Source organism: Streptomyces sp. NPDC001070, assembly GCF_053598835.1.
In genome coordinates, this window is the sequence record NZ_JBSFLB010000003.1 from 188,025 (window position 1) to 298,142 (window position 110,118).

The window sequence follows — 110,118 nt, forward strand, 5'->3', positions numbered from 1 at the left end:
TGCGCTTCCCCGCCGCAGGCGGCTGACCGCCCGCCGCGGGCGCCGTCGGTCCGAGCGGTGGGGGCATCTCGGCTCTGCGGCGGAGGGAAGGTGCCCCGGCGGCGCGTGGTCGTGCCGGGTCACGGGTGGGTGGGAGACCGCCCGCCGCGGGCGCGGGCGGACCCGCGGTCGGCGACGGCGGGCCGCCCCGCATCGGGGACCGCCGGAGGCGGGATGCTTCCGTACGCCGGGCATGCACCCCGCAGGGGTCGGTATGGTCGGGGCATGAGCCGCAGCCGCAGGGACGAACTGCCGGTGCCGACGACGCCCGAGGGCAAGGAAGGCCTGGCCGCACTGCTCACAGAGCCCCGAAGGGCGGTGGTGGCCCTGGACTTCGACGGGACGCTGGCGCCGATCGTGCCGGATCCGGACAGCGCGCGGGCGCATCCCGGTGCCGCCGCCGCGCTGGCCCGGGTGGCGCCGAGGATCGGGTCCGTCGTGATCGTGACGGGCCGCCCCGCCGGGGTGGCCGTACGGTACGGGGGCCTGGCGGGCGTACCGGGCCTGGAGCACCTGGTCGTGCTGGGGCACTACGGCGCCGAGCGCTGGGACGCCCGTTCCGGTGAGGTGAAGGCGCCCGGCGCCCACCCCGGGGTGAACGCAGTGCGGGCGGAACTGCCGGGCGTGCTGGACGCGATCGGGGCGTGGAAGGGCACGTGGGTGGAGGACAAGGGCCGCGCGGTGGCCGTCCACACGCGCCGCACGGAGGATCCGCAGGCCGCGTTCGAGGCGCTGAACGGGCCCCTGCGCGATCTGGCCGAGCGGCACGGGCTGATCGTGGAGCCGGGCCGGATGGTGCTGGAGCTGCGCCCGCCGGGGATGGACAAGGGCGTCGCCCTCAACGACTACCTGCGGGAGGTCGGCGCCGGTCCCGTCGTCTACGCCGGTGACGACCTGGGCGACCTGGCCGCCTTCGGGGCCCTGGAGAAGCGCCGTGCCGAGGGCCTGCCCGGTGTGCTGGTGTGCAGCGGCAGCGCGGAGGTGGCCGAACTGGCCGCCCGCAGCGACCTCGTCGTGGACGGCCCGGAGGGCGTCGTGAAGCTGCTCGACGCCCTCGCGGACGCCCTCGAGGAGGGGGAGGCTCAGGACGAGGCCGAGAGCCAGCCGCCGGTCAGCGACTGAACCGCGGATCCGTCGAGGTCCGCGAGCTTCATGCCCACGAAGTCCCGGGCCCACCGGGAGGTCTGGACGCGGAAGGGCGGGCGCTGGGCGGTGAGGACGCCGACGATCGGCGCGGCGGCCTCGTCGATGGTCTGGGCGGCCGTGAACGCCTGCGTGGTGCGGTCGAGGTAGTGCGTGAGCGCGGCCCTGTACGGCCCCGCGGCCGCCACGTACGCGGGGATGTCGATGCCGAGGTTGGCGATGAACTCGCTGCCCACCGCGCCGGGTTCGACGACGCTCACCGCGACCCCGACCGCGGCCGCCACGGGCGCGAGTGCCTCCATGTAGCCCTCGACCGCGAACTTGGCCGCGCAGTAGGCCTCGTTGAAGGGCTGCCCGACGACGCCGCCCACGCTGGTGACGGTGATCAGCCGGCCGCCGGAGGCGCGCAGGTGCGGCAGCGCGGCCTTGGTGACCTCGACGACGCCGAAGAAGTTGACCTCCATCGCGGCGCGGACGTCCGCCACCGTCTCCAGTTCGATCGTGCCGACGTGCCCGGCGCCGGCGTTGTTGACCACCGCGTCCAGGCTCCCGGACTCGACGACGACGTCCTCGACGCACGCGGCGACGAGCCTTGCGTCCGTCACGTCCAGGCGCTTGACGTGGACGTGCTCCGCGACGCCGGCCTCGGCGGCGGCCTTGCGGAGGGCGTCGGCCCTGCCGGTGTCGCGCATGGTGGCGACGACGTTCCAGCCGGCGCGGGCGGCGGCCACGGCCGCGGCCAGGCCGATGCCGGAGGAGGTGCCGGTGATCAGGACGGTCTTGCGGCTGCCGGTGGTCATGGGGTGCCCGCTTTCGGAATATCTGTGCGTGTACACACACCATAAGGGTGCGTGCGTGTACACGCAACCTGCCACCCCGCCCGGTAAAGTTCCCCCATGGCACGCACCGACATCACCCTGGGGGAGCTCTCCGAGCGCGATCACGCCTTCTACGGGCTGGTCTGGGCCGGCACCACCCTCACCACCCACGTCGACCAGGCCCTGCTGCGTGCCCACGACCTGCCGATGTCCTGGTTCGAGGTGATGCTGTGGCTGCGCGGCCAGAGCGAGCCCGTCGCCGCCTCCGACCTCGGTGCCAAGACGCTGCTCAGCCGCAGCCAGGTCTCCCGCGTCCTCGACGCGCTCCAGGCACGCGGACTGACCGTCCGTGTGCCCTCGCCCACCGACGCCCGCTCGATACGGGTCGAACTGACGGACGCGGGCCGACGGCTCTTCGCGGAGGCGGACGCCACCCGCCGCCGGGCCCTGGCGGAACTCTTCGACGACCGCCTCGACGAGGCCGACATCGAGGCCCTCAACGCCGTCTGGGCCAAGCTCAAGGGGAAGGGGCCGAAGGGGCCGTCAGCCCCGGCCTGAGGCGCCGCCCGCGTCGTGCACGAGCAGCGCGATCTGCACCCGGTTGTTCAGCCCCAGCTTGCCGAGGATGCGCGAGACGTGCGTCTTCACCGTCGGCACGCTCATGTGGAGACCGGCCGCGATCTCCGCGTTGGACCGGCCCTCCCCGATGGCGAGGGCCACCTCCCGCTCCCGCCCGCCGAGCGACGCGAGCCTGCGCCGGGCCGCCGCCCCCGTGCCCCGCTCCGCCTCGCCGGACCGGCGACCCGGGCGATCAGCTGCCGGGTCACCGCCGGTGACAGCACCGGGTCCCCGGCCGCCACCTTCCGCCCCGCCTCGACGATCTCGCGCGGCGGTGTGTCCTTCAGGACGAAGCCCGCGGCACCGGCGCGCAGCGCCCGCAGCACGCGCTCGTCGGTGTTGAAGGTGGTCAGCACGATCACCTCCGGCGCCCCCGGCCGGGCCCGCAGCGCCTCGGTGGCCGCGAGGCCGTCCACCGACGGCATGCGGATGTCCATCAGCACCACGTCGGGGGAGTGTTTCTCGACCAGCGCGGCCACCTCGCCGCCCTCCCCCGCCTCGGCGACCACCTCGACGTCCGGCGCCCCGCCCAGCATCAGCCGCAGCCCGGCCCGCACCAGCGGGTCGTCGTCCACCAGCAGCAACCGCACCATGCTCACGACGCCCACGGTAGCCAGGCGCGCAGCCGGAAGTCTCCGCCGGACCGGCCGTGTTCCAGCCCGCCCCCCGCCAGCGCGGCCCGCTCCGTCAGCCCGATCAGCCCCTGACCGGAGCCTGGGATGGCCGGCACCACGCCTGCCGCGACCGGCACCGGATTGCTGACCTCGACCGTCAGCCCGTGCGCCGGGCCGCCGCCGAGGCGTACGGTCACCTGCGTGCCGGGGGCGTGCTTGCGGGCGTTGGTCAGCCCCTCCTGCACGATCCGGTACGCCGTGCGCCCTGAAGCGGCCGGTGCCGCGTGTGTGCGGGACACGGCCCGCCCCGGCCTCTCGTCATGAGCGCTGGAGGCCGGGGCGTGGCATACGTAGGGGGTCGGATCTACCAGTTGTTGTTGTCCCGGACGATGGCGGCGCACTCCACGACGGCGCGGACGGAGCCGGTCCCCGTCCCAGGCGGCCCCGACGTGGCGGGGTCGGGATTGGTGACGGTAACTGTCCAGCCGTTGCCGGACCGCTGACTCGCGAGCACCCTGATTCCGGTGACGTTGGCCGAAGCATCGGACCTGTCGGTGATGACGAATCCGCCACCGGTGACCTCTGTGCGGGAGGGGCACCGGGCCGAGACGCTCAGCGATGCCGTCCCCGCCGGTACCCTCCGGTCGACGCCCATGAACTCGGCGGTCCTCAGACGCCAGGAGTCGTTGCGGTTGTTCCCGCCCTTGACGGGGTTTCCGGCGGCGCCGTCGGAGACGGCCGAGGTGTGCGCGGTGGCTGTGGCGTTCATGGGACCCACGAACGCGGTGGTCGTGACGATCACGCCGGCGACCGTCAGGGCTCCGGCGACGCCCCAAAGCACCTTACGACGGGGTCGACCGGACAGGGTCTTCTTCGCTCGTATGTTCATCTCTCTGCCTTCGAAGATGACGGAAGGAGCTCGCTCCGGATCGAAGCGATTGCGCTCATCGTCACCTTGTGCGAGGAGTTCCGCACTTTGAGTGACCGGAGAGGATGAATGGCCGTCACGCGCCCGGATCAGAACGCGCCGTCAACGACCGCCCGCGGCTTCACTCGTGGCCGCTGCCGCACGATGCCCGCGCGGGCCAGGGCGGCGCCCCGGGGGCCGCCGGACGGAGCAACGGCGGGGCCGGGGGCGGCGCCGGCGCAGGGGGTGCACGAGCCGGTGGGCCGGCCCGTGGGCAGGGGGTCGCCGCAGCCGGGGCATTCGGGCAGGGGGGCCGCCGGGGCGGCGGGGTCGGCGGCGGGACGCGGGGCGGGGAGCTTGTCGCGGAGGCGGCGGGCGATGAACCCGGCGGGGCAGTGGACGGCGGGCGGCAGGCCCGAGGAGAGGGCGGTGCGCAGTTCCAGCTCGCTCGCGCCGTGCGCCAGCCAGCGCGCGGCGAGCGGGGCCAGCCGGGCCGCCTCGGCGACACCGAGGGCGAGTCTGGCCTCCCGCCGCCCGAGCCGGTGCAGCGCGGCCGCCGCGCGGACGAGCAACGGCTCGTCGGCGGGGGATTCGGGGTGGGAGGTGTTCTGTCCCTCCCTGTTCTCCCCCTTGGGGGATGCGCCGACGGCCCGTACGGCCGGTGCACCGGCGGTCGGGATGCTGCCGCTCGGCGCCGAGGAGGCCGCGTCGATCTCCGCGGGGTCGCGCAACGGCACGTTGGAGACCAGCACTTGGGTGGTCCAGCGGCCGGTGTCGGGGCTCTGCGTGCGCCGGGTGTGCACAAAGCCCTCCGCTTCGAGCTGCTGCCGGGCCCTGCGCAGGGCGATGCGCCCCTCGGGCATCTTCTCGCCGATGGACTGCAGGGTCTCCCGGGACCCCTCCGGCAGGGAGAGCGCCCACTGCAGCAGCCGTACGGCGGCGCCGTTCAGCCGCGGATGGCGGATGAGGTCGTTCGGCGTCTGGGAGAAGAAGCGGGTCGGCGGGATAGCATGACGGATCATTTGCGGGGCTCCGGATCAGGCCTCGTAGGTGTAGGCCCCCGGCCGGTGTTGGCGCACCACTGGGGGCCGCTTCATGCGCTGGGCACGAAGCGTGATCGGCCGATTACTCTACCGGTACGGCGGCGGCGTACGCGACGAACGCCGTCCACTCCTCGGCGGTGAAGGTCAGCGCGGGCCCGGCGGGGTCCTTGGAGTCCCGCACGTGCACGGCCCCGGGGCCGTGGGCGACCTCCACGCAGTCGCCCCCTTCGCTGCCGCTGTAACTGCTTGTGAACCAGGCGAGTCGGGACGTCATAGCTCCCCCGCAATCTGCTCGATCACCTTGGCGGAGTCCCCCACGCTGAGGGCCTGCGAGCGGATCATCGCATAGCGCTGGTGGAGTTTGCTGACCTCGTTCCGCCCGTCCACCAGCACGCTGCGGCCCTGGACTTCGAGATAGGCCAGCAGCCGCAGATCCGGCGTCTCCAGCAGCGTCATGGGCCCGTCGAAACCGGCGTGCGCCTCGTGGGAGAGCGGCATCACCTGCACCGTGACATGGCGCAGCGCGCCGGCCTCCAGCAGCCGCCCCAACTGCCGCCGGTGCGCGCCGCGTCCGCCGACCGGGCGGCGCAGCACCCACTCCTCCACGACGAAGGCGAGCTGCGGCGCCGGGGTGCGGGTCAGCAGCGCCTGCCGGGCCAGCCTGGCCCGCACCCGCCGCTCGACCTCCTCGGTCTCCAGCGTCGGGCAGTAGGCGCCGAGCACCACGCGGGCGTACTCCTCTGTCTGCAGCAGGCCGTTGATGACATGGGTGTCGTACTTGTAGAGGCTCACCGCCGAGCGCTCCAGCTCCGCGTACTCCTCGAACCAGGAGGGGAACTCGGCGCGTTCCAGGTGGCGGGCCGCGGAGCGCAGCACTCCGCCGCCGTCACCCAGCAGGGTCCCCGCCCTCTCCACGAACGCCGGCGGCGGCATCCGCTCCCCGCGCTCGATCTTGACGACCAGCGACTTCGAATAGCCCACGTGCGCGGCCAGTTCGTCGGCCGACACCCCGCGGGCCTCCCGCAGGGACCGCGCCACGGAGCCGAACATCCGCATGCTGGCCGAGCCCTCACCCTTCGCGGACACGGCACCACCTCCCCGGTACACACCCCGTACACAGCGGCGGTCCCGCCCCGACACAGCTGACCCGGGGTCAGATCCGCCCTGGTCAGGCTAGCCGCGGCACGGAAGCGTTGGACCCATGACGCAGGAATCTCCACCCGGCGCGGCGATGCGCATCGTCGCCGAGCCCGCCCGCATCGCCGAGGTGCGCCGGGCCGTACGCGAACAGCTCCGTGCCTGGGGGCGCGAGGACCTGGCGCCCGCCGCCGCGCTGTGCGTCACGGAGATACTCGCCAACGTCCACCGGCACGCGGGCTCGCCGGAGTGCGAGCTGACCCTGGACGACCTGGCGGGGGAGGGCGTGCGGGCCACCGTCAGCGACCGCTCCCGCACCCTGCCGGTCCCGGCGGCCGGGCTGCCGGACCAGGCCGCGGAACGCGGGCGCGGGATGCTCCTGATCGCGGCGGCGGCCTACCGGTGGGGCGCGCGGCCGACGCCGGACGGCAAGCAGGTGTGGGTGGTGCTCCGGTGAGGCCCGCGACGTGGGCGTGGCTGGACGACACGGCGTTCGGGCCGGGGGCGTTCCTGCTGCTGGCCCACCCGGAAGGGCGCGGCACGGCGGAACTCGCCGCCCTCCTCGGGCTCGCCGAGCCCGGGCGGCGGCTGCCGGAGCTCGGCGAGCGGGTGACCGTACCCCGCCCCGGGCGGGCCGCGGTGTGCGGCGCGGGCGGCGGGCGGCTGCTGGAGGCCGTGACCGGGGAGCGGTGGTCCGCCTTCGTCGCGGGCGGCGGGCCGGTCGCGCTCGTCGTCGGGCTGGAGCCGCTCGCCCGCTGCGCGCCGCTGCCGGAGGTGGAGGCCTACCTGGCCCTGGGCGCGACAGCCGGGCACATCCGGCTGGGGATCAGCCGGGGGACGCCCGCACACGTCCTGTGAGACTGCGGGGCCGGGGAGTGGGGCTGGGTGGGGCGGGGCGCCGACCAGCCCGGCGCCCCGCCTTCCCCTCCGCAGCCCGCAGCTCTGCGCCCGGAGGGGGCGAGACGGCGGGACAGCCGAACCACCGGCACTACCGTGCCACCCGGCCCTGGAGCCGCCGCCCCGCTGCCCGCCGTCCTCACCGCCCGCGAGACCCACAAGGCGCCGGCCGGGCGGCTCGGCCTCCGCGAGGCCCGGCCGGTGCCGGACCGGATGCCGGTCGGGGCTGACCGGCATCGGGGCCTGACCCACGAGTGCCGCCCACCGCGAGCGCGGAGGGCGGCACAGGTTGTCGTCCGCCGCCGGTCAGCCCAGGGCCCGCAACTGGTCAAGGAACCACTGCTGCGGGGGGAGCGCGGTCGCGGCCACCGTCAGGCGCTTGGTGGTCTCGGCCCGCTCCCCGTGGGAGATGGAGAGCGCCTGGTGCAGGGCGTTGGCCGTGGCGCGGATGTCGTACGGGTTGACCACGAAGGCGTCGTCGGCGAGTTCCTCGTATGCTCCGGCCTCGCGGGACAGGACGAGCGCGACCCCGTCGTCGGAGACCACGGGGATCTCCTTGGCGACGAGGTTCATGCCGTCGCGGATCGGGTTGACGAGTGCCACGTCGGCCCGGCGGTAGGCGGCCAGCGAGCGCGCGAAATCGTCCCTGACGTGCAGGATCAGCGGCTGCCAGCCCGGGGTGCCGAACTCCTCGTTGATCTCCTCCGCCACGTCGCGGACCTCGTCGGTGTACTCGCGGTACACGGCGAGGTCGTGGCGCGAGGGGTAGGCCGAGGCGATGTGGACGACGCGGCCGAGCCATTCCGGGTGGTCGCGCAGGAGCTGGGCGTACGCCAGGAACCCGCGCACGATGTTCTTCGACAGCTCGGTGCGGTCCACGCGCACGATGACCTTGCGGTCCGGGCCGCCGACCGCCTCCTGCAGCGCGGCCAGGTGCTCGTCCACGTCCGGGCGGTGCGCCCGCTCCCGCAGGAAGTCGGCGTCCGCGCCGAGGCCGTGCACCCCGATCCGCGTGGTGCGGCCCTTGTGCGTGATCGTGAGGCTGCCCTCGTCACGGATGACGGAGGCGCCCAGCACGTCGGCGCAGCACGCGGCGAAGGCGTCGGCCCAGCGCCTGGTCAGGAAGCCTGCCCGGTCCGAGCCGAGGATTCCGCTGAGGACCTCGGCGGCGACGTCGTCCGGCAGCAGGCGGAAGTAGTCCGGCGGCGCCCACGGGGTGTGCGAGAAGTGGCCGATCCGCAGGTCCGGGCGGCGCGACCGCAGCAGCTGCGGAACCAGGGTCAGGTGGTAGTCCTGCACCAGGACGGCGGCACCCTTGCCGGCCTCCTCGGCGAGCGCGTCGGCGAAGGCGGCGTTGTAGGCCACGTACGCCGCCCACTGATCGCGGAAGTCCTCGTCGAAGACGGGCTCCAGCGGGGTCTGGAACAGCATGTGGTGGATGAACCACAGGACCGAGTTGGCGATGCCGTTGTAGGCCGACGCGAAGGTGTCCGCCGGGATGTCCAGCATCCGCACCTGCTGGCCGCCGGTGTCGGCGGTGGGCAGGCGCCCCGCGCCTTCGGCGCTGCGCAGCACGGCGGCCCGGTCCCCCTCGCCGAGGGCCGCGCAGACCCAGACGGCGTCCGCGTCCGGCCCGATCGCGCTCAGACCCGACACGAGACCGCCGCCGCCGCGGCGGGCGACGAGCGTGCCGTCCTCGCGGAGGCTGTACGACACGGGGCCGCGGTTGGACGCGACCAGTACGCGCGCGGCATGCGATGCGACCATGCGGCCAGCCTAGCCACGCATGCCCGGCGGCAAACGTATGAGCTAGCCCAGCCGGGGGTTTCCGGCCGTGACCGTCGCGGGTTGCCGCAGGTACCGCCCGGGGGCTGCGGGCAGTCGTCCCGCCGGGCATGGGGGCACCCCCGGCCTCCGGCGAGCGGCCGACCCGCAACCGGGTACAGCGTCACGCCACCGCGCGGCGGGCGTACTCGGGGATCGTGCGCATCGGGGGGCGTTCCTCCGTCGCGACCTCGTGAACGCGCGGCTCGAAACCGCCGTCGGGGGCGCGGTCGAACTGCGTGAGGACGGGCCGCACCAGATGGCCCCGCGCCAAGCGGATCTGCGCGGTCCGGTAGATCGCCGCCGCCATACGGCCCAGCGCCTGGCCGTCCTGGTGCCGGTGGTGCCGGACCCCCACGTCGACCTGGGCCAGCGCGTCGAGCCCCACCGTGTTGAGCGCGTCCACGAGCAGCCCGAGCTCCACCCCGTACCCGACCGGGAACGGCAGCCGCTCCAGCAGCGAGCGCCGCGCCGCGTACTCGCCGCCGAGGGGCTGGACGAACCCCGCGAGCTGCGGCCAGTGCAGATTGAGCAGCGGCCGCGCGACCAGCTCCGTCACCCGCCCGCCGCCGGCCGGCACCACCGTGCCGCCGGCCTCCAGCGGGCGGTCGTACATCGCCTTGACCAGCTGCACGTCCGGATCCGTGAGCAGCGGCCCGACGATCCCCGACACGAACCGCGCGTCGAAGTCCCGCAGATCGGAGTCGATGAAGCAGACGATCTCACCGCGCGTCACGAGCAGCGAGCGCCACAGCACCTCGCCCTTGCCGGGCACCGCGGGCAGCCGCGGGAGCACCTCGTCCCGGTGGACGACGACGGCGCCGGCCGCCGCCGCGACCGCGGCCGTGCGGTCGGTCGATCCGGAGTCCAGCACGACGAGTTCGTCGACCAGCGGCACGGCCGCGCTCATCAGCTCACGGCGGATGGTCTCGACGATCGCCCCGACCGTGGCCTCCTCGTCGAGGGCGGGCAGCACCACGCTGACCGTGCCGCGCGCGCCCGCGGCGCGCTTGGCGGCGAGCAGTTGGGGCAGGGGCCGGCGGTCGGCGGTCCAGGATCGCCGCCGCAGCCAGCGGGCCACCTCGTCGAGCACTGGGTTGCTCCGTTTCTGCCCGTCTCGAAGGACGGACGGCCTATGACCAGGTTCGAGGTCGTCGGTTACAGTCTTGAACACGAGGCATGACCATCGTATGTCGACGGTGATCGCGCCCCGTCGGACAAATGCCCGGGCACTGCGCCCGGCGCCATACCGCTCATCCAGAGGGGCAGAGGGAACGGCCCGTTGAAGCCCCGGCAACCCTCCCGCCGACCGCGAGGTCCAGGTGGGGAAGGTGCCAATTCCGTCTCGCGGCGAGGTGCGCCGCGAGGAAGATGAGGAGAAAGGGCCTCGCCTGACATGGCTGCGCAGACCGTTGCACCCGCGTCCACCGATTCCGCCTTCGGGCCCGCGTCCGCGCTCTCGTGCCGCGAGTGCGGTGAGCGATTTCCGCTGAACCCCGTCTTCGCCTGCGAGGTCTGTTTCGGGCCGCTCGAAGTGGCGTACGACCTCCCGAGCGGCGACCCCGAGACCCTGCGCAAGCGGATCGAGTCCGGGCCGAACAACATCTGGCGCTACGCGCCGCTGCTGCCCGTCCCCGCGGACGTGGCCTCCAAGCCCAACCTCAACCCGGGCTTCACCAAGCTGGTCAAGGCCGACAACCTCGCCCGCGAGCTGGGCGTCACCGGCGGCCTGCACATCAAGGACGACTCCGGCAACCCGACCCACTCCTTCAAGGACCGGGTCGTCGCCGTCGCCCTGGAGGCCGCCCGCACCTTCGGCCTCACCACCTTGTCCTGCTCCTCCACCGGCAACCTGGCCGGCGCCGTGGGCGCCGCGGCCGCCCGCGCCGGCTTCCGCTCCTGCGTGTTCATCCCGCACGACCTGGAGGAGGGCAAGGTCGTCATGGCCGCGGTCTACGGCGGCGACCTGGTCGGCATCGAGGGCACCTACGACGACGTCAACCGCTTCTGCAGCGAGCTGATCGGCGATCCGATCGGCGAGGGCTGGGGTTTTGTCAACGTCAACCTCCGCCCCTACTACGGCGAGGGCTCCAAGACGCTGGCGTACGAGATCTGCGAGCAGCTGGGCTGGCGCCTGCCGGACAACATCGTCATCCCGATCGCCTCGGGCTCGCAGCTGACGAAGATCGACAAGGGGCTGCAGGAGCTGATCAGGCTCGGTCTGGTCGAGGAGAAGCCGTACCGGATCTACGGTGCCCAGGCCGAGGGCTGCTCCCCGGTCTCCACCGCCTTCAAGGCCGGCCACGACGTGGTCCGCCCGCAGAAGCCGAAGACCATCGCCAAGTCGCTCGCCATCGGCAACCCGGCCGACGGTCCGTACGTCCTGGACATCGCCCGGCGCACGGGCGGTGCCGTCGAGGACGTCACCGACGGGCAGGTGGTCGACGCCATCAAGCTGCTCGCCCGGACCGAGGGCATCTTCGCCGAGACGGCGGGCGGCGTGACCGTCGGTGTGCTGAGGAAGCTCATCGAGACCGGGCAACTCGACCCGGCCGGTGAGACGGTCGTCCTCAACACCGGCGACGGCCTCAAGACGCTGGACGCCGTCGCCCCGACCTCCCGCCCCACGGCCACCATCCGCCCGAGCCTCGACGCGTTCCGTGCCGCCGGCCTGGCCGGCTGACCCAGACTGAAGGTGAACCCCGCATCATGAGCGCTACCGTCCGCATCCCGACCATCCTCCGCACCTACACCGGCGGCCAGGCCGAGGTCCCGGCCGATGGCGGCACCCTGGCCGAGGTCATCGACTCGCTGGAGAAGAACCACCCCGGCATCTCCGCGCGCGTCCTGGACGACACGGGCAAGCTGCGCCGTTTCGTGAACGTCTACGTCAACGACGACGACGTCCGCTTCTCCGAGGGCCTGCAGACCACGGTGGGCGAGGGCGCGTCCGTGTCGATCATCCCGGCGGTCGCCGGAGGCTGCTGAGCCGCACGACCCGCGGGTGACAGGGGTGCCGGGAGTTCCCGGCACCCCTTCGTGCTTGAGCGGTAGTTGAAGGGCTGTACAGTTGCCCTGAACGGCCCGCAACTCCCTGCAACGCTCCGCGCAACCCCTTTTGCCGGGGCGGCCTTGTCGACGATTTATCGCCAAATTCACGCGGCGATTGTCGCGTTGGCCGCTTATGTCCAGTCCGAGTTGCCCCGGATTATTGGCCAATCAGGCCCTTCTTCCCTTTCTCTGCGCCCGGAATTCTCGTCCGATTGACCTGTTGCAGACAGCGTCCGGGCAGATACATTCAGCCGCGGTCGACGCGTTCCGGCGCACGCCCCCTTGGCTGTAGGGGGTGAGGTCTGACCCGGATCCGCGAGGTGCGGGTCTGCGAAGGGCCAGCAATAGGGGAGTTAGGAATGGCTCAGGGCACCGTCAAGTGGTTCAACGCGGAGAAGGGCTACGGCTTCATCGCGGTCGACGGTGGTGCGGACGTCTTCGTGCACTACAGCGCGATCCAGATGGACGGCTACCGCACCCTCGAGGAAGGTCAGCGGGTCGAGTTCGAGATCTCGCAGGGCCAGAAGGGGCCGCAGGCGGACATGGTCCGTCTCGCAGCCGGCTGACGCGCCGCGCATCGGCCACGGAGCACTTCGCGTACGGCCGCTCAAACGTACGCGTCAAGGCCCGCCCCCGCAGAGGGGCGGGCCTTCGTGCTGCCCGGGGGCGACCTGCGAGTTGTCCACGACCCCGGCCAAGCGGCTTGCACTCTCCTAGGGCGAGTGCTAATCATTGGCGTTAGCACTCTGACGTTGAGAGTGACAAAGGACCGAGTGGGTGAGGCCCGCGCGACCGCCGGAAAGGAACCGGCGGAAGGGCAGGCCGTCCGTCGCGGGCGCCGGCGCGGTCCTGGAGTAATCCTTCCCCGCAGCCCTGCGCCGCGGGGGGACCCCAAGTCCGGGAGGACCACTTCACATGGCCAAGATCATCGCGTTCGACGAGGAGGCACGGCGCGGTCTCGAGCGCGGGATGAACCAGCTCGCCGACGCCGTCAAGGTCACCCTTGGCCCCAAGGGCCGCAACGTCGTCCTCGAGAAGAAGTGGGGCGCCCCCACGATCACCAACGATGGTGTGTCCATCGCCAAGGAGATCGAGCTCGAGGACCCGTACGAGAAGATCGGCGCGGAGCTGGTCAAGGAGGTCGCGAAGAAGACGGACGACGTCGCCGGTGACGGCACGACGACCGCGACCGTCCTCGCCCAGGCGCTGGTCCGCGAGGGCCTGCGCAACGTCGCCGCCGGCGCCAACCCGATGGCCCTGAAGCGCGGCATCGAGAAGGCCGTCGAGGCCGTCTCCGCCGCCCTGCTGGAGCAGGCGAAGGACGTGGAGACCAAGGAGCAGATCGCCTCCACCGCCTCCATCTCCGCCGCCGACCCGCAGATCGGCGAGCTCATCGCCGAGGCGATGGACAAGGTCGGCAAGGAAGGCGTCATCACCGTCGAGGAGTCCCAGACCTTCGGTCTGGAGCTGGAGCTCACCGAGGGTATGCGCTTCGACAAGGGCTACATCTCGGCGTACTTCGCCACCGACCTGGAGCGTATGGAGACGTCCTTCGACGACCCGTACATCCTGATCGTCAACTCCAAGATCTCCGCGGTGAAGGACCTGCTCCCGCTGCTGGAGAAGGTCATGCAGTCCGGCAAGCCGCTGCTGATCATCGCCGAGGACGTCGACGGCGAGGCCCTGTCGACCCTGGTCGTCAACAAGATCCGCGGCACCTTCAAGTCCGTCGCGGTCAAGGCCCCCGGCTTCGGCGACCGCCGCAAGGCCATGCTCGGTGACATCGCCATCCTCACCGGTGGCACCGTCATCTCCGAGGAGGTCGGCCTCAAGCTGGAGAACGCCGGTCTCGACCTGCTCGGCCGCGCCCGCAAGGTCGTCGTCACCAAGGACGAGACCACGATCGTGGACGGCGCCGGCGACCAGGACCAGATCCAGGGCCGCGTGAACCAGATCCGTGCCGAGATCGAGAACAGCGACTCGGACTACGACCGCGAGAAGCTCCAGGAGCGTCTGGCGAAGCTGGCCGGCGGCGTGGCCGTCATCAAGGCCGGTGCCGCCACCGAGGTCGAGCTCAAGGAGCGCAAGCACCGCATCGAGGACGCGGTGCGCAACGCCAAGGCCGCCGTCGAGGAGGGCATCGTCGCCGGTGGTGGCGTGGCCCTGCTCCAGGCGTCCAACGTCTTCGAGAAGCTCGAGCTCGAGGGTGACGAGGCCACCGGCGCGTCGATCGTGAAGCTGGCCCTGGAGGCCCCGCTGAAGCAGATCGCCGTCAACGCCGGCCTCGAGGGCGGTGTCGTTGTGGAGAAGGTGCGCAACCTGACCCCGGGCCACGGCCTCAACGCCGCGACGGGCGAGTACGTCGACCTGATCGGCGAGGGCATCATCGACCCGGCCAAGGTCACGCGCTCCGCGCTGCAGAACGCGGCCTCCATCGCCGCGCTCTTCCTCACCACCGAGGCCGTCATCGCCGACAAGCCGGAGAAGGCCGCTGCCCCGGCCGGCGGCGGCATGCCGGGCGGTGACATGGACTTCTGATCCTCCGGATCGGAAGTTCCGCACCGCGCAAGCGAACCGAGGGCGGTACCCCACGCGGGGTACCGCCCTCGGGCGTTCTCCGACCGCTGCCCCTGGCCCTGCCGCTGCCGGGCGGCCGCGGCCCGGTTACGGGACCGCGACCGGCGCGTCGAGCAGATCGCGCCAGGTGCGCACGGCCTCCGCGTCGACCGGCCCGGCCCAGCCGCCGGGGCGGACCGCGCCGCCGACGTGGAAGGCGTCGATGCCGCCCGCGAGAAGCCGCGGCAGATGCTCCGCGCGGAGCCCGCCGCCCACCATCAGCCGGGGCTCTCCGGGTCGCCCGGCCTCCGCCAGCAGATGTCCGAGCCCGGCGTCCACCCCGCGCGCGGAGCCCGCGGTGAGGTAGGTGTCGAGCCCGGGCAGCCCGCGCATCGCCGAGCGCACGGCGTCGCGGTCGGCGGAGTGGTCGATGGCGCGGTGGAAGGTCCACCGGGCCCCGGTCCCGATCGCGTCCACCAGCAGGCGCACGGCCGTCAGGTCCGGCGCGCCGGACGCGTCGAGGAAGCCGAGCACGAACTCGTCGGCGCCCTCGCCGCGCAGCGCCGCCGCGGCCACGCAGAGCGCGTCCGCCTCGCGGGTGCCGCCCACGGCGAAATCGGCGCGGGCCCGCAGCATCACGCGCACCGGGATGCCCACCGCCGCCCGGACGGCCGCGAAGGTCTCCCGGGACGGAGTCAGGCCGTCCGCCGCCATGTCGGTGACCAGTTCGAGGCGGTCCGCGCCGCCCGTCTGGGCCGCGAGGGCGTCGTCGACGTCGAGCGCGATCACTTCGAAAATTGGTCTAGACATATCTCTAGGGTGTCACATGCCCGCGCGTGCCCGCGACCCCTCGTACACCACAATGACCTTCATGGCTGACACCGCCCCCGAACCCGGCTCCGCCCTTCTCGCCCGCTGGTGCGACCTGCTGCGCCGCTGCCAGACGGAGTCCGTCGACCCGGTGCCCTACGGCAAGGACCTGCTCGCCCGCTGGGCCGAGCCGCACCGCCGCTACCACACCACCGACCACCTGACCGCCGTCCTCGGTCATGTCGAGGCCCTCGCCGGACACGCCGAGGACGCGGACGCCGTGCTGCTCGCCGCCTGGTTCCACGACGCGGTCTACCGGCCCGACCGCTCCGAGAACGAGGAGCGCAGCGCCCGGCTCGCCGAACGCGCCCTGCCCGAGGCCGGTGTCCCGGACTCGATCACCGCCGAGGTCGCCCGCCTCGTCCGGCTCACCGTCACCCACCACCCCGCCGAGGGGGACCGCGACGGCGAGGTCCTCTGCGACGCCGACCTTGCCGTTCTCGCCGGGGACCCCACCGCCTACGCCGAGTACGCGGCCGCCGTCCGCGAGGAGTACGGCTTCGTCCCCGACGACGCCTTCCGCCTCGGCCGCGCCGACGTCCTGCGCCAGCTCCTGCGCCTGCCGCGGCTGTTCCGCACCCCGGAGGCGTACGACCGCTGGGAGGCCACCGCCCGCCGCAACCTCACCACCGAGCTGGAACTCCTCGCCCCGGGGGACGTGGACTGAGCGACGGGCGCCGGTCCGCCGATGACTTCGGGACGCGCGGGCGGTCTGCACCGGAGGACCGAAGAGACCCGTGGCGGAAGGGGCACGACCGACATGACCGACGACACCGAGGTACAGGCCGCCGTCGCGGCCGAGTTCAGGTCACTGGCCGACCTGCTGGACGGGGCCTCCGACGCGCAGTGGGACACCCCCTCCCTCTGCGAGGGCTGGCGGGTGCGCGAGGTCGTGGCGCACATGACGATGGCGGCGCGCTACTCCGAAGAGGCCTTCATGGCCCTTCTCGCCGAGTACGGCTTCGACTTCACCCGCCTGTCCGACCAGGTGGCCGGGCGGGACGCCGCGCTGCCCACCACCGAGCTGGTCGCCTGCCTGCGCTCCGAGGTGATGCAGCGGTGGCGGCCGCCGGGGGGCGGCGCCCACGGCGCCCTCAACCACGTGGTCATCCACGGGCTCGACGTCACCGTGCCGCTCGGCGCGCGGCGCCGCGTCCCGGAGAAGACCATCGGCATCCTCCTCGACGACCTCACCGCGGGCGGCGGGCACGCGCGCTTCGGCGTCGCCATCGACGGGCGCCGGTTGCGGGCCACCGACCTGGACTGGTCGTACGGTTCGGGCCCGGAGCTGCGCGGCACGGGTGAGGACCTGGCCCTGGCGATGTGCGGGCGCAGGCTCCCCGCCGGGCGGCTGGAGGGGGATCCGCTCTGAGCCGCCGGGCCGGCGGAGCGAACCCGCCCGCCGGCTACGGCCCGGCGACAAAGAAGCCGGACCGCAGGTCCCTGACGATGGCGTCGAGCGGATGCCCGCTCACGACGAACGGCCCGTTCCAGGGCGCGCTGAGGGCGAAGAGCAGCGCCAGGCTCAGTCCGACCACACTCGCCACGCCCACGACCAGCAGTGACGTTCGCAGGCTGCTGCGGAAGACCAGGGCGCCGGCGTTCACGATCAGGGCCAGTCCGCTGGCCACGAGCGTGACGATGTAGAGGGCGGGAACGTCGCGCGAGGCGGCCGCGATGCGGGCGCGACGGCTGCTGGTGACGCTGTCCAGGGCCGTCAGCAGCTCCGTGCCGGCCGGGGTTCCCAGCCCGGGCCGGGCCGACTCGGAGCGCACGTCCCGCTCGAGCCGTGCGAGCGCCTGAGCGGTGGCCGGGTCGTCCCCGGACGCCGCCGCCGCGCCCTCCCACTCCCTGCCGCGCGTGGTTCGCAGATAGTCCAGCAGCGCCGCGTGGATCGGCTCCGCCTGGACGCCCGGAGTCGTCGCCGCCCACGCCAGGCGGGAGGCCGCCGCCGCCTCGTCGCTCACCAAAGCCTCTGCCGCGCGCAGATAGCCGGCCTCGCTGGCCAGGGAGAGGGCTGCGAAGATCGCGAAGGCGGCACCGAGCGTCGGCATCAGGGGCATGGCGATCTGCGGCACCCGCTCCTGTTCCGCCGCCGGCACGAGCGCCCGGACGCCGACCCGTGCCGCGGCCGCGACCAGCAGGGCGAGAGCGAGCCAGCCCACGACCAGCACCACCGCCGGCAGGGAGGTCAACCAGTCCACCACGTCACCTCCAGCGCGTTCTCGCGAGGGTCGCACAGCGGCGGCACCACGGCCCCCGCGACACTCCTCATCCGCCCGAGGTCGCCGGACGCGGAGCTAGCTCGGGCGCCCCTTGGGGCGGCGCAGGCCCGCCGCGGTGAGGCGGCGCAGCAGCTCCTTGCTGCCGACCTCTATGGCGCCGGCGGCGACGGCCGAGGCGTAGCGCTCGCTGGGGACGTCGTAGTGGTCGCTGTCGAAGGCGCGGCGGGGGGCGCCGATGGCGGCGGCGAAGGTGTGGAGCTCCTCGTAGGAGGTGTCGCTGACCATGTGGGACCACATACGGCCATGGCCCGGCCAGGTCGGCGGGTCGATGTAGACGGCCACCTCAGCGGGCTCCGCCGAGGGCGGTGCCCAGGGCGCCGACGGGGGCGACGGCCTCGCCCAGGGACTCGCACACCCAGTGCGGGTCGGGGCCGAGCTCGGGTTCGACGTCGAGGGCGTGGGGGTCGGCGCAGCGCGGGCAGAGCGGCCAGCGGCCCATGCGTTCGAGGAGGGCGTCCTTGACGTCCTGCGCGACCAGGCCCGCGACGAAGGCGGCGCCGTCGGGCCACTGCTCGACCCACCAGCGGCGCTGGGCGACGGCGTCCTCGACGAGCGAGACGACCTCCGCGTCGGCGACGTCGGTCGCGGTCAGGTCGGCGAGGACCAGCGCGCGGGCGCTGTGCAGGGCCGCTTCCAGGCCGGCGGAGGAACCGGGTGCGTCAGGATCCATGGGCCCCATTGTGGACCACCGGCCGGTCGGGTGTTCTTGACGTCGCCCGGCCCTGAAAATAGCTTTCGTCCGTGGCCGAGAATATGAAGGAAACCTTCAGTGCCGGGGGGCTGGCCGCCAAGGTCCGGACCCTGGCCCCGTCCATGACCCGGTCGATGCAGCGCGTCGCCGAGGCCGTGGCAACGGACCCCGCGGGCTGCTCCCGGCTGACCGTCACCGCGCTCGCGGCCCGCACCGGGACGAGCGAGGCCACCGTGGTGCGCACCGCGCGGATGCTCGGCTACCCCGGCTACCGGGACCTGAGGCTCGCGCTGGCCGCGGTGGCCGCCCGCGTGGAGGCGGGGGCGCCGCCCGCCGTCACCCCGGACATCGCGGTGGACGACCCGCTCTCCGACGTGGTCACCAAGCTGGCGCTGGACGAGCAGCGGTGCCTGGCCGACACCGCCGCCCAGCTGGACCTGGCCCAACTGGAGGCCGCCGTCGGCGCGCTGGCCGCCGCCCGCCGCATCGACGTGTACGGGATAGGCGCCTCCAGCCTGGTCGCCCAGGACCTGGTGCAGAAGCTGCTGCGGATCGGCCTGGTCGCGCACGCCCTGGGCGACCCGCACCTCACGCTCACCAACGCCGTCCAGCTGCGCCAGGGCGACGTCGCCGTGGCCATCACCCACTCCGGCCACACCCACGACGTGGTCGAGCCGCTGCGCGCCGCCTTCGACCGGGGCGCCACCACGATCGCCCTGACCGGGCGCGCCGACGGCACCGTCACCCAGTACGCCGACCACGTGCTGATCACCTCCAGCGGCCGCGAGAGCGAGCTGCGCCCGGCCGCCATGTCCAGCCGCACCAGTCAGCTGCTGGTGGTGGACTGCCTGTTCATCGGGGTCGCCCAGCGCACGTACGACACCGCGGCCCCGGCCCTGGCGGCCTCGTACGAAGCCCTCGCCCACCGCCACAGCCCGCGAAGGAACCATCCGCAATGACGCACGCCGAACTCCGCCGCGAGCTGGACCACCTCACCACCGAGGCCTTCCGCCCCGAGCTCGCCGAGGTCGACCGGCTCGCGACGCTCGACATCGCCCGGATGATGAACGCCGAGGACGCCACCGTCCCGGCCGCCGTCGCCGCGCAGCTGCCGGCCATCGCCGCCGCCGTCGACGGCATCGCCGCCCGCATGGCCCGCGGCGGGCGCCTGGTGTACGCGGGCGCCGGCACCGCGGGGCGGCTCGGCGTGCTCGACGCCAGTGAGTGCCCGCCGACCTTCAACACCGCGCCCGGCCAGGTCACCGGGCTCATCGCGGGCGGACGCGAGGCGATGCTGGACGCCGTCGAGGGCGCCGAGGACAGCGCGGAGCTGGCGGCCGCCGACCTGGACGCCCTGGGGATCGGCCCGGACGACACCGTCGTCGGCGTCTCCGCCTCCGGCCGCACCCCGTACGCCCTCGGCGCCGTCGGGCACGCCCGCGCCCTGGGTGCCCTGACCGTCGGGCTGTCCTGCAACGCGGGCTCCGCGCTGGCCGCCGCCGCCGACCACGGCATCGAGGTCGTCACCGGCCCCGAGTTCCTCACCGGCTCCACCCGGCTGAAGGCGGGCACGGCCCAGAAGCTCGTGCTCAACATGATGTCGACGATCACGATGATCAAGCTGGGCAAGACCTACGGGAACCTCATGGTCGACGTCCGCGCCTCCAACGAGAAGCTGCGCGCCCGGTCGCGGCGGATCGTGGCCCTCGCCACCGGCGCGCCCGACGAGGAGATCGAGGCCGCCCTCACCGCCACCGACGGCGAGGTCAAGCCCGCCGTCCTCGTCCTCCTCGGCGGCGTCGACGCCCCGACGGCCGCCCGGCTCCTCACGGAGGCGGACGGCCATCTGCGCGCGGCACTGCTCGCGGCCGGGCCGACCGGCACGGGGAGCCACGGGTGAGGCCGGTGCGTCATCCCGCGCGCAGCGCCTCCGGCAGAGGCGCCGCGTGCAGGACCGCGAGGCCGGAGACCGCACGGGTCAGGGACACGTAGAGACGGCGCAGACCGGTGCGTTCGTCCGGCTCCCCGTCGACGACGGCGGCGGGCTCGTCCAGGACGACGTAGTCGTACTCCAGACCCTTGGCCAGGGAGGCCGGGACGAGGGTGAGGCGGATGTCGGGAGTGGTCTGTCCCCCCGGCTCCGCCGGGGGGACCCCCACCCCGAGGGTTCGGTACGGCAGGCCCGCCGCCGTCAGCGCCTCGGCCAGCGCGGGGACGCGGGCGTCGGCGGCGATCAGGCCGATGGACCCCTCGCGGTCCATGGCCTGGCGGCAGGCGGCGAGCACGGCCCCGGTCAGCTCGCCCGCGGGGACCTCCCTCACCGAGAAGGCGCCGGGGTTCTCGCGGACGGAGGTCGCCTCCGTCAGGCCCGGGGCGATGGCGGGCAGCAGCCGGGACGCGTAGGCGATGACCTCCAGCGGCACGCGGAAGCCCTGGGTGAGCTCCTCGATCCGCGAACCCGGCTTGCCGAGGTGCGCCAGCGCCTCCTCCCAGGTCGCGGTCGCCCAGGGAGTGGTGCCCTGCGCGATGTCGCCGAGCACGGTCGCGGAGCCGGTGGAGCAGCGTCGGCCGACCGCCCGGTACTGCATGGGGGAGAGGTCCTGGGCCTCGTCCAGGACGACATGGCCGAGCGACGTGGTGCGGTGCACGAGGTCGTGGGCCTCGTCGACCAGCACGGCGTCGGCCGCCGACCACTTCGCGGAGGCGACCCCGCGGGCGGGCCTGTCCCAGAGGATCTCCTTCTGCTCCTCCTCGGTGAGCACGCCCTGCGCGCACTGCGCCAGGAACTCCGGCTCGGACAGCAGCCGCAGCACCGTCTTCGCCGGGTCCACCGGCGGCCAGAGCTCCTTGACGGCCGCCTTGACCGCCGTGTTGCGGGCGACGGCGTCCTGCACCCGGTCGTCCGGGGCCTCGCCGGCCGCCTCCATCCGGACCAGCACGGCGTGCGCGATGCGCTGCGGCAGGGCCTCGCGGGCGGCGCCGTAGCGGATGTCGCGCTCCATCAGCTCGCGGACCAGCTCCTCCAGCTCGTACGCCGGGACGCGCCAGCGGCGCGAGCCGCGCACCACGACCACCGGCTCGGTGGGCATGCGGATGCCGGAGCGGACCGCCCGCCGCAGTACCCGGGCCATGCGCGCGTCGCCCTTGACGCGGGCGGCGGCGGCCGTGTCGGTGCCCTTGACCGGGACGTGGGCGACCAGGTCGTCGACCGTGGCCTGCTTGACGCTCAGCTCGCCCAGGGCGGGCAGCACCTGCTCGATGTAGTGCAGGAAGGACCGGTTGGGGCCGATGACGAGGGTGCCGGTGCGGGCCAGCCGTTCGCGGTGCGCGTAGAGCAGGTAGGCCACCCGGTGGAGGCCGACGGCGGTCTTCCCGGTGCCGGGCGCCCCCTGCACGCAGACCGTGCCGCCGACCCCGGCGCGGACGATCTCGTCCTGCTCGGGCTGGATGGTGGCCACGATGTCGCGCATCGGGCCGACGCGGGGCCGCTCGATCTCCTGCTGGAGCAGCTTGCTGGAGGTCTGCGCCTCGTCCGGGTCGCCCAGGTGCTCGTCCTCGTACGCGGTCAGCTCCCCGCCGGTGTAGCCGAAGCGGCGGCGCAGCGCGACGTCCTGCGGGTCGGTGCGGGAGGCGCGGTAGAAGGGCTGCGAGACCGGCGCGCGCCAGTCGACGACCATGGGGTCGCCGTCGGCGTCGTGGACGTGGCGGCGGCCGATGTAGAAGCGGTGGCCCGTCTCCTCCCCGCCGAAGGCCTCGCCGGTCTGATAGTCGAGGCGGCCGAAGAAGAGCGGGGTGTGCGCGAGGTCGGCGAGTGCTTTGATGCGGGCGTTGACATCGGCCTGCAGCACTTCCGCGTTCACCCAGTTGGCGGTGACGTCGCGGATGTCGAGGGCCTCGACCTCGGCCCGCATCGCCCGCAGGGCGGAACGGGAGGCGGCGAGATGGGTGCGCTCGCGGTCGAGCGGATTGTCGGCTGTGAGGGATTGTTCCCCGGGCACGGGTTGCCTCCGGCGGCACGTAGGGCATGGCTCAGCGGGCCCCGGACCGGCGCGCACGGGGGGCGCGGGGGTGGGGCGCTGTCCTGATACGGATCACGACTCGGGCCGGCCGGTTTCCGTCCGGCCGGTGGCACCGTCCCCCTCGGGGGCGGGCGGCAAGACGCAGGATCTTACGCCGTGCCGGCGGGCGGCGCTAACGCGTTTTCCGTCACCTGCCGGAGACCTCTCCCCAAAGCATCACGAATGCGTACATTGGGGGCATGGCACGAGCAGTGGTCTCCCGCGTACGCGGCAGCACCGCCCTCACCGAGGACGCCGGGCACCGGCACCCGGTCCACCACCTCGGCGACGCGCTCCGCGCGGTCCGGGTCTTCGTCGTCACGGCCTTCCGCGTCGTGGTCATGGGGCAGGACGGCGCCGCCCGCGACTGACCCGGCCGTACGGGCGCACGGCCGTACGGCTGCGTGCGCCAGGGCGTCCGCGCCGGTCCGGTCACCGGCGTCCGGAGCGGCTAGAGCAGCTCGTCCGCGTCGACGATGCGGTACGCGTACCCCTGCTCGGCCAGGAAGCGCTGCCGGTGCGCGGCGAAGTCCTGGTCGATGGTGTCGCGCGCGACCACGGAGTAGAAGCGGGCCTCGTGGCCGTCCGCCTTGGGCCGCAGCACCCGGCCGAGCCGCTGCGCCTCCTCCTGCCGGGAGCCGAAGGTGCCCGAGACCTGGATGGCGACGGTCGCCTCCGGGAGGTCGATGGAGAAGTTGGCGACCTTGGAGACCACGAGCACCGAGATCTCGCCCCGGCGGAAGGCGTCGAAGAGCTTCTCGCGCTGCGCGTTGGACGTCTCGCCCTTGATCACCGGCGCGTCCAGGTGCTCGCCCAGCTCGTCGAGCTGGTCGATGTACTGGCCGATCACCAGCGTCTGCTGCCCCCGGTGCTTGGCGACCAGCGCCTCGGTGACCTTGCGCTTGGTCTCGGTCGTCGCGCAGTAGCGGTACTTCTCCTCCGGCTCGGCGGTCGCGTACGCCAGCCGCTCGGAGTCGGTGAGGTTGACCCGCACCTCCACGCAGTCGGCGGGAGCGATGTAGCCCTGCGCCTCGATCTCCTTCCACGGCGCGTCGAAGCGCTTGGGCCCGATCAGCGAGAAGACGTCCGACTCGCGGCCGTCCTCGCGCACCAGCGTCGCCGTCAGCCCGAGGCGGCGGCGCGCCTGCAGGTCGGCGGTGAACTTGAAGACCGGCGCGGGCAGCAGGTGCACCTCGTCGTAGACGATCAGGCCCCAGTCGCGGGAGTCGAAGAGCTCCAGGTGCGGGTAGACGCCCTTCCGCTTGGTCGTCAGCACCTGGTACGTGGCGATGGTGACCGGGCGGATCTCCTTGCGGGTGCCGCTGTACTCGCCGATCTCGTCCTCGGTCAGCGAGGTCCGCTTCACCAGCTCGTGCTTCCACTGCCGGGCCGAGACCGTGTTCGTCACCAGGATCAGCGTCGTCGCCTTCGCCTGGGCCATCGCGCCCGCGCCCACCAGCGTCTTGCCGGCGCCGCAGGGCAGCACGACCACGCCCGAGCCGCCGTGCCAGAAGCCCTCCACGGCCTGCTCCTGGTACGGGCGCAGCTTCCAGCCGTTCTGCGCCAGCTCGATCGGGTGCGCCTCGCCGTCGACGTAACCGGCCAGGTCCTCGGCCGGCCAGCCCAGCTTCAGCAGCACCTGCTTGATCTGGCCGCGCTCGGAGGGGTGCACGACCACCGTGTCGGGGTCGAGCCGGGCGCCCACCAGCGGCGTGACCTTCTTGGAGCGCAGGATCTCCTCCAGCACCGGACGGTCCGTGGTGGTCAGCACCAGGCCGTGCGCCGGGTGCTTGCTCAGCGTCAGCCGGCCGTACCGGGCCATCGTCTCGGCGACGTCGACCAGGAGCGCGTGCGGCACCGGATAGCGGGAGAACTGCACGAGCGCGTCCACGACCTGCTCCGCGTCGTGCCCGGCGGCGCGGGCGTTCCACAGGCCCAGCGGGGTGATCCGGTAGGTGTGGATGTGCTCGGGCGCCCGTTCCAGCTCGGCGAAGGGGGCGATGGCACGCCGGCACTCGTCGGCCAGCTCGTGGTCGACCTCCAGGAGCAGGGTCTTGTCGCTCTGGACGATCAGGCAGGACACGCAAACCTCCGCGAATGGGCGGGCCGGGGCCGGGAAGGGAGCCGGGCTGAACTATCCATGGTCCCTCATCGCCGAGGGGAAACGCCCCGCTCCTCCGGATCGATACCGCGGCCGCCCCACCCCCGTCTCACGCCATGTCGTCCGCGAGCTCGGCGACACCGGTTATCCGGTGCAGCGCGAAGGTGCGGACCTCGTCGGCGGTGTGGTCGTAGGCGGTGACGAAACCGCCCTCCACCCGCATCGGGCCGATCACCCGCTGGCTCGCGGCGCCGTCCGCGTTGACGTAGCCGATCCACACCGACTCGCCGGTCAGCACCGCCGCCTGCATCGTCGCCAGCGTCTCGGCGGCGGCCGTGCGCGGCAGGCGGCCGTTGGCGCCCCCGTTGCCGGCCGGCCCGTCCGCAGGGACCTTGCGGACCGCCGTCGAGGCACGGTCGCCGGCCCGGATCGCCTTCACGGCGGCGCCGAGCAGCGTCTCGTCCGGCGTCGGAGGCCCGTCCACCACGGGCACGGGCGCGCTGCGCGGCGGGGTGCGCCGGGCGTCCGCGCGGGTGATCAGCACGTCCCCCTCGGCGGACTCGGCCGCGGGCGCGTGGCCCATCGCGCGCAGCCGTTCCAGCAGCGTGGCCGGATCGGTCTGCGCGGCCAGCACCGTCGGCGCGAGGCGGCGCAGCCCGAGGCCGGTCGCCCGGCGGTCGGCGAGCAGCTCGCTGAGCAGCGTGTCGTCGTCGCAGCGCACGTACGCCGACGCCGCGCCCACCCGCAGCCGGCCGTGCCGGCGGGCGACGTCGTCCACGAGGTAGCTGAGCGGCTGCGGCACGGGCGTGCGCGAGTGCGCGGCGAGGAAGGCGTGCAGGTCTGCGGCGGTCCGCCCGGCGTCCAGCGCCCGGCGCACTGACTCCTGGGTGAAGCGGAAGACGGTCGCGCCGCCCTTGGACTCCACGTCCGCCAGGACGTGCAGGGTCTCGGCGAGATGCGGCTGCAGTGGGCCCGGGGCGACGGCGGTCAGGTCCGCCTGGAGCAGCACATGGTCCAGCGGTTCCGGCAGCAGCGGCCCGAGCAGCGCGGCGGCCGCGTCCGCGGAATGGTCCAGCAGTGCCCGGCCGTGCGCGGAGAGCGCGCCCCGGCCGGTGACGCCCAGCAGCTCCGCCTCCGTCACCGTCCAGCGCACCAGATCGGCGCGGAGCGGATCCATCGAGGCGCCGCCGCGCAGCGGGCGCTCCCAGCGCAGCCGGGCGAGCAGCGCGTCCGGAGCGGCCGAGGCGCCCTCGGGGAGCGCGGCCAGGAGCTCCAGCGTCCGGCGGCGCACCTCCGGGGCGAGCGAGCGGTCCAGGTCCGGGCCGAGCGCGGCCAGCGCGCGGCCCTTCGCGTCACGCGTGCCGACGACGCCCGGCACGCGGGTGGCGGCCAGCCACGCCGTGACCAGGGCGGCCCACCGCTTCTCGGCGCGCAGCGCCAGCCACTCGTCGGCGGCGGGGGTCGGCGCGTACGCCTCGTCCACCTCTCCGTCCGAGGCGACCAGGCCCGCGGCGTACGCCAGTTCCAGCCAGAACGAGGCCACCGGCTCCGGCACGTCCAGCGCCGTGGCCACCCGCTTCAGGTCGCGCACGCTCACCCCGCCCGCGCGCAGCACAGGCGGGCCGCCGGTCTCCCACTGCTTCAGCAGCTCCTCGACCGTGCGGACCGCCGTGAAGGCCTGGCCCGCGGCGGTTCTGTCCACAGCCTGTGGATCGTGCTCGCGCGGTTCCACGGGCGGCGCGACCGGTTCCAGGGCGCGGTGCGCCCTGCCGTCGCGCAGATGGAGGGCCACCTCGCGGGGGAGCACGACGTTCCTGGCCCCGGCGGGCAGCAGCAGCCCGCGCTCCAGCAGCCACGCCACGGGCGGCGGCGGCACGTTCACATCCGCCACCTCCCCGTACGGCGGGCCCCACGCCAGCCTGCGCAGCACCGCGCCGGCCTCGGACGGCGCCCCGTCGAGCAGCGCGGTCATCCGGGGGCGGTCCGCGAACAGCGCCGTCAGCGCCCCCACCGCGCTGACCGGGTCGTGCGTCGGCGGCAGCCCGGTCCGCGCGAGGATCTGCTGCAGCCGGGTCGGTGACATTCCGGAGGTCGCCTCGGCCACCGTCGGCCCGAGGCCGGTCGGGGACGGGCTCCCCGCGGCCGGGGCCAGGATGTCGCGTGCGGTGCGTACCAGGTGCAGCCGGTCGTCCCCGCCCCACAGCAGGGCCTGCGCCCGCAGCGCCGCTACGGCGCCGGGCAGCGCCTCCGCCGGTTCCGGGCCCATCAGCCCGCTCAGCGTCGCGTACGGGGCGCCGTCCGGCGCGACCGCGAGCGCCTCGGCGGTCTGCAGCGTGAAGCGGTCCAGGCGTTCGAGGGCGCGGACCACGGAGGCACGGGTGCCGGCGCGGGTGGCCAGCTGGGAGAGGTCGTTCGGGACCGGGTTCAGCAGGTCCGGGCGCGCCCGGAGCAGCGCGGACAGCGCGTCGTCGCCGCGGGCGCGCAGATCCTCCGCGAGCGTGCGCGGCGCCGCCGCGGGGCCGTCAGTGCTCATCTCCCCCACACTAGCCCTGCCCACCCCCAACCCACCGCGGGCGTCGCCCCGGTTTTCCCCGAGCCTGCGGCCCCACGCACGGAGCGAGCCGGCCGGCCGGGCGGGGCGAGCCGGGGCACCGTGCGGACGTGGGTGCACTCGCCCCGGCCTCCGGCGAGTGGCCGACCCGCAACCATGCCCGGGGCCGGCCCGGAGGGCGATAGCGTCGGCGCATGGGTGCGGAGAGCGACCGGTTGATCCTGGATTACCTCAGCAAGGTGGGGGACCTGGCACAGACCGCCTTGCCGGCGGACCGGCGGCGGGAGCTCGTGGCGCGGCTGCGCGAGGACATCGACCGGGAGCGGCGCGGGAGCGACAGCCCGGCCGCGGTGCGGCGGATCCTCGGGAGGCTGGGGGCCCCGGACGAGGTGGTGAAGGAGGCCGCGGCGGTGCCCGCGCCCCGCCGCCCGGAGCCGCAGGCGGGAACCGCACCCGACCCGGCACCCGCACCCGCACCCGCATCCGCACCGGCGGAGCCGGAGTGGTGGCGGCTGCCCGGCCAGCGGACGCACCCCCCGTCGCGGAAGGTCCTGCCGGGCGACGAACTGGCCGGGCTGCCCGGCATGACCGGCGGCGTGACCATCCCCCTCACGCCCGAACCGGAGCCGGAACCCGGGCCGGAGGACGAACCGGGGCCGGAATCGGAAACGGAGCCGGGAGCGGAAGCCGGCGCGGCACCGGTCAGGCGCCGCAGGCGCTGGTGGCCGGGTCTGCTGGAGGCCGTCGCCGTGCTCCTGCTGCTCGCCGGCGCCGTCCTCGGCTCCTGGATCCCGCTCCTCGCCGGGTGGGCGGTCGCCTACGGCTCGCGGCGCCTGTCCCGCCGCGCGGCCCGGTTCGCGGCGCTGGGGCTGCCGGGGGTGACCGCCGCGATCGCGCTGATCTGGCTCTGGGGCCGATTCGCCGGGCGGTGGGGCGAGCCGATCCCCGAGGGCGGTCTGGACTCCGCGATCGCCGGCGCGCTGCCCACGGTCGTACGGATCGCCGCCGTGGCCTCCGCCGCCTTCCTGCTCTGGCGGGGGAGTCGGGCGGGCCGGCCGCCTGGTTAGAGTGGCTGCCATGCCCGCTTCCCTGCCGACACCACTGATAACGGTCGGTTTCGACCTCGACATGACCCTCATCGACTCGCGGCCCGGCATCAAGGCCACGTACGAGCGCCTCGCCGAGGAGACCGGCGTCTTCATCGACTCCGCGCTCGCCGTCACGCGGCTCGGGCCGCCGCTCGACTGGGAGCTGGCGCACTGGTTCGAGGCCGAGGACGTCCCCGCGGTCGCCGACCGCTACCGGGCGCTCTACCCCCAGTACGCCATCGGCCCGACCCCGGCCATGGCCGGGGCGCGCGAGGCCGTGGCCGCCGTGCACGCGGCGGGCGGCCGTGCCGTCGTGGTCACCGCCAAGCACGAGCCGAACGCCAAGCTGCACCTCACGCACCTCGGCCTCGACGTCGACGACGTGCGCGGCTGGCTGTGGGCCGAGGCGAAGGCGGAGGCGCTGACGGAGTACGGGGCGGCGGTCTACGTCGGCGATCACGTGGGCGACGTCGTCGGGGCCCGTACGGCCGGCGCGCTGTCCGTCGCGGTGGCGACGGGCCCGGTCGGCGCGGACGAGCTGCGCGCCGCGGGTGCGGACGTCGTGCTGGCGGACCTGACGGAGTTCCCCGCCTGGTTCGCCTCCTACTCCCCGGACCCGGACGCCGTCGCCTGACGGCTCTGCGCCCGGGCCGAGCGCAGCAGCCCGGCCAGGCCCAGCGCGAAGCCGACGCCCATGAGCATCGACACCAGGTAGGCGGCGGTCGGCAGCGGGTCGGAACCGAGGAAGAGCGGGGCAACGGTGGCCAGGGTGGCGAGCGCGCCGACGATGAAGACGGCGGCGCCGGCGCGCACGAGGAGATCGCCCGGTTTCCGGGTTTCGTTGGTCACCCGACCAGGGTAGATCGCCGGGGGAAGTCGCAGCGCACCGGCCGGATGACGACCGGAGGAGAGACGCCACGGCGTCTTGTCACATGCCCCTGGGCCATTAGCCTTATGGGCAGCGGGTCTGTGAACGGACCCGCTGTCTTGCTATCCAAGAGCTTTTTTCTGTCTACAGCGAGGACGAGGTCGGACGTGCCTACCGGCAAGGTCAAGTGGTTCAACAGCGAGAAGGGCTTCGGCTTCCTCTCCCGCGACGACGGCGGTGACGTCTTCGTCCACTCCTCCGTCCTGCCGGACGGTGTGGCCACGCTCAAGCCGGGGCAGCGCGTGGAGTTCGGGGTGGTCGCCGGACAGCGCGGCGACCAGGCCCTCTCGGTGACCCTGCTGGACCCGGCGCCGTCCGTGGCGGCCGCGCAGCGCCGCAAGCCCGACGAGCTGCTGCCCATCGTCCAGGACCTGACCACGCTGCTGGAGGACGTCGCCCGCTCGCTGCAGCGCGGCCGTTACCCGGACAAGGCCCACGGCCACAAGATCGCCTCCGTCCTGCGCGTCGTCGCGGACCAGCTGGACGTCTGACCCCGCCCGGACGCGGGCTCAGAACTCGAGCGCGTGCGGACCGAGGGGCGGTACCAGTCCCTCGGCCGCGGCCCGGGTGAGCAGCCCGCGGACCGCCGCGTAGCCCTCCTCGCCGAGCGCGGAGGTGAACTCGTTCACGTAGAGACCGATGTGCTGGTCCGCCACCTTCGGGTCCATCTCCTGCGCGTGCTCCATGACGTAGCCGCGGGAGGCCTCGGGCTCGTCCCAGGCCATGTGGACGGAGGTGCGGGCGGCGGCCGCCAGCTCACGCAGCCGCGCCTCGCCGAGGGAGCGCTTGGCGATGATCGCGCCCAGCGGGATGGGGAGCGTGGTGGTCTGCTCCCAGTGCTCGCCCATGTCCGCGAGCTTGTGCAGCCCGTAGTCCTGGTAGGTGAAGCGTGCCTCGTGGATGACGAGACCCGCGTCCACTCGGCCGTCCCGCACCGCGGGCATGATCTCGTGGAAGGGCAGGACGACGATCTCGCCGACCCCGCCCGGCACTTCCGCGGCCGCCCACAGCCGGAAGAGCAGGTACGCCGTCGAGCGCTCGCTCGGCACCGCCACCGTGCGCCCGCTGAGGTCGGAGCCCTTGCCCGAACCGGCGTCCCTGGTCAGGACGAGCGGGCCGCAGCCGCGGCCCAGCGCGCCGCCGCAGGGCAGCAGCGCGTACTCGTCCAGCACGTAGGGCAGCACCGCGTACGAGACCTTGAGGATGTCGAACTCCCCGCGCTCGGCCATGCCGTTGGTGATGTCGATGTCCGCGAAGGTCACGTCGATCGGCGGCGCGTCGGGGACCAGACCGTGCGCCCAGGCGTGGAACACGAAGGTGTCATTGGGGCAGGGGGAGTAGGCGATCCGCAGTGCCCGGTCTTCGCTGTCTTCGCTCATGTCCGATCTCCAACGTCGAGTACGGCGGGCTGCTTCCCGAGCCGGGCGAAGGCCTCGTCGAGCGCGTCGAGCGCCTCACCGATCCGCCAGGCCGCACGGTCGCGCGGTCCCACGGGATTGGACACCGTACGGATCTCCAGGACGGGCAGCCCGTGCGCCGCGGCCGCCTCCGCGACGCCGAAGCCCTCCATGGCCTCCGCCAGCGCACGCGGGTGACGGCGCACCAGCTCCGTGGCGCGGCCGGCCGTCCCGGTCACCGTCGACACGGTCAGGACCGGTCCGTACGCCGCGCCGAGCGTCTCGGCGACCCGCCGGGACAGCGGGCCGGGCGGGCGGTGCTCCGAAGTGCCGAAGCCCAGTTCCGCCACCGGGAGGAAACCGTCCGGGCCCTCGGCGCCCAGGTCGGCGGCGACGATCGCGTCGGCGACCACGACCGAGCCGACCGGCGCGGCGGGCTGGAAGCCGCCGCCGATCCCGGCGGAGACGACGAGCCGGTACTCCGGGCCGGTGAGCGCGGCCGCCGTCCCCGCTGCCGCGGCGGCGGGACCGACGCCGGCCGCCAGCACGTCGGCGACGGCGGTGCGGAGTACGGCCCGGCCACCGGGCACGGGCAGCTCGGCGGCCGGGCCGCCGAGACCGCGGACGACCGCGTCGCGCTCCGCCGTGACGGCGGTGACGACGAGGAGGCGGGGCGTCATGGCGTCAGCGGGCGGGTCAGCCCGCCGACTTCAGCTTGAACTGCCACACGCCGAGGTAGTCCTGCGCGCCGCTGGTCTCGATGATGTTGAGGGTCACCTCGCTGGCCGCGGTGCCCGTCTGCGAGTCGGAGAGCAGGGTCTCGGCGTCGAAGGAGCGGTAGGTGGTGTCCTTCAGCAGGCCCGACTTGCCGGAGGTGCCGGTGGCCACGACCCAGCCCTTCTCGGCGATCTCGGGGTCGACGCCGATCCGCACCTTGTCACCGGCCCGGACCGTGACGGTCTTCTTGGGCTTGGTCTGCAGGCACGCGAGGAAGACCTGCTCCGTCAGCTTCTTGCCCTTGACGTAGCACTTGCTGGTGGCCTCGGTGGTCACGGTCTTGTCGCCGACGGTGACGGTCGCCAGGGGGGTCGGCTTCTCGCAGGCGGAGAGGGCGATCAGCCCGAGGGACACGGCACCGAGGGCGGCGGCACGGCGGCGAATGCTCATGAAGGTGAGGCTACCGGGCGGTCGCGGTCCCGCTACGCGGGGGGCCCGCTCGTGTCCCCCGGGCACGCTGCGCTCACACCGTGCGCGGACGGGTCGCGCGGCCCCGGGCGCCGGTCATCAGGCCGCGCACCGAGAAGGTGACGCCGAGGGCCACCAGGGCCGCCCCCACCGCCATCCCGAGGGTGCCGTTGAGCGGCAGGACGATGCCGATGGCGCCGCCGATCACCCACGCCAGCTGGAGCGCGGTCTCCGAGCGGGCGAAGGCCGAGGTGCGCACCTCCTCCGGCACGTCGCGCTGGATCAGCGCGTCCAGCGAGAGCTTGCCGAGCGCCTGCGCGATGCCGGCCGCGGCGGCGACGAGAGCGATGGTCAGCACGCCGTACCAGGCCGCCGCCACGCACGTCGCCGCCAGGGCGGCGGCCAGCGCGCTGATGATGATCCGCTCCGGGCCGCGGGCGCGCAGCCAGGAACCCAGGGCGGTGCCGAAGGCGTTGCCGGTGCCGGCGGCCACGGCGACCAGCCCCAGCGACACCGGTCCCGACAGGCCGCCCAGCGGATGCTCGCGCAGCAGGAAGGCCAGGAAGAGGGTCAGGAAGCCGGACAGGGCCCGCAGCGAGGCGTTGGCCTGCAAGGCGTGCAGCACCGGGCCGCCGACGCTCCGCAGCCCCGGCCGCTTCTCCCGCCACTGCCTGCCCAGGTGGCGGTGGCTCTCGCCGTCCTCACCGGAGGTCAGCTCGGCGCGTGCCTCGCCCTTGGCGGAGTCCACCTTGTGCGGGAGGGAGAAGGACAGCAGCGTGCCGCAGACGAACACCACGAACGCCCCGTACAGCGGCACGCCCGGGCCGATCAGGTGCAGCAGCCCGCCGATCGGCGCGGCCACGGCCGTGGCCAGCAGGCCGGTCAGGCTCACCCGGGAGTTCGCCTTCACCAGCGTCGTCCGCGCCGGTAGCAGCCGCGGCATCACCGCGCTGCGCACCACGCCGTACGCCTTCGACGCGACGAGCACGCCCAGGGCGGCGGGATACAGCTCGAGCCCGGCGGTCGCCACCACGCCGGCCATCGTCCACGCCAGGATCGCCCGGGCCAGCATCGACATCGCCATAGCGGCGCGCCGGCCGTGCGGGATGCGGTCCAGCAGCGGCCCGATCACCGGGGCCAGCAGCGCGAACGGCGCCATCGTGACCAGCAGGTAGAGCGCCACCCGGCCGCGCGCCTCGCCGGTCGGCACCGAGAAGAAGATCGTGCTGGCGAGCGCGACCGTGATCAGCATGTCGCCCGCCGAGTTCACCGCGTGCAGCTCGATCAGCTTCGCCAGACCCGACTCACCCGCCCCGCCGGAGTGCGTGTGACGCCGGACGCGGCGCACCACGGCGGTCGACGTACGCTGCGTGGCACGCGCGACGGCGTTCCCCGCCCTGCGAACCGGTCCCGGGCCGGACGTCACTGTGCGTGCCACGCCCGCCAGTCTGCCCTACCGAGCGGCTTTCCGAACGGGGCGCGCACCGATAGCGTGCGATCGCGCAGAATGGAGTCAACAGGTGCGCCCGTGGACGTACGGGCAGGCAGCGTTTGAAGCGGTCCTCCGGTCCGCTCCGCCACCGCCCCGCCCGACCCTCGGCGGCGCACGCGTAAGACGGCGTAGGAGAGAATCGATTCTTGTGAGTGCTGCGATGCGAAGCCGTACCCCTGACCGCCTGTGCGCCGAGGCGGTCGACGTCGCCTTCGAGGCCGCCGTGGACGCCTTCGGCGAGAAAGCGGTCGGCGAGCACCTCGGGGCGGTGGCCGAGGGTGACCGTGTCGTCACGCACCTGTTCGACTGCCGTGAGGCCGCCTACCGCGGCTGGCGCTGGGCGGTCACGCTGACCCGCGCCTCCCGCGCCAAGGCGATCACGCTGGACGAGACGGTCCTCGTGCCCGGGCCCGAGGCGGTCCTCGCGCCCGAATGGGTGCCGTGGAGCGAGCGGCTCCGTCCGGGCGACCTCGGCCCCGGCGACCTGCTGCCCACGGACGCCGACGACCTGCGCCTGGAGCCCGGCTTCTCCGGGGAGGACGCGCCGCCGCCGAACTCGCCGGTCTCGGAGGAGATGGCCGAGCTGGTCGAGGCCGAGGACGCGGACGTCTCCGGCGGCCCCCCGGCCGCCCTGCCGATGGCGCCCACGATGGGCACGATCGCGGCCGTCGCGGAGGAGATCGGCATGGGCCGGCCCCGGGTGCTGTCCCGGTACGGCCTGCACGTCGCCGCGGACCGCTGGGAGGACGAGTACGGCCCCAAGGCCCCCATGGCCCAGTCCGCGCCCGCGCAGTGCGTCTCCTGCGGCTTCCTGGTGCCGATCGCGGGCTCCCTGCGGCAGGCGTTCGGGGTCTGCGCCAACGAGTTCTCCCCGGCCGACGGGCGGGTCGTCTCCCTGGCCTACGGGTGCGGCGCGCACTCCGAGGCCGCGGTCATGCCGAAGCCGCCGCGGCCCGCGCCGCCCGTCCTCGACGAGACCGCGGTCGAGCCGCTCCCCCTCCACCCCGACCGCCACGGCTCCGTCGAGGACACCACCCCGGCCGAGGAACTCGGCCACAGCTGACGGCTCCGCCACCGCGCCTGCCCGGTACGCGCGCTCCCTCCCGGGGCGGGGGCTGGGGCTTGCCCGCCGGCGAGTGGGCTGACGGCGTAGAAGCGGGCCCGCCTGTCGGGTCTTCCGCTCGGGGGTGCCGTCCTGGTCGGTGGGTTGCGGCCGACCCGTACCCCTGGGGGTAAGCGCGCGCATGTCTGCGGTCCTCCGGGCGGGGGCGCCCCGCGCTTCGGCTTTCCGGTCCGGTGTGCGCCGTGCCCGGCGGCGGGTGGCGGCAGGCGGCTCTGCCGGAGGCGGGCCCGCCCTGTCGGGTCTTCCGGTCGGGTGGTGTCCCGCCTGGCGGCTTGCGATTCACCCGCGTCGTGGTCCCGCGTGCCCCACCGGGCGTCGGGGCGCCGCCCATGGGTGGGGGGTTGTGGTTCATCCGCGGCTCCGTGCCGGAAGTGCGCCCACCTTTCCCATGGCGCTTCGCCTCGGCTTTCCGGTCGGGGTGTGCCGCCGTGCCCGGGCCTCGCGGGACGACTGGCCGACACCTCAAGCGGTAGCGTCACTCTCGCAGGGCATGCGACAGCGGGTGAGGGAGAAGACGACGTGAGCGGGACCGCGATGGACCGGGGCGCAGATCCGTTCGGGACCGTACGGCTGCGCCGGGCCGTGCTCGACGCGTGGGCCGCGTCGCCCGCCAGGTTCCGTGAGGACGCGAACGCCGAGGAGGACCTCGCCCTCGGCGGCTACCGCGACCGCCTCGTCATCGAGCTGGCGCAGAACGCCGCCGATGCCGCGACCCGCGCCGGCGTGACCGGCCGCCTGCGGCTCACCCTCCGCGAGGGCGTGCTCGCCGCCGCCAACACCGGCGCCCATCTCGACACGGCGGGCGTGGAGTCGCTGTCGACGCTGCGCGCCAGCGCCAAGCGCGAGGACGCCGACGCCGCCGTCGGCCGCTTCGGCGTCGGGTTCTCCGCCGTGCTCGCGGTGAGCGACGAGCCCGCGATCCTCAGCCGCAGCGGTGGCGTCCGCTGGTCGCTGGCCGAGGCACGGGACCTCGCCCACGAGACCGGGGAGCACTCCCCGGGGCTTACCGACGAGCTGCGCCGGCGGGACGGCCATGTGCCGCTGCTGCGGCTGCCGCTGCCCGCCGAGGGCACCGCGCCGGACGGCTACGACACCGTTGTGGTGCTGCCGCTGCGCGACGGCGCCGCGCAGGACCTCGCGGCGCGGCTGCTCGCCGCGATCGACGACGCCCTGCTGCTGACGCTGCCCGGCCTGGCCGAGGTGGTCGTGGAGACGCCGGAAGGCGTACGGACCCTGACCCGGCGCCAGGAGGACGGCCTGACCGTCGTCACGGACAGCGCGAACGGCACCACCCGCTGGCGCACCGTGAGCGACGGCGGCTCGCTGGAGTCGGAGCTGCTGGCCGACCGCCCGGTCGAGGAGCGGCTGCGGCCGGTGTGGTCGGTCACCTGGGCCGTCCCGGTGGGGCCGGAGGGCGCGCCCGAGCGGCCGCGCACGGCGCCCTTCGTGCACGCCCCGACCCCGACCGACGAGGCGCTGGGGCTGCCCGCGCTGCTGATCGCCTCGCTGCCCCTGGACCCGACCCGGCGGCACGCGGCGCCCGGCGCGCTCACCGCCTTCCTGATCGCGCGGGCGGCCGACCTGTACGTGCGGCTGCTGGCCGACTGGCAGCCGGTGAACGCCGGGATCGTGGACCTCGTCCCGGGCCCGCTCGGCAAGGGCGAGCTGGACGCGGAGCTACGCCGCCATGTGCTGGAGCGGCTGCCGCGCACCGCCTTCCTGCCGCGCGCGGCCGACGTCACCGGCCCGGCCGAGGAGGACGAACTTCCGCCCGCGCTGCGCCCGGTGGAGGCCGAGGTCGTCGAGGGCACCGGCGCGGAGACCGTCCGCGTCCTGGCGGAGGTCTTCCCGACGCTGCTGCCCCCCGGTCTGGAGCGCCGCCCCGAGCTGCGCGTCCTGGGTGTGGCGCGGCTGCCGCTGGGCGACGCGATCGACCGGCTCGCCGGGGTGGAGCGCCCCGCCGCCTGGTGGTACCGCCTGTACGACTCGCTGGCCGGCACCGACCCGGACCGGCTGAGCGGGCTGCCCGTGCCGCTCGCCGACGGCCGTACGGTCGTCGGGCCGCGCCAGGTGCTGCTGCCGCTGCCCGAGATGGACAGCGTCTACGCCGAGGAGGCCGCCCCGGTCAGCACCGGCCTGCCGGCCGCCTCGGAACTCGCCCGGCTGGGGCTGAAGGTGGCCGACCCGGAGGCCGCGCACCCGCTCCTGGAGAAGCTCGGCGCCACCCCGGCGACCCCGCGTGCCGTCCTCACGACCCCCCAGGTGCGCGCGGCGGTGGCCGCGTCCCTGGACGCGGACGACGTGTGGGACGAGGAGGCGCCCGCGCTGGACGCCGAGGAGCTCGCCGAGGTCGTCCTCGGCCTGGTCCGCGCCGCGAACCTGGCCCCCGGCGACGAGCCGTGGCTGGCCGCGCTCGCCCTCACCGACGACGAGGGCGAGCTCACCCCCGCCGGTGACCTGGTGCTGCCGGGCAGCGCCTTCGAGCAGGTCATCCGGGAGGGCGAACTCGGCTCCGTCGACGAGGACCTGGCCGCGCGCTGGGGCGAGCAGCCGCTCACCGCGGTCGGCGTGCTCGCCACCTTCGCCCTGGTCCGGGCCGCCGACGTGGTGCTCGACCCGGACGAGCTGGAGCCGCGCGAGAGCGACTGGGCCGAGCCGGACGACGCCGGCCTGCTCGACGCGGTCGACGTGTGGTGCGAGGACGTCCTGGACCAGCTGCCGGACACCGACGTGCCGCCGGTCGCCACCGAGATCGTCGCCGTGCGCGACCTGGACCTCGTCGACGACGACGCCTGGCCGCAGGCGCTGGCCATGCTGTCCGTCCCGCCGCTGCGGGACGCGGTCACCCAGCCGGTGCGGGTCCTGCTGCCGGACGGCACCACCGAGTCCGTGCGCCCCTACACCGCCTGGTGGCTGCGCGACCACCCGGTCCTCGACGGCCGCCGCCCCGTGGGCCTGCGCGCGGCGGGCGGCGATCCGCTGCTCGCCGGGCTGTACGAGGACGCCGAGGCCGGGGCCGTGGACGACCAGGTGCTGCGCGCCCTGGGCGTGCGCACGTCCGCCGCCGCCCTGCTGGACGAGCCCGGCGGCGGCGCCGAACTGCTCGGCCGCCTCGCCGACCCCGACACCACGGTCACACCGGCCCAGCTGCACCGGCTCTACTCCGAGCTGGCCACCCTCGACCCCGAGCAGGTCACCCTCCCCGACGAGCTGCGGGCCGTCGCCGACGGCCGCGAGCCGCGGGTCGTCGACGCGGCGGACGCCCTCGTCGCGGACGCCCCGGACCTGCTTCCGCTCGCCGCGGGCCGGCCCCTGCTCCCGGTGCCGCCGGTCCGCGCCGCCGCGCTGGCCGAGCTGTTCCAGGTGCGCCGGCTCAGCGAGGCCTTCGAGGCCCCGGTCGTCTCCGAGGGCGAGCCCCACGACGTCGCGGACGCGGTGCGCGAGCTGCTGCCCGGCGCCCCCCTGTCGTACATCGAGCACGAGGAGCTGCTGGTCAGGGCCCCCGACGGCAGCACCGTCGAGCTCGACTGGCGGTGGACGGACGGCACCTTGCACGCGGCCACGCTGGAGGGCGTCGCCGCGGGCCTGTCCTGGGCGGCCGGAGCCTGGCAGCGCCGCTTCGAAGTGGCCGCGCTGCTGGAGGACCCGACCCGCACGGAGGAGCTGGCCCGCGACCGCTGGTTCGACTGAGCCGGCGGTGCGCGGGCGTGAACGTCCTCGCCCGGGCTGCACGTTCGCCGAAAAGGTCTCCGTGGAACGGCCGTTCGCGCGTACGATCCCTCTCACCATTCGAGACGTCTCGTCGGGGGGAGTACGGCGGGCGTCCCTTCCACGTGGGGATGATTCTCAAGCATGCGTATTCGCGCGACTGTGGCCGCCGTTTCCGGCGCCCTCGCACTGGCCTCTCTCACCGTTCCCGCCGCGCAGGCGGACGACAAGGCGGACCTCTTCGACCGCACGCCGCACTCCAAGAGGATGGCGGCCGCGGCGGACGTCACCGCCCCCACGATCTCCCAGGTCGTGATCAGCGGTGGCTCCGACATCGTTATCGGAACCAGCGGCCAGAAGAACGTCACCATCACGGTCAAGGCGAGCAGCCCGGCCGGTATCCAGGACGGCTGGGCCGCCCTGTGGCACGGGCCCGATGTGGAGAACACCGACCAGGTCTTCGCCCCTGAGGCGGAGCGGGGCACCTGCACCACTTCCGCCACCGACCCCACGGTCTCGACCTGCAAGGTCACCATTCCCATCGACGTGAAGCTCTACCTCTGGAACGCCCTGGCGGGCGGCTGGAAGGTGTACGCCGACGCCACCGGCAACGACGACGGCTTCACCTACAACGACGCCTTCACCACGGCGCGGTTCAAGCGCGCCGCGAAGGTCACGGTCAACGCCTCGCCGGAGCCGGTGAAGAAGGGCAAGACCATCACTGTCACGGGCAAGCTGAGCCGGGCGAACTGGGACGACAACCTGTACCACGGCTACACCAACCAGTCCGTGCTGCTGCAGTTCCGCAAGAAGGGCACCACCACCTACAAGACGGTCAAGACCGTCAAGTCCAGCAGCACCGGGGCCCTGAAGACCACCGTCAAGGCGTCCGTCGACGGTTACTGGCGCTTCGCCTTCTCGGGCACGTCCACCACCGGCACGGCTGTCGCCGCGGGCGACTACGTCGACGTGAGGTAACCACGCGCCACCCATGGGCGCCGGGTTCCCGCAGCGGGGGCCCGGCGCTTTGTGCTTTCCCCGGAGCCACCGGTCCGAGGCCGTCGCCGGCGCCGGCCGCCGGCCGCCGGCCGCCGGCGACCGATGGTTGACTGATCCTTGAACCGCCATTGCTACACCATCAGCGGCACCGACAGCAGCGGCCTCGCCTACGGCGGCGCCTTCCCGTGGCGCGGCACCCTCGACGCGCCGACCGGCGCGGCGGGCTTCGGCGAGACGGAGACCTGCACCGCCACCGCGTGCACCTTCGGCGCCACGGTCAGCCCCAAGCTCGACGAGCTCCCCAGCTCCCAGGCCGGTACCTGGAACGTCCTCGCCGAGCTGGACGGCAAGGACGCGGACAGCGTGCGGGAACTCGACAAGGCGACCACCATCAAGGTGCTGCGCGCCTCGCACCTGACCGTGAACGCCTCGCCCGAGCCCGTGAAGAAGGGCAAGACGATCACCGTCACCGGCACCCTGACCCGGGCCAACTGGGACACGCTCAAGTACGGCGGCTACGGCAGCCAGTACGTGAAGCTGCAGTTCCGCAAGAAGGGCTCGACCACCTACACCACGGTCAAGACCATCAAGTCCAGCAGCACCGGCGCCCTGAAGACCACGGTCACCGCCTCGACGGACGGCTACTGGCGCTTCGCCTTCGGGACCAACGCGACCACCGGCGGCGCCGCGGCCTCGGCCGACTACGTCGACGTGCAGTAAGCACCGGGCGCATCGCACGACGGCGGCCGGGTCCCGGGGACGGGACCGGGCCGCCGTCCGTGCGGGCGGCTGCGAGCCGCCACCATCCAAAGATCACTCCGGGGGGGCACGTCCACCACCGGCACGGCGGTCGCCACGGGCGACTACGTCGACGTCGGCTGAACGCGTCCACACGCCGCCACGGGCGGGCTCCGGGAACGGGCCCGACCGCTGTACATGCGATGTTCAACCAGATGTTCTGAGTCTGTAACAGGGGATCAAGCCCCTAGGCGGCATACCTGGCCGTCCATAAGATCATCGCATTGTCAAAGCTCCCGTCCGGGGGGGAATCCGGCGGGCTTTCACTGTGGGGACACCATCATGCGCATTCGCTCCTTCGTGGGCGCCGTTTGCGGCGCCCTGGCACTTTCCGCCTTCGCCGTCCCGGCCCACGCGGCGGAAAACCCCATCACCTACTCCGGCGTGGTGGTGAACGGCGGTAAGCCGATCGCCGTCGGCACCTCCGCCAAGAAGACGTTCACCGTGACCTACACGGTGACCCACACCTACCCGCTGTACCGCTCCGCGGCGCAGCTGTACAAGGGCATTTGGGACGCGCCGTCGGCGCAGAGCCGCCCGGGGGACGCCACCTGCACGGACGTCGACGCGACGACGGCGCGCTGCACCGCGACCCTCGCCATCGACCCGAAGACGCTCATCGACAACCACGCGGCCGGCACCTGGCACGCCGAGCTCTGGGCGTCGGACGGCGACATGAACGCCGTCGCCAAGGGGGGGCTCGCCCCGACCCAGGTGCGGCGCAACTCCGTCCTGACCGTCAACGCCGGCCCGGAGCCGGTCGCCAAGGGCGGCACGCTCACCGTCACCGGCAAGCTGACCCGGGCCAACTGGGAGACCGACAAGTACGCGGGCTACTCGGGCCAGTCGGTGGCACTGCAGTTCCGTTCCGCGAGCAGCTCGACCTACACCACGGTCAAGACGGTCACGTCCAGCAGCACCGGCGCGCTGAAGACCACGGTGAGGGCCTCGGCCGACGGCTCCTGGCGCTTCGTCTACGCGGGCAACTCCGTCACCGGCAAGTCGACGTCCGCGGGAGACTACGTGGACGTGCGGTAGCCGACGGCATCCCCAGGCGCCGGACCCCGTCAGCGGGGGTCCGGCGCTTTGCCGTGCCGCTCCGGGGCCCCGTCGTCCGTGGCCGACATCCGGCGCCACACCAGCTCCAGCACGGCCGAGGCCGCCACCGCCACGGCGACGGCCGTCCAGGGGCCCTGAGTGCCGACCAGGCGCAGGGCGAAGAACTCCTGCAGCCACGGGGTGACGAGGACGACGAGGAAGCCCGCGCCCATGGCGAGGACCAGGGTGATCCGCCACCAGGTGTAGGGGCGCGCGACGAGCGCCAGCACCCATATCGCGACCAGGAAGAGGGTCAGCGTGGCGGCGCTGGTCTCCGCCTCAAGCGCCCCGGCTCCCTGGTAGTGGTGGCGGGCGAGCATGTACGTCACGAAGGTGGCGGCCCCCGCGATCACCCCCGCGGGCAGCGAGTAGCGCATGACCCGGCGGACGAAGTGCGGCCTGGCACGCTCCTTGTTGGGCGCCAGCGCGAGGAAGAAGGCGGGGACGCCGATGGTCAGGGTGGACAGCAGCGTCAGGTGCCGGGGCAGGAACGGGTACGGCGCGTGCCAGATGATCACCAGCAGGGCGAGCAGCACCGAGTAGACGGTCTTGGTGAGGAAGAGCGTCGCGACGCGCGTGATGTTGCCGATCACCCGGCGGCCCTCGGCCACGACCGACGGCAGCGTCGAGAAGCTGTTGTTGAGCAGGACGATCTGCGCGACCGCCCGGGTGGCCTCGGAGCCGGAGCCCATGGAGACGCCGATGTCGGCGTCCTTGAGGGCGAGCACGTCGTTGACGCCGTCCCCGGTCATCGCCACGTTGTGGCCGCGTGACTGGAGCGCGCCCACCATCTCCCGCTTCTGCCGCGGTGTGACCCGGCCGAAGACCGCGCCCCGGTCGAGGGCCGCCGCCATCTGCGCGCGCTCGGCCGGCAGCCGGCGGGCGTCCACCGTGCGCTCGGCACCCGGCAGCCCCAGCTTGCCGGCGACGGCGCCGACGGAGACCGCGTTGTCGCCGGAGATGACCTTGGCGCGGACGTCCTGCTCGGCGAAGTAGCGCAGGGTGTCGGCGGCGTCGGGACGCAGCCGCTGCTCCAGGACGACCAGCGCGGCCGGGGTGGCCGAGGCGCCGACCGCCGGGTCGCCCAGGTTCTTGCCCGCCCGGGCGAGCAGCAGCACGCGCAGGCCCTGGGCGTTGAGCCCGTCGATCTCGCCGAGCGTCCGGTCGCCGGAGGGGAGGAGCACGTCGGGGGCGCCCAGCAGCCAGGTGGAGCTCTCGCCGCCCGGCTCGTCCAGGGCCGCGCCGCTGTACTTGCGGGCGGAGGAGAAGGGCAGCGCCTGCGTACAGTGCCAGCCGCCGTCCGGGGCGGGGAAGGCCGCGGTGACGGCGGCGAGGGTGGGGTTGGGCCGCGGGTCGGCGGCGCTGACCGCGCCGAGCACCTGCCGGATGTACGGCTCCGCCACGCCGTCCAGCATCCGCAGCTCGGCGACGTCCATCCCGCCCTCGGTGAGGGTGCCGGTCTTGTCCAGGCACACCACGTCGACCCGGGCCAGCCCCTCGATCGCGGGCAGCTCCTGGACCAGGCACTGCTTGCGGCCCAGCCGGATCACGCCGATCGCGAAGGCCACCGAGGTGAGCAGGACCAGCCCCTCGGGCACCATCGGCACGATGCCGCCCACCATGCGGCGGACCGCCTCGCGCCAGTCGTTGCTCTCCAGGACGAGCTGGCTGACGATCAGGCCGATCGCGGCCGGGACCATCATCCATGTGACGTACTTGAGAATCCGGCTGATGCCGCTGCGCAGTTCGGAGTGGACGAGGGTGAAGCGGCTGGCCTCCTCGGCGAGTTGCGCGGCGTAGGCCTCCCGGCCGACCTTGGTGGCGGTGAAGGCCCCGCCGCCCGCGACGACGAAGCTGCCCGACATGACGGCGTCGCCGGGGTGCTTGACGACCGGATCCGCCTCGCCGGTGAGCAGGGACTCGTCGACCTCCAGGCTGTCGGCCTCGGCCACCTCGCCGTCGACCACCACCTTGTCGCCCGGCCCGAGTTCGATGAGGTCGCCGAGGACGATCCCGGAGGTGGAGACGCGCGTGGCGACCCCGTCGCGGCGGACGGTGGGTCTGGCCTCCCCGATGACGGCGAGGCCGTCCAGGGTCCTCTTGGCGCGCCACTCCTGGAAGATGCCGATGCCGGTGTTGGCGATGATGACGAAGCCGAAGAGACCGTCCTGGATCGGGCCGACGACCAGGATGATCAGGAAGAGCACCCCGATGATCGCGTTGAAGCGGGTGAAGACGTTCGCGCGAACGATTTCGGCCAGCGAGCGCGAGGAGCGCACCGGTACGTCGTTGACCTCACCCCGCGCGACCCGCTCCGCGACCTCGGCCGCGGTCAGCCCGCCGAGCGTCGCCGGCACCGCCCCGGCCGCACCCCGATGCGTCCGTTCCGTCATGGATTCGACGTTACGTGGGCCGCGGCGCGCACCGCGCGGCGAGGGTCCCGCTCTCGGGGACATCTCCGGGGCGCCGTACGACCGGGGGCGTAGGCGGCCGCGGCCCGGGGCGTTCCGCGCCGGGGCCCCGCCGCCGGAGCCCGTCCGGCGTCGGGCTCAGTCCTGCCCGGCGCCCTCCGCGGCGCGGGCCCGCTCGATCGCGGCCCGCCGGGCGCGCACGTACCACAGGCCGATGAGGCCGAGGCCGGCGCCGGCCAGGCAGGTCCAGATCCACCAGGCGTGGCCGTGGTCGGCGTACCAGCCGTAGAAGGGGAGCTGGACGAGGAAGAGCACGAACCAGATGACCGTCCCGACGGTGACGGTCGCGACGTCGTTCGCCTCCAGAGGCGCCGGCGCCTCGCGCAACTCCGTCGTCCCCTTGCTGTGGCTGTGGCTGCTCATACCGCACAGCGTACCCAGGTGCCCAAGGGGGTCTACGCGCGGAGATAGCGTTTCGGCCGCTCATATGTTCATACTGAAACAGTCCGAGACTGACCGGTTTCAGTCGTAGGAAACTCCAAAAGACCCCCACGCAAGGACCCGCATGTCCCCGTCGACCACCGCCAAGGTCGTGTCCAGCTCCCCGACCCCGCCGTTGCCGGCCGCCCACGGCGCGCTCGACCGGTTCTTCCGGATCACCGAGCGGGGGTCCTCGGTTCCCCGGGAGATCCGCGGTGGTCTGGCCACCTTCTTCGCGATGGCGTACATCATCGTCCTCAACCCGATCATCCTCAGCTCGGGCGTGGACAAGTACGGCCACCACCTCGACGGCGGCCAGCTGGTCACCGCCACCGTCGTGACCGCCGCGTTCACCACGCTGCTCATGGGCGTCATCGGCAACGTGCCGATCGCGCTGGCCGCGGGCCTCGGGGTGAACAGCATCGTCGCGCTCCAGCTCGCGCCCAAGATGAGCTGGCCGGACGCGATGGGCATGGTGGTCCTCGCCGGTCTCGCGATCATGGTGCTGGTCGCCACGGGTCTGCGGGAGCGGGTGATGAGCGCGGTGCCGCTCGGCCTGCGCAAGGCGATCGCCATCGGCATCGGCCTGTTCATCGTGCTGATCGGCCTGGTCGACTCGGGCTTCGTGACCCGCATCCCCGACGCCGCGCACACCACCGTCCCGCTGCAGCTGGGTGTCAACGGTCATCTGACCGGCTGGCCGGTGCTGATCTTCATCCTCGGTGTGCTGCTCACTCTTGCGCTGATCATCCGCAAGGTGCCCGGCGCCATCCTGATCAGCATCGTCGCGATGACGCTGCTCGCGCTGGTCGTCGACGCGGTGGCGAACGTCAAGGACACCGCCTGGGGCCTGACCGTCCCGCAGTGGCCGGGCAACCCGGTCGCGAGCCCCGACTTCGGGCTGATCGGCAAGGTGAGCCTGTTCGGCGGCTTCCAGGAGGTCGGTGTGCTCACCGGCGTCCTCTTCGTCTTCACCGTGCTGCTGAGCTGCTTCTTCGACGCGATGGGCACCATCCTCGGCGTCGCCGACGAGGCGCACCTGCTGGACGAGAAGGGCGACCTGCCCGGGATGAGCCGGGTCCTGATGGTCGACGGCATCGCGACCGCGGCGGGCGGTTTCACCTCCTGCTCGGCCAACACCTGCTACGCGGAGTCCACCGCCGGCGCCGGCGAGGGCGCGCGCACCGGTCTCGCCTCGATCGCCACCGGCCTGCTCTTCGTCGTCGCGCTGTTCTTCGCGCCGCTGGCCACGATGGTTCCGGCCCAGGCGGCGACCCCCGCACTGGTCACGGTGGGCTTCCTGATCATGGCGGGCAGCATCCGGGAGGTCGACTGGAGCGACTACACGATCGCCATCCCGGCGTTCCTGACGATGCTGCTCATGCCGTTCACCTACTCGATCACCAACGGCATCGGCATCGGCTTCATCACCTTCTGCGTGCTGCGCCTGGTGGCGGGGCGCGGCCGTGAGGTGCCGCCCGCGCTGTACGTGGTGTCGGCGGTCTTCGCCTTCTACTACCTGATGCCGGCGCTGGGCCTGACGTAGCCGCCGGTGTAGAACTGCTCGGTCTCGTCGACGGAGGCCTTGAGTCTCTCGTCGAAGTCATCGCGAATGAGCGTCCGGACGATGTAGTCCTGGACGCTCATTCCGCGTTTGGCGGCGTGAGCCTGGAGACGGTCCAGCAGGTCCCCGTCTATGCGCATGCTGAGCACTCTCGAAGCCATGGCCCAAGGGTCCGGCGGGCCTGTCGGGGCATGCGTCGTTTTCGGGGCGGAACTCACCCGGATGGGTGACTTCCTTGACGAATGCGTTTGGATGCGGCGCCGCCGCGGGCACGTTTTGCTTAGCATAAGTAATGAGCTAACCTAATAAACGTGACCGAACTGTCCGAGGACGACCGCGCCGCGGTGAACACGCTGCGCGGTGCCGTGATGCGGCTCTCCCGCCGACTGCGCCACCACCGGGTCGACGAGTCCCTGAGCCCGACGGAGATGTCCGTGCTGGGCACTCTCGCGCGCTGCGGATCCGCCACCCCGGGGGAGCTGGCCCGCAAGGAGCACGTCCAGCCGCCGTCGATGACGCGGATCGTCGCCATGCTCGAGTCCAAGGGGCTCGTGCACCGCGATCCGCACCCGGACGACCGCCGCCAGGTCGTCGTCCGGCAGACCGAGCAGGCGGAGGCGATGCTCGAGGAGAGCCGGGCCCGGCGCAACGCGTTCCTGGCCGAGCTCATGGCCGGCCTCGCGGAGGAGGAACGCGCGGTGCTCCGGGAGGCCGCGCCCGTTCTGGAGAAGCTCGCTCACGCCGACGCAAGGACCCGATGATGAGGAGGCGAGACCCGATTGAGTTCGGCAGCCGCATCAGACGCCGCACCCGAACCGAACACCCCTGACCAGGCCGGACCGGCCGGCACCGCGGACCCGGCCGATCTGCCCACCCCGGCGGGCGCCGACGCCGCCGCGGGTGCCGCCGGACCGGTCGAGGCGTCCCGCCCGGACCCTGCCGGGCGCCCGGTCGCGGCCGCCGGCCGCGCGGGGATGTTCAGCTCGCTGCACAACCGCAACTACCGGCTGTTCGCCGGCGGGGCGATCATCTCCAACACCGGCACCTGGATGTCCCGCATCGCGCAGGACTGGCTGGTGCTGAGCCTCACCGGATCCTCCTTCGCCGTCGGCATCACCACCGCGCTGCAGTTCCTCCCCATGCTGCTCTTCGGGCTCTACGGCGGCGTCATCGCCGACCGCTACCCCAAGCGCCGCATCCTCCTGGCCACCCAGATCGCCATGGGCCTGCTGGGCCTCGCGCTCGCCGTGCTGACCCTCAGCGGAGCAGTCCAGGTCTGGCACGTGTACGCCATCGCCTTCGGCCTCGGCATGGTCACCGTCGTCGACAACCCCGCCCGGCAGGCGTTCGTCGTCGAGATGGTCGGCCCCGCCGACGTCCGCAACGCGGTCTCGCTGAACTCCGCCAACTTCCAGAGCGCCCGCCTCATAGGCCCCGCCGTCGCGGGCGCGCTGATCACCGCGGTCGGCAGCGGCTGGGCCTTCCTCTTCAACGGCCTGTCCTTCCTGGCGCCGCTCGCCGGGCTGCTGTTCATGCGCCGCTCCGAGCTGTACGCGGTGCCCACCGCGCCGCGCGGCAAGGGCCAGCTGCGCGAGGGCCTGCGCTACGTCGCCGGGCGGCCCGAGCTGATCTGGCCCATCGTCCTGGTCGGCTTCATCGGCACCTTCGCGTACAACTTCCCGATCTGGCTCACCGCCTTCACCGACCACGTCTTCCACGGCGACGCCGGCATGTACGGGCTGTTCAACTCGGTGCTCGCGGTCGGCTCCGTCGTCGGCGCGCTGCTGGCGGCCCGGCGCGGCAGCACCCGGCTGCGGCTGCTGGTCGGCGCCGCGCTCGGGTTCGGCCTGCTGGAGGCCGTGGCGGCGCTGGCGCCCACGTACTGGGTCTTCCTGGTGCTGATGCTGCCCATCGGCGTCTTCGGTCTGACGTTCAACACCACGGCCAACGCCAGCGTCCAGCTCGCGACCGACCCCGCCATGCGGGGCCGCGTCATGAGCCTGTTCATGATGGTCTTCGTGGGCGGCACACCGCTGGGCGGCCCGCTCGTCGGCTGGATCACCGACGTCTTCGGGGCCCGCACCGGCTTCCTCGCCGGCGGCCTGGTCGCCGCCGCGTCGGCCGTCTGCGTGGGGCTCGTCCTGGCACGACTGGGCGGGTTGCGGCTCAAGATCGACCTGCACCGCGGCAAGGACCACAAGCTGATCGAGTTCGTGCCGCGGGAGTCGGAGTCGGTGGCCGCGTGAGCGCGGCCCACGGCCCGGACGGGTGATCAGGCGGTCGCGGTGGTCCGGCGCTGGTTGCGGAACTGCCGCATCAGCTCGGCCCACACCAGCAGCCCGGTCACCGGGGCGGTGGCGGCGAAGAGCATGTGCACGTAGTCCTCGCCCAGGCTCGACGAGGCCCACAGGCTCCACGCCAGTGCGGCCGCCACGCCCACGGCGGTGCACGAGGGCAGCTCGCGGCGGTCGTCGACGATCGCCGCGGCCGTGCCCAGCCCGCCGCCGATCACCAGCCCCATGACCAGGACCGCCCGGGTCCAGTCCGGTGCCCCGATGACGTCCTGCAGTACGGGCTTGGCGTGCAGCTGGCGGTAGGTGATCAGCAGGCTGGCGACGTGGACGGTCACCAGCGTTCCCAGGCTGAGCGCTCTCACCAGCTGACCGAGCGCACCCCGCTGTCCACCGGGCATGATGTCCCCCCACCGCCGGAACTGGGCCGAAATGGCCGGTAATGGCTCTACAGAATGCCGGAAACCGGATGAACGGCACAGGCGATCGCGGAAACCGGGCCGGGCCCGGCGGCCTCAGGACGCGGCCTCCGTCTCCGCGTCGCAGCGCTCGCGGGCCTCGAAGACCTCCTCGATGTGCTCCTGCGCCCAGTCCTTCACGGCGGAGAGCAGCTGGGCCAGGCTCTCGCCCGGCGGGGTCAGCGCGCAGTCGACCCGCACGGCCCCGTCAGAGTCCGTCGGCCAGCAGCTCCGCCAGATGCCGGGCGCGGACGCCCGCGAGCTGGGCGAGCTGCGTGCGGCAGGAGAAGCCGTCGGCGAGGACCTCCGCGCCCGGCCGGGCGGCGCGGACGGCGGGCAGCAGGCGGTCCTCGGCGCAGGCGACGGAGACCTCGTAATGGCCGCGCTCGAAGCCGAAGTTGCCGGCCAGGCCGCAGCAGCCGGAGGCGAGGGTGCCGGTGAGGCCCGCGCGGGCACGCAGCCGGCGCTCGGCGGCGTCGCCGAGGACGGCGTGCTGGTGGCAGTGGGTCTGGCCGGTGACGGACCGGTCGAGGCGGGGCGGGGCCCACTCCGGGGCGTGCTCCTCCAGCACCTGGGCGAACGTGCGGACGGAGCCTGCCAGGGCCGCCGCCTCGTCGGTGCCGAGGAGTTCGGGCAGGTCGGTGCGGAGCGCCGCCGCGCAACCGGGCTCCAGGACGACGACCGGGATCCCGGCGGCCAGCACCGGCGCCATACGCCGCACCGTACGGCGCATCACCCGGCGGGCCCGGTCGAGCCGGCCGGTGGAGACCCAGGTCAGGCCGCAGCACACCCGGCCCGGTGGCAGCACGGCCCGCAGTCCTGCCGCCTCCAGTACACGCACGGCGGCGCGGCCGACCTCGGGGGAGAGGCGGTCGGTGAAGGTGTCCGGCCACAGGACCACGGCCGGGCCCGTCCCCGGCGCGTGCTCCTGCCGCCCCCACCAGCGTGTGAAGGACTCCTCGGCCAGATACGGCAGTTCCCGTTCGGGCGCGATGCCCGCCAGCCGCTTGCCCAGGGCCGCCAGCGGCCGCACCCGCGCCAGCGCGTTCACCGTCCCGGCCACCGGCGCCGCCGCGCGCAGCCACACCGGCAGCCCGCCCATGACGTAGTGGGAGGCGGGCCGCGGCCGCCGCCGGTAGTGGTGGTGGAGGAACTCCGCCTTGTACGTCGCCATGTCGACGCCGACCGGGCAGTCCGAGCGGCAGCCCTTGCACGACAGGCACAGGTCGAGGGCGTCCAGGACCTCCGGTGAGCGCCAGCCGCCGGTGACGATCTCGCCCGCGAGCATCTCGTGCAGCAGCCGGGCCCGACCGCGGGTGGAGTGCCGCTCCTCACGCGTCGCCCGGTACGAGGGGCACATGACGCCCGGACCCCCGCCCGTGTCACGGCACTTGGCGACGCCGACGCAGCGGCGCACCGCCGCCGAGAAGTCCCCGCCGTCCTGGGGGTAGCCGAAGGCGACGTCGACGGGGCGGCGCGGCAGGACGGCGAAGCGCAGATTGGCGTCGAGGGGGTCGGGCCGGACGAGCATGCCGGGATTGAGGCCGCCCGCCGGGTCCAGGGCGTCCTTGAAGCGGGCGAAGAGGGCGACCAGCTCCGTCCCGTACATCCTGGGCAGCAGTTCGGCACGGGCCTGGCCGTCGCCGTGCTCCCCGGACAGGGAACCGCCGTGGGCGACGACGAGCTCCGCGACGTCCTCGGAGAAGCGCCGGAAGCGGGCCACGCCCGCCGCCCCCAGCAGGTCGAAGTCGATGCGCACATGGATGCAGCCGTCGCCGAAGTGCCCGTACGGCACGCCGCGCAGTCCGTGCTCGCGCAGCAGCGCGCGGAACTCGCGCAGATAGCCGCCGAGCCGGGCCGGGGGCACCGCGCAGTCCTCCCAGCCCGGCCAGGCCTCCGCGCCCCCGGGCATCCGGGTGGCGGTGCCGGCCGCGTCCTCGCGGATCCGCCACAGCGCGCGCTGCGCGACGGGGTCGGTCACGACGGCCGAGGCGTGCGCGTCGGCGAGCCGCCGCAGCGCCTCCGCCTCGCCGGTGCCCGGCATCTCGACGAAGAGCCAGGCCCCGCCCGGGGGCAGCAACGCGGCGGCGTCACCTCCCACCAGGTCGGCGGCCATCCCCTCCACCGTCAGCGGCCTGTACGGGAGCAGGCCGGCCGCGGCGTCGGCGGCGGCGCCCTCGTCCGCGTACCCGAGGACCACCAGGACGCGGACCGGGGGCGCGGGCACCAGCCGGACCTCGGCCTCCGTGATCACCGCGAGCGTGCCCTCGCTGCCGGTCAGGGCGCGGGCCAGGTCCCGGCCGCGTTCGGGGAGCAGGGCGTCGAGGGCGTAGCCGGAGATGCGGCGGGGGAGCTGCTGCGGATAGCCCGTGCGCAGCAGCGCGAGGTGGCCGTCGACCAGTTCGCGCAGGTCGGCGCGGAGCGGTTCGGCGGTGCGCAGCGCCTGGCCGCCGTAGGTGAGGGCCTCCAGGGCACGGACGTTGTCGGCGGTGGTGCCCCAGGCCACGGAGTGGGCGCCGCACGCGTTGTTGCCGATCATGCCGCCGAGGGTGCAGCGGCTGTGCGTCGACGGATCGGGGCCGAAGGTCAGCCCGTGCGCGGCGGCGGCCCGCCGCAGGTCGTCCAGGACGACGCCGGGCTGGACGCGGGCGGTCAACGCCTCGGGGCTGAGTGACACGATCCGGTGCATGTGCCGGGTGAAGTCGAGCACGACCCCCGTCCCGGTCGCCTGCCCGGCGATCGACGTGCCCCCGCCGCGCGGCACCACCGGCACTCCGTGCGCGCGGCACACGGCGAGCGCCGCGGCCACGTCCTCCGCGTCGTGCGGCGCGACCACGGCCAGGGGGACGCGCCGGTAGTTGGACGCGTCCATCGTGGTCAGCGCCCTGCTCTGCGGGTCGAAGGAGGCCTCGCCCCGTACGGCCCGCTCCAGGTCGCGGCGGAGTTCCCGCCGCCGATCGTCCGCCATGCCCCTCAGCCTGCCCCGCCGCGCCGCATGTCTCACCGGATGGACCGGAGCCCGTAACCGGGTCGTCACGCACTACGCTGCGAGACGTGGCCGAGATCCAGATTCCCGCTGACATCAAGCCCGCCGACGGACGATTCGGTTCGGGCCCCTCCAAGGTGCGGCCCGAGGCGCTCAGCGCCCTGGCCGCGACCGGCACCTCGCTGATGGGCACCTCTCACCGGCAGGCACCGGTGAAGGACCTGGTCGGCCGGGTCCGTGACGGCATCCGCGAGCTGTTCTCGCTGCCCGAGGGCTACGAGGTGGTGCTCGGCAACGGCGGCTCCACCGCCTTCTGGGACATCGCCACCCACGGCCTGATCGAGCGCAAGTCGCAGCACCTCAGCTTCGGCGAGTTCTCCTCCAAGTTCGCCAAGGCGGCCAAGCTGGCGCCGTGGCTGGACGAGCCGACCGTGATCTCCACCGACCCGGGCTCCCACCCCGAGGCGGCCGCCGAGGCGGGTGTGGACGTATACGCCTTCACCCACAACGAGACCTCCACCGGTGTCGCGATGCCGTTGCGGCGCGTCGCCGGCGCCGACGAGGGCGCCCTGGTCCTGGTCGACGCCACCTCCGGCGCCGGCGGCCTGCCGGTGGACGTCGCCGAGACCGACGTCTACTACTTCGCCCCGCAGAAGTCCTTCGCCGCCGACGGCGGCCTGTGGATCGCCGCGTTCTCCCCTGCCGCGCTGGAGCGCGCCGAGCGGATCGCCGCGTCCGGCCGCCACATCCCGGCCTTCTTCGACCTGCCGACCGCGATCGACAACTCGAAGAAGAACCAGACCTACAACACCCCGGCACTCGCGACCCTCTTCCTGCTGAACGACCAGCTGGAGTGGATCAACGGGCAGGGCGGCCTCGACTGGGCGGTCTCGCGCACCGCCGACTCCTCCTCGCGCCTGTACACGTGGGCCGAGAAGTCCGAGCACGCCACGCCGTTCGTCACCGACCCGGCCAAGCGCTCGCAGGTCGTCGGCACCGTCGACTTCGCCGAGGGGATCGACGCCGCGGCGATCGCCAAGGTGCTGCGCGCCAACGGCATCGTCGACACCGATCCGTACCGCAAGCTGGGCCGCAACCAGCTGCGCGTCGCGATGTTCCCGGCCGTCGAGCCGGCGGACGTCGAGGCGCTGACCGCGTGCGTCGACTACGTCGTCGAGCGGCTCTGACCCCGAGCGCGACCACAAGCCGGTGGGCGGGGCGACGGCCCCGCTCACCGGCTTTCCGCTTCCCGGCCCGCGTCAGGCCGAGCGGCCGCCCCGGCGCAGCAGCCGGCGGACTCCCACCAGTACGGCGGCGACGGCGGCAACGGTGAGAGCGCCCAGGGCGAACTGGCGGGTCGAGCCCGGGCCCTGCGCGCCGGAACCGGCGTCCGCCGACGCGCCGCCCGCGGAGCCGGGGGAGCCGGGGGCGGAGGTACCGGCGCGACGGGCGGCGTCGGGGAGGTCCTCGCCGGTCAGCGGGACGCGCCAGACCTCGCTGTCCTCGCCTTCGCTGCCGTACATCAGGGTCCGGCCGTCCGGGGTGAAGGCCACGGACTCGCCCTGCCGCTGCAGGGGCACGTGCATCTGGTCGATCCGGTGCGGCGTGCCGTCGGCCCAGCGGTACATCAGGGCCCCGAAGTAGCCGCGCAGCACCAGCCGCGTCCCGTCCGGCGAGAAGGCGCCGTCGGTGATCCACAGCGGGATGTCGGCGACCCGGCGGAAGACGTTGGTGCCGCTCGCGGAGAGCCTCGCCGGGCCCTGGTACAGGCCGCCGCCGTCCTCGTTCTTGCTCGCGATGTACACCCGGCCGGTCTTCGGGTCGACCATCATCGCCTCGGCGTTGCGCGGGCCGCCGTCGTACACGACGGTGAACTGCGTCGCGGTGACCGTCTGGTCCGCCAGCCGCTTCGGCTCCGGGAGGCGGTAGATCCACACGTGCGGCCAGGAGCCGCCGAGGTTGTCGCCGATGTCGCCGACGTAGAGGGCGCCGTCCGGGCCCATCGAGATCGCCTCGACGTCGCGCGGGCTGCCCACGCCGCGCAGGGTGACGGTGGCGACCGTCTTCCCGGTCGTGGAGTCGACGGCGTAGATGTACGGGCCGTCGTCGCTGTCGTTGTGCGTCCAGTAGACGCCCTTGTGGAGGCGGCTGGCGACCAGGCCGCTCGACTCGGTGATCCGCGGGTCCGTCATGGTGAAGGCCACGGAATCCCCGTCGTCGGCGGTCGCGGTGCCGACGAGGGGACCCATCACGAGAACGGATGCCGCGGCCGCGGCGAGCAGTGGGCGCATGCGCCAAGCCTGCCAGGTGGGCGGCTCAGCCGAAGTCGAGGGCGCCCGTACGGCTGCGCTTGAGCTCGAAGAAGGTGGGGTGGCCGGCGAGCGCCCGGACGCCGTCGAACAGGCGCGCCGCCTCCTCGCCGCGCGGGATCGAGGTGAGGACGGGGCCGAAGAACGCCGCCCCGTCGATGTGCAGGGTGGGCGTGCCGACCTCCTCCCCGACCGGGTCCATGCCCTGGTGGTGGCTCTTGCGCAGCTCCTCGTCGTACGCGTCGCTCCGCGCGGCCTCCGCCAGCTCCGGCGGCAGTCCCGCCTCCGCCAGCGCCTCGCGCAGCACCTCGTCGCAGGCCGGGCGGTCCTGCACATGGAGCCTGGTGCCGAGCGCCGTGTAGAGGTCGCGCAGCACGTGGTCCCCGTGGTGCCGGGCGGCGGCCACGCACACCCGCACCGGGCCCCAGCCCGTGCTCAGCAGCCGCTCGTAGCGTTCGGGCAGGCCCTCGCGGCCCTCGTTGAGGACGGACAGGCTCATCACCCGGAAACGCAGGGCCAGCCGGCGTTCCCGCTCGACCTCGAGGATCCAGCGGGAGGTGATCCAGGCGAAGGGGCAGATGGGGTCGAAATAGAAGTCCACCGAGTGCGTCATGGCGGTCACCCTAGGAACGGAACGGCCCGCTCGGCAGGGCCATTCAACGGCCCCTCCCATGGGCCATTCAGTCCGCCCGGCCGGTCGCGCCGCTCCCGCGGCAGTGACGGCAGGCTCTGACACCGCCGGACCCCGGGCCGGGCCCCTGCCGGCGGGTCCGCGGGCCCTATGATCCCGTCCATGTCCAGCGCACTCCCCGGCCCCGGCGACGGGCCCCGCCGCACGCCCGGACGCCGTACGGCGTGGATGTTCGTCGGCGACTCGATGACCATCGGCAGCGCGGGCGAGCACACCTGGCGCTACCGCATGTGGCAGCACCTGCGCTCGCTGGGGACCGAGGGCGAGGACTTCGCGATCGTCGGCCCGCGGACCGCGCTGCACGACCCCGAGGCGGACGCGGCGGTCTCGCAGCGCTACGCGGACCCCGCGTTCCCCGGCTCCGCCCGCCGGCACCTGGCCGGATGGGGCGAGGGGTGGCTGCACATGGCGCCGCTGATCGAGGACGCGGTACGGGAACACCGCCCGGACATCCTGCTGGTGTCGCTCGGGCTGATCGACCTCGGCTTCTACACCAACCCCGAGCAGACCGAGGCCAACGTACGGCTGTTCGTGGAGCGGGCGCGGGCGGCCAACCCCCGTGTCGCCGCCGTGCTGCTGCCCGTCATACCCAACTCGCGCTGCGACGAGGACCCCGGATTCGGGGCGCAGTGCGAGGAGTTCAACGTCCGCCTGGCCAAGACGGTCGCCGACCTCGGCACCCCGGCCTCGCCCCTGCTGCTGGCCTCCCGCCCGGCTGGCTACGACATCGCCCGGGACACCTACGACGGCACCCACCCCAACTCCTCCGGCGAGCACCTGCTGGCCGCCGCGTTCGCCGACGCGGCGCACCAGGCGTGGGGCCTGGGGGCCCCGTACCGGCACCCCTCGAACTCCGCTTGATTCGAGCGCACTCGAAGAGCTTGGCTTGTCCCTCATGGAGTACACACAGCTCGGACGCACCGGACTCAAGGTCAGCCGGCTCGTGCTGGGAACGATGAACTTCGGCCCGCAGACCGACGAGGCCGACAGCCACGCCATCATGGACGCCGCGCTCGACGCGGGCGTCAACTTCTTCGACACCGCCAACGTCTACGGCTGGGGCGAGAACAAGGGCCGCACCGAGGAGATCATCGGCAGCTGGTTCGCCAAGGGCGGCGGCCGCCGTGAGAAGACGGTCCTGGCGACCAAGGTGTACGGCAACATGGGCGCCGACGGCGCCCCTTGGCCGAACGAGGACAAGCTCTCCGCGCTCAACATCCGCCGTGCCGCCGACGCGAGCCTCAAGCGCCTCGGCACGGACCACATCGACCTCTACCAGTTCCACCACATCGACCGCTCGACGCCGTGGGAGGAGATCTGGCAGGCGATCGACGTCCTGGTGCAGCAGGGCAAGGTGCTCTACGCCGGGTCGTCCAACTTCCCCGGCTGGGGCATCGCGCAGGCCAACGAGGCCGCCGCCCGTCGCCGCTCGCTCGGCCTGGTCAGCGAGCAGTGCCTGTACAACCTGGCCGAGCGGCGGGCCGAGATGGAGGTCATCCCGGCCGCGCAGGAGTACGGCCTGGGCGTCATCCCGTGGTCGCCGCTTCACGGCGGCCTGCTGGGCGGCGCGCTGCGCAAGGAGCGCGAGGGCGGCGGTTCCCGCTCCACCTCCGGCCGCAGCGCCGACTCGCTGAGGGACAGCGCCCTGCGCGAGCAGGTCCAGCGGTACGAGGACGCGGTCGACAAGGCCGGCCTGCAGCCCGGTGACGTCGCCCTGGCCTGGCTGCTGGGCCGCCCCGGGATCACCGGCCCGATCGTCGGCCCGCGCACCCGCGAGCAGCTGGACTCCGCGCTGCGCGCGGTCGAACTGGAGCTGCCCGCGGACCTCCTCGCCGAGCTGGACGAGATCTTCCCCGGTCCGGGTCCGGCACCGGAGGCCTTCGCCTGGTAGGCGTCACCTGACGCGGTCACCTCGTCGTGCGTCCGGTCGCAGATTCACCCGGTCGGGCGCACGATGAGGGTATGACCACAGCCAAAGAGATCATGCACCCCGGCGCCCGTGCGATACCGGCGACCGAGACTCTCGACCGGGCCGCGCAGCTCATGCGCGAACTCAACGTCGGTGCGCTGCCGGTGCACGACGTGCACGACCGGATGTGCGGCATCATCACCGACCGGGACATCGTCACCAAGTGCATCGCCGCGGGCCGTGACCCCTCCAAGGTGACCTGCGGCGACCTGTGCGAGGGCACCCCTCGCTGGATCGACGCGAACGCCGACGTGTCCGACGTCCTGACCGAGATGGAGTCGCACCGCATCAAGCGGCTCCCGGTCATCGAGGACAAGAAGCTGATCGGCATCATCACCGAGGCCGATCTGGCCCGCCACCTCACCGACGAACAGGTTGCGGAGTTCGTCGAGAGGGTCTACGCCGGCGCCTAGGGTGACGCGCCCCCTCAGGTCTAGCCGCGTACAAGCGCGGCGACGATCACCACGACCACCAGCAGGGCGAGGGCGGCGGTCATTACTCGGGTACGGGTCTTCGGGTCCACACATCGAGGTTAACGGGGCGGGCTCAGTGCCCCAGCGGGCAGGTCCGCATCGTCTCGTAGCGGGGCTGAGCGCCCGGCACCCCCGGTACCGGCGGATGGCTCCGGACCAGGGAGAAGGCCGCCGCCGTCCACGGTGTCCCGGCGAAGCGCGCGAGCGCGTCCGTGAAGGGCCGCAGGGCCACCCTGCCCCGCCCGGCGCGCTGCCGGGCGAGCGTGAGGTGGGCGTGGAAGCGGCCGTGCTCGTCGTCGTAGTGGATGCCCGCCCGCCGGGCCGCGGACTGGGCGGCCGCGGCTGTACGTCCCAGGTCGTCCCCGTTGATCCCGGCCCACAGCGTGCGGTCGCCGAAGCGGCCCCCGCCGGTCAGGGCGATCCGGGACGGCGGGTGGCGCCGTGCGGCCCGTTCCAGGCGCTCGATCAGCCCGGGCACCAGGCTCTCGTCCACCTCGCCCAGGAACGCCAGCGTCACGTGCCATCCGGCGCGTTCCGTCCAGCGCAGCCCGTCCGCGCCTGGCAGGGCGTGCAGGACGTCCACGGCGCCCCCCAGCTCGGCGAGGGCCTCCCTCGGGGGCACGACGGCCACGAACAGCCTCATGCCCCCAGGGTGCACCGGCGGCGCGGCCGGCGCCCGTCCTCCGGATCCCCGCTGTGCCGCGCCGCCCGGTGGGGACGACGCTTCTCCGTCCCCGGGGATCCCGATGACAGGCTCCGGCGGCTCGCGCGCGGCGCTCGGCGGCTCAGTGCGCGATGTCCGCGTAGCCCTCGATGTCGCGCGGGTCGCGGGAACCCGGGCCGATGTAGCGGGCCGACGGGCGCACCAGACGGCCGGTGCGCTTCTGCTCCAGGATGTGCGCGGACCAGCCGGCCGTCCTGGCGCAGGTGAACATCGAGGTGAACATGTGGGCCGGGACCTCGGCGAAGTCCAGGATGATCGCGGCCCAGAACTCCACGTTCGTCGCCAGGACGCGGTCCGGGCGGCGCGCGTGCAGTTCCTCCAGGGCCGCCTTCTCCAGGGCCTCCGCGATCTCGAAGCGAGGGGCGCCCAGTTCCTTGGCCGTACGGCGCAGCACCCGCGCCCGCGGGTCCTCGGCACGGTAGACGCGGTGGCCGAAGCCCATCAGGCGCTCGCCCTTGTCGAGGGCCTGCTTGACGTACGCCTCCGCGTCGCCGGTCCGCTCGATCTCCTCGATCATGCCCAGCACGCGCGAGGGCGCGCCGCCGTGCAGCGGGCCCGACATGGCGCCCACCGCGCCGGACAGCGCGGCGGCGACGTCGGCGCCGGTGGAGGCGATGACCCGGGCGGTGAAGGTGGAGGCGTTCATGCCGTGCTCGGCGGCGGAGGTCCAGTAGGCGTCGACGGCCGCGACGTGCTTGGGGTCAGGCTCGCCGCGCCAGCGGATCATGAACCGCTCGACCACCGACTGCGCCTTGTCGATCTCCCGCTGCGGCACCATGGGCAGCCCCTGGCCGCGCGCCGACTGCGCCACGTACGACAGCGCCATCACGGCCGCGCGCGCGAGGTCCTCCCGGGCCTGCTCGGCGTCGATGTCCAGCAGCGGTTGCAGGCCCCACACCGGGGCGAGCATCGCCAGCGCCGACTGGACGTCGACGCGGATGTCGCCGGAGTGCACGGGGATGGGGAAGGGCTCCGCGGGCGGCAGGCCGGGATTGAAGGCACCGTCGACCAGCAGGCCCCATACGTTCCCGAAGGAGACGTGGCCCACCAGGTCCTCGATGTCCACGCCGCGGTAGCGGAGGGCGCCGCCTTCCTTGTCGGGTTCGGCGATCTCCGTTTCGAAGGCGACGACTCCCTCGAGTCCGGGTACGAAGTCGGACATCAGGCGGCTCCTCTTGATGCGGTCGACGATCGGGTGGCGCTTGTGGCACGCGGTGTGGGGCATGGGGGTGTGGCACTGGGTGCCCGCACGATATCCCCCGATGTCGAGAGGGCACAGATTCCCGGCCTGTAAGTCTGTCCCCTTCCGCAGGTGACGTGAAGCGTGAGGTCCGGCACATGGTTCAGCGCCCGGTCGGGCACATGGTGCCGCCGCCGTGCTGCAAGATGTGCGGGTGCAGCACCACCATCACGACCCCGCCGTCATGCGCAAGCAGTACCGCGCCCACGGGCTGACCGAGGCCGAGCTGGCCGGCGACCCGTACACGCAGTTCGCGCACTGGTTCGCCGACGCCGTCAACGCCCGCGTCGACGAGCCCAACGCCATGGTCGTCTCCACCGCGGGCGCCGACGGACTGCCCAGCTCGCGCACGGTCCTGCTGAAGAGCTACGACCACCGCGGCTTCGTCTTCTTCACCAACTACCGCTCCAGGAAGGGCCGCGAGCTCACCGAGCGGCCGTACGCCTCCCTCCTCTTCCCCTGGCACCCCGTCGCGCGCCAGGTGATCGTGGCGGGCGCCGTCGAGCGCGTCTCGCGCGAGGAGACCGAGGCGTACTTCCGCACCCGGCCGCACGGCTCGCGGATCGGGGCCTGGGCCAGCGAGCAGTCCTCGGTGGTGGGTTCACGGCAGGAGCTGGAGCACCGCTACGAGGAACTGGCAGCCCGCTACCCCGAGGACACGGAGGTGCCGGTGCCGCCGCACTGGGGCGGCTTCCGGGTGGTCGCGCGCAGCGTGGAGTTCTGGCAGGGGCGGGAGAACCGGTTGCACGACCGGCTGGTGTACACCGCTGAGGACGGCGGCTGGACGGTGCGGCGCCTGGCGCCGTAGGGGGCGCCGGCGGGTGCGGGAGTGCCGGTGCGGGAGTGCCGTGCCGCCGGGTCCGGAAACGCAGGCGACCCGCGGGCTGCTCCCCGGACGGCGTACCGTCCGGGCATCGGCCGGACGAATCCGACGAGCCCGCGGGTCGGGTGACTGCGATGGATTTGGCCCGCTACGCACATCGCGCGCAGGCGAGGAGCGCGGCGTCAGCCGGCAGCCACCTCACGCGTCCGATGGGAACTCATTCTTCGGACCACCTCCCTTCATGTGTGCTCGCCACCTTAGGCACGGGTTCGGCGGGTGACAACCCATTTATTCGCCCCGCGACCCAGGGGCGCCCCCTGGACACCGAATTTCCGCGAACACCCTGTGTCCTGGGTCACACGGGGGTTGAATATTTCGACGTGCAGTCATTCGATGCGACGCCGCAGCTGCTCGCCGCGCTCCTCGACGGCATGGAGGCCGGACTCTGCGCCTTCGACCGCGACGGAGTGATCACGCACTGGAACTCCGAGGCCACCCGCATCCTGGGCTGGACGGCCGAGGAGGCCGTCGGCCGGCGCGGCTTCGCCGGCTGGGCCGCGCGCACCGCCGACGCCGAGGAGGTGCGCCAACGGCTCCTCGGCGCCATGGACGCCAACGGCCGTCAGGTCCACGAGTTCGCGCTGCTGACCAAGGACGGACGGCGGGTGCTGGTGCGGACCCAGGCCGCCGCGGTGCACGGCGCCGACGGGCGTCCCGCAGGGGTCTACTGCGCGTTCTCCGAGGTGCACGCCCAGATCGACCTGGAGCGCTCGATAGCCCTCAGCGAGGCGCTCTTCGACGACGCCTCGTGCGGTGTCGTCCTGGTCGACGCCGATCTGCGGCCCGTCGTCGTCAACGCGTACGCCGCCCGTGTGCTGCACACCAGCCGCGACGCGCTGCTCGGACGGCCGCTCGGGGACGTCCTCGACCAGGGCGTGGAGGAGCTGGAGAGCGCCCTGCAGCACGTGCTCGCCGAGGGGGCGCCGCCCGCGCCCAGCGAGCTGTGGGTGAGCCTGCGCGAGGACGACGGCAAGCGGTGCTGCTGGCGCAGCGGCTTCGTGCGGCTCGGCTCGCCGCTGGGGGAGGAGCCGGTGCCGCTCGGCGTCGGCTGGCTCTTCCACGACATCACCGACGCCAAGCTCGCCGAGCAGGAGGCGGCACGCCTGCGTTTCCGCAGCAACCAGCTGCACCGCGCCGCGCTGGCCGTCGCCGAGTGCGAGGACCCGATGGAGGCGGCCACCTGCTACGTGGACTTCGCGCTCGCCGGGTTCGCCGAGCACGCGCTGCTGGACGTGCTGGCGCCGGACGGGGTCCGGCTGGTCCGGGCCGCCGCCACGCCCGCCGGGGGCGCGGGGCCCTGCCTCCCGGTGGCCGGCGGCATTCCGGTGCGGTACGGGGAGGGGCATCCGGCGCTGCAGGCGGTCGCCCGCAACGGCGCCATCCGCGCCGGCTTCGGCGCCGCGGCCGCCGAGCCCGCCTCGCGTGCCCAGATCGACAGCTGGGCCGCCGCCCGGCGGTGGCCCGACGGCACCGTCCACGGTCTGTGCACCGTGCTCCGCAGCCGCGGCCGCACTCTCGGCGTCCTCAGCTTCCTGCGCGGCGCGGGCCGCCGCCCCTTCGACCGTGCGGACGCCGCCTTCGCCGAGGACGTCGCCCTGCGGGTGGCGGCCGCCCTGGACCTGCCGCCGCGGGCGTGACGGCGCGCGGCGGCGGGTGAGGGGCACGGTGGCCCGCGGGCGGGGCCGGCGGGCGGTCAGTGGCGGTAGAAGATCCGGTCCCCGTACTCGTCGAAGACCTTCGCGTTCCAGTCGTGGCCCCCGTCCACGTTGCCCGAGCGGAGCATGGGCGGGGTGACGCCGCGCTCGGCCAGGGCCGCGGCGGCGGTGGCCACGACGGCCTGCATCAGCGCGCTGGTCACCACGGTGGAGGCCGGCCCGAACGGCGCCGGTATCCCCGGCACGGCGAGCTCCGCGTCCCCCAGCGCGATCTTGCTGTCGATCACGACGTCGCAGTGGTCCTTCAGGAAGGTGCCGCTCGCGTGCCGCGACCGTGTCTCCTTGGCGTACGCCACGGACGTGACCCCGACGACCTTCAGCCCGAGCGCCCGGGCCTCCTGCGCCATCTCCACGGGGAGCGGGTTGCGGCCGGAGAGGGAGACGATCACCAGGAGGTCGCCGGCCCGCGCGGGCGAGCTGCGCAGCACGACCCCGGCCAGGCCGCCGACCTGTTCGAGCGCGCTGCCGAGCGTGGCGGGGACGACGTCCACGCCGACCGCGCCGGGCACGGCCAGCAGGTTGACCAGGGCGAGGCCGCCCGCGCGGTAGACGACGTCCTGGGCGGCGAGGGAGGAGTGCCCGGCGCCGAAGACGAACACCCGCCCCCCGGCCGCCACGGTGTCCGCGAGCGCGGCCGCGGCCGCCTCGATCCCAGCGGACTCCTCGTCCCTCACGCGCCTCAGCAGTGCGATGGCGGCATCGAAATATGTGGCGGCCAGATCGGTCATGCCGAGAACCGTGGTGCCGTGGCGTCCACCTGTCAACCACACGGCCCCGCTTGTCGGTCCTATGCGTCAGAATTGAGCCCAGGGCCACGCACGAGCCATCGAGGGGCACGCATGTCCGGACTGATCGACACGACGGAGATGTATCTCCGCACCATCCTTGAGCTGGAGGAGGAGGGTGTGGTCCCCATGCGCGCCCGAATCGCCGAACGGCTCGACCAGAGCGGCCCGACGGTCAGTCAGACCGTCGCGCGCATGGAGCGGGACGGGCTGGTGCACGTCGCGGGCGACCGGCATCTGGAGCTGACCTCCGAGGGCCGGCGGATCGCGACGCGCGTGATGCGCAAGCACCGGCTGGCCGAGTGCCTGCTGGTCGACGTCATCGGCCTGGAGTGGGAGCACGTGCACGCCGAGGCGTGCCGCTGGGAGCACGTGATGAGCGAGGCGGTCGAGCGCCGCGTGCTCGAGCTGCTGCGGCACCCGACGGAGTCGCCGTACGGGAACCCCATCCCGGGTCTGGAGGAGCTGGGCGAGAAGGACGGCGCGGACCCGTTCCTGGACGAGGGCATGGTCAGCCTGACCGAACTGGAGACCGGCCTGGCCGGCGCGAGCGTGGTCGTGCGGCGGATCGGTGAGCCGATCCAGACCGACGCCCAGCTGATGTACACGCTGCGGCGGGCCGGTGTACAGCCGGGCGCGGTGGTGTCGGTGACCCCGTCGGCGGGCGGGGTGATGGTCGGCAGCGGCGGCGAGGCCGCGGAGCTGAGCACGGAGACCGCCTCGCACGTGTTCGTCGCCAAGCGGTAGGCGCCGGCGGTGCCGGGGCCGTCGTCCGAGGGACTCCGGCGCCTCCCCATGCGCCGGAGTCCCTTCCTCCCCGTCCCCTCCCCTGGGCCCCCGTGGAGCCCACCCGGATCCCCGAGCTGTCCGGGTGGCTCCCCGCTGCCCGTCTTCCCCGCCGGGCCGCGTCCCGCTGGAGTCCTCCCCTCGGCGCGCGCCGGCAATCCTTGAGCGTTGTCACTCGAAAGAGCGGTGTTGCGCGTGTGAAGACCCGCATCGAACAGGATTTCGATAGCGTGGGGGTCTAGAACGTCACGTACCAGGGGGTGCGGCACATGGCCAGGCGCGTCGAAGTCACCGGAGCGGGCGGCCTCCCGCTCACGGCGTGGGAGTACGCCGACGAGTCCGCCCCCGAGCCCGGGCCCGAAGCCGCCCTGCGGCCCGCCGTCCTGCTGTTGCACGGCCTGATGGGGCGGGCCTCCCAGTGGGCCGGGACGGCCCGTCGGCTGTCCGCCCGCCATCGCGTCGTCGCCCTGGACCAGCGCGGTCACGGACGCAGCACCAAGCCCGAGGGCCCTTATACGCGTGAGGCCTATGTGGCCGACGCCGCGGCCGCGATCGAACAGCTGGGCCTCGCCCCGGCCACCGTCGTGGGCCACTCGATGGGTGCCCTGACCGCCTGGCAACTGGCTGTACGGCGGCCGGCGCTGGTGGGTGCCGTGGTCCTGTGCGACATGCGTGCGGTGGCACTGGGGGAGGCGGGCCAGCGCCGCTGGGAGGACTGGCTGCGGGCCTGGCCGCTGCCGTTCGCGAGCCTCGACGCCGTGCGCCGCTGGTTCGGTGAGGACGATCCCTGGCTGGAGGGCTCCCGCCCGGCCCGGGGGGAGTTCTTCGCCGAGGTGATGGAGGAGCGCGCCGACGGCTGGCGCCCGGTGTTCGAGCCGCGCCACATGCTGCGCTCCCGGGAGCCGTGGATCCACGACGCCCACTGGGACGAGCTGGCGCGGGTGCAGTGCCCCGCCCTCGTCGTGCGCGGCTGGGACGGGGAGCTGGGCCGCGCCGAGGCGCAGGAGATGGTGCGCGTGCTGCCCCGGGGCTCGTACGCGGAGATCCCGGACGCCGGGCATCTCGTCCCCTGGGACCAGCCCGAGGCCTGGTACGCGGCGCTCGAGGCCTTCCTGGCGGACGTCGCCGACGTGCCGGTCTGCTAGGAGCGGATCAGCCTGTCGGGCCCGGTCCGGCCCGGCGGATGTCAGGCGTCAGGCGAAGACGACCGTGCGGCGGCCGTTGAGCAGGACGCGGTGCTCGCTGTGCCACTTCACGGCCCGCGCCAGGGCCTGGCACTCCACGTCCCGGCCGATGGCGACCAGCTGCTCCGGGGTGACCTCGTGGCCCACCCGCTCGACCTCCTGCTCGATGATCGGGCCCTCGTCGAGGTCGGCGGTGACGTAGTGCGCCGTCGCGCCGATCAGCTTCACCCCGCGGGCATGGGCCTGGTGGTAGGGCCGGGCGCCCTTGAAGCTGGGGAGGAAGGAGTGGTGGATGTTGATGATCTTCCCGGCCAGCTCCTTGCAGAGGTGGTCCGACAGGACCTGCATGTAGCGGGCGAGGACGACCAGCTGGACGTTCTCCCGCTCCACCAGGGCGAGGAGTTCCGCCTCGGCCTCGGCCTTGTTCTCCTTCGTCACCGGGATGTGGCGGAAGGGGATGTTGTAGGAGCCGACCAGCTCCGCGAAGTCGGTGTGGTTGGAGACGACGGCGGCGATCTCCACCGGCAGCGCACCGATGCTGGTGCGGAAGAGCAGGTCGTTCAGGCAGTGCCCGAACTTGCTGACCATGAGGATGATGCGCATCCTCTCGGCGGAGGGCGTGATCTGCCAGTCCATGCCGTAGGCGTCGGCGACTGCCGCGAAGCTGGCCCGCAGCTTGTCGGCGGTGACCGGGTGGTCGGCGGCGAAGTGCACCCGCATGAAGAACAGGCCCGTGTCGTGGTCGCCGAACTGCTGGCTGTCCTCGATGTTGCAGCCGGTCATGAACAGATAGCTCGACACGGCGTGCACGATGCCCGCCTTGTCCGGGCAGGACAGGGTGAGGATGTACTGCCCGGGCTGCGGCTGAGGCTGCGACTCGTCGACGGCGTTCACGGGCCTAGCCTGGCACAAAGACCGCCCGCCGTTCCAAGCCGTCCACCAGCCGGGCGCCCCGGGTGTCGCCCTGCTCCGCGTACCGCTCCGGGCGTCTCAGGCCGTGCGTGTGTAGATCTTGAGGATTTCCAGTGACCGCGGCGGCGTGTCCGGGTCCTCGCCGTCCCCGGCCGCCATCCGCACGTGGGCCTCACGGGCGGCCCGCACGGCCTCGGGCCACGCGTGGTACTCCAGATAGGCGGAAACGGGGGCGTCCGCGCCCACCTGGTGAAGTATCTTCAGCACCCGCAGCACGGCCACGTCGACCAGGGCTGCCTCCTGGGAGTCCCGGAAGACCGTGCCCACGTACTTCTCCGCGGACCAGTTGTCGAGCCAGGTGTCCTCGACCAGGCGGTAGACGGCGTCGGTCACGTCGCCGTAGCCCGGCTGTCCGGTGAGCCAGACCTCGCGCTGGAACACCGGGTCGCTGATCATGTGCAGCGCGGAGCGCACGTTCGCGCGCCAGCGCCACCAGGGCATGTCGTTGAGCGGCATGCCCCCCATCGTGGAGGAGCGGGTGCCGCGGCGGGAAGACTTCTCCGTACTCTGCACAGTGCACGATCGTACGTGCTCTCGGGTCCACACACTCTGTTCACTCGATGGTGACCCTCCGTTCCCTTGCGTTCACCCTGCTGTTGCGGCAAGCGCGGAATCTTCCCATTCCATGAGTGATTGGCGTACGCGCAGGGCCGCTCCATTCGTCTCCGCGATGGCCGGCGTCGCCCTGCTGGCAGGATGCGGCACGCTCCCCGGGGGAACGGGCGGGACGACCGGACCCGTTGTCGTGATGACGTGGGCACCGGAGAACACGAACGCGACCAACATGCCGGGCATGCCGGCCATGGCCAAGACCTTCGCCAAGTACGTCAACGCCCGCGGCGGCATCGGCGGGCGCGAACTGAAGGTCGTCACCTGCAACGAGCACAACAGCGCGCTCGGCGCCCAGGACTGCGCCCAGCGTGCCGCCGACGAGGGCGCGGTCGCCGTCGTCGGCTCCTACAGCCAGTACGGCGCCGCCTTCACCTCCACGCTGGAGGCCGAGGGCATACCGTACCTGGGCGGATACGGCGTCACCCAGGACGAGTTCCAGAGCCCGCTCTCCTACCCCGTCAACGGCGGCCTGCCCGCTCTGATGGCCGGCGCCGGCCGCCAACTGGCGGGCAAGTGCGACAAGGTCAGCCTCGTCCGGCCCGACACCGCGGCCGGTGACCTCTTCGCCCGCTTCCTCGACGCGGGACTGCGCGACGCGGGCCGCACCAGCGCCACCGATCTGCGCACCGCCGAGGACTCCACCGACTACAACGCGATCTCCCGGCAGGCGATCGGCGCCAACAAGGCCGGCGACTGCGTGGGCGCGGCGCTCGGAGACAAGACCGCCACCTTCTTCGACGCCTTCCGCCGGACCACGACCCCCGACCCGGTCACCGGCGCGGAGGACGGTCCCAAGGCGCGGATCGCGTCCATCCTCGGCAGCGTCCAGCAGTCCACGCTCAACAGCACCGGCGGCAGCAGCAGCCCGCTGGAGGGCGCCTACATCACCGGCTGGTACCCGCCGTCCTCCGACACGCGCTGGGCGCTGATGCGGAACACGATCAAGCGGTACGCCTTCGGCGACAACAGCATCGACGCGGACGACCCCGGCGTGCAGACCACCTGGATCGCCTACACCGCGCTCGCCGCGGTCATCGAGAAGATGGGCAAGGAGCAGGCGGTCACGGCCTCCTCGCTGAAGATCGCGCTCGACGAGGCGCACAACATCTCCACCGACGGCCTCACGCCCCCGCTCGGCTGGCGGGAGGACGACACGGCCGCCATCATCGACCAGCCGCGCCTGGTCAACGGCCGGGTCACGTTCCAGAAGGTCGAGCAGGGCCGACTCGTCCCCGCACGCAAGGGCTTCGTGGACGTGACGGAGTCCCTGGAGAACGCGCCGCGCTGACCGGCACGCCCGCGGGGGAAGCGCCGACGGCCCCGGCCGCCGGCGCTTCGGTGCTCCGGGACCGGCCTCAGAGCCGGCTGGCCTGACGCTCGGGCAGGCCGTACTTCTTCGCGATGGGGTTCCACAGCCCTGCCGCGGCCTGCTTGGCCTGCGAGGCGGTACCGCTCTCGCGGTTGCCCGCCGCGGTCTGGCCCGTGTCGCGGGCCTGCCCGTGGCGGCACATCTTCTTGCCGCCCTTCACCTGGTCCGCCCAGGCCGCGTAGTGGTTGTCGGCGGCCGCGGAGGCCGTCCACGCCTTGTTCAGGGCGTCGGTGAGGGCCTGGTGGTCGGCGAGCTGGTCCAGCGGCAGCGCCTTCAGCCGCGCCATCAGCTCGTTGCGCTGCTGGGCCGCGGCGCGCAGATCGGCGGCGGCGCCGTCGAGGTTCTGGCAGCCCTTGATGTTCGCGACCGCGTTGATCACGGAGGTCCGGCTGTTGCCGCTGGTCTTGAGCAGGGCGTCGAGCCCCTTCGCCTGCTTCTCCGCCGCGCTCCCGCCGCCACCGGAGGAGGACGGGGCCGAGGCGCTCGACGACGCCGCCGAGGACGGGGCCGCGGCCGGGTCGCCCTCGTCCCCGCCGCTCATCAGGGCCCCCGCGAGCAGTCCGGCGACCGCGCAGCCGCCGACGACGATGCCGATCAGGGCGGCCGGGGAGAGCTTGCGGCGGGCCGGGGCGGGCTCGTCGTAGTCGTGGGACGGCGGGGCGTACCCGGGCTGTGCGTAGCCGGGCGACGTCGCGTAGCCGGGTGCGGCCGCGTAGCCGGGGGCCGGGGCGTAGGCGGGCTCCTGCCGGGGCGGGCCGTCCTGGCGGTACAGGTGCCCGAAGTCGTCGTGCGGCTGCTGTGCCGGGAGTGTCTCGTGTGCCTGCTGCGCCTGGGGCCCGGGCGGGTAGCCGTAGCCCGGGGCCCGGGGCTCCTCGAAGCGCGGCAGGTGCTGGGTCGCGTCCGCGTCCGCCGGGGTGCCCGGGCGTACGCCGTACGGGTCGGCGTCGGGCATCGGGTACGGAGGCAGGACCTGTGTGGCGTCCGCCACGGGGCCGGGCCGGAACTGGGGCGCCGGGGGCTGCTGCGGCCGCACCGCGTGGTGCTGCGGCTCGTGGCCCGGCATCGGCTGGCCCTGGGGGTAGGGCGGGAAGAACTGCGTCGCGTCGGTGTCCGGGAGCGACTGCTGCGGAGGGCTGTACGGCTGTGGCTGCTCGCCCCACGGCTGCCCGCTCGCGGGGCCCGAGCCCCAGGCCGAGGTCGCTCCCGGGCCGGGTATGCCCCCGTCCGCGGGCAGCACCACGCCCTCGTGCACCTCCGGATACGCCTCGTCACCGCGTCCGCCGTGCATCACCGGTACCTCTGCCTTCTCCGTCGCTACGGAATCGTCGGCTCACGCTACCCGGTCTGCTTCGGACGCCACCATGCCGCGGGGGGTCAGGCGGGGGCCCGCCGTGCGCCCAGGCGCAGAACAGCGTGCCCCTACCGGTGGGTTGATGTCGTTCGCGTAACGATTCGGTGGACGGGGGCGCGCGAAGCCCCCGTCCACCGAATCGTTAAGCCGCGAGTTCCTCCTCCTCCAGCCGCGCGTCGAACTCCCGGACGGCGGACTCCGCCGCGTACGGCTGCAGGCGCAGGCGCAGGTCGTCGAGGTACTCCGCGCCGCGGGTGGTGCGGAGCGTGGCGAGCAGTTCGACAGCCTGGGCGCCGGTGTGGCAGGCCTGCTCGATCTCCCGCTGCTGCACCTGGGCCTGGGCGAGCAGCAGCAGGCCGATCGCCCGGCGGCGGGCCTTCTCCGGGCCGTGCCCCGCCAGCGCCTCCTCGGCCCGGCGGGCCGCCTGCGGGGCCTGGTTGAGGTCGCGATGGCAGTGGGCGAGCTCGTCGGCGAGGTAGGCCTGGCCGAAGTGCCTGATCCAGTCGGGGTCGTCGGCGGGATCGGAGCGCTCCAGCGCCTCGACGGCCTGCCCGGCAACGGCGCCGCAGGCGCGCGCGTCTCCCATCAGCGCGTGGCCGCGCGCCTCCGCCGCGTAGAACATGGCCTGCGCGGTGGCGGTGACCTGACCGCGGGCGCCCTCCTGTGCGGCACGGGCGAGTTGGGCGATCTCACGCGGGTTGCCGAGCTGCGCGGCGAGATGGCTCATCCCGGCCGCCAGGACGTAGCCGCCGTACGCGCGGTCGCCGGCCGCCTGAGCAAGGCGCAGCGCCTGGATGTAGTAGCGCTGGGCCAGGCCGGGTTGCCCGGTGTCGACGGCCATGTAGCCGGCGAGTTCGGTCAGCCGCGCGACGGCGGAGAAGAGCTGGCGGCCCGTCGCCTCCCGGTAGGAGCCGGCCAGGAGTCCGGAGACCACACTGTTGAGGTAGTGCACCACCACCGGGCGCACATGACCGCTGCCGAAGCGGTGGTCGAGTTCGTTCAGCGCCCGCGTGGTGGCCCGTACCGCCTCGACGTCCGACATGCCGACGCGCGGCCCGCCGGTGCGCGCGACCTGTGCGTCGGCCCGGGTGATCAGCCAGTCGCGGCTGGGCTCGACCAGGGCCGAGGCGGCCACGCTGGATCCGGTGAGGAAGTCGCGGCGGCCGACGTCGCTCCGCCACAGCTCGCAGACCTGTTCGATGGCGCCGAGGACGGTGGGCGAGAAGTGCAGTCCGACGCCGGTGGCCAGGTTCTTGCCGTTGGCCATGCCGATCTCGTCGATGGTGACGGTACGGCCCAGCTTGCGGCCGATGGCCTCGGCGATGATCGCCGGGGCCCGGCCCCTCGGCTGCTGGCCGCGTAGCCAGCGGGCCACGGATGTCTTGTCGTAACGCAGGTCGAGGCCGTGCTCCGCGCCGCACATGTTGACCCGGCGGGCCAATCCGGCGTTGGAGCAGCCTGCTTCCTGGATCAGTGCCTGCAGCCGTTCGTTCGGCTGGCGTGCGACGAGCGGTCGTGCGGCCATGGGCTCCCCCTCACAGCTGCCGCTTTCGGGACCTCAAGATCCCTTCCTGAAGATCCCTTCCCGGTACGCGCCACTCAAATGCCCCGCAAACGACATAATTTGCGGCGGGATGCATGTCTACACACTCAAGGGTGACTACCCGGATCGGGGACCACCCTCTACCGCGCGCCCCCGCCGGTGCTCCCGTGCGCCCGCCATGAGCCGCGAGGCCGGGACGTCACTGCCCGTAACCCATGCTCAGCGGCGTAGTTGTGAAGGTCGTGGAAGACACCGTGGAACACACCATCCCGGCCCCTCGGCGGATCGCCGGCCAACTCCTCGACAGCGCGGTCCGGTACGCGGAGGAGCGGCACTGGGATGTGCTGCCCGGTGCCTGGCTCGACGAGAACGGCGCCCCGGCCGGCCGCGGCGGCCCGCGCACCCCGCGCTGTTCATGCGGCGACATGGCGTGCCCGGCGCCCGGGGCGCACCCGGCCGGGCCCGACTGGATCGGGGAGGCGAGCGGGAACGGCGCCGCGGTGCGCCGGATGTGGCTGCGGCAGCCCAACTCCTCGATCCTGCTGCCCACCGGGCGCACCTTCGACGCGATCGATGTCCCCGAGGACGCGGGCTGCCTGGCGCTGGCACGCATGGAGCGCATGGAGCTCCCGCTCGGCCCGGTGCTCGGCACCCCCACCCGCCGGATGCTCTTCTTCGTGCTGCCCGGGGCCGCGGCCAAGGTTCCCGGTCTGCTGCGCCGGCTCGGCTGGACGCCGTCCTCGCTCGACCTGGTGGTGCGCGGCGACGGCGACTACGTCCCGGCTCCGCCCACCCGGCTGGGCACCGGTGGCGTCGTCCAGTGGGTGCGCAAGCCCACAGCCCTCAACCGGTGGCTGCCGGACACCGAGGAGCTGATCTCCCCCCTCGCCTACGCCTGCGGCCGGGCCCGGTAGCCCGGGCGCCGGCCCGCCCGGGCATAAGCTGGGCCGATGCCGAACGCATCCGCCGCGCCCGCCGTGCGCGTCCATGGACTGTGGAAACGCTTCGGGCAGCAGATCGCCGTCGCCGGGATCGATCTGACGCTGCCCGCGGGGCACTTCGTGGGCCTGGTGGGGCCCAACGGCGCGGGCAAGACGACGACCCTGTCGATGGTGACGGGGCTGCTGCGGCCCGACCACGGAGTCATCGAGGTCGGCGGGGCCGACGTCTGGCGCGACCCGGTCGCAGTGAAGTCCCGCATCGGCGTACTGCCCGAGGGGCTGCGGCTGTTCGAGCGGCTCACCGGCCGCGAGCTCCTGGCGTACACCGGGCGGCTGCGCGGCATCCCGGGCGCGGAGACCGACCGCAGGGCCGCCCAGTTGCTCGACGTGCTCGACCTGGCCGGCGCCGCGGGCAAGCTCGTCGTGGACTACTCGACGGGCATGCGCAAGAAGATCGGGCTGGCCGCGGCGCTGCTGCACAATCCCGAAGTGCTTTTCCTGGACGAGCCCTTCGAGGGGGTCGACCCCGTCTCGGCCCAGGTGATCCGCGGGGTGCTGGAGCGCTACACCGGCTCCGGGGCGACCGTCGTCTTCTCCTCGCACGTCATGGAACTGGTGGAGAGCCTGTGCGACTGGGTCGCGGTGATGGCCGCCGGCCGGATCGTGGCGCAGGGGCCGCTCGCCGAGGTGCGCGGGCAGGCGCCGACGCTTCAGGACGCCTTCCTGACCCTGGTGGGCGCCCGGGACCGCGGCCCCGGCCAGGACCTGGACTGGCTCGGCGGAGCGGGCGCCCCGAAGCCGCCGGACGCGCCGGACGCGCCGGACGCGCCGGACGCCCGGGGCGGGGCGGACGGCACGGACGGAGCCGACGGAGCATCCGGGCCGGCCGGGACGGGCCGGCCGTGACGGGCACCTTCGTACGCCTGAAGCTGTCCGTCATCCGCAACGGGCTGCGCCAGTCGACCGGCCGCAGGGCCGGCTGGATCATCGGCACGCTGGTGGCCCTGCTGTACGCGCTGGGTCTCGGCGTGGGACTGGTCGCGCTGCGGGGGAACGACTACGCGCCCTCGGCGGCCGTCGGCGTCGGGGTGGTGCTCGCGGTCGGCTGGGCCGTCATGCCGCTGTTCGTCTTCGGCGGCGACGACACCCTCGACCCGACCCGGCTCGCCATGCTGCCGTTGCGGCCCCGTCCGCTGATCCGGGCGCTCCTGGTGTCCTCGTTGGTCGGCGTCGGGCCGCTGCTCACGCTCCTGGTGGCGGCCGGCGCGGCGGTGTCCGTCGCGGGAGGCGCCGCCTCGGTGGCGGTCGCGGTGATCGGGGTGCCCCTCACCGTGCTGCTGTGCGTGGCCCTGTCGCGGGCCGTCGCGGCCGCCAACACCCGGCTGCTGACCAGCCGCAGGGGGCGCGACCTGGCGGTGCTCAGCGGCGTACTGGTGGCGGTGGGCGCCCAGTTGGTGAACCTGGGCGCCAACGCGCTCGCCTCCGGGCGGGGCCTGGAGCGGATCGGCGCCCTCACCTCCGTGCTGCGCTGGCTGCCGCCCGCGTCGGCGCTGGACGCCGTGCGGTCCGCGGGGGACGGCGCGTACGCGGTCGCGGTGGCGGAACTCGCCTGGACGGCGGCCGTGCTGGCGCTGGTGCTCGTGTGGTGGCACCGCAGTCTGGACCGGCTGATGACGCACCCGGACGCCTCCACGCTGCAGGCGGGCCCGTCGGGCGTCCGGGAGACGCGCTTCCGGCTGTTCCCGGAGGGGCGTACGGGCACGGTCATGGAGCGACAGTTCCGCTATGCCTGGCGCGATCCGCGGACCAAGGCGGCCTGGGCGACCGCGCTCGCCGTGGGGCTGCTGCTGCCGGTCGTCTCCGCGATCCAGCACGGCAGCGTCTACACGGCCTGCTGGGCGGCCGGGCTGCTCGGGCTGCAGATGTACAACCAGTTCGGCATGGACGGCTCCGCCTTCTGGACGGTCGCCGCGACCATCTCCTCCCGCGCGGACGCCTACGCCGAACTGCGCGGGCGCGCCCTGGCGATCGCGGTGGTGGGCGTCCCCTACGTGGCCGCCGTCACCGTCGGCGCGGCCCTGCTGCTGGGTCGGGCCGACGCCGCGGCGGAGACGCTCGGGCTCTCCTTCGCCCTGCTGGGGGCGCTCATCGCCACGGGTGCCTGGGCGAGCGTCCGCTTCCCCTACTCCATGCCCCAGGAGAACCGCTTCGGCAGCTCCGCCGCGCCGGGCCAGGGGAGCCTGGCCTGGATCAGCCTGGTCGTCGGCGCGGCGACCGGTGCGGCGCTCACGCTCCCCGCGCTGGGGGTGCTGGTCTGGCTGCATGTGTCGGGCCGCCACGGCGCGCTGTGGCTCGTCCTGCCGCTGGGCGGCCTGTACGGGGCCGCGGTCGGGGCGCTGGGTGTCCGGACGGCGGCGCCCCGCCTGCTGGGACGCCTGCCGGAGGTGCTGACGGCGGTGAGCAAGGGGTAGCGCTGCCCCGGGGCGCACTCCCGGCCGGGATGTCCCCGGTCGGTGGTATGTCCCCTGCCGGTACGTCCGCGGCATCCGCGCGTCCGGATTCCCCGCCGTCGAAGCCGTGGTGGTCACAGCCGTGACAAGGATGCGGTGGCGTGCAGGACGTCCCGCACCGCTGCCGGGTCCCCGCCGCACCCGGCGGCGATCCGGCCGGGTGAGATGTGCCCCGCGGCCAGCTGGCAGAAGTCGATCTGGTCGACGGCGATCTCGGCGACCACGGTGTCGGGGGTGCCGATCGCGCCGGGCGAGTCGAGGGAGATGTACCAGTGACCGCCGCCGGCGCCCTCGACGTGGAGGTCGAGGGCGCGGCCGGGGGCACCGGCCCGTACCAGCCGGGCGGCGGACTCGGCGAGTCCCGCCTGCCGGAGCGCGGCCAGGGCGGTGGGGAGCATCCGGGCCGCGAGGTCGATCATGCGGTTGAGGTGCGGCGCCGCCGGCGGCCCGTACTCGGGGTAGTCCAGGGCCTGCGCGATGTCCTCGGCGTGGATCCAGCACTCGAAGGCGCGGTCGATCAGGGCGTCCCGCATCGGCACGACGACGTCCGTGAAGTCCACCGGAAGCCCGCCGGTGGCGGAGCCGGCGAAGGAGAGCGTCCGCACGATGTCCCGTGTCTGGGCGCGCCACTTGTTGCGGACGAAGGTGTGCGTGTGGCGGCTGCAGCGCTCCGCCGCCAGTTCGGTGCGCTGGAGCCGGGTGCGGGGCGCGCCGGGGCCGAGCGGGTCGTCGAGGCCGAGGGCGGTGGCCACGACCCCGTCCACGGAGCCGAGGTGGGCGAGGACGCCGCACAGGGTCAGTTCGCGTTCGCCGCCGGCCCAGACGAGCTTGACGGGCATGTCCCACTCGGGCTCTCCGAGGTCGGCGAGGAGCGCGTCCAGGCGGGCGGTCTCGGCGTCGTAGGGCGCGGCCCACTCGGGGACGGGGATGCGGGCGGGGCGGCGGCCCAGGCAGCCCTCCAGGACCCGCGCGCGCAGCAGCGGGTCGAGGTCGAGGGACTCCTCCTGGTGCAGCAGGGCGACCGCGCGGCGCAGCCGTACCGCCTCCTCCGCACAGGGCGCGCAGTCGGTGAGATGGACCTCGACGGCGGCGGCCTCGTCACAGGAGCAGGCGGACAGCGCCCAGGCGCCGAGCAGGGAACGCAGCACGCGGTGGTCGTACTGCGGGAGTTCGGGCTGCGCCGGCTTGTGGGCGGGTGTGCGCTCCGGTTCGCGCGCCGCGACCGGCAGGTTGTACGCGGGCGCGTCGGGCGAGGGCGGAGGCAGGGGAACGACCTCCGGCAGCACACCGTCCTCGGCGGCGCCGCGCGGCATCGGCACCCGGGGCAGGTTCGTCCCGGGCGGGGGCGTGTCGCCGTTCTCGGCCGGTCCGTTCACAAGGACCTTCCCTGGGGCGAGGAGTCCTGCACCGCGGTGGACAGCAGCTGGAGGCCGAGGCGGAGGCGGCGGCGCGCCTCGTCCTCGGTGACCCCGAGGTCGACGGCGGCCGCGCGGTAGTCCATGCGGCGGCGGTAGGCCAGATCGAGGGCCTGGCGCAGGGGTTCGGGCATGGAGGTCACGATGTAGTCGGCGCGGGCGGCCGTCGAGGCCTCGCGGACCCGGGCCTCGACCTGCTCCGGGGTGCCGGCGCCGCGGTTCTCGGACTGGCGCAGCCGGTGGACGGCCTGGCGCTGGGTGAGGCCCGCGATCCAGGAGCGCAGCGAACCCTGCTTGGGTTCGTAGGCGTCCGGGTTCTCCCAGATGTAGCCGAAGACCTCGCGGGTGATCTGCGCGGCGGCCTCCTCGTCGTCCATGACGCGGTGGGCGAGGCTGTGCACGAGGGAGGCGTAGCGGTCGTACAGCTCTCCGAGCGCGGCCTCCTCGCCGCGCGCGAGCCGCTGTTGCATCTTGCGGTCCCAGCGGGGTGGTGCGGATGCCGCCATCGCGTCGTCCCCCTTTGTCACCATCGCCCGGCTCCGGTCGCACTGCCTCGGATCGAATGTATCCGCCGATTGCTGCCACGTACGACGCCTTGAGGCAAGCTTCTGCCATAACTGATCGATTCTGGTAATGCGTTATCCGGGTGTGACCGGAAGATTGCGGGGAAGCGGCTCGGACGGGGCATAGGGTCTTTACGACCGCTGCCGGGAGAAGGGCCAGACAGTGGCATTGCGGGTGACGCAGGACGAGCGGGACGGATGGACGGTCCTGACCGTTTCCGGAGAGATGGACCTCGTGACCGCGCCTGCCGTACGCCAGTACGTGCACGACGCGGTGGCCGACGGCCGGCACAGCGTGGTGCTCGATCTGGCCGGGGTGCACTTCTGCGACTCCAGCGGCGTGGGCGTGCTGATCGCCGCCCGGCGCCTGATGCGGTCCTGTGCCGGGCGACTGCGGCTGATCCTCCCGCCGAACACCCCCTCCGACGGTGTCTCGCACGTCAACCGGGTGCTGGCCGCGCTCGGCGTGCGCCGGCTCTTCGAGGTCTTCCCCGATCTCGCCGCCGCCACCGACGACGAGGCCCGGCCGCTGTCGGCGTAGGAGCCGATCGCCGGCCCGCTCCTCCACCAGCCGTGGCCCTGCCCGTCAGGGGCGCGGGCGGCTTCGGGACCGGGCGCGGGGGTCCGCGCGCGGCCCGGCAGGGCGCGTGTGAGGAGGTTCACATCCCGCGTCCGCTCCGTTCAGCAGGGGCCTGTGGAGGCCTTGTTGGCGTCTGTGGGGCGAAAGCCGCGAAGAGTGCATCTGTCACACATCGCTCACGCGAGTTACGTTCGTGCGAAGAAAGCGTGTTCGCGGTTGGCTTGGTCCGGCGGGTGGGGGTGTTCGCAGGGAGGTCTCCACTCGTCATGCACGATCTCGCGGGTGCCTGGGACCACATTTCGTGGTCTATGCGCCATCTGCACTGGTATGGAGTGACCGTCGGTTCGCTCCTCGCCGTCAAGCTGCTGCTCTCCATCCGGCGGCGCCGCCGTCCGGAGCTCACGTTCCACAGGCCGGTGAACCGTTTTCGTGTTCACGGCGTGGTCACGGTCTACAACGAGTCACCGGCGATGTTGCGCCGATGCCTGGAGTCGATCCTCGCGCAGACCCTGATGCCGCAGTCCCTGACCGTCGTCGACGACTGCTCCGCCGACCACTCCGCCGGCGCCCTCATCGAGGAGATGCGCCCACGGTTCCAGCACGCCGGGGTGCGGCTCGACTTCATCCGCTTCCCCGACAACCGCGGCAAGCGCCACGGCCTCGCCGCGGGCTTCCGGCGGGAGCCGCTCGCGGACGTGTACCTCTGCATCGACTCCGACACCGTGCTCGACCGGCACGCCGTCGCCGAGCTCGCCGAGCCCTTCACGAAGCGCCGCGTGCAGTGCGTCACCGGACTGGTGCTCGCGCACAACCGCAGCATCAACCTCCTCACGCGCCTCATCGACATGCGGTACGTCAACGCCTTCCTGGGCGAGCGGGTCGCCTACTCCCGCCTGGGTTCGGTTCTGTGCGCCTGCGGGTCCCTGGCGATGTACCGCGGATGGGTCGTCCGCAAGCACCTCGACGACTTCCTCGACCAGCGGTTCCTCGGACGCCCCGCGACCTTCGGCGACGACCGCCGCCTGACCTACTACTGCCTCACCGAGGGGCTGTCGTTGATCCAGCCCTCCGCCGTCGGCTACACCGATGTCCCCGAGCGCCTCGGCCACTACGTCCGCCAGCAGATCCGCTGGGGCAAGTCCTTCATCCGCGAGGGGTTCCTGCTCTTCGCCAAGTTCCGGCTGCGCCGCATGTACTGGTGGCTCAACCTCGTCGAACTCGTCACCTGGGTCGCCTTCACCGCGGGGCTGCTCGCCTCGCTCGTCGCGATCTCCCTGCACCCGCAGGGCTGGACGCTGCTCGTCGGCTACGTCGCTTACATGTGCCTCATGGCGTGGGTCCGCTCCGTCCACTACCTGCGCGGCGCCGCGCAGGTGAGGCTCGTCGACCGGGTGCTGACGTTCCTCGCGGCCCCGCTGTACGCGCTGCTCAACATCGGCTTGCTGCTGCCGCTGCGGCTGTGGTCGCTGGCGACCCTGCGGAGTACCAACTGGGGCACCCGCGCCCGGATCGAGGTCGGTGGTGCGAACGCGGACGTCCACATCCCGGTGCAGACCGGCCCCGCCCCCGCCCCCGCCCCCGCCCTTGCCTCGCAGAGCGGCGTCCCGCACCAGCGGTGGCAGAGCGCCGGGGAACACCGGAACGCGCCCGCGTACGACGGCTACGCCCGGAGCGCGCCGCGGACTTCCGGTCTCCCCGCCCCGCGGCGGCACGCCGCCGCCCGGGACGAACACGGCGCCGGGCCGGGCACCGTGCGCCTGTCCTGAGCGGATTCCCGCGCCCGCACGGCATGCCCTCGGCATCGCCCCTCCACAGCATCGGGAGCTTCTGTGGGCTCTGCCCGCCCTTCCCCCCGTCCCTCCTCCCGGCCCGCTCACCCCGGCCGCCGGCCGAGTCCGCGACGCCGCGCCTGGTCGGCGGTCAAGCTGATGTTCCTGGTGATCGCCGTGGCCGCGGGCGGTACCGCGCTCTATCCCCATTGGCGTGACGCGCATCAGCCGCCCCCGGAGCTCACCGTCCGGTACAAGGCGGGGGCAGCGGCGACCGCCGCCACCGCACGGCCCTGGCTGGAGGTCGTGAACACCTCCGGCAAGCGGGTGCGTCTGGACGACGTGGCGATCCGGTACTACTTCACGCAGGACGGCGGCTCTCCGTACACCTTCAACTGCGTCCAGGCGTCCGTCGGGTGCTCGAACATCGCCGGGAGGACCGTGGCGATGCGCGAGTCCACCGCCACCGCCGACCACTACCTCGAGGTCACCTTCACCACCGCCGCGGGCACGCTGGCACCGGGGGCCAAGAGCGGAGCCATCGGGCTGCAGCTGTACCGCCCCGGCGGCGGGCAGCTGGACCAGCGCGACGACCGGTCGTTCAGCGCCGCGCACGACACGTTCAAGGCCTCGAAGCTGGTGACCGGTTACCTGGGCGGCAGGCACGTCTGGGGCGACGAGCCGAGGGGCGCCGCCGGGGCGTCGGCCCGGAGCGCCTCCGGCCCCGCCCCCGCCTCCGGCGGGCGGACCGCCCCTCCCGCCGGGATCGTGTTCGACGACTTCCACTACAGCGGTCCCCACGACCCGGCGCTGCACGCGCACGGCTGGCTGGTCCGCACCAGTACGGGAGGTCCCGGCATCCGGGACACCTGGTCGGCGGACGGCGTCAGCTTCCCCTCGGACAAGGACGCCCTGGGCGGCCAGGTCCTGCGGCTGAGGGCCGCCACCGACGGGACGAAGCAGGGCACCGGCCAGGCCGAGGTGCACACCTTCGGCACCACGTTCCTGACCGGCACCTACGCCGCCCGGATCCATTTCACGGACGAGCCCACGAGCGGCGGCAACGGCGATCACATCAACGAGAGCTTCTACATGATCTCGCCCCACCACCGGGTCCGGTACAGCGAACTCGACAACGAGTACCAGCCGAACGGCGGCTGGGGCGCCCCGGGGCCGCGGCTCGACACGACGACCTGGCACAGCGCCGAGGACGGGGACCGGGTCACCCGGGCCACGACGTCCAGCCTCAAGGGGTGGCACACCCTGGTGACCACGGCCGCGAACGGAGTCGTGACCTACAGCCTCGACGGGCATGAGCTCTTCCGCACCATGGGCACGTACTACCCGACCGCGAACATGTCCGTGAACTTCAACGCGTGGTTCGTGGACCTGCCGTTCACCGGGAAGCGCACCTGGGACATGAAGGTCGACTGGTTCTACCACGACGCCGAAAAGGCCCAGTCCCTGCCGGAGGTGCAGAAGGCCGTGAACGAGCTCGCCGGCAACGGCACGAGCTATGTGAACACCGTCCGCACCTCCTGATCACGCCCGGCGGGCCCCGGCCCGGTGACCGGGCGCGGGGCCGGACGTGACCGCGAGGACCGTCAGGAGTCGGCGGGCGCGGGGCCCAGCGTCGTGGTGCCGATCGCCGCGCGGTGGCCCAGACCCGTCCGGTAGGCGTCCAGCGCCGCCTCCACCCGGCCGGAGCGGCGCAGCAGGTCGCCCAGCAGCCGGCAGATGTCCGCCAGGTCGCCGGCGGCGCCCGCGCGCTCCAGCAGCGCGAGGGCGGACACGTAGTGCTCTTCCGCGGCCTCCGGGTCGCCGCGCTCCTCCGCCAGCAGACCCAGCAGCCGGTGCGCGCCGCCCGCGTGGACGGCGCCACGCCACGGGCCCAGTTCGTCCAGCAGCCGGGTCAGCAGCTCCTCGGCCTCTGCGGGCTTGCCGCGCCGTCGCAGCACGTCCGCCAGTTCCACCTCCACCTGCACGGTGAAGAGCACGGACCGGCCGGCGGACAGCATGTCGCGGGCGGTGCGCAACTCGCGCTCGGCCTGCTCCAGGTCGCCGCCGTCCTGGGAGTGGACGTAGCCGCGCATCCAGTGGCAGTGGGCCAGGTCCGTGTGCAATTCCAGGCGCTGGAAGAGTTCCTGCGCCTTGGCCAGGGACGCCTCGGCCTCGTCGGTGCGTCCCGCGACGATCAGGGTGCGGGCGATGCTGCGGTGCATCTGGGCGACCAGGGCCGGGTCGCCCGCCTCGGGAGCCAGGTTGAGGGCCTGCTCCGCCGCGTGGGCGGCCCGGGTGTAGGCACCCAGGTCGGTGTAGGGGCCGATGGCGGCGATGTGCAGCATCAGCAGGGCGTCGGGGTCCGGCCGGCCGTCCCCCGCGGCGGTCTGCTGCTCGAGCCGGGCGATGCCCTCCTCCAGCAGGTGGGAGGCGTACCGCACCTCGCCCGCCAGCAGATGGGATACGGCCCGGCCGCGCAGCGCCGCCGCGCGCCGGGCGGCAGGGGCCTCGGGATCCGCGGCCAGCAGTCGCTCGGCGGTCTCGAAGTGGGCGCGGGCGTCCATGAGTTCGCCCGCGTCGAGGGCCGCGTCGCCGAGGCGGAGCAGCTCCGGGGGATCTGGCAGGCCGTCCTGCGGGCCGCTGTCCGGACCCTTGCCGGGACCTTCGTCCAGGCCGTCGCGCGCCCGGTCCTGGCCGTCCTGTGTGCCCACCGTGACCCTTCCCCTCTGGAACTCTTGCGGAGGAGGGTACGCGGCTTTGCGCCGGACGTGCCTCACGCTTTCGTAAAGCGCTCCCTGAGCTGGTACTTGAGGACCTTGCGCAGGGTCTCGTTGCGGGGCAGCGCGTCGACGACCTCGAGCTGTTCGGGGAGTTTGTGGACGGCCAGACCCGCCCCGCGCAGGAAGGCGGTTACCTCGGCGAGGGTGAGCGCTTCGGCCTCCGGCGGCTGCTCGACGACGGCGCAGACGCGTTCCCCGCGCTCGGGATCGGGCAGGCCGATCACGGCGGCGTCGGCGACGCCGGGGTGGGTGTAGAGCAGTTCCTCGATCTCCTTGGCCGAGACGTTCTCACCCTTACGGATGATGATGTCCTTGAGCCGTCCGGTGAGGACCAGGTAGCCGTCCGGGGTCAGCCTGCCGACGTCACCGGTACGCAGGAAGCCGTCCTCGTCGAAGGCCTGCTTGGTGAGCTCGGGGTCGGTGTAGCCCTGGCACACGGCCTCGCCGCGCAGCCGGACCTCACCGTCCTCGGCGATCCGTATCTCCATGGCGGCGGGCGGGCGGCCCTCGGTGGTGGCGAGCCGGTCGACCGGGTCGCGCGGTGAGCCCATCGTGATCATGGGGGCCTCGGTCATGCCGTAGCCGTGTGCGAGGGCGCAGCCGAGGTCGCGGACGACCTCGTGGTACAGCTCGGGCGGCTTGGGGGCGCCGCCGCCGGAGAGCAGCCGCAGGGTCGGGATGATCCTGTCGCCGGGGGGCTGCTTGCGCTGCTCGGCGAGGAAGAGGGAGTAGAAGGCGGTGCTGCCGCCCGCCATGGTGACCCCGTGCCTGCGGTACGCCTCCAGGGACTCCGGGAGCGAGAAGTGCTCCAGCAGGAGGGCAGGGAAACCGCACAGGAGCAGCATGACCAGGTAGTCGGGGCCGCCGATGTGCGCGTACGGGAAGGCGATCGAGCCGACGTCGTCCGGGCCGAGTTCCAGGGCTCGGGCGAGGCAGGAGCCGCCGGCGATGAGGCTCCGGTCGGTGTGCAGGACGCCCTTCGGCTGGGAGGTGGTGCCCGAGGTCCAGTAGATCCAGCGGACCCGCGTGCCGTCGGAGGGCGGGGCGGGGAGGGCGTCCGGGTCGCCGTCCGGGAGGGAGTCGTACGCGGTCAGGACCTGTTCCGCGCCGAGGCGCCGCGCCATCGCCGTGTGGTCGAAGCCGCGCCATTCGCCGGGTACGGCGAAGAGGGCGGGGCCGGTCTGGCGCAGGATGTGGCCGACCTCGTGGTCGCGGTAGAAGGGCATGATCGGGGTCTGCACGGTGCCCAGCCGGGCGAGGGCGGCCGACAGGATCACCGTCTCGATCCGGGTCGGCAGCTGCCAGGCCACCGAGGTGCCGGGCCGGATGCCCCGGGCGTGCAGTCCGGCGGCCACCCGCTCGGCGCGGTCGCGCAGCTGCCCGAAGGTGATCCGGCGGTCGTCGGTGTCGAGCAGGGCCGGAGCGCCGGGGGTCAGGGCGGCCCGCCCCGCGATGAGCGCCCAGAGGGTCGGCGAATCGCCCAGGCTTCGCATCTCTTCTCCTCCCAGCCATTGAACTGACGACGTGTCAGGTCCGCTCGCCCGGAGCGTAGGCGTCCGGCCGGGCGCGGTCCAGGCTTCGCGCGTCGTCGATGGACGGTTCGGGGTGGCGGGCGTACTGTGAATCTGACGGTCCATCAGATTCAGGAAAGGGCGGAGAGCGATGCAACTGCCCCGGATCATCAGCGTCGACGACCACGTGATCGAACCCGCACATCTCTTCGAGACCTGGCTGCCGGCGAAGTACCGGGACCGCGGGCCCCAGCCGCTGACCGCCGGGATCGGCGAGCTCGCCTACATCGGCGGCAAGTACCAGATCACGATGGACCCGGACGGGCCGCCGACCGACTGGTGGATCTACGAGGACCTGAAGTTCCCGTACAAGCGGAACATCGCCGCCGTCGGCTTCGACCGGGACGAGATGACCCTGGAGGGCATCACCCGCGATCAGATGCGGCGTGGCTGCTGGGACCCCAAGGCCCGGCTCGCCGACATGGACCTCAACCACGTCGAGGGCTCGCTCTGCTTCCCCACCTTCCCGCGGTTCTGCGGCCAGACCTTCGCCGAGGCCAAGGACAAGGAGGTCGCCCTCGCGTGCGTCCGCGCCTACAACGACTGGATGGTCGAGGAGTGGTGCGGGGACAGCGGCGGCCGGCTGATCCCGCTCTGCCTGATCCCGCTGTGGGACATCGACCTGGCCGTCGCCGAGATCCGGCGCAACGCGGCACGCGGGGTGCGGGCCGTCACCTTCAGCGAGATCCCGACCCACCTGGGGCTGCCCAGCATCCACTCGGGCCACTGGGACCCCTTCTTCGCGGTGTGCGAGGAGACCGGGACGGTGGTGAACATGCACATCGGCTCGTCCTCGCAGATGCCGGCCGCATCCCCGGACGCGCCGCCCGCCGTCCAGGCCTCGCTCTCCTTCAACAACGCGATGGCCTCGATGATGGACTTCCTGTTCAGTGGCGTCTTGGTGCGCCACCCCCGGCTCAAGCTCGCCTACAGCGAGGGGCAGATGGGCTGGATCCCGTACGCCCTGGAGCGGGCCGACGACGTCTGGGAGGAGCACCGGGCGTGGGGCGGCGTGCGCGACCTGATCCCCGAGCCGCCGTCCACCTACTACTACCGGCAGATCTTCTGCTGCTTCTTCCGCGACAAGCACGGTGTCGCCTCGATCGACGTCGTCGGCCGTGACAACGCGACCTTCGAGACCGACTACCCGCACGTCGACTCGACCTTCCCGCACACCAGGGAGGTCGCCCTCGACCATGTGAAGGGCCTCGACGACGAGACGGTGTACAAGCTCATGCGCGGCAACGCCATTCGCATGCTGGGGCTGGAGCCGGACCGGTGGACCTGACGTACACCGAGGCGGAGGAGGCGTTCCGGGGTGAGTTGCGGGCGTGGCTCGCCGGGGTGCTGCCCACGCTGCCGCCCGCGCCGGATCCCGCCGACTGGCCCGCCCGGCGGGCGTACGACACCGGCTGGCAGCGGATCCTGCACGAGGCGGGATACGCCGATGTCCACTGGAACGCCGACCCGACCCGGCGGCTGATCTTCCTGGAGGAGACCGAGCAGGCCGGAGCCCCCTACGTCGGCGCGAACTTCGTCGGCCTGCTGCACGCCGGTCCCACCATCGCCGCCGAGGGGACGGCCGAGCAGCGCGAGCGGTGGCTGCCCCCGGTGCTGCGCGGGGACGAGGTGTGGTGCCAGGGGTTCAGTGAGCCCGGGGCGGGCTCGGACCTGGCCGCGCTGCGGACGCGCGCGGTGCGCGACGGCGACGCCTATGTGGTGACCGGGTCGAAGATCTGGACCTCGCACGCCGAGGTCGCCGACTGGTGCGAACTGCTGGTGCGCACCGATCCCGGCGTGCCCCGGCATCGGGGCATCAGCTGGCTCGCGATGCCGATGGACGCACCGGGCGTCACGGTGCGGCCGCTGCGGACCCTCGCCGGGACGGCGGAGTTCGCCGAGGTCTTCCTGGACGAGGTGCGTGTGCCGGTCGCCAACCGGGTCGGGGCGGAGAACGACGGGTGGCGGGTCACGATGGTCACCCTCTCCTTCGAGCGCGGCACCGCTTTCGCCGGAGAGGTCGTCGCCTGCCGGCGGACCCTGCGCGAACTGGCGCGGACCGCCCGCGGAACGGGGGCCTGGGACGATCCGGTGCTGCGGCGCCGGCTGGGCCGGCTGGCGGCGGAGTTCGGGGTCCTGTGGCGGCTGATCCAGTGGAACGTGAGCGCCGGTTCCCCGGACGTCGGCGGCTCGGTCCTCAAACTGCGCTACTCGCACGCGCGCCAGGAGCTGTACGACACCGCCGCCGAGGTCCTCGGTCCTGCCGGGGCCCTGGACGCGGAGAGTCCGTGGACGGCGGACCGGCTGTCCTCGCTCTCGTACACCATCGCGGCCGGTACGTCGCAGATCCAGCGGAACATCGTCGCCGAGCGGATCCTCGGCCTGCCGAAGGGGGAGTGAGCTGCCGTGGACTTCCGCCTCACCGAGGAGCAGCGGGCGCTCGCCATCGGCACCCGTGGGCTGCTGGCGCGGGTCTATCCGTCCGGCCGTCTGCGGGAGGACGCCGCCGGGGCGGCCGCCGGGACCCCGGTGGCTCTGGACCGGGCTGTGTGGCGGGCGCTGGGGGAGGCCGGGTTCTTCGCACTGCGTCTGCCGGAGGGGCGGGGCGGGCTCGGGCTGGGGCTGCCGGAGGCGGTGCTCGTCTTCGAGGAGGCCGGGCGGGCACTGCTGCCGGGGCCGCTGGTGACGACGCACCTGGCGGCCGGTCGCGTGCCGGGGGCCGCCGACGGCACGACGGTCGTCACCGCGGTGGACGGCGAGCTGGCCGAGTGGCTGGCGGAGTCCGACCACGTGCTGGGTTCGTACGACAAGGCCGAGCCGGTCCGCTCGGTGGATCCGTTCACCCCGCTGCACCGGGTGGCCGGAGGTGAGCCCGTCGCCGGCGGAGCAGAGGGTGAGCTGCTGACCTCGGCACAGCAGACCGGCAGCGCGGCGCGCACCCTGGAGCTCTCCGTGCGGTACGCCGGGACCAGGGAGCAGTTCGGGCGGCCCATCGGGTCCTTCCAGGCGGTCAAGCACCTGTGCGCGGACATGCTGGTCAGGACCGAGATGGCGCGCACGGCGCTCTATGCCGCGGCGGTGACCGGCGACCGCGCCGAGACGGCGGCCGCGCGGGTGCTGGCGGACGAGGCGGCCGTTCGCAACGCCCGGGACTGCCTGCAGATATTCGGCGGGATGGGTTTCACCTGGGAGGCGGAGGTGCATCTCCACATCAAGCGGTCATGGGTCCTGCGGAGCCGGGGCCGTTCCGTGGCGGAGTGTGAGGAGGCGCTGGCGGAGCGTCTGATGAATGACTCTCTTTGGGATGTTTAGAGAGTTATGTCGCATTCGTCACGGATAAGTAGTCCCCGAGTGTCGATATCGGGTTGTGTCCGAGGTGTGACTCGTCACGCCGTGGAGTCGGCGGCTGCCTCGGGTACGCTCCATCGGGTGCGTGCGATGGCGAAACGCAACGGATGTGGCAGTGGCGGGGCCTCTGGGCTCGGCGATCTGCCTGTACCCGGCTGTTCGATTTCGCCCCGTAATGAGCCCCGCACAGTATGCAGCACTCGTACCCCCTTGCGCTGGAATATGCCCGAAGCGCTTGTTGCGGTGACCGCGGGGCAATCATGCTGTGTCGTGAAGAGGTCACGTACGGTGACCCTGCCGAGGCGCGAGGCGATGTGTCCGCCGGTTCGGATGGTGTGAGCGGTGCAGGTGCTCCAGGTTCAGCTTGAGGTCGGCCCCGACCCCGCGGAGGTGGGCCGGGCCCGTCGGTGGGCCCGCTCGCGTCTCGCGGGCTCCGGTATAGGAGCCGACGAGCCGGTCGCCGAGACGCTCATCCTGCTCATCTCCGAACTGGTCACCAACGCCGTCGTGCACACCGGCTGTCCCGCCGTGCTGCGGATGCTCTTCCGTTCCTCCGGCGCCGCGCAGAACGGTGAGCAGGAGACCGTCCGCGTCGAGGTGGCCGACACCAGCGAGGCGCCGCCGCGCCCGCGGCACGCCGACAACGACGAGACCGGCGGCCGGGGGCTGGAACTCGTGGACGGCCTCGCGGACCGCTGGGGCTGGCAGCGCGAGGGCGCGGGCAAGCAGATCTGGTGCGAGATCGACCGCTGCGAGCGCCCCGCGATCGTCCCGGCGCAGTCCATGGGCGGGCTGATCGGCCGCCCCGCCTTCTGAGCCTGTGAGCCTCTGAGCGCAGGGACGGTCCTCACAGCACCGCGACCGGCGCCACCGGGCTGCCGACCCCGCCCACGAAGGGCTGCGGTGTGGCGTCCAGCAGGAACTCGTACCGCCCCTCCTCGGCGCAGGCCTCGGACAGTGCCTCCAGATTCCAGTTCTGGCCCTGCGGCATGCCCATCTCCACCAGGTCGAGGGCGTGGACGGGGAGCCACAGATCGTCGATCTCCGGCGGGAAGATCTCGAAGGTCAGGGTGTCGTTGGCGACCGCGGCCACATCACGGGCGTGGAACCACTCGGGAGTGCGCACCGACAGCCCCGGTGACGGGAAGGCGTAGGCGTGCTTGTCGCCCGCCAGATACACCCGCATCTGGCCGGTGCGGACCAGCACGATGTCGCCTGCGCGGACGGTGGTGCGGGCCAGTTGCTCGGCCACGTCCAGGTCGTCGGGGGTGACGGCGTGGTCGCCGGGCAGGCGGTCGGCGCCACGGGCGCGGGCGACGTCGAGCAGGACACCGCGGGAGAGCAGTGTCGTGATCTTCTCGATGCCGCTGAAGGTGGCGCCGCCGTGGGCCGTGATGGACCCGGCGGGGCGGCCGTTGTAGATGCGTCCCGAGTGCGAGACATGGGTCAGGGCGTCCCAGTGGGTCGCCGCCTGCAGGCCCATGGTGACGATGTCGTCGCTGGTGGCGACCGTGCCGGGACCGAACATCTCGTGGTTGAGCATCACCATGGTGCGCAGTGGGTTGACCCGGCCCGGGATCATGCCCGTCTGCACCCCGTCCTGCTGCAGGGGCAGTGCGAGCGGCACGCGGCGCCCGCTGCGCACGGCGCCGGCTGCCGCGCGGACCACCTCGTCGGTGATCAGGTTGAGTGTGCCGGTCTCGTCGTCCTCACCCCAGCGGCCCCAGTTGTTGACGCGCTTGGCGATGTCGTGGAACTCGGCGGGGAACGCCATCGCTGCCTCCCGGTCTCAGGGCTTGTGCTGGGGTGCGTACGTGCTCCTAAAATCTAACGGTCCGTCAGAAACTCTGAGAAGGGGCGGGACCGGACGTGGGCAACTTCCTGAGCGGAAAGGTCGTCGCGGTCACCGGAGCCGGGCGCGGCATCGGGCGGGCCGTCGCCCTCGCGTGCGCTGCCGAGGGCGCCAGGGTCGTCGTCAACGACTTCGGTGTCGCGGTCGACGGCAGCGAGCCGACCAGCGAGGTCGCGGCAGCCGTGGTGAAGGAGATCGGGGCGGCCGGCGGCGAGGCCGTCGCGGTGGCCGACGACGTCTCGGCCATGGCGGGCGGCGAACGGATCGTCACCACCGCCGTGGAGACCTACGGCCGGGTCGACGGTGTCGCCTGCGTCGCCGGGATCCTGCGCGAACGCATGCTCTTCAACATGACCGAGGACGAGTGGGACCCCGTGCTCGCCACCCACCTGAAGGGCACCTTCACCGTCTTCCGCGCCGCCTCCGCCGTGATGCGCCGGCAGGGCTCCGGCACCCTCATCGGCTTCACCAGCGGCAACCACCAGGGCAGCGTCTCCCAGGCCAACTACTCCGCGGCGAAGGGCGGCATCATCTCGCTGGTGCGCAGCGCCGCACTCGGACTGCACCGCTACGGCGTGACCGCCAACTGCGTCGCCCCCGTGGCACGCACCCGCATGTCCGCCGGCGTGCCCATGGAACTGACCGAGATCGGGGAGCCCGAGGACGTCGCGGCCATGGTCGTCTTCCTCCTCAGCGACCAGGCCCGCGACATCACCGGGCAGGTCTACACCGTCGCCGGACCCAAGATCGCGGTCTGGGCCCAGCCCCGTGAACTGCGCGCCGCCTACGCCGACGGCGAGGGCTGGACACCGCAGCGCATCGCTGCCGCCCTGCCCGGCACGGTCGGCACCGACCCCATGCCGATGCTCGCCCAGCTCGAGGCCATGCGCGCCGCCGCGGCCGCCTCCCGAGGGCAGTGACGGCCCGGCACCGAGGAGAGAGCGGACCATGGACTTCACCTTCGGCCCGGAGACGGAGGCCTTCCGCGCGGAGGCCCGGGCGTGGCTGACCGCACACCCGGACCGCGCTCCCGGCAGGGAGTGGGAACGGGAGCTCGGCGCAGCCGGATGGATCGGCCTCGGATGGCGGGGCGACTACGGCAACCGGCGCGCCGCCTTGCCCCAGCAGGTCGCCTGGGGAGAGGAGTACGCCAGGGCCGAGGCGCCCACCCGCTCCGGGCACATCGGGGAGAACCTGCTGGCGCCCACTCTGGAGGCGCACGGCACCTCCGCCCAGCGGGACCGCTTCCTGCCCGCGATCGCCCGTGGCGAGGAACTGTGGTGCCAGGGCTACAGCGAGCCCGGAGCGGGCTCCGACCTCGCCGGTGTCCGCACCGCCGCCACCGCGGACCGCGACGCCGAAGGCCCCTGTTACCGCGTGAGCGGCCAGAAGATCTGGACCTCCCTCGCGCAGGACGCCGACTGGTGCTTCGTCCTGGCCCGCACCGACCCGGCGTCCCGCCGTCACCACGGATTGAGTTTCCTGCTCGTCCCCATGGACCAGGCCGGGCGGGTCGAAGTGCGCCCCATCCGCCAGCTCACCGGGACCGCCGAGTTCAACGAGGTCTTCTTCGACGGGGCCCGCGCCGACGCCGCTCACGTCGTCGGAGGTGAGGGCAACGGCTGGCAGGTCGCGATGTCCCTCCTGGGTTTCGAGCGCGGGGTGTCCACCCTCGTGCAGCAGATCGGCTTCGAACGCGAACTGCACCAGGTCGTCGACCGGGCCGTCGCCTCCGGGGCGGCCGCCGACCCCGTGCTCCGGGACCAGCTGGTGCGTCAGTGGGCCGAGTTGCGCACCATGCGCTGGAACGCCCTGCGCACTCTGGGCACCGCCGACCCGGCCGCCCCCAGCGTCGCCAAGCTGCTGTGGGGCGGCTGGCACCAGCGGCTCGGCGAACTGGCCGTCGCCGTCCGCGGCGCGCCCGCCGCCACGGGTCCCGCGCCGTGGGAGCCGGAGCGGCCCTATGAACTCGACGAGACCCAGCGGATGTTCCTCTTCAGCCGTGCCGACACCATCTACGGCGGCTCGGACGAGATCCAGCGCACGATCATCGCCGAGCGGGTGCTCGGCCTCCCGAAGGAGCCTCGCGGATGAACAGCGACGGGACGTACGGCCATTGGATCGGCGGCCGGTGGCACGAACCGGCCGGAGCACACTATCCAGTTGTCAATCCGGCCACGGAGGAGACCGTCGGACACGCCCCCGAAGCGGGCCCGGCGGACGTGGACGCCGCGGTGCGCGCCGCCCGGGAGGCGTACGAGGGCTGGTCCCGTACGAGCCCGGCGGGGCGCGCCGCGATCCTGGAGCGGATCGCGGACGTCCTCGCCTCGCGGTCGGTGGATCTCGTACCGCTGCTCCAGCAGGAGACGGGAGCGACGATCCGTGTCGCGTCGAGCATGCAGATTCCTACAGCGGTGGACCGCTTCCGGCGCTACGCGCGGGGCGCGCTGGAACCGGACACGATCCCCTTCGCACCACAGCCCGTGAAGGCCTCGCCGCTCGCCCCCGGCGGGCTGGTCAACGCGGCGGCGGTACGGCGTCCGGTGGGCGTCGTCGCCTGCATCACCTCCTACAACTTCCCCCTGGTGAATCTGGCCGGCAAGGTCGCCCCCGCCCTGGCCATGGGCAACACTGTCGTCGCCAAGCCCGCGCCCCAGGACCCGCTGACCTGTCTGCTGCTCGGCGGGATCATGCGGGAGGCCGGACTGCCCGACGGGGTGTTCAACGTCCTCACCGGCTCGGGCGCCGCGGCCGGCGAGGCACTCGTCGCGCACCCCGGCGTCGCCATGATCAGCTTCACCGGCTCGACGGCGGTCGGGCAGGCGATCGCCCGCGTCGCGGGCGCGTCGATGAAGCGGACCCTGATGGAACTGGGCGGCAAGGGTGCGGCGATCATCCTCGAGGACGCCGGCCCCGGCGTCCTCAGATCAGCGGTATCTGCTGTCGGTTCAACATGGGCATTCCATTCAGGTCAGATCTGCACGGCGCCGACCCGTGTGCTCGTCCCCCGCGGTCAGTACGAGCAGGTGATCACCGCCCTTGAACAGTACGCCCGTTCCCTGAAGGTCGGGGACCCTGTGGATAACTCCACGGTCGTCGGGCCGCTCATCACCGCAGCCCAGCGCGACCGCGTCGAGGCGTACGTCGCGGGCGCCCGCGAGCAGGGCGCCCGCGTGATCACCGGCGGCACGCGCCCGGACCTCAAGCCCGGTTACTACGTGGCCCCCACGCTCCTCGCGGACGTCACACCGGACATGACGGTGGCCCAGGAGGAGATCTTCGGTCCCGTCGTCGCCGCCCTCCCGTACGACACCGAGGACGAGGCCGTCGAGATCGCCAACGGCACCCCCTACGGCCTGTACGACTACGTCTTCGCCGCCGACACCGCCCGCGCCTGGGCCCTGGCCGCCCGCCTGCGCAGCGGCAACGTCGGCATCAATACCGTGCAGCGCCATCCCGAGACACCCTTCGGGGGCTTCAAGCACAGCGGGGTCGGGCGGGACGGCGGCTCCTTCGGACTGCACGCCTACAGCGAACTCCAGGCGGTGGTGTGGTGATGAGAGGCGTCATCTTCGACGGGACGCAGCCCGCGGTCGTCGACGACCTGGAGGTCCGGGCACCGGGCCCCGGCGAGGTGCTGGTCCGCATCCGCGCGGCCGGGCTCTGCCACAGCGACCTGTCCGTCATCGACGGGGTCATCCCCTTCCCCGTGCCCGTCGTCCTCGGTCACGAGGGAGCGGGCGTCGTCGAGGCCACCGGCGCCGGGGTCACGCACGTCGCGCCCGGCGACCACGTGGCCCTGTCCACCCTCGCCAACTGCGGCACCTGCCCGGACTGCGACCGCGGCCGCCCGACGATGTGCCGCAAGGCCATCGGCCGTCCCGGCAGGCCCTTCAGCCGTCAGGGCGAGCCGCTGTTCAACTTCGCATCCAACTCGGCCTTCGCCGAACTGACCGTCGTCAAGGCCGTCCAGGCGGTCCCGATCCCCGCCGGCATCCCCCTCACCTCCGCCGCGCTGATCGGCTGCGGGGTCCTGACCGGGGTCGGTGCCGCCCTCAACCGTGCCCGGGTCGACCTCGGCGACACGGTCGTCGTCATCGGCACCGGCGGCATCGGCCTGAACGTGCTGCAGGGCTCCCGCATCGCCGGCGCCTCCCGGATCGTGGCCGTCGACACCAATCCGGCGAAGGAGGAGCCTGCGAGGTTGTTCGGCGCCACCGACTTCGTCGACTCGGCCGAGGCGGTACGGGCGCTGCTGCCCACCGGCGCCGACCACGTCTTCGAGTGCGTCGGCCACACCGGGCTCATCCGCCAGGCCGTCGACCTCCTGGACCGCCACGGTCAGGCCGTCCTGCTCGGCGTGCCGCCGGCCGACGCCGAGGCGTCGTTCCTGGTCTCCTCCATGTACCTCGACAAGTCCATCCTGGGCTGCCGCTACGGCTCCTCCCGGCCGCAGCGCGACATCGCCCTCTACGCGGACCTGTACCGGCAGGGCCGGCTCCTGCTGGACGAACTCGTCACCCGCACCTACCCGGTGGAGGACTTCGCCAAGGCGGCCGAGGACGCCCGCGGCGGCCGCGTGGCGCGGGGTGTGCTGACCTTCTGAGCGGGATCAGACCGCCGTCGTGGCCCGGAAAGTACGCCGGTAGGCGGTGGGCGAGACGCCGAGCGCGGTCTGCAGATGCTGCCGCATGGAGGCCGCCGTGCCGAACCCGGCCTCCCGGGCGACCTGGTCGACCGAGAGGTCGCTGGACTCCAGGAGGTTCCGGGCGCGTTCGACGCGCTGCTGCGTCAGCCACTGACCGGGGCTGGTGCCGACCTCCTCGCGGAAACGGCGGGTGAAGGTGCGCACGCTCATCGCCTCCCGCTCGGCCAGTTCGCGCAGCGTCAGCGGCTGGTCGAGCCGGTCCAGCGCCCAGGAGCGCGCCGCGGCCGTGGTGGCCTGCAGCGGCTGGGGGACGGGCCGCTGGATGTACTGGGCCTGGCCGCCCTCCCGGTACGGCGGCACGACCGTACGGCGGGCGCTGGCGTTGGCGACGGCGGTGCCGTGGTCGCGGCGTACGAGGTGCAGGCACAGGTCGATGCCGGAGGCGACGCCCGCGGAGGTGAGGATGTTGCCGTTGTCGACGTACAGGACGTCGGGCTCGACCTTCACCTGGGGGAAGAGCCTCTGGAAGTGGTCGGTGCTCGACCAGTGGGTGGTGGCGCGCAGCCCGTCCAGGTAGCCCGCCGCGGCGAGGAAGTACGAGCCGGTGCAGATGGAGACCAGCCTGGTCTCGGGACGGATGCGCGCGAACGCGGCCGTCAGCTCGTCCGGCAGCCGGCCCTCGGCGTGCGCGCTGCTGCGCTCGTGGGCGGCGGGGACGATGACGGTGTCGGCCGTCTCCAGCGCCTCGGGGCCGTGGGCGACGTTGATCTCGAAGTCGGCATCGGCGCGTACCGGCCCCGGACCGTGGGGGGAGCACGTCACCACCTCGTACAGATCGACCCCTTCGGAGTCCCTCGCGCCGCCGAAGATGCGGTGCGGGATGCCCACTTCGAAGGGGATCACACCGTGCTGCACCAGGACGGCGACCCGGTGGCGAACGGGCTTGCCGGGATGGGCGGTCCGTGAAGGCGTCTCCATGGATTCGGCCATGGCCCGATCCTTGCACAACATGACCATCCGGCCACTCGTTTCCGCGCATACCGATGCCGGATGCTGACCTGGTGACGCAGACTCCCGAGCTTCCCGTGCAGCCCCTCGAGGACAGGGGCCCCGCCCTTTCCTGGCCGTCCCGCAGGCCCCGGATCCACCGCGCGTGGTCCGTGGCCGCCGCCGCCTTCGTCACGCTCATCGGCGCCGCCGGCTTCGCGTCCCTGCCCGGACTGCTGATCGAGCCGCTGAACAGCGAGTTCGGCTGGTCACGGGGCATGATCGGCCTGGCCGTCTCGGTCAATCTCGCGCTCTACGGGCTGACCGCGCCGTTCGCCGCCGCGCTCATGGACCGCTTCGGCATCCGCCGGGTCGTGGCGGCCGCGCTCCTCACCATCGCGACCGGAGCCGGCCTGACCGTCTTCATGACCGCGAGCTGGCAGCTCGTGCTCCTGTGGGGCGTGCTCGTCGGGTTGGGCAGCGGCTCCATGGCCCTGGCATTCGCGACCACCGTCACCAACCGCTGGTTCGAGCACCGGCGCGGCCTGGTCACGGGCATCCTGACGGCGGCCGGCGCGGCGGGACAGCTGATCTTCCTGCCCCTGCTCTCCGTCGTCATCGAGCACGCGGGCTGGCGCGCCGCGGCGCTCACCGTCGCGGGCGCCGCGCTCGTCGTCGCGCCCCTGGTCTACCTGCTGCTGCGGGACCACCCGGCCGACGTGGGCCTGGCCCCGTACGGCGCCGAGGAGTTCGTGCCCAAGCCCCCGCCGGTGACGGGGGCGGCGGCGAGAGCGCTCAAGGCCCTGCTCAACGCCGCCCGCGGCGGCCGCTTCTGGCTGCTGGCGGGGACGTTCGCGATCTGCGGCGCGTCGACGAACGGCCTGGTCAAGACACACTTCGTGCCCGCGGCTCACGACCACGGGATGCCGGTGACGGCCGCCGCGTCCCTGCTCGCCGTGATCGGTGTGTTCGACATCGCGGGCACTGTCGCCTCCGGCTGGTTCACCGACCGCTTCAGCCCGCGGCGGCTGCTGGCCGTCTACTACGGACTGCGCGGACTGTCACTGGTGTTCCTGCCGGTGCTCCTGGGCGACGCCGTCCACCCGCCCATGGTGCTGTTCATCGTCTTCTACGGCCTGGACTGGGTCGCCACGGTGCCGCCGACCATCGCCCTGTGCCGTGAGTTCTACGGCGCCGACAGCGCCATCGTCTTCGGCTGGGTGCTCGCCTCCCACCAGGTGGGCGCGGCCCTGGTGGCCTTCCTCGGCGGTGCGGCCCGCGACGCCTTCGGCTCGTACAACCTGGTCTGGTACGCCTCCGGGGCGCTGTGCGCGGTGGCGGCGCTCATGGCGCTGGCGATCCGGCGGCAGGCGACTCCGACAGCCGGGACGCTCCCCCTCGCGGCGTAGCCGGCCGGCCGGGAACGGCGTCCGGCGTCAGGGCGCCAGATGCCCGAACCGGCCTCGGTGGAAGAGCAGCGGATCGCCGCCCTCCTCCGCGCAGCCCAGGTCCTGGACCCGCCCGACGACCACCAGGTGGTCGCCGCCGGTGTGCACCGCGTGGATCGCGCAGTCGATCCACGCGGGCACACCGCGCAGCCTGGGTGATCCCGTGACCGGCGCCGGATCCCACTCCACGCGCGCGAACTTGTCCCCTCCGCTCACGGCGAAGGAGCGGCACAGCTCCTGCTGGCCCGTGCCGAGGACGTTCACGCAGAACACCCCGGCCCGCGCGATGCGCGGCCAGCTGGTGGACGTGCGGGCCACCATGAACACGACCAGCGGCGGATCGAGCGACAGCGACGCGAACGACTGGCAGGCGAACCCGGCGGGCCCGCCCTCCGCGCCGTCCCCGGGCGCCGCGATCACCGTCACGCCGCTGGCGAAGTTTCCCAGCACCTTGCGGAATTCGGCCTGATCGACCGGAGCGCGCTCGTCCGGCCGCACGGCCCGAAGTTCGGGCGGCGGCAGTGGGTCCACCCGCCCGGCCGTCGTCACCGCCCCGGCCGACCGGAGGTAGCGGACGACGGCGACCGCCATGCCTGCTTGTCCCATCACACCGCCCATTGAAGCTGACGACCCGTCAGAAGTGAAGGGCCGTGGAGAGGGCGGACGGGGTCGCCGGGATCCGGAGGGCAGGACCGGGTGGGCGCGTCAGCGGCACGTCGCGTTCCAGATCTCCGTCGTGACGATCGCGGTGGTCGGGGTCGTCTTCGTGGGCGGTCTGCCGGCGTACGGCACCGGACTGCTGGAGGAGTACCGGCCGCCGCCCGGGGCCGGGGCATCCGCCGAGTGAGACCTCGTGGTGTCACCGCCCCCGGAAGTCCGGTGGGCGGCGTTCGAGGAAGGCGCGCAGTCCCTCCTGGGCGTCGGCGGTGGTCATGTTCTGCTCCTGCGCTGCCGCTTCCGCGGCGAAGGCCGTCGCGCGGTCGCAGTCCAGTGCCGCGTTGACGAGCTGCTTGGTCAGGGCGAGGGCGCGGGTGGGCCCGGCGGCGAGGCGTTCGGCCAGGGCGCGGGCGGCCTTGCCGAGGTCGTCGGCCGGGACGACGCGGTTGACCAGGCCGAGGCGTTCGGCGGCGGGTGCGGGCAGGTCGTCGCCGAGGAAGAGGAGTTCCTTGGCGCGGTGCGGCCCGATCAGGCGGGGGAGGAGGTAGGCCCCCCCGCCGTCGGGGACGAGCCCGCGGCGGACGAAGACCTCGGTGAACTTCGCGGTGTCGGCGGCCACGACGAGGTCGCAGGCGAGGGCGAGGTGGGCCCCGAGCCCGGCGGCGGTGCCGTTGACCGCGGCGATCACGGGCTTCTCGCAGTCGAGGACGGCGGCGATCAGGCGCTGGGCGCCGGTCCGGATCATGCGTGCGACATCGCCGGGGATCCGGTCCGCGGCGACCGGGCCGCCGCGCAGATCGGCCCCCGCGCAGAAGGCCCGCCGGCCGGCACCGGTCAGGACGACGGCCCGGACGGCCGGGTCGGCGGAGGCCTCCAGAAATTTTTGGATGAGGCGTTCCCGCAGGTCATGGGTGATGGCGTTCATCGCTTGGGGGCGGTTGAGGGTGAGCCACGAGAGCCCGTTGTCGGTGACGTGGAGTACAACGGAATCCACGGAATCGTCACGTTCCGTAACCACTCCACGGGGGGAGTCAGTCATGCGTGCACTCCTAACGGCACACCGCCAGCGCGTCGAGGGCGCAGGCGCCCTGCCCGCGCGGCAGCACCATCAGCGGGTTGATGTCGAGTTCGGTGAGCCCGTCGCCGAGTTCCAGGGCCATGCGCTGTACGCGGAGGATGACGTCGACGAGCGCGTCCGTGTCGGCGGGCGGCGCGCCGCGCACACCGTCGAGCAGGCGGGAGCCGCGCAGTTGCCGCAGCATGTCCCGCGCGGTCTCGGCGCCGAACGGCGGTACGCGGACGGCCGAGTCCTGCAGGACCTCGACGAGGACGCCGCCGATCCCGGCGGTGACGGTGGGGCCGAAGAGCGGGTCGTGGCTCATGCCGACCACCATCTCCACACCGTGCTCAACCATCTGGCAGACCAGGACGCCGTCGAGTTCCAGGCCCTCGTAACGGGCGATGTCGGCGAGTTCGCGATAGGCGTCGCGGACCTGGCTGGCGGAGGTCAGGCCGATCTTGACCAGGCCCAGCTCGGTCTTGTGCGCGAGACGGTCGGCGGAGGCCTTCATGACGACGGGGTAGCCGACCAGCGCGGCTGCCCGGACGGCGCCGGCGGCGCTGGTGACCAGTTGCTCGCGCGGCACGCGGATGCCGTACGCCCGCAGCAGCTGCTTCGCCGCGTGCTCGCTCAACTGGCGGCCCGGGTGCAGCAGTGCGCGCGCCTTGCGCGCGGAGGAGGAGGGCGTGCGCGGGGCGTCGTCGAAGGGGGAGCGGTAGCCGGCGGTGAAGCGGTGGTGGTCGAGCCAGGCTCGGACGGCGGTGACGCAGTTGCCGAAGGTGCGGAAGGTGGCGACCCGCGAGGAGCCGAGCAGCGTGGTCCGGTAGGCGTCCTCGGTGCCGACGGGGGAGCCCCAGATCACGCACACCAGCTTGTCGGTGGCCTCGGCCGCCTCGGCGAGGTCCCGGGCGAGCCGGTCGCTCATCGGCGGGAAGGGGCCGGTGATCGGGCAGATGAGAACGCCGACCGCGGGGTCGGCGAGGATCGCGTCGATGATCTTCCGGCCGCGCCAGTCGCCGACGGGGTGACCCCCGTTGTCCACGGGGTTGGAGACGTTCAGGTACTCCGGTATCCACTGGTGGAGTTCGGCCTGCCTGGCCTCGGGGAGGGTGGGCAGCGGCAGTCCGGCGGCGGTCGCCAGGTCCGCGAAGTGGGCCCCGGTGCCGCCGGAGATGGAGTAGACGACGACGCCCTCGGCGGCCGGCGGCCTCGCTCTTGCCAGCAGCGCCGCGGTGTCCTGGAGCTCGTCCAGCGCGTCGACGCGGATCACGCCGAACTGGCGGAAGGCGGCGTCGGCGACGGCGTCGGACCCGGTGAGCTTGCCGGTGTGGGTGGCGGCGGCGCGGGTGCCGGTCTCGGTCCGGCCCACCTTGACCATGACGACCGGCACCTTGTTGCGGGCCGCTCGGTCGGCGGCGAGCGCGAACGAGCGGCCGTCCTTGAGCCCTTCTGCATAGACCGCGATCGCGCCGACCTCCGGCCGCTCGGCGAAGTACGAGAGGAAGTCGGCGGTCTCCAGGTCGGCCTCGTTGCCGGTCGGCGCCCAGTGGCTGAGCCGGATGCCCAGTTCCTGCAGGGCGTAGACCGGGCGGCCCTGGTGGCCGGACTGGGTGATCAGGGCGATCGCCGGACCGGGGAGGTCCTCGCGGAAGGACTGGAAGGCGTTGAGGTTGGTGTTCGGCCCCAGCAGCCGCAGCCCGCTGCCCGCGACGGCCCGGGCGAGACGCTCCTGGGCGGCGGCGCCCGCCTCCCCCGTCTCGGCGAAGCCGGAGGCGAAGGCGACCGCGAACCGCACCTTTGTCTCGGTGAGCTGCTCGAGGACGGGAAGGGGGTCGGCGACGAGCAGGACGGCGAGATCGACCGTCTCGGGAAGCTCGGCGACCGAGGCGTGGCAGGGCAGGCCGAACACGGAGTCACGGCCGGGATTGACGGGATGGAGCCGTGCGCCGACCCGCTCGGACCAGGCGATGAGCTGCCGGGTGATGCCGGTGTTCGGGCGGCCCTCGGTGTCCGAGGCGCCGACAACGGCCATGGATTCGGGCCGGAAGAAGCGGTCGAGGTCGGGCACGCAGGCGTGCAGCGGGCGGCCGCTGACGTCCACGTCGTCCGTGCGGCGGCCCCGGCCGCCGGCGTCCGCCGCGGGGTCGGTGCCGCGCGTGCTGTAGGTCGATCCAAGCATGGGCCTCGCCCGTCCCGCTCGAAGGTCCGGAGAACTGACGCACTGTCAGGTTACTGAACTGATGAACCGTCAGGAACGGGGAGGACGCGAGAAACCTGTGCGCCCCGCGGGAAGGCGGGCCGGCCGGCTGAGGGGGAGAGGGCCGGCCGGTCCGCCGGACCGGGGTGGCGCGGAAGCGGCGCGAGGGGTGCTCAAGGGTGGTACGGAGGCGCTGTGCGGGGTGTCGCGTGCTCGTCCGTACCCCCTCGATACCCGCCGCGGCGCGCTCGCTACCGCCGCGCCACCGCTTTGGCGATCCGGCGCGCATCGATGGCCATTTCACGGAACATGCCGCTGATGGGATTGGTGAAACCGGTGAAGTACAGACCCGGCGCGTTCTTCGGGCTGCGGCCGCCGTGCGAGACGGGGCGGCCGCGGCCGTCCAGGACGCCGAGATGACCGACGAGCGGCTCCAGGCCGCGCCGGTAGCCGGTGGCGGCGATCACCGCGTCGGCGGTGACGCGGCTTCCGTCGGCGAGCAGCACCTCGCGGCCGTCGAAGCCCTCGACGGCGGCCACGGGCTCGACCTTCCCCGACCGCACGGCATCGATGATGCCGACGTCCTGCACGGGGATGGAGCCCTCCCGCACCCGCGAGTACAGGCCGTTGTCCGGGCGGGGCAGTCCGTATTCCGACAGATCGGGCACGGAGATCCGCTCCACATATGGCGCGATCTTGTCGACGAGCTTCGTCGGAAGGCGGCGGACCATGATCCCGGTGCGTTGCGCGGGCCACCCGGCGGTGGAGCGCCGCATGATGTGCGGGGGCGTCCGGACCGCCAGCCGGACGCGGGCGGCGCCGGCTTCGGCGAGGTCGACGGCGATCTCCGCGCCGGTGTTGCCCACGCCGACGACCAGGACGTCGCGGCCCGCGTAGGGCTGCCCGTTGCGGTAGTGCGAGGCGTGCAGCAACTCGCCGTCGAAGGTGTCGAGCCCCGGCCAGGACGGCAGGTGCGGGGAGTGGTTGTAGCCGGTGGCGACGACGACGCTGCGCGCGGTCAGCATGCGCCCGCCGGTGGCCGGCAGCACCCAGCCCGTCGCGGGGTCCTCGGCGGGCTCGATCCGCTCCACCTCTATCCCGGTGGTGACGTCCAGTTCGTGGAACTCGGCGTACTGCTCCAGGTAGCGGACCACGTCGTCGCGGCCCACCCAGCGGCCGTACGCCCGGGGGATCCCGAGGCCCGGAAGCGCGGACAGGCGTCTGGTGGTGTGCAGCCGCAGGCGGTCGTAATGACCCCGCCAGGAGGCGCCCACGGCGTCCGACCGCTCGACGACCAGCGTGCGCACGCCCCGATGCCGCAGCGAGGCCGCGACCGCGAGACCGCCTGGTCCCGCGCCGACGACGATGGCGTCCGGTGCGGCCGTGTTCGGTATGGAGGTGACAGCGGATGCGGAGATGTCGGTCATGTCGTGCTCCCGTGCCTGCAGGGTGAGGGTCACTCCGGAAGGTAGCGCGCTTTTGCCCCGGCACCTTGCGAAGGTGTGTCCGCATCCGGTCAACTGACGTAGCGTCAGTTTTTTGTCCCGGGGAGGCACGCGATGCAGACGATCTGGCTGACCGGCGCCGAATGGCTCGCCGTCCTGCGCATCGGCCTCGGGCTGTGGTGGCTGGAGAGCTGGCGGCACAAGGACAAGAAGGGCTGGTTCGAGCGGGGTACCGGCATCGCCTGGGCGGCCGACGTCGCGTCCAGGCACCGCTGGACCTTCGTCCAGGGCGGGTTCGCCGCCGTCGTCGCGCCCCGCCCCAAGGTGATGGCCCATGTCGTCGTCTACGCCGAACTCGCCCTCGGACTCGGCCTCACCGCCGGCCTGCTGACACCCGTCGCCCTGGCCGGCGGCATCGTCCTCAACCTGCTCTACCTCGTCCTCATGATCCACGACTGGGCGGAACAGGGGCAGAACGCCATGATGATCCTCGTCTCCGTCGTCCTCCTCTTCGCCATGGGCTGGCAGACCTGGTCCCTGGACAGCCTCTGGGGGCTCTTCCTGTGACCGGCCTGCCCGAGACCGACGCCTTCACCCGCCCCTACTGGCGGGCCGCCGCCGAGGGTCGGCTGCTCATCCGCCGCTGCCTCGCCGCGGGTTGCGGCGCCGCCCATCACTACCCGCGGGAGTTCTGCCCGTACTGCTGGAGCGAGGAGGCCGTCTGGGAGGAGACCCGCGGCCACGCCACCCTCTACACCTGGTCCGTGGTGCACAGCAACGACCTGCCGCCCTTCGCCGGACGCGTCCCCTACGTCGCCGCCGTCGTCGACCTCGACGAAGGACCCCGCATGATGACGGAGATCGTCGGCTGCGCCCACCACGCGCTGCGCGTCGGCATGGACCTGCGCGTCTGCTTCCGTCCCGCCGGCCCGGACGGCGCTCTGGCGATCCCCGTCTTCCGTCCGGCCCCGACGTCCGCCTTTGCTTGAATAGGGGCGTGCTGAAGCCGGTGGACTTGGAAGCGTACGGACTGCTGCTCAGGCCGTGGGAGGACTCGCCCGGCGATCTCGACGCGGCCCTGCGCGGCCTCGGCGACCCGGACTTCCGCCGCTGGAACACCGCGCACGCCCCCGAGCCCGACGAGGCCGGCGCGCGGGCGTTCCTGCACCGGCGGCGCGACGGCTGGACGGCGGGTGACCTCGCGTCGTTCGCCGTCACCGAGGCCGGGGTGGTGCTCGGCCAGGCGGGGATCGGGATGATCGACCGGGCCATGCGCGGCGCCCGTGTCAGCTACTGGATGCTCCCCGAGGCCCGGGGCCGCGGCGTCGCTTCGCGCGCCCTGGAGGCGGTGACCCGGTGGGCCTTCTGCGATCTGGGGCTGCACCGGCTGGAGCTCGGTCACGCCGTCGGCAACGAGCCCTCCTGCGGCGTCGCGCGGCGCTGCGGATACGTCCTGGAAGGGGTCCTGCGCGAGGCGGTGGTCGACGTGTCCGGCGCGCTCCGGGACGTCCACCTGCACAGCCGCCTCGCGACCGACCCGCGTCCGGCGACCCCGGCTCCCTGAGTTCCCGGGTTCTCCGACACGGGGATTTGCCGTGCCTTGGGGGAATCTTGTGGTGATGGGGACATCGGCTTTCCCGATCATGGTGGGTGGGTTGGCTAGGGTGCGTTCCGCCCCTCGCGCGCCGTGGACCCGCACACCGGTGATCCGCGCGCCGCCCGCGTCGTCGCACCTGTGCGGCACATGCCGCGGCACGCGCTGTACGCGCGCCGTGCCAGGGGCCTCAGCAGACTTGCCCGGCGTGCCCCGTGCGGTGCGTCCCGTGTCATGAATGGGGTGGGGATGTCCGGTCACCGGATGTCGAAGAAGCGCCGCTACATCGCCTGGGCGGTGGCGGCTGCCGCGGTCCTGGTCGGCGGGGGCGTCGCCGCGGAGGCCTCGATGGCGACCACGGTGTCGCGTCCCGCCCCGAAGGTGTACACCGGGCGGGCCTTCGACACCTGCGCGGCGCCCTCCGCCGCGGCGATGAAGGGGTGGCACACCGGCTTCTACGGCGCGGCCGCCGTGTACGTCGGCGGCAAGAACCGCGGCTGCGCCCAGCCGAACCTCACCGCGTCCTGGGTGAAGTCCGTCAGCGCCACCGGCTGGAAGCTGATCCCGCTGTACGTCGGCGCTCAGCCGCCCTGCCAGACCAGCCGCAACCCGGAGAAGCTGACCGCCTCCACCGCGGCCTCGCTCGGCGCCACGGACGGCGCGGACGCGGTCGCCAAGGCGTCGGCGCTGGGCATGAAGGCCGGCAGCCCGGTCTACCTCGACATGGAGTCGTACGACATCACCGACACCTCGTGCAACAACGCGGTGCTGACGTACATCCGCGCCTGGGACAAGGCCGTGCACGCCAAGGGGTACTGGGCCGGCTTCTACGGTTTCCGCAGCTCCAGCGCGAAGGCCGTCGCCACGGCGACGAACCGCACCGACCTGCCGGACATCCTCTGGTACGCCCTGTGGGACCAGCACAAGACCACGACCACGGACTGGCCGTTCGCCTCCACCCTGTGGACCGGGCACCGCCGCGGCCACCAGTACATGGTCAACAGCAAGGAGTCCCGCGGCGGTTACACGATCACCGTGGACCGCAGCGACTGGGACGCCCCGGTCGCCGTCACAGGCTGACGGCGCAGGGCCCGCGCCGGGGTCCGGCGTGCCGGGGCGGGACACTCAGTCCCGCCCCAGCACCACCGTTCCCGAGGAGCAGAACCAGCCACCCGTTCCCGAGGCGACGGCCAGCCCCGGCAGCGCCCCGCCCGGCTTGCGCACCTGCCGCTCGCCCGCCTCCCCCCGCAACTGCCGCACGGCCTCGACCAGCAGGAACAGCCCCCGCATGCCCGGGTGGCAGGCCGACAGCCCGCCGCCGTCGGTGTTGACCGGCAGCGGGGACCCGGCGACGAACGGGCCGCCCTCGCCCTTGGCGCAGAAGCCCAGGTCCTCCAGGGTCACCAGGGTCATGTAGGTGAAGGCGTCGTAGATCTCCGCGAGGTCGATCTCGGCCGGGGTGACGCCCGCGCGGGAGAAGGCCAGCCGTCCGGAGACCGCGGCGGGGGAGACCGTGAAGTCGTCCCACTCCGACATCGTGGCGTGCGAGACGGCGGTGCCGGAGCCGAGCACCCACACCGGCGGCCGTGCCGCGTCCCGCGCGTACTCCTCGGCGGCCAGGAGCACCGCGCATCCGCCGTCGGAGCGGATGCAGCAGTGCAGCTTGGTGAACGGGTCGGCGATCACCGGCCCGGACAGGACGTCGTCGACGGTGATCGGGGCGCGGTACATGGCGTCGGGATTGCGGGCCGCGTTCGCGCGGGCCCGGACGGCGACGGTGGCCAGCTGTTCGGCGGTGGTGCCGTACTGGTGCATGTGGCGGCGGGCGGCCATCGCGTACTTGGCGATCAGGGTGTGCCCGTACGGGGCCTCGAACTGCAGGGGGCCGCGCGCCCCGAAGGACAGATTGGCCGTGCGGCGCCCCGCCTTGAGGTCGGCGCGGGCGGTCGAACCGTAGACGAGGAGTACGACGTCGGCGTGGGCGGCGGCGATCGCGTCGGCGGCGTGCGCGGCCATGACCTCCCAGGTCGCGCCGCCGACGGAGGTCGAGTCGACCCAGCGCGGCCGCAGCCCCAGGTACTCGGCGACCTCGACCGGCGCGAGGGTGCCCAGCCCGGCCGAGGCGAAGCCGTCGATCGCCGAGCGCGGCAGTCCGCTGTCGGCGAGGGCGCGGCGGGCGGCCTGCGCGTGGAGCGTGTAGGGGGTGGCGTCGTCGACCCGGCCGCAGTCGGACAGCGCGACTCCGAGGACGGCGACTTTACGGCCGGTGCGAGTACTCTGACCCTGAGCCATGAATCTGACGGTACATCAGATTTAAGGTTTCCGGATGGTGCCGGATTTCCCGAGGTGGGAGGAGAGCTCGCTGTGGATGCCGCGTTCACCGAGGAGCAGGAAGAGATCCGCCGCACCCTGCGCGAGCTGCTCCACAAACGCTGCGGACCGGACGAGGTGAAGTCCGCCGTCCGCACCCCCGAGGGCCACGACACCGCCCTGTGGCGGCTGCTGGCGCGGTCGCCGGGCCTGCCCGGTCTCGCCCTCCCCGCCGCGTACGGGGGCGCCGGCTGCGGCCCGACCGAACTGGTGCTGGCCTGCGAGGAGGCCGGCCGGGTGCTGCTGCCCTCGCCCCTGCTGGGAACGGCCGTGCTCACCGCCCCCCTGGTCGAGGCGCTCGGCACCGACGAGCAGCGCCGCACCCTGCTCCCGCGCCTCGCCACCGGCGAGCCCGCCGCCCTCGCCGCGCCGCCCGCGGGCCTCGGCCTCACCGGCTCCGGTACCGGCGACTGGGCGGGCGGCGGCCGCGCGGGCGGCGTCCAGGCCCGCCGGGCGGACGGCGTCTGGCGACTGTACGGCCAGGCCGACCAGGTGCTCGGCGGCCCCGGTGCCGCGTTGCTGCTGGTCGCCGCCCACACGGGTGGCTACGCCCGCAGCCGCATCCGGCTCTACCTGGTCCGGGGCGATGTCCCCGGCCTGGCGCGCAGGCGGCTGACCGCACTCGACGAGACCCGCCCGCAGGCCCGTGTCGAGCTGCGCGACGTCCCCGCCGAGCTCCTGGGCGGCGAGGAGGCGGGTGATCCGCGCCCCGCACTCGCCCGTACAGGTGTTCTCGCGGCCGCCGCGCTGGCCGCGGAGGCCGCCGGGGCGGCCTCCCAGGCGCTCGCCGGGACCCTGGAGTACGTTCGGGTCAGGGAGCAGTTCGGGCGGCCCGTGGGCTCCTTCCAGGCCGTCAAGCACCGCCTCGCCGACCTGTACGTCCAGGTCCAGGCCGCCCGCTCGGCCGCCTACTACGCCGCCTGGGCCGTCGGGAGCTCCCCTGCGCAGGCGCCGGACGCGGCGGTGGCCGCGCCGCTCGCCCTCGCCCAGGGACTGGAGGCACTGCGCGCCACGGCGGGGCAGGCCGTCCAGTTGCACGGCGGAATCGGCTTCACGTGGGAGCACCACGCGCATCTGTACGTCAAGCGGGCCGCCTCCGACGAGCTGCTCTTCGGCCCCGTGCACGCGCTGCGGGCCCACGCGGCCGAGCGGGCGGGCCTCTTCGCGACCGAGTCCGAGAGGAGGGCGGCGGCATGAGCCTGTTGCGGACCGCCGTGCAGAAGGTGTCGTCGACCCGGGCCTTCGCCAGGGTCGGACCGCATGTCGTCCCGGCGGCGGACAGGTTCGTGCACCGGATCACCCGTGGCAAGGTGCTGCTCAGCGCGCGGATGCTGCCCGGTGTCGTGCTCACCGCCACCGGCGCGCGCAGCGGACTGCCCCGGAGCACCCCGCTGGCCTGCATGCCCGAGGACGGCGGGACGTTCGTGCTGGTCGGCAGCAACTTCGGGCGCACGGACCATCCGGCCTGGACGGGGAACCTGCTCAAGCACCCCGACGCGGAGATCAGCTGGCGCGGCCGGGACATCGCCGTACGGGCGGAACTGCTGACGGGCGGGGAGCGCGAGGCGGTGTGGGCGGCGTTGCTGGAGTTCTGGCCGCCGTACGCGACCTACGCACGACGGGTGGACCGGCGGATCCGGCTGTTCCGCCTCACGCCGAAGGAGAGCCCGGAGCGGAACCCGGAGCAGAACCCGGGGCGGAACCCGCGGTAGAGCCGCACGGGAATCCGGGGAGCGGCAGCCGAAACCCCGGGAAGCGGCCTCCTGAAAGGACAACGCGGGCGCCAGGGCCGGCAACCTCCCCCGAGGACCGGTCGGCGCCCGCGTCGTTGCAGGCAGGACTTCGACTTGGACGTAGATCAACAATGCCGCCGGAGGCGGACGTCGGCGCGCGGGCCTCAGCGCGTCGGCTTCTTGCCCGTCACACCCAGGTGCACCAGCAGCGCCAGATTGGGCTTCAGCTCGGCCTGCTTGACGCCCCAGCTCTGGAAGCCCTTCTGGTGCGCCGCGACCGCGGCGAGCATGGCCACCAGCGATCCGGCGATCGCCGACGGACTGACATCCTTGTCGACGCGGCCCTTGCCCTGGAGCTCCTTGATCGAGTCGGAAAGGGAGTTGGTGAGGGGGTTGAGGATCTTCATGCGAATCTTGTAGAACCGCTTGTCCCCTTCGGCCGCGCCGAGGTCGACCACGCGCAGGATCGCGTCGTGCTTGCGCCAGAAGGAGAGGAAGCCCTCGACCAGTTCCTCCGCCGCCGCGGCGCCGGACTTGCCGGCCCAGGAGCGGCCGGCGACGAGGTCCGTCAGCGCGGCACCCTCCTTGGCCATCTCCTCGGCGAGCTCGAGGACGGCGCCCTCGACGTCGGGGAAGTACTGATAGAACGTTGCGGGGGAGGTACCCGCCATCCGGGCGACGTCGATGACCTTGACGTCCCGGTACGGCGACGTGCTGAGCATTTCGCTGAGGCAGTCGAGCAGCTTCTGCCGCGTCGCCTGTCCCCGGCGCCCTGCCACACGGCCGTCGACGGTGCGAACTTGTCCTGTCATGCCGTCAGTTTACGGGCTGGTGATCAGCGCGCGATTCGGTGCCTGCAAATGGGGAAGATCAAGTGTTCGATTTCTCCTCGGGCGCGGCGAAGGATCCGCCGATAACGTGTCAAGCCAGACACTCCGTCGATCCACGCGAATCCCCACGTGAATCGGGATCCTCAGCCGCATCACCAGACGAATCGAGGACGAGATGGCCGCATACCCCGACGGTGCGCCCTGCTGGGCCGACGCCATGCTCAACGACCTGGAGGCGGGCAAGCGCTTCTACGGCGAACTGCTCGGCTGGACCTTCGGGCAGGGGGAGGAGCAGTACGGCCAGTACACCCAGGCGTTCGGCCCGGACGGCAAGAACGTCGCGGCACTCTCCCCCAAGCCGGACGGCCGGATGCCGACGGTCTGGAACCTCTATCTCGCCTCCTCCGACATTCAGGCCACCGCGCGGAAGATCCGCGACTTCGGGGGGCAACTCATCATGGAACCGATGGCCGTTGGGCCTTTCGGCACGATGCTCATGGCGGCCGACCCGGGCGGCGCGGTGTTCGGGGTGTGGCAGGCCGGCACGCACCTCGGCTTCGAGGTGACCGGCAAACCGGGCTCGTACATGTGGAGCGAGGTCTACACGCGCGAGACGGAGCGGACCGACCACTTCTACGAGGAGGTCTTCGGCTACGGCAGCAAGCGCATCGACGACGAGGCCATCGACTTCCGGATCTTCGTCCCCGAGGGCAGGGAGATCACCCCGGCCAACGCTGTCTTCGGCCGCTTCCGTATGGGGAAGGGGTTCCCGGAGGAGCTGCCCGCGCACTTCATCGTCTATTTCGCCGTCTCCGACGCCGACCGGGCCGCGGAGACCGTCGCCAGGCTCGGCGGCCGGGTCACGATGGGTCCGATGGATTCGCCTTTCGGCCGGTTTCTCCTGGCCGCCGACGACCAGGGAGCCCATTTCGCGCTGATCGACACCGGCACCACGGTGGGCGAGAAGCCGTCCTGAACCCGCGCGGATCCGCAACCGAATCCAAGGTAATCGCGTGTCGACACCGCCCCGGGTTCGCAACTGATACTCATCCCAGGAAGAATCAGGGACGGACCCCGGGATGGGGGGAACCCACGGGGAGGTGGCAGGGCAGTGGTGCAGCAGCTGACGCAGCACGATCCGAGACGGATCGGCCCTTTCGAGGTGCTGGGCAGGCTGGGCGCCGGCGGTATGGGCCTGGTCTATCTCGCCCGCTCGGCGTCCGGCCGGCGCGTGGCGATCAAGACCGTAAGGGCGGAGCTCGCCGAGGACCAGCTTTTCCGCGTGCGCTTCGCCCGTGAGGTCGAGGCGGCCCGCGCGGTCAGCGGCTTCTACACGGCGGCGGTCGTCGACGCCGATCCCAGGGCCGCCGTGCCCTGGCTGGCGACGGCCTTCGTGCCGGCGCCCTCGCTGGAGGAGATCGTCAACGAGTCCGGGCCGCTGCCCGTCCAGGCCGTACGGTGGCTGGCGGCCGGCGTCGCGGAGGCGCTGCAGTCCATCCACGGGGCGGGGCTGGTCCACCGGGACCTGAAGCCCTCCAACGTGCTCGTCGTCGAGGACGGCCCGCGGGTGATCGACTTCGGCATCGCGAGCGGGGTCTCCAACACGCGGCTGACGATGACGAACGTCGCCGTCGGCACGCCCGCCTACATGTCGCCCGAGCAGGCCAAGGACTCGCGCAGTGTCACCGGGTCGAGCGATGTCTTCTCGCTGGGCTCCACTCTGGTCTTCGCCGCGACCGGACACGCCCCCTTCCACGGGGCGAACCCCGTGGAGACCGTCTTCATGCTGCTCCGGGAGGGCCCGGACCTGGCGGGCCTCCCCGACGACCTGCGCCCGCTCATCGAGGCGTGCATGCGCATGGAGGCCGAGCGCCGGCCCAGCCCGGCGGATCTGCAGGCGCAGCTGGCGCCGCATCTGTTCTCCTCCGGGGGCGACGACACCGGTACGGCCTCCGCGTGGCTGCCGCCCGCGGCGGTCGGCCTGATAGAGGAACGGCGCAGTGGCGGGCGCCCCGGCGCGGGACCGGGCGGTCCCGGCGCGGGTGCGGGAGCCGGTGGCGCCGGTGCCGCGGTGCCTCCCATGCCCCCGCAGCCCCCCGGGCCTCCCGTACCGCCCCCGTCCGCCCCCGCCGAGGGCGCGGGCGGGCCGGTGCAGCTGGCCGGCTCGGCACCGATAGGGCCCGGGATGCGGATCGCCGAGCGCAAGAACCAGGCCGCGGCCACCGCTGCCGCCGCCGGGGGCGGACTCGGCTGGGCCGGACGCGGCGGCGTGGCCGGCGGCGCGCAGGCAGCGGTGCCCGGCCAGGGGAACGCCCAGGGCGCGCCACAGGGCGCCCCGCAGGCGCCCGCGGTCCCGCCGGGCGAGTGGCGGCCGTGGCGGTTCCGCATGTCGAACGACGTGTGGGGCACCCCGATCGTCTCCGGGGGGCGGCTCTACGTGACCTCCTTCGAGGTGCACGCCCTGGACGTGGCCACCGGGCGGCGGCAGTTCAAGACCCGCGACGTGGCGTGGACGATGGCGGTCTCCGACGGCCGGATCCACGGCTCCGACGGGCCGAGCCTGTACTCCCTCGACGCCGCGGACGGTTCCGAGCGCTGGCGTACCGGTGTGGACGGCTGGATCTACTCGCTGCGCGCCGACGCCGGCACGGTCGTGACCGGTACGCGCGGCGGCGGGGTCCAGGTCTGGGACGCCGGCGCGGGGCGCCTGCGCTGGGAACGCGGCGGGGCGCAGACGGAATTCGAGACGCCCGAGTCGGGCCCGAGCGTGGTGGACGGTGTCGTCTACTTCCACGGCGGCGGCCGGTTGCACGCGCTGGACGCGGCGAGCGGCGCCGAGCGCTGGTCGTTCCCGACCGGGGACGGCGGCGCCATGCCGACCCGGCCCGTGGTCGCGGACGGGGCGGTCTACGTGACCGTCGGGAACCGCGTGCTGGCCCTGGACGCCCGCAGCGGCACCGAACGCTGGCGCTTCGACGCCCCCGCGGTGATGTTCGCGCCGCCCTCCTACGTGCCGGGGCCGGGCGTCACGGGCGGCGGCGTCTACGTCGCCGACTACCTGGGCACCGTGTACGCCCTCGACCCGGCCGACGGACGCGACCGCTGGCGGGTCGCGACGGAGCAGCGGCAGAGCGTGGAGCCCGTGCTCGTCGCGGGCGGCTCGGTCATGCTGGGCGCGGGCGGCGCGCTCTACACGCTCGACGCGGTCTCCGGGACGCCGAAGTGGCGCTTCGCGGCCCAGGGCGAGATCGTCGGTTCCCCGGTCGTCGCCGACGGCCGGGTGCACTTCGGCTCGAAGGACCACTGCCTCTACACGGTCGACGCGGGCGGCGGCCAGTTGCGCTGGAAGCTGGAGACGGGCGGGGAGATCACCGGGTCCCCGGTCGTCGCGGACGGCGTCGTCTACGCGAGCAGCAAGGACCGCTGCGTGTACGCCCTCAACGCCGTGAAGGGCACCGAGGCGGCCACCCGGCGCGCGTGACGTTCCCGGCCGGCGGCCGTCGTGCCTCACACGGAAGGGGCTGACGACGGCCGCCGCCAGTCAACTTACGCGGCGCGCGGCCGGGGCGCCACGCGGGGGACTGCCGGGGGTGACCGGCTTGCCGCGGTTCGTCGACTCCGCAACGGGGTTCCAGCCGGGCGCGGTCGCCCTGGGCGCCCCGCCCCGGTCACGCCCCCGCCCCGGGGAACAGCGGCGGCCGTGGCGGCAGTCACAGTCCCTCGCACGTCGGGCGGTCCGTTCACCGGCACTTTCCGGTCCGCCTCCACCCCGCGCCCCTCAGCGCACCCGGTGCTCCCGGTCACGGTGTGCGAAGAGCCGCGCCTGGCGGTCGGGCGGGAGGTTGCCGAGGGCGATGAGGTGCGGAGCGTGGGCGAAGGCCTGGGCCCGCGCGGCCTCGTGGGCGGACCAGACGGCGCGGATCGTGCCCTGCACGGCCTCGGTGGGATGGGCGGCGACGACGGCGGCCGCGCGCAGGGCGGCGTCGAGCAGCCGCGGGCCGGGGA

Annotated in this window: 103 protein-coding genes, 2 pseudogenes and 1 riboswitch (1 of these 106 cut by a window edge); of the genes and pseudogenes, 56 read left to right on the forward strand and 49 right to left on the reverse strand. The window is 73.2% G+C overall.

Annotation, left to right across the window (positions count from 1 at the left end; translation table 11 throughout):
* The first annotated feature begins 264 nt into the window (after positions 1–264).
* Positions 265–1,161 carry a trehalose-phosphatase gene (gene otsB / locus ACWDAS_RS05195; RefSeq protein ID WP_450387455.1) on the forward strand — a complete coding sequence of 299 codons (897 nt, stop codon included), beginning with the start codon at positions 265–267 and terminating at the stop codon, positions 1,159–1,161.
* On the opposite strand, the gene ACWDAS_RS05200 is transcribed toward otsB, so the two are convergent.
* On the reverse strand, positions 1,122–1,982 hold the full coding sequence (locus tag ACWDAS_RS05200; RefSeq protein WP_450387456.1) for an SDR family NAD(P)-dependent oxidoreductase: 861 nt from the start codon (positions 1,980–1,982) through the stop codon (positions 1,122–1,124). The two genes, otsB and ACWDAS_RS05200, sit on opposite strands and share 40 nt — an antisense overlap.
* 96 nt (positions 1,983–2,078) lie before the next feature.
* Between ACWDAS_RS05200 and ACWDAS_RS05205 the strand changes: the two genes are divergently transcribed.
* Entirely contained in the window at positions 2,079–2,558 is a 480-nt protein-coding gene (locus ACWDAS_RS05205; protein WP_450387457.1) for a MarR family winged helix-turn-helix transcriptional regulator, read from the forward strand.
* Here ACWDAS_RS05205 and ACWDAS_RS05210 read toward each other — a convergent pair.
* The 6 genes and pseudogenes from ACWDAS_RS05210 to ACWDAS_RS05235 form a co-directional block, all read right to left on the reverse strand.
* Positions 2,544–3,211, reverse strand: a pseudogene (locus ACWDAS_RS05210) (response regulator). The gene ACWDAS_RS05205 and the pseudogene ACWDAS_RS05210 overlap by 15 nt on opposite strands.
* Before the next feature lie 2 nt (positions 3,212–3,213).
* Positions 3,214–3,516: pseudogene (locus ACWDAS_RS05215) on the reverse strand (sensor histidine kinase); the annotation flags it as partial.
* 80 nt (positions 3,517–3,596) lie between these two features.
* Positions 3,597–4,121, reverse strand: a complete 525-nt coding sequence (locus ACWDAS_RS05220; RefSeq protein ID WP_450387458.1) for a hypothetical protein — start codon at positions 4,119–4,121, stop codon at positions 3,597–3,599.
* Positions 4,122–4,249: 128 nt separating this feature from the next.
* Positions 4,250–5,161, reverse strand: coding sequence for a hypothetical protein (locus ACWDAS_RS05225; RefSeq protein ID WP_450387459.1), 912 nt, complete (start codon positions 5,159–5,161; stop codon positions 4,250–4,252).
* Positions 5,162–5,264: 103 nt separating this feature from the next.
* Positions 5,265–5,456 (reverse strand): DUF397 domain-containing protein, encoded by a 192-nt coding sequence (locus ACWDAS_RS05230; RefSeq protein WP_450387460.1) that lies wholly within the window; start codon positions 5,454–5,456, stop codon positions 5,265–5,267.
* A complete protein-coding gene (locus ACWDAS_RS05235; RefSeq protein WP_450387461.1) occupies positions 5,453–6,268 on the reverse strand; it encodes a helix-turn-helix domain-containing protein in 816 nt (271 codons plus the stop codon). Before ACWDAS_RS05235 ends, ACWDAS_RS05230 begins: the two co-directional genes overlap by 4 nt.
* A gap of 115 nt (positions 6,269–6,383) precedes the next feature.
* Here ACWDAS_RS05235 and ACWDAS_RS05240 point away from each other — a divergent pair, with 115 nt between their 5' ends.
* A complete protein-coding gene (locus tag ACWDAS_RS05240; protein WP_450387462.1) occupies positions 6,384–6,776 on the forward strand; it encodes an ATP-binding protein in 393 nt (130 codons plus the stop codon).
* Entirely contained in the window at positions 6,773–7,177 is a 405-nt protein-coding gene (locus ACWDAS_RS05245; RefSeq protein ID WP_450387463.1) for a hypothetical protein, read from the forward strand. Before ACWDAS_RS05240 ends, ACWDAS_RS05245 begins: the two co-directional genes overlap by 4 nt.
* Before the next feature lie 345 nt (positions 7,178–7,522).
* Here the strand turns inward: ACWDAS_RS05245 and ACWDAS_RS05250 are convergent, their stop codons facing one another.
* Positions 7,523–8,983, reverse strand: coding sequence for an alpha,alpha-trehalose-phosphate synthase (UDP-forming) (locus ACWDAS_RS05250; RefSeq protein ID WP_450387464.1), 1,461 nt, complete (start codon positions 8,981–8,983; stop codon positions 7,523–7,525).
* A gap of 181 nt (positions 8,984–9,164) precedes the next feature.
* Positions 9,165–10,133 carry a glucosyl-3-phosphoglycerate synthase gene (locus ACWDAS_RS05255; protein ID WP_450387465.1) on the reverse strand — a complete coding sequence of 323 codons (969 nt, stop codon included), beginning with the start codon at positions 10,131–10,133 and terminating at the stop codon, positions 9,165–9,167.
* Between the two features lie 157 nt (positions 10,134–10,290).
* Positions 10,291–10,418, forward strand: a riboswitch (SAM riboswitch).
* Between the two features lie 18 nt (positions 10,419–10,436).
* On the opposite strand from ACWDAS_RS05255, the gene thrC reads away from it, so the two are divergent.
* From thrC to groL, 4 genes are all read left to right on the forward strand, one after another.
* Positions 10,437–11,723, forward strand: coding sequence for a threonine synthase (thrC, locus tag ACWDAS_RS05260; RefSeq protein ID WP_450387466.1), 1,287 nt, complete (start codon positions 10,437–10,439; stop codon positions 11,721–11,723).
* A 26-nt stretch (positions 11,724–11,749) separates the two neighbouring features.
* Positions 11,750–12,028 (forward strand): ubiquitin-like small modifier protein 1, encoded by a 279-nt coding sequence (locus ACWDAS_RS05265; protein ID WP_450387467.1) that lies wholly within the window; start codon positions 11,750–11,752, stop codon positions 12,026–12,028.
* A 422-nt stretch (positions 12,029–12,450) separates the two neighbouring features.
* On the forward strand, positions 12,451–12,657 hold the full coding sequence (locus tag ACWDAS_RS05270) for a cold-shock protein (protein WP_005486335.1): 207 nt from the start codon (positions 12,451–12,453) through the stop codon (positions 12,655–12,657).
* A 349-nt stretch (positions 12,658–13,006) separates the two neighbouring features.
* Positions 13,007–14,629: a chaperonin GroEL gene (gene groL / locus ACWDAS_RS05275; protein ID WP_450387468.1), complete on the forward strand. Its 1,623-nt coding sequence runs from the start codon at positions 13,007–13,009 to the stop codon at positions 14,627–14,629.
* Positions 14,630–14,755: 126 nt separating this feature from the next.
* Here the strand turns inward: groL and ACWDAS_RS05280 are convergent, their stop codons facing one another.
* Positions 14,756–15,457 carry a copper homeostasis protein CutC gene (locus ACWDAS_RS05280; protein WP_450387469.1) on the reverse strand — a complete coding sequence of 234 codons (702 nt, stop codon included), beginning with the start codon at positions 15,455–15,457 and terminating at the stop codon, positions 14,756–14,758.
* Between the two features lie 52 nt (positions 15,458–15,509).
* Between ACWDAS_RS05280 and ACWDAS_RS05285 the strand changes: the two genes are divergently transcribed.
* Positions 15,510–16,184, forward strand: a complete 675-nt coding sequence (locus ACWDAS_RS05285; RefSeq protein WP_450387623.1) for an HD domain-containing protein — start codon at positions 15,510–15,512, stop codon at positions 16,182–16,184.
* Between the two features lie 93 nt (positions 16,185–16,277).
* Positions 16,278–16,889, forward strand: a complete 612-nt coding sequence (locus ACWDAS_RS05290) for a maleylpyruvate isomerase family mycothiol-dependent enzyme (RefSeq protein WP_450387470.1) — start codon at positions 16,278–16,280, stop codon at positions 16,887–16,889.
* Positions 16,890–16,923: 34 nt separating this feature from the next.
* Here ACWDAS_RS05290 and ACWDAS_RS05295 read toward each other — a convergent pair whose 3' ends face one another.
* The 3 genes from ACWDAS_RS05295 to ACWDAS_RS05305 form a co-directional block, all read right to left on the reverse strand.
* On the reverse strand, positions 16,924–17,721 hold the full coding sequence (locus ACWDAS_RS05295; protein ID WP_450387471.1) for a bestrophin-like domain: 798 nt from the start codon (positions 17,719–17,721) through the stop codon (positions 16,924–16,926).
* A gap of 96 nt (positions 17,722–17,817) precedes the next feature.
* Positions 17,818–18,084, reverse strand: coding sequence for a DUF4031 domain-containing protein (locus ACWDAS_RS05300; RefSeq protein WP_450387472.1), 267 nt, complete (start codon positions 18,082–18,084; stop codon positions 17,818–17,820).
* 1 nt (position 18,085) lies between these two features.
* Complete coding sequence (locus tag ACWDAS_RS05305; protein ID WP_450387473.1) at positions 18,086–18,472, reverse strand: hypothetical protein; 387 nt, start codon at positions 18,470–18,472, stop codon at positions 18,086–18,088.
* Positions 18,473–18,555: 83 nt separating this feature from the next.
* Here ACWDAS_RS05305 and ACWDAS_RS05310 point away from each other — a divergent pair, with 83 nt between their 5' ends.
* Both ACWDAS_RS05310 and murQ read left to right on the forward strand, forming a co-directional pair.
* On the forward strand, positions 18,556–19,452 hold the full coding sequence (locus ACWDAS_RS05310) for a MurR/RpiR family transcriptional regulator (protein WP_450387624.1): 897 nt from the start codon (positions 18,556–18,558) through the stop codon (positions 19,450–19,452).
* Complete coding sequence (murQ, locus tag ACWDAS_RS05315; protein ID WP_450387474.1) at positions 19,449–20,393, forward strand: N-acetylmuramic acid 6-phosphate etherase; 945 nt, start codon at positions 19,449–19,451, stop codon at positions 20,391–20,393. The genes ACWDAS_RS05310 and murQ overlap by 4 nt, the downstream gene beginning before the upstream one ends.
* Before the next feature lie 10 nt (positions 20,394–20,403).
* Here the strand turns inward: murQ and ACWDAS_RS05320 are convergent, their stop codons facing one another.
* Entirely contained in the window at positions 20,404–22,491 is a 2,088-nt protein-coding gene (locus ACWDAS_RS05320; protein WP_450387475.1) for a HelD family protein, read from the reverse strand.
* 260 nt (positions 22,492–22,751) lie between these two features.
* Here ACWDAS_RS05320 and ACWDAS_RS05325 point away from each other — a divergent pair, with 260 nt between their 5' ends.
* On the forward strand, positions 22,752–22,922 hold the full coding sequence (locus ACWDAS_RS05325; protein ID WP_450387476.1) for a hypothetical protein: 171 nt from the start codon (positions 22,752–22,754) through the stop codon (positions 22,920–22,922).
* 80 nt (positions 22,923–23,002) lie between these two features.
* Here the strand turns inward: ACWDAS_RS05325 and ACWDAS_RS05330 are convergent, their stop codons facing one another.
* Together ACWDAS_RS05330 and ACWDAS_RS05335 are read right to left on the reverse strand one after the other, a co-directional pair.
* Positions 23,003–24,634, reverse strand: a complete 1,632-nt coding sequence (locus tag ACWDAS_RS05330) for a DNA repair helicase XPB (protein WP_450387477.1) — start codon at positions 24,632–24,634, stop codon at positions 23,003–23,005.
* 127 nt (positions 24,635–24,761) lie between these two features.
* On the reverse strand, positions 24,762–27,185 hold the full coding sequence (locus ACWDAS_RS05335; protein ID WP_450387478.1) for a helicase-associated domain-containing protein: 2,424 nt from the start codon (positions 27,183–27,185) through the stop codon (positions 24,762–24,764).
* 212 nt (positions 27,186–27,397) lie between these two features.
* Here ACWDAS_RS05335 and ACWDAS_RS05340 point away from each other — a divergent pair, with 212 nt between their 5' ends.
* Both ACWDAS_RS05340 and ACWDAS_RS05345 read left to right on the forward strand, forming a co-directional pair.
* Positions 27,398–28,270, forward strand: a complete 873-nt coding sequence (locus ACWDAS_RS05340) for an HAAS signaling domain-containing protein (RefSeq protein WP_450387479.1) — start codon at positions 27,398–27,400, stop codon at positions 28,268–28,270.
* 10 nt (positions 28,271–28,280) lie between these two features.
* Positions 28,281–28,925 (forward strand): HAD family hydrolase, encoded by a 645-nt coding sequence (locus ACWDAS_RS05345; protein WP_450387480.1) that lies wholly within the window; start codon positions 28,281–28,283, stop codon positions 28,923–28,925.
* Here the strand turns inward: ACWDAS_RS05345 and ACWDAS_RS05350 are convergent.
* Positions 28,895–29,140: a hypothetical protein gene (locus ACWDAS_RS05350; protein WP_450387481.1), complete on the reverse strand. Its 246-nt coding sequence runs from the start codon at positions 29,138–29,140 to the stop codon at positions 28,895–28,897. The genes ACWDAS_RS05345 and ACWDAS_RS05350 overlap by 31 nt on opposite strands.
* A 186-nt stretch (positions 29,141–29,326) precedes the next feature.
* Here ACWDAS_RS05350 and ACWDAS_RS05355 point away from each other — a divergent pair, with 186 nt between their 5' ends.
* Complete coding sequence (locus tag ACWDAS_RS05355; RefSeq protein WP_018560023.1) at positions 29,327–29,710, forward strand: cold-shock protein; 384 nt, start codon at positions 29,327–29,329, stop codon at positions 29,708–29,710.
* Positions 29,711–29,728: 18 nt separating this feature from the next.
* Here ACWDAS_RS05355 and ACWDAS_RS05360 read toward each other — a convergent pair whose 3' ends face one another.
* From ACWDAS_RS05360 to ACWDAS_RS05375, 4 genes are all read right to left on the reverse strand, one after another.
* Positions 29,729–30,598, reverse strand: a complete 870-nt coding sequence (locus ACWDAS_RS05360; RefSeq protein ID WP_450387483.1) for a 1,4-dihydroxy-6-naphthoate synthase — start codon at positions 30,596–30,598, stop codon at positions 29,729–29,731.
* Positions 30,595–31,296, reverse strand: coding sequence for a futalosine hydrolase (locus tag ACWDAS_RS05365; protein WP_450387484.1), 702 nt, complete (start codon positions 31,294–31,296; stop codon positions 30,595–30,597). The genes ACWDAS_RS05360 and ACWDAS_RS05365 overlap by 4 nt, the downstream gene beginning before the upstream one ends.
* Positions 31,297–31,312: 16 nt before the next feature.
* The gene (locus tag ACWDAS_RS05370; protein WP_450387485.1) at positions 31,313–31,783 is read right to left on the reverse strand and encodes a hypothetical protein; all 471 of its coding nucleotides are present in this window, start codon (positions 31,781–31,783) and stop codon (positions 31,313–31,315) included.
* 73 nt (positions 31,784–31,856) lie between these two features.
* The gene (locus ACWDAS_RS05375) at positions 31,857–33,239 is read right to left on the reverse strand and encodes an MFS transporter (protein WP_450387486.1); all 1,383 of its coding nucleotides are present in this window, start codon (positions 33,237–33,239) and stop codon (positions 31,857–31,859) included.
* A 214-nt stretch (positions 33,240–33,453) separates the two neighbouring features.
* Between ACWDAS_RS05375 and ACWDAS_RS05380 the strand changes: the two genes are divergently transcribed.
* From ACWDAS_RS05380 to ACWDAS_RS05400, 5 genes are all read left to right on the forward strand, one after another.
* Positions 33,454–34,356 (forward strand): DUF3027 domain-containing protein, encoded by a 903-nt coding sequence (locus ACWDAS_RS05380; RefSeq protein WP_450387487.1) that lies wholly within the window; start codon positions 33,454–33,456, stop codon positions 34,354–34,356.
* A gap of 594 nt (positions 34,357–34,950) precedes the next feature.
* Positions 34,951–38,106 (forward strand): sacsin N-terminal ATP-binding-like domain-containing protein, encoded by a 3,156-nt coding sequence (locus ACWDAS_RS05385; RefSeq protein WP_450387625.1) that lies wholly within the window; start codon positions 34,951–34,953, stop codon positions 38,104–38,106.
* A gap of 162 nt (positions 38,107–38,268) precedes the next feature.
* Positions 38,269–39,102: a calcium-binding protein gene (locus tag ACWDAS_RS05390; RefSeq protein ID WP_450387488.1), complete on the forward strand. Its 834-nt coding sequence runs from the start codon at positions 38,269–38,271 to the stop codon at positions 39,100–39,102.
* Positions 39,103–39,240: 138 nt separating this feature from the next.
* A complete protein-coding gene (locus ACWDAS_RS05395; RefSeq protein ID WP_450387489.1) occupies positions 39,241–39,843 on the forward strand; it encodes a calcium-binding protein in 603 nt (200 codons plus the stop codon).
* Between the two features lie 360 nt (positions 39,844–40,203).
* Positions 40,204–40,959, forward strand: coding sequence for a calcium-binding protein (locus tag ACWDAS_RS05400; RefSeq protein WP_450387490.1), 756 nt, complete (start codon positions 40,204–40,206; stop codon positions 40,957–40,959).
* 29 nt (positions 40,960–40,988) lie between these two features.
* On the opposite strand, the gene ACWDAS_RS05405 is transcribed toward ACWDAS_RS05400, so the two are convergent.
* Positions 40,989–43,412 carry an HAD-IC family P-type ATPase gene (locus ACWDAS_RS05405; RefSeq protein ID WP_450387491.1) on the reverse strand — a complete coding sequence of 808 codons (2,424 nt, stop codon included), beginning with the start codon at positions 43,410–43,412 and terminating at the stop codon, positions 40,989–40,991.
* Between the two features lie 156 nt (positions 43,413–43,568).
* Positions 43,569–43,853, reverse strand: coding sequence for a DUF2530 domain-containing protein (locus ACWDAS_RS05410; protein ID WP_450387492.1), 285 nt, complete (start codon positions 43,851–43,853; stop codon positions 43,569–43,571).
* Between the two features lie 142 nt (positions 43,854–43,995).
* Between ACWDAS_RS05410 and ACWDAS_RS05415 the strand changes: the two genes are divergently transcribed.
* Positions 43,996–45,456 carry an NCS2 family permease gene (locus ACWDAS_RS05415; RefSeq protein ID WP_450387493.1) on the forward strand — a complete coding sequence of 487 codons (1,461 nt, stop codon included), beginning with the start codon at positions 43,996–43,998 and terminating at the stop codon, positions 45,454–45,456.
* Here the strand turns inward: ACWDAS_RS05415 and ACWDAS_RS05420 are convergent.
* Positions 45,426–45,635, reverse strand: a complete 210-nt coding sequence (locus ACWDAS_RS05420; RefSeq protein WP_361790548.1) for a ribbon-helix-helix protein, CopG family — start codon at positions 45,633–45,635, stop codon at positions 45,426–45,428. The two genes, ACWDAS_RS05415 and ACWDAS_RS05420, sit on opposite strands and share 31 nt — an antisense overlap.
* Positions 45,636–45,842: 207 nt before the next feature.
* Here ACWDAS_RS05420 and ACWDAS_RS05425 point away from each other — a divergent pair, with 207 nt between their 5' ends.
* Positions 45,843–46,235, forward strand: a complete 393-nt coding sequence (locus ACWDAS_RS05425; RefSeq protein ID WP_450387626.1) for a MarR family transcriptional regulator — start codon at positions 45,843–45,845, stop codon at positions 46,233–46,235.
* Positions 46,236–46,253: 18 nt separating this feature from the next.
* Complete coding sequence (locus ACWDAS_RS05430) at positions 46,254–47,720, forward strand: MFS transporter (protein WP_450387494.1); 1,467 nt, start codon at positions 46,254–46,256, stop codon at positions 47,718–47,720.
* A gap of 26 nt (positions 47,721–47,746) precedes the next feature.
* Here the strand turns inward: ACWDAS_RS05430 and ACWDAS_RS05435 are convergent, their stop codons facing one another.
* From ACWDAS_RS05435 to ACWDAS_RS05445, 3 genes are all read right to left on the reverse strand, one after another.
* Positions 47,747–48,166 (reverse strand): hypothetical protein, encoded by a 420-nt coding sequence (locus ACWDAS_RS05435; protein WP_450387495.1) that lies wholly within the window; start codon positions 48,164–48,166, stop codon positions 47,747–47,749.
* Between the two features lie 114 nt (positions 48,167–48,280).
* Positions 48,281–48,424 carry a hypothetical protein gene (locus ACWDAS_RS05440; protein WP_450387496.1) on the reverse strand — a complete coding sequence of 48 codons (144 nt, stop codon included), beginning with the start codon at positions 48,422–48,424 and terminating at the stop codon, positions 48,281–48,283.
* Between the two features lie 7 nt (positions 48,425–48,431).
* A complete protein-coding gene (locus ACWDAS_RS05445; RefSeq protein ID WP_450387497.1) occupies positions 48,432–51,191 on the reverse strand; it encodes an FAD-binding and (Fe-S)-binding domain-containing protein in 2,760 nt (919 codons plus the stop codon).
* A gap of 86 nt (positions 51,192–51,277) precedes the next feature.
* Here ACWDAS_RS05445 and serC point away from each other — a divergent pair, with 86 nt between their 5' ends.
* The gene (serC, locus tag ACWDAS_RS05450) at positions 51,278–52,396 is read left to right on the forward strand and encodes a phosphoserine transaminase (protein WP_450387498.1); all 1,119 of its coding nucleotides are present in this window, start codon (positions 51,278–51,280) and stop codon (positions 52,394–52,396) included.
* 72 nt (positions 52,397–52,468) lie between these two features.
* Here the strand turns inward: serC and ACWDAS_RS05455 are convergent, their stop codons facing one another.
* Positions 52,469–53,500 carry a hypothetical protein gene (locus ACWDAS_RS05455; protein WP_450387499.1) on the reverse strand — a complete coding sequence of 344 codons (1,032 nt, stop codon included), beginning with the start codon at positions 53,498–53,500 and terminating at the stop codon, positions 52,469–52,471.
* Positions 53,501–53,525: 25 nt separating this feature from the next.
* Positions 53,526–54,131, reverse strand: a complete 606-nt coding sequence (locus tag ACWDAS_RS05460) for a mycothiol-dependent nitroreductase Rv2466c family protein (protein WP_450387500.1) — start codon at positions 54,129–54,131, stop codon at positions 53,526–53,528.
* Positions 54,132–54,377: 246 nt separating this feature from the next.
* Between ACWDAS_RS05460 and ACWDAS_RS05465 the strand changes: the two genes are divergently transcribed.
* The 3 genes from ACWDAS_RS05465 (at position 54,378) to ACWDAS_RS05475 (ending at position 56,591) form a co-directional block, all read left to right on the forward strand.
* Positions 54,378–55,070 (forward strand): GDSL-type esterase/lipase family protein, encoded by a 693-nt coding sequence (locus ACWDAS_RS05465; RefSeq protein ID WP_450387627.1) that lies wholly within the window; start codon positions 54,378–54,380, stop codon positions 55,068–55,070.
* Positions 55,071–55,104: 34 nt separating this feature from the next.
* Positions 55,105–56,100 (forward strand): aldo/keto reductase, encoded by a 996-nt coding sequence (locus tag ACWDAS_RS05470; protein ID WP_450387501.1) that lies wholly within the window; start codon positions 55,105–55,107, stop codon positions 56,098–56,100.
* A 71-nt stretch (positions 56,101–56,171) separates the two neighbouring features.
* Positions 56,172–56,591: a CBS domain-containing protein gene (locus ACWDAS_RS05475; RefSeq protein WP_450387502.1), complete on the forward strand. Its 420-nt coding sequence runs from the start codon at positions 56,172–56,174 to the stop codon at positions 56,589–56,591.
* Positions 56,592–56,724: 133 nt separating this feature from the next.
* On the opposite strand, the gene thpR is transcribed toward ACWDAS_RS05475, so the two are convergent.
* Positions 56,725–57,294 (reverse strand): RNA 2',3'-cyclic phosphodiesterase, encoded by a 570-nt coding sequence (gene thpR / locus ACWDAS_RS05480; protein WP_450387503.1) that lies wholly within the window; start codon positions 57,292–57,294, stop codon positions 56,725–56,727.
* Between the two features lie 142 nt (positions 57,295–57,436).
* A complete protein-coding gene (locus tag ACWDAS_RS05485; protein ID WP_450387504.1) occupies positions 57,437–58,537 on the reverse strand; it encodes a citrate synthase 2 in 1,101 nt (366 codons plus the stop codon).
* Positions 58,538–58,799: 262 nt separating this feature from the next.
* On the opposite strand from ACWDAS_RS05485, the gene pdxH reads away from it, so the two are divergent.
* Both pdxH and ACWDAS_RS05495 read left to right on the forward strand, forming a co-directional pair.
* Positions 58,800–59,423: a pyridoxamine 5'-phosphate oxidase gene (gene pdxH / locus ACWDAS_RS05490; protein WP_450387628.1), complete on the forward strand. Its 624-nt coding sequence runs from the start codon at positions 58,800–58,802 to the stop codon at positions 59,421–59,423.
* Positions 59,424–59,818: 395 nt separating this feature from the next.
* The gene (locus ACWDAS_RS05495) at positions 59,819–61,135 is read left to right on the forward strand and encodes a PAS domain-containing protein (protein ID WP_450387505.1); all 1,317 of its coding nucleotides are present in this window, start codon (positions 59,819–59,821) and stop codon (positions 61,133–61,135) included.
* Between the two features lie 56 nt (positions 61,136–61,191).
* Here the strand turns inward: ACWDAS_RS05495 and ACWDAS_RS05500 are convergent, their stop codons facing one another.
* The gene (locus ACWDAS_RS05500; protein ID WP_450387506.1) at positions 61,192–61,941 is read right to left on the reverse strand and encodes an SIS domain-containing protein; all 750 of its coding nucleotides are present in this window, start codon (positions 61,939–61,941) and stop codon (positions 61,192–61,194) included.
* Positions 61,942–62,052: 111 nt separating this feature from the next.
* Here ACWDAS_RS05500 and ACWDAS_RS05505 point away from each other — a divergent pair, with 111 nt between their 5' ends.
* Both ACWDAS_RS05505 and ACWDAS_RS05510 read left to right on the forward strand, forming a co-directional pair.
* The gene (locus tag ACWDAS_RS05505; protein WP_450387507.1) at positions 62,053–62,745 is read left to right on the forward strand and encodes a metal-dependent transcriptional regulator; all 693 of its coding nucleotides are present in this window, start codon (positions 62,053–62,055) and stop codon (positions 62,743–62,745) included.
* 308 nt (positions 62,746–63,053) lie between these two features.
* On the forward strand, positions 63,054–63,929 hold the full coding sequence (locus ACWDAS_RS05510; protein WP_450387508.1) for an alpha/beta fold hydrolase: 876 nt from the start codon (positions 63,054–63,056) through the stop codon (positions 63,927–63,929).
* Positions 63,930–63,977: 48 nt separating this feature from the next.
* Here ACWDAS_RS05510 and purU read toward each other — a convergent pair whose 3' ends face one another.
* Both purU and ACWDAS_RS05520 read right to left on the reverse strand, forming a co-directional pair.
* Entirely contained in the window at positions 63,978–64,862 is an 885-nt protein-coding gene (gene purU, locus ACWDAS_RS05515; protein ID WP_450387509.1) for a formyltetrahydrofolate deformylase, read from the reverse strand.
* Between the two features lie 96 nt (positions 64,863–64,958).
* Positions 64,959–65,405, reverse strand: a complete 447-nt coding sequence (locus tag ACWDAS_RS05520) for an SCO4402 family protein (protein WP_450387629.1) — start codon at positions 65,403–65,405, stop codon at positions 64,959–64,961.
* A gap of 160 nt (positions 65,406–65,565) precedes the next feature.
* Here ACWDAS_RS05520 and ACWDAS_RS05525 point away from each other — a divergent pair, with 160 nt between their 5' ends.
* Complete coding sequence (locus tag ACWDAS_RS05525; RefSeq protein ID WP_450387510.1) at positions 65,566–66,840, forward strand: ABC transporter substrate-binding protein; 1,275 nt, start codon at positions 65,566–65,568, stop codon at positions 66,838–66,840.
* A gap of 67 nt (positions 66,841–66,907) precedes the next feature.
* On the opposite strand, the gene ACWDAS_RS05530 is transcribed toward ACWDAS_RS05525, so the two are convergent.
* Both ACWDAS_RS05530 and ACWDAS_RS05535 read right to left on the reverse strand, forming a co-directional pair.
* Complete coding sequence (locus tag ACWDAS_RS05530; RefSeq protein ID WP_450387511.1) at positions 66,908–68,209, reverse strand: hypothetical protein; 1,302 nt, start codon at positions 68,207–68,209, stop codon at positions 66,908–66,910.
* Positions 68,210–68,414: 205 nt separating this feature from the next.
* On the reverse strand, positions 68,415–69,797 hold the full coding sequence (locus ACWDAS_RS05535) for a transcriptional regulator (RefSeq protein WP_450387512.1): 1,383 nt from the start codon (positions 69,795–69,797) through the stop codon (positions 68,415–68,417).
* Positions 69,798–70,048: 251 nt separating this feature from the next.
* Between ACWDAS_RS05535 and ACWDAS_RS05540 the strand changes: the two genes are divergently transcribed.
* From ACWDAS_RS05540 to ACWDAS_RS05550, 3 genes are read left to right on the forward strand one after another with little or no spacing between them, the layout of a single operon-like run.
* Positions 70,049–70,729: a bifunctional DNA primase/polymerase gene (locus ACWDAS_RS05540; protein WP_450387513.1), complete on the forward strand. Its 681-nt coding sequence runs from the start codon at positions 70,049–70,051 to the stop codon at positions 70,727–70,729.
* Between the two features lie 36 nt (positions 70,730–70,765).
* Positions 70,766–71,662, forward strand: coding sequence for an ABC transporter ATP-binding protein (locus ACWDAS_RS05545; protein ID WP_450387514.1), 897 nt, complete (start codon positions 70,766–70,768; stop codon positions 71,660–71,662).
* Positions 71,659–73,227, forward strand: coding sequence for a transporter (locus tag ACWDAS_RS05550; protein WP_450387515.1), 1,569 nt, complete (start codon positions 71,659–71,661; stop codon positions 73,225–73,227). Before ACWDAS_RS05545 ends, ACWDAS_RS05550 begins: the two co-directional genes overlap by 4 nt.
* 113 nt (positions 73,228–73,340) lie before the next feature.
* Here ACWDAS_RS05550 and ACWDAS_RS05555 read toward each other — a convergent pair whose 3' ends face one another.
* Positions 73,341–74,642 (reverse strand): maleylpyruvate isomerase N-terminal domain-containing protein, encoded by a 1,302-nt coding sequence (locus ACWDAS_RS05555; protein WP_450387516.1) that lies wholly within the window; start codon positions 74,640–74,642, stop codon positions 73,341–73,343.
* Positions 74,639–75,187, reverse strand: a complete 549-nt coding sequence (locus tag ACWDAS_RS05560; protein WP_450387630.1) for a sigma-70 family RNA polymerase sigma factor — start codon at positions 75,185–75,187, stop codon at positions 74,639–74,641. The genes ACWDAS_RS05555 and ACWDAS_RS05560 overlap by 4 nt, the downstream gene beginning before the upstream one ends.
* Before the next feature lie 220 nt (positions 75,188–75,407).
* Between ACWDAS_RS05560 and ACWDAS_RS05565 the strand changes: the two genes are divergently transcribed.
* The 3 genes from ACWDAS_RS05565 to ACWDAS_RS05575 all read left to right on the forward strand — a co-directional run bounded on the left by ACWDAS_RS05565 (position 75,408) and on the right by ACWDAS_RS05575 (position 79,135).
* A complete protein-coding gene (locus ACWDAS_RS05565; RefSeq protein ID WP_450387517.1) occupies positions 75,408–75,785 on the forward strand; it encodes an STAS domain-containing protein in 378 nt (125 codons plus the stop codon).
* Positions 75,786–76,156: 371 nt separating this feature from the next.
* Entirely contained in the window at positions 76,157–77,590 is a 1,434-nt protein-coding gene (locus ACWDAS_RS05570) for a glycosyltransferase (protein ID WP_450387518.1), read from the forward strand.
* Positions 77,591–77,752: 162 nt separating this feature from the next.
* The gene (locus tag ACWDAS_RS05575) at positions 77,753–79,135 is read left to right on the forward strand and encodes a cellulose binding domain-containing protein (protein ID WP_450387519.1); all 1,383 of its coding nucleotides are present in this window, start codon (positions 77,753–77,755) and stop codon (positions 79,133–79,135) included.
* A 62-nt stretch (positions 79,136–79,197) separates the two neighbouring features.
* On the opposite strand, the gene ACWDAS_RS05580 is transcribed toward ACWDAS_RS05575, so the two are convergent.
* Positions 79,198–80,304, reverse strand: a complete 1,107-nt coding sequence (locus ACWDAS_RS05580; protein ID WP_450387520.1) for a tetratricopeptide repeat protein — start codon at positions 80,302–80,304, stop codon at positions 79,198–79,200.
* A gap of 62 nt (positions 80,305–80,366) precedes the next feature.
* On the reverse strand, positions 80,367–81,866 hold the full coding sequence (locus ACWDAS_RS05585; protein ID WP_450387521.1) for a class I adenylate-forming enzyme family protein: 1,500 nt from the start codon (positions 81,864–81,866) through the stop codon (positions 80,367–80,369).
* A 169-nt stretch (positions 81,867–82,035) separates the two neighbouring features.
* Here ACWDAS_RS05585 and ACWDAS_RS05590 point away from each other — a divergent pair, with 169 nt between their 5' ends.
* The 4 genes from ACWDAS_RS05590 to ACWDAS_RS05605 all read left to right on the forward strand — a co-directional run bounded on the left by ACWDAS_RS05590 (position 82,036) and on the right by ACWDAS_RS05605 (position 86,108).
* A complete protein-coding gene (locus tag ACWDAS_RS05590) occupies positions 82,036–83,232 on the forward strand; it encodes an amidohydrolase family protein (protein ID WP_450387522.1) in 1,197 nt (398 codons plus the stop codon).
* On the forward strand, positions 83,223–84,344 hold the full coding sequence (locus ACWDAS_RS05595) for an acyl-CoA dehydrogenase family protein (RefSeq protein ID WP_450387523.1): 1,122 nt from the start codon (positions 83,223–83,225) through the stop codon (positions 84,342–84,344). The genes ACWDAS_RS05590 and ACWDAS_RS05595 overlap by 10 nt, the downstream gene beginning before the upstream one ends.
* 6 nt (positions 84,345–84,350) lie before the next feature.
* On the forward strand, positions 84,351–85,256 hold the full coding sequence (locus ACWDAS_RS05600) for an acyl-CoA dehydrogenase family protein (RefSeq protein WP_450387524.1): 906 nt from the start codon (positions 84,351–84,353) through the stop codon (positions 85,254–85,256).
* A gap of 378 nt (positions 85,257–85,634) precedes the next feature.
* Complete coding sequence (locus tag ACWDAS_RS05605) at positions 85,635–86,108, forward strand: ATP-binding protein (RefSeq protein ID WP_450387525.1); 474 nt, start codon at positions 85,635–85,637, stop codon at positions 86,106–86,108.
* 31 nt (positions 86,109–86,139) lie between these two features.
* Here ACWDAS_RS05605 and ACWDAS_RS05610 read toward each other — a convergent pair whose 3' ends face one another.
* The gene (locus tag ACWDAS_RS05610) at positions 86,140–87,066 is read right to left on the reverse strand and encodes a cyclase family protein (RefSeq protein WP_450387526.1); all 927 of its coding nucleotides are present in this window, start codon (positions 87,064–87,066) and stop codon (positions 86,140–86,142) included.
* Between the two features lie 95 nt (positions 87,067–87,161).
* Here ACWDAS_RS05610 and ACWDAS_RS05615 point away from each other — a divergent pair, with 95 nt between their 5' ends.
* From ACWDAS_RS05615 to ACWDAS_RS05630, 4 genes are read left to right on the forward strand one after another with little or no spacing between them, the layout of a single operon-like run.
* Complete coding sequence (locus tag ACWDAS_RS05615; RefSeq protein ID WP_450387527.1) at positions 87,162–88,064, forward strand: SDR family oxidoreductase; 903 nt, start codon at positions 87,162–87,164, stop codon at positions 88,062–88,064.
* 28 nt (positions 88,065–88,092) lie between these two features.
* Positions 88,093–89,238, forward strand: a complete 1,146-nt coding sequence (locus tag ACWDAS_RS05620) for an acyl-CoA dehydrogenase family protein (protein ID WP_450387528.1) — start codon at positions 88,093–88,095, stop codon at positions 89,236–89,238.
* A complete protein-coding gene (locus ACWDAS_RS05625; protein WP_450387529.1) occupies positions 89,235–90,701 on the forward strand; it encodes an aldehyde dehydrogenase family protein in 1,467 nt (488 codons plus the stop codon). Before ACWDAS_RS05620 ends, ACWDAS_RS05625 begins: the two co-directional genes overlap by 4 nt.
* Positions 90,701–91,750 (forward strand): Zn-dependent alcohol dehydrogenase, encoded by a 1,050-nt coding sequence (locus ACWDAS_RS05630; RefSeq protein WP_450387530.1) that lies wholly within the window; start codon positions 90,701–90,703, stop codon positions 91,748–91,750. Before ACWDAS_RS05625 ends, ACWDAS_RS05630 begins: the two co-directional genes overlap by 1 nt.
* Before the next feature lie 6 nt (positions 91,751–91,756).
* On the opposite strand, the gene ACWDAS_RS05635 is transcribed toward ACWDAS_RS05630, so the two are convergent.
* Positions 91,757–92,782, reverse strand: a complete 1,026-nt coding sequence (locus ACWDAS_RS05635; protein WP_450387531.1) for a GlxA family transcriptional regulator — start codon at positions 92,780–92,782, stop codon at positions 91,757–91,759.
* Between the two features lie 71 nt (positions 92,783–92,853).
* Here ACWDAS_RS05635 and ACWDAS_RS05640 point away from each other — a divergent pair, with 71 nt between their 5' ends.
* Positions 92,854–94,188, forward strand: coding sequence for an MFS transporter (locus tag ACWDAS_RS05640; protein ID WP_450387532.1), 1,335 nt, complete (start codon positions 92,854–92,856; stop codon positions 94,186–94,188).
* A 27-nt stretch (positions 94,189–94,215) separates the two neighbouring features.
* Here ACWDAS_RS05640 and ACWDAS_RS05645 read toward each other — a convergent pair whose 3' ends face one another.
* The 4 genes from ACWDAS_RS05645 to ACWDAS_RS05660 all read right to left on the reverse strand — a co-directional run bounded on the left by ACWDAS_RS05645 (position 94,216) and on the right by ACWDAS_RS05660 (position 99,568).
* Positions 94,216–94,833 (reverse strand): flavin reductase family protein, encoded by a 618-nt coding sequence (locus ACWDAS_RS05645; RefSeq protein ID WP_450387533.1) that lies wholly within the window; start codon positions 94,831–94,833, stop codon positions 94,216–94,218.
* Between the two features lie 253 nt (positions 94,834–95,086).
* Positions 95,087–95,923, reverse strand: coding sequence for an enoyl-CoA hydratase/isomerase family protein (locus tag ACWDAS_RS05650; protein WP_450387535.1), 837 nt, complete (start codon positions 95,921–95,923; stop codon positions 95,087–95,089).
* Positions 95,924–95,933: 10 nt separating this feature from the next.
* The gene (locus ACWDAS_RS05655) at positions 95,934–98,123 is read right to left on the reverse strand and encodes an acetate--CoA ligase family protein (protein ID WP_450387536.1); all 2,190 of its coding nucleotides are present in this window, start codon (positions 98,121–98,123) and stop codon (positions 95,934–95,936) included.
* Between the two features lie 269 nt (positions 98,124–98,392).
* The gene (locus tag ACWDAS_RS05660; protein WP_450387537.1) at positions 98,393–99,568 is read right to left on the reverse strand and encodes a flavin-containing monooxygenase; all 1,176 of its coding nucleotides are present in this window, start codon (positions 99,566–99,568) and stop codon (positions 98,393–98,395) included.
* A 132-nt stretch (positions 99,569–99,700) separates the two neighbouring features.
* Between ACWDAS_RS05660 and ACWDAS_RS05665 the strand changes: the two genes are divergently transcribed.
* The 4 genes from ACWDAS_RS05665 (at position 99,701) to ACWDAS_RS05680 (ending at position 102,260) form a co-directional block, all read left to right on the forward strand.
* A complete protein-coding gene (locus ACWDAS_RS05665; protein ID WP_450387538.1) occupies positions 99,701–100,153 on the forward strand; it encodes a DoxX family protein in 453 nt (150 codons plus the stop codon).
* A complete protein-coding gene (locus ACWDAS_RS05670) occupies positions 100,150–100,575 on the forward strand; it encodes a Zn-ribbon domain-containing OB-fold protein (RefSeq protein ID WP_450387539.1) in 426 nt (141 codons plus the stop codon). The genes ACWDAS_RS05665 and ACWDAS_RS05670 overlap by 4 nt, the downstream gene beginning before the upstream one ends.
* 8 nt (positions 100,576–100,583) lie before the next feature.
* Complete coding sequence (locus ACWDAS_RS05675; protein WP_450387540.1) at positions 100,584–101,150, forward strand: GNAT family N-acetyltransferase; 567 nt, start codon at positions 100,584–100,586, stop codon at positions 101,148–101,150.
* 279 nt (positions 101,151–101,429) lie between these two features.
* The gene (locus ACWDAS_RS05680) at positions 101,430–102,260 is read left to right on the forward strand and encodes a glycoside hydrolase domain-containing protein (protein WP_450387541.1); all 831 of its coding nucleotides are present in this window, start codon (positions 101,430–101,432) and stop codon (positions 102,258–102,260) included.
* A 45-nt stretch (positions 102,261–102,305) separates the two neighbouring features.
* Here ACWDAS_RS05680 and ACWDAS_RS05685 read toward each other — a convergent pair whose 3' ends face one another.
* Complete coding sequence (locus ACWDAS_RS05685) at positions 102,306–103,472, reverse strand: thiolase C-terminal domain-containing protein (protein ID WP_450387542.1); 1,167 nt, start codon at positions 103,470–103,472, stop codon at positions 102,306–102,308.
* A gap of 72 nt (positions 103,473–103,544) precedes the next feature.
* On the opposite strand from ACWDAS_RS05685, the gene ACWDAS_RS05690 reads away from it, so the two are divergent.
* Positions 103,545–104,747: an acyl-CoA dehydrogenase family protein gene (locus ACWDAS_RS05690; RefSeq protein WP_450387543.1), complete on the forward strand. Its 1,203-nt coding sequence runs from the start codon at positions 103,545–103,547 to the stop codon at positions 104,745–104,747.
* Positions 104,744–105,262, forward strand: coding sequence for a nitroreductase family deazaflavin-dependent oxidoreductase (locus tag ACWDAS_RS05695; RefSeq protein WP_450387544.1), 519 nt, complete (start codon positions 104,744–104,746; stop codon positions 105,260–105,262). Before ACWDAS_RS05690 ends, ACWDAS_RS05695 begins: the two co-directional genes overlap by 4 nt.
* A 185-nt stretch (positions 105,263–105,447) precedes the next feature.
* On the opposite strand, the gene ACWDAS_RS05700 is transcribed toward ACWDAS_RS05695, so the two are convergent.
* Positions 105,448–106,095, reverse strand: a complete 648-nt coding sequence (locus ACWDAS_RS05700) for a TetR/AcrR family transcriptional regulator (RefSeq protein ID WP_450387545.1) — start codon at positions 106,093–106,095, stop codon at positions 105,448–105,450.
* 193 nt (positions 106,096–106,288) lie between these two features.
* On the opposite strand from ACWDAS_RS05700, the gene ACWDAS_RS05705 reads away from it, so the two are divergent.
* On the forward strand, positions 106,289–107,089 hold the full coding sequence (locus tag ACWDAS_RS05705) for a VOC family protein (RefSeq protein ID WP_450387546.1): 801 nt from the start codon (positions 106,289–106,291) through the stop codon (positions 107,087–107,089).
* Positions 107,090–107,224: 135 nt separating this feature from the next.
* The gene (locus ACWDAS_RS05710) at positions 107,225–109,594 is read left to right on the forward strand and encodes a serine/threonine-protein kinase (protein ID WP_450387547.1); all 2,370 of its coding nucleotides are present in this window, start codon (positions 107,225–107,227) and stop codon (positions 109,592–109,594) included.
* A gap of 297 nt (positions 109,595–109,891) precedes the next feature.
* Here the strand turns inward: ACWDAS_RS05710 and ACWDAS_RS05715 are convergent, their stop codons facing one another.
* Positions 109,892–110,118 carry the end of an enoyl-CoA hydratase/isomerase family protein gene (locus ACWDAS_RS05715; protein WP_450387548.1) on the reverse strand. The gene runs 553 nt beyond the window's last position, so the window shows 227 of its 780 coding nt (coding positions 554–780); its start codon lies off the right edge, out of view; the stop codon is at positions 109,892–109,894.

What these genes read in the sequence shown, in the direction of transcription:
- otsB (WP_450387455.1), top strand. Translation starts at nt 265, where the DNA reads ATGAGCCGCAGCCGCAGGGACGAACTGCCGGTGCCGACGACGCCCGAG.
- ACWDAS_RS05200 (WP_450387456.1), bottom strand. Translation starts at nt 1,982, where the DNA reads ATGACCACCGGCAGCCGCAAGACCGTCCTGATCACCGGCACCTCCTCC.
- ACWDAS_RS05205 (WP_450387457.1), top strand. Translation starts at nt 2,079, where the DNA reads ATGGCACGCACCGACATCACCCTGGGGGAGCTCTCCGAGCGCGATCAC.
- ACWDAS_RS05220 (WP_450387458.1), bottom strand. Translation starts at nt 4,121, where the DNA reads ATGAACATACGAGCGAAGAAGACCCTGTCCGGTCGACCCCGTCGTAAG.
- ACWDAS_RS05225 (WP_450387459.1), bottom strand. Translation starts at nt 5,161, where the DNA reads ATGATCCGTCATGCTATCCCGCCGACCCGCTTCTTCTCCCAGACGCCG.
- ACWDAS_RS05230 (WP_450387460.1), bottom strand. Translation starts at nt 5,456, where the DNA reads ATGACGTCCCGACTCGCCTGGTTCACAAGCAGTTACAGCGGCAGCGAA.
- ACWDAS_RS05240 (WP_450387462.1), top strand. Translation starts at nt 6,384, where the DNA reads ATGACGCAGGAATCTCCACCCGGCGCGGCGATGCGCATCGTCGCCGAG.
- ACWDAS_RS05250 (WP_450387464.1), bottom strand. Translation starts at nt 8,983, where the DNA reads ATGGTCGCATCGCATGCCGCGCGCGTACTGGTCGCGTCCAACCGCGGC.
- thrC (WP_450387466.1), top strand. Translation starts at nt 10,437, where the DNA reads ATGGCTGCGCAGACCGTTGCACCCGCGTCCACCGATTCCGCCTTCGGG.
- ACWDAS_RS05265 (WP_450387467.1), top strand. Translation starts at nt 11,750, where the DNA reads ATGAGCGCTACCGTCCGCATCCCGACCATCCTCCGCACCTACACCGGC.
- ACWDAS_RS05270 (WP_005486335.1), top strand. Translation starts at nt 12,451, where the DNA reads ATGGCTCAGGGCACCGTCAAGTGGTTCAACGCGGAGAAGGGCTACGGC.
- groL (WP_450387468.1), top strand. Translation starts at nt 13,007, where the DNA reads ATGGCCAAGATCATCGCGTTCGACGAGGAGGCACGGCGCGGTCTCGAG.
- ACWDAS_RS05280 (WP_450387469.1), bottom strand. Translation starts at nt 15,457, where the DNA reads ATGTCTAGACCAATTTTCGAAGTGATCGCGCTCGACGTCGACGACGCC.
- ACWDAS_RS05285 (WP_450387623.1), top strand. Translation starts at nt 15,510, where the DNA reads ATGACCTTCATGGCTGACACCGCCCCCGAACCCGGCTCCGCCCTTCTC.
- ACWDAS_RS05290 (WP_450387470.1), top strand. Translation starts at nt 16,278, where the DNA reads ATGACCGACGACACCGAGGTACAGGCCGCCGTCGCGGCCGAGTTCAGG.
- ACWDAS_RS05305 (WP_450387473.1), bottom strand. Translation starts at nt 18,472, where the DNA reads ATGGATCCTGACGCACCCGGTTCCTCCGCCGGCCTGGAAGCGGCCCTG.
- ACWDAS_RS05310 (WP_450387624.1), top strand. Translation starts at nt 18,556, where the DNA reads ATGAAGGAAACCTTCAGTGCCGGGGGGCTGGCCGCCAAGGTCCGGACC.
- murQ (WP_450387474.1), top strand. Translation starts at nt 19,449, where the DNA reads ATGACGCACGCCGAACTCCGCCGCGAGCTGGACCACCTCACCACCGAG.
- ACWDAS_RS05325 (WP_450387476.1), top strand. Translation starts at nt 22,752, where the DNA reads ATGGCACGAGCAGTGGTCTCCCGCGTACGCGGCAGCACCGCCCTCACC.
- ACWDAS_RS05335 (WP_450387478.1), bottom strand. Translation starts at nt 27,185, where the DNA reads ATGAGCACTGACGGCCCCGCGGCGGCGCCGCGCACGCTCGCGGAGGAT.
- ACWDAS_RS05340 (WP_450387479.1), top strand. Translation starts at nt 27,398, where the DNA reads ATGGGTGCGGAGAGCGACCGGTTGATCCTGGATTACCTCAGCAAGGTG.
- ACWDAS_RS05345 (WP_450387480.1), top strand. Translation starts at nt 28,281, where the DNA reads ATGCCCGCTTCCCTGCCGACACCACTGATAACGGTCGGTTTCGACCTC.
- ACWDAS_RS05360 (WP_450387483.1), bottom strand. Translation starts at nt 30,598, where the DNA reads ATGAGCGAAGACAGCGAAGACCGGGCACTGCGGATCGCCTACTCCCCC.
- ACWDAS_RS05365 (WP_450387484.1), bottom strand. Translation starts at nt 31,296, where the DNA reads ATGACGCCCCGCCTCCTCGTCGTCACCGCCGTCACGGCGGAGCGCGAC.
- ACWDAS_RS05370 (WP_450387485.1), bottom strand. Translation starts at nt 31,783, where the DNA reads ATGAGCATTCGCCGCCGTGCCGCCGCCCTCGGTGCCGTGTCCCTCGGG.
- ACWDAS_RS05380 (WP_450387487.1), top strand. Translation starts at nt 33,454, where the DNA reads ATGCGAAGCCGTACCCCTGACCGCCTGTGCGCCGAGGCGGTCGACGTC.
- ACWDAS_RS05385 (WP_450387625.1), top strand. Translation starts at nt 34,951, where the DNA reads ATGGACCGGGGCGCAGATCCGTTCGGGACCGTACGGCTGCGCCGGGCC.
- ACWDAS_RS05390 (WP_450387488.1), top strand. Translation starts at nt 38,269, where the DNA reads ATGCGTATTCGCGCGACTGTGGCCGCCGTTTCCGGCGCCCTCGCACTG.
- ACWDAS_RS05400 (WP_450387490.1), top strand. Translation starts at nt 40,204, where the DNA reads ATGCGCATTCGCTCCTTCGTGGGCGCCGTTTGCGGCGCCCTGGCACTT.
- ACWDAS_RS05405 (WP_450387491.1), bottom strand. Translation starts at nt 43,412, where the DNA reads ATGACGGAACGGACGCATCGGGGTGCGGCCGGGGCGGTGCCGGCGACG.
- ACWDAS_RS05410 (WP_450387492.1), bottom strand. Translation starts at nt 43,853, where the DNA reads ATGAGCAGCCACAGCCACAGCAAGGGGACGACGGAGTTGCGCGAGGCG.
- ACWDAS_RS05415 (WP_450387493.1), top strand. Translation starts at nt 43,996, where the DNA reads ATGTCCCCGTCGACCACCGCCAAGGTCGTGTCCAGCTCCCCGACCCCG.
- ACWDAS_RS05420 (WP_361790548.1), bottom strand. Translation starts at nt 45,635, where the DNA reads ATGGCTTCGAGAGTGCTCAGCATGCGCATAGACGGGGACCTGCTGGAC.
- ACWDAS_RS05425 (WP_450387626.1), top strand. Translation starts at nt 45,843, where the DNA reads ATGCGGCTCTCCCGCCGACTGCGCCACCACCGGGTCGACGAGTCCCTG.
- ACWDAS_RS05435 (WP_450387495.1), bottom strand. Translation starts at nt 48,166, where the DNA reads ATGCCCGGTGGACAGCGGGGTGCGCTCGGTCAGCTGGTGAGAGCGCTC.
- ACWDAS_RS05445 (WP_450387497.1), bottom strand. Translation starts at nt 51,191, where the DNA reads ATGGCGGACGATCGGCGGCGGGAACTCCGCCGCGACCTGGAGCGGGCC.
- ACWDAS_RS05455 (WP_450387499.1), bottom strand. Translation starts at nt 53,500, where the DNA reads ATGCGCCCACTGCTCGCCGCGGCCGCGGCATCCGTTCTCGTGATGGGT.
- ACWDAS_RS05460 (WP_450387500.1), bottom strand. Translation starts at nt 54,131, where the DNA reads ATGACGCACTCGGTGGACTTCTATTTCGACCCCATCTGCCCCTTCGCC.
- ACWDAS_RS05465 (WP_450387627.1), top strand. Translation starts at nt 54,378, where the DNA reads ATGTTCGTCGGCGACTCGATGACCATCGGCAGCGCGGGCGAGCACACC.
- ACWDAS_RS05470 (WP_450387501.1), top strand. Translation starts at nt 55,105, where the DNA reads ATGGAGTACACACAGCTCGGACGCACCGGACTCAAGGTCAGCCGGCTC.
- ACWDAS_RS05475 (WP_450387502.1), top strand. Translation starts at nt 56,172, where the DNA reads ATGACCACAGCCAAAGAGATCATGCACCCCGGCGCCCGTGCGATACCG.
- thpR (WP_450387503.1), bottom strand. Translation starts at nt 57,294, where the DNA reads ATGAGGCTGTTCGTGGCCGTCGTGCCCCCGAGGGAGGCCCTCGCCGAG.
- ACWDAS_RS05485 (WP_450387504.1), bottom strand. Translation starts at nt 58,537, where the DNA reads ATGTCCGACTTCGTACCCGGACTCGAGGGAGTCGTCGCCTTCGAAACG.
- pdxH (WP_450387628.1), top strand. Translation starts at nt 58,800, where the DNA reads ATGCGCAAGCAGTACCGCGCCCACGGGCTGACCGAGGCCGAGCTGGCC.
- ACWDAS_RS05500 (WP_450387506.1), bottom strand. Translation starts at nt 61,941, where the DNA reads ATGACCGATCTGGCCGCCACATATTTCGATGCCGCCATCGCACTGCTG.
- ACWDAS_RS05505 (WP_450387507.1), top strand. Translation starts at nt 62,053, where the DNA reads ATGTCCGGACTGATCGACACGACGGAGATGTATCTCCGCACCATCCTT.
- ACWDAS_RS05510 (WP_450387508.1), top strand. Translation starts at nt 63,054, where the DNA reads ATGGCCAGGCGCGTCGAAGTCACCGGAGCGGGCGGCCTCCCGCTCACG.
- ACWDAS_RS05520 (WP_450387629.1), bottom strand. Translation starts at nt 65,405, where the DNA reads ATGGGGGGCATGCCGCTCAACGACATGCCCTGGTGGCGCTGGCGCGCG.
- ACWDAS_RS05525 (WP_450387510.1), top strand. Translation starts at nt 65,566, where the DNA reads ATGAGTGATTGGCGTACGCGCAGGGCCGCTCCATTCGTCTCCGCGATG.
- ACWDAS_RS05530 (WP_450387511.1), bottom strand. Translation starts at nt 68,209, where the DNA reads ATGCACGGCGGACGCGGTGACGAGGCGTATCCGGAGGTGCACGAGGGC.
- ACWDAS_RS05535 (WP_450387512.1), bottom strand. Translation starts at nt 69,797, where the DNA reads ATGGCCGCACGACCGCTCGTCGCACGCCAGCCGAACGAACGGCTGCAG.
- ACWDAS_RS05545 (WP_450387514.1), top strand. Translation starts at nt 70,766, where the DNA reads ATGCCGAACGCATCCGCCGCGCCCGCCGTGCGCGTCCATGGACTGTGG.
- ACWDAS_RS05560 (WP_450387630.1), bottom strand. Translation starts at nt 75,187, where the DNA reads ATGGCGGCATCCGCACCACCCCGCTGGGACCGCAAGATGCAACAGCGG.
- ACWDAS_RS05575 (WP_450387519.1), top strand. Translation starts at nt 77,753, where the DNA reads ATGTTCCTGGTGATCGCCGTGGCCGCGGGCGGTACCGCGCTCTATCCC.
- ACWDAS_RS05585 (WP_450387521.1), bottom strand. Translation starts at nt 81,866, where the DNA reads ATGCGAAGCCTGGGCGATTCGCCGACCCTCTGGGCGCTCATCGCGGGG.
- ACWDAS_RS05590 (WP_450387522.1), top strand. Translation starts at nt 82,036, where the DNA reads ATGCAACTGCCCCGGATCATCAGCGTCGACGACCACGTGATCGAACCC.
- ACWDAS_RS05610 (WP_450387526.1), bottom strand. Translation starts at nt 87,066, where the DNA reads ATGGCGTTCCCCGCCGAGTTCCACGACATCGCCAAGCGCGTCAACAAC.
- ACWDAS_RS05620 (WP_450387528.1), top strand. Translation starts at nt 88,093, where the DNA reads ATGGACTTCACCTTCGGCCCGGAGACGGAGGCCTTCCGCGCGGAGGCC.
- ACWDAS_RS05625 (WP_450387529.1), top strand. Translation starts at nt 89,235, where the DNA reads ATGAACAGCGACGGGACGTACGGCCATTGGATCGGCGGCCGGTGGCAC.
- ACWDAS_RS05630 (WP_450387530.1), top strand. Translation starts at nt 90,701, where the DNA reads ATGAGAGGCGTCATCTTCGACGGGACGCAGCCCGCGGTCGTCGACGAC.
- ACWDAS_RS05635 (WP_450387531.1), bottom strand. Translation starts at nt 92,782, where the DNA reads ATGGCCGAATCCATGGAGACGCCTTCACGGACCGCCCATCCCGGCAAG.
- ACWDAS_RS05645 (WP_450387533.1), bottom strand. Translation starts at nt 94,833, where the DNA reads ATGGGACAAGCAGGCATGGCGGTCGCCGTCGTCCGCTACCTCCGGTCG.
- ACWDAS_RS05650 (WP_450387535.1), bottom strand. Translation starts at nt 95,923, where the DNA reads ATGACTGACTCCCCCCGTGGAGTGGTTACGGAACGTGACGATTCCGTG.
- ACWDAS_RS05655 (WP_450387536.1), bottom strand. Translation starts at nt 98,123, where the DNA reads ATGCTTGGATCGACCTACAGCACGCGCGGCACCGACCCCGCGGCGGAC.
- ACWDAS_RS05660 (WP_450387537.1), bottom strand. Translation starts at nt 99,568, where the DNA reads ATGACCGACATCTCCGCATCCGCTGTCACCTCCATACCGAACACGGCC.
- ACWDAS_RS05665 (WP_450387538.1), top strand. Translation starts at nt 99,701, where the DNA reads ATGCAGACGATCTGGCTGACCGGCGCCGAATGGCTCGCCGTCCTGCGC.
- ACWDAS_RS05680 (WP_450387541.1), top strand. Translation starts at nt 101,430, where the DNA reads ATGTCCGGTCACCGGATGTCGAAGAAGCGCCGCTACATCGCCTGGGCG.
- ACWDAS_RS05685 (WP_450387542.1), bottom strand. Translation starts at nt 103,472, where the DNA reads ATGGCTCAGGGTCAGAGTACTCGCACCGGCCGTAAAGTCGCCGTCCTC.
- ACWDAS_RS05695 (WP_450387544.1), top strand. Translation starts at nt 104,744, where the DNA reads ATGAGCCTGTTGCGGACCGCCGTGCAGAAGGTGTCGTCGACCCGGGCC.
- ACWDAS_RS05700 (WP_450387545.1), bottom strand. Translation starts at nt 106,095, where the DNA reads ATGACAGGACAAGTTCGCACCGTCGACGGCCGTGTGGCAGGGCGCCGG.
- ACWDAS_RS05705 (WP_450387546.1), top strand. Translation starts at nt 106,289, where the DNA reads ATGGCCGCATACCCCGACGGTGCGCCCTGCTGGGCCGACGCCATGCTC.